Raw genomic sequence first — 106,065 nt, forward strand, 5'->3', positions numbered from 1 at the left:
GCTCCTACGTTGGGGTTCCGATGTGGTCGTGTTCCCTCTCCCGCGCTCGGTTGGCCCCGCCCGCCCTCGCGTGGGATCTGTGCGCCTGCAGGGAGAAGCAGCCACCACCTCCCCCCCCCCCCCCCGCGCACCTGCTCCACCGCCTCGGGCTTGGTGAGCGCGGGACGCTCCGGCTCGCCGAACCGGGCGACCAGCCGCCGCACGTCCGGGTCGCCCATGTCGAGCCGGCCGCGGATGACGTGGGCGCAGGCGAGCAATCGCGCGGTCGCGTCGTCCCTGCCCTGCGCGTCGCGGATGATCGCGAGCAGCTCGGTCACGCCCGCCAGGTCCGGCATGTCCGCGCGGTCCGCCGTCGTCCCGATCGCCACCGCCACGAACGCCGCGGCCTCGGCCAACCTGCCCTCGGCCATCGAGACGCGCGCGTCGAGCGTCGACGCCCATTCCGCGACGAACGACCCGAGCGTCGACGCCGCCGTCGCGCGTTCCTTGAACGAGGTGCTCAGCGCACGGGCCTCCGCGACCCGGCCCGCGCGCAGCACGACCTCGGCCTTCGCGTAGTCGAGCATGATCGACAGCTGGTCGTTGCCGATGTCGCGGACGAACTGCTCCGCCGCGGCGATCTCGCGCTCGGCCGCCGCGTGGTCGCCCATCCGCGAGTACTCCACGGCGAGCCGCCAGCGCTGCTGCACGGCGTCGTCCTGCGACCGCAGCTCCGTCGCCACCGCGAGACCCCGTTCGTAGAGGTCGATCGCCGCCTGGTTGTCGCCGGTGTGCGAGACGAACGCGGCCTTCATGCCGAGCGTCATCGCCGAGCCCCACCGGTCGCCGATGGCCGCGAACTGGTCGTACGCGCGGTCGCGGGCCTGTTCGGCGCCGTCGAGGTCACCGTCCTCGACGAGCATGAAGCTCAACGCCCACTCCGCGCCCGCCCGTGCCCACGGGTCGCCGCTCTCCGCCGCCCGCTTCACCTCGCGCCGCCCCAGCTCGTGGTTCTGGCTGAGGAACGCGAGCATCGGCAACGCGATCGCGAGCGACGGGTACTTCTCCACCGCGCCGGACGCGACGCAGTCCTCGATGACGGCGGCCGCCTCCTGCCGGTCCGTGACGCCGGGCACCGCGGCCATGATCAGCTGCATCGCCCGGAACGTCGAGTGGCGGTCGACCGGCAGCCGGTCGCCGAACGCCAGCACGTCGCGCACCGACACCTCGGCGCGTTCGTTGTCGCCCTTGACCAGCCAGTACCAGAACACGCCGCCGAGCAGGTCGGCCGCGAGCTCGATCTCGTCGTCGTCGACCGCCCCGCGCAACGCCGCGATGATGTTGTCCTGCTCCGCCTCGTAGACCTCGATCGCCTCGATCTGCCGAGCGGTGCGGGTGAGCGGCTCCCACCGCTCGGTGAGGTCGCGGTAGTAGCGCCGGAACCGGCCCAGGACCTCGGCCTTCTCGCCGGAGGCGTCGAGCTGCTCGTCGGCGTAGACGCGGATCGTCTCCAGCATCCGGTAGCGCGGCTCGCCCTCGATCTCGATGACGTCCACGATGGACTTCTCGACCAGCGACGTGAGCACGTACAACGCGTCCGGCAGGCAGACCGCCTCGATCGCGGCCAGGTCGGCGCCGGCGGGGAACACCGCGAGCCGGCGGGCGAGCCGCAGCTCCTCCTCGGTCAGCAGGTCCCAGCTCCACTCGACGACCGCGCGCAACGTCCGCTGCCGCGGCAGTGCCGTGCGGCTGCCCGAGGTGAGCAGCCGGAACCGGTCGTCGAGGCGCTGGGTGATCTGCCGGACCGTCATCGACCGCAGCCGCGCCGCCGCCAGCTCCAGCGCGAGCGGCATGCCGTCGAGCCTGCGGCAGATCAGCTTCACGTCGTCCACAGTGGACTCGTCGAGCCGGAACCCCGGCTTCACCGCGATCGCCCGGTCGAGGAACAGCCGCACGGCGCCGAACCCGGACACGTCCGCCTGGCCGTTCGGCACGGCGAGCGGGCCGATCGGGCACAACGACTCGCCGTCGATCGCGAGGGGTTCCCTGCTGGTCGCGAGCACGCGGAGGTTCGGGATGCGGCGCAGCAGCTCGGTCGTGAACTCGGCCGCCGCGCCGATGAGGTGCTCGCAGTTGTCCAGCACCAGCAACGACTCCCCGGCGCCGAGCACCTCGGCGATGCGGTTCATGCCCTCACTCGCCCGCCGCATCGGGTCGCCGGTGAACGTCACCTCGAACGCGCTGAGCACCGCACCGGCCAGGTCCTCGGCGGCCCGGATGCCGGCCAGCGCCGCGAACCACACCCGGCCCTTGCCGTGCAGCGGATGCCGTGCCGCGACCTCGGTGGCGAGCCGCGTCTTGCCGGCACCACCCGGCCCGACCAGCGTCACGAGCCGCGCCTGCCCGAGCAGCCCGCCGATCTCCGCCAGCTCGTCGTCCCGCCCGACGAAGCTCGTGAGCCGCACCGGCAGCCGGTCCACCACCGGCCGCGGCCCGAGCTCGCCGCGCAACGCCGCGAGGTGCACGTCCTGCAGCTCCTGCGACGGATCCACACCCAGCTCGTCGGCGAGCCGTCCCCGCACCTCGGCGTAGACGTGCAACGCGTCGGACTGCCTGCCCTGCGCGCACAACGCCCGCATCAGCAACCCGGCCAGCCGCTCCCGCAACGGGTGCTTCTCGTGCATCGCGGTGAGCGCGGCGACGTCCAGCTCCCCGGTCCGGAACCGGTCCTCCTCGGCCGCGAGCCGCGCCTCGTCCCACCGCGCCGCCGCGACGTCGGCGAACGGCGCCTCCCGCACGTCGGCGAGCGCCTCACCCCGCCACAACGCGAGCGCCTCGTCGAGCCGCCCGGCGGCCCGCAACCGTTCGAACCGGAACACGTCGACGTCCTCGGCGGAGATCCCGAGCCGGTAGCCGCCGGGCTCGAGCGCCACGGGACAGACCTTGCGCAGCCGCGACACCAGCGACTGCAGCGCGTTCGACGCGTCCGCGGGCGGCTGCGCACCCCACAGGTCGTCGATCAGCGTCCCGGTCGGCACGGGCCGGCCGGGGTCGAGCGCGAGGCGGGCCAGGAGCATGCGGACGCGGGCACCACCGATGTCGACCGGTGTGCCCTCGTCGGTCTCCACGACCGTCGGACCCAGCAATGCCACGCGCACGGGTCCAGTTTCCCAGATCGCGAGAGACGATCAGACCGGAACGCGCCGCCGGTGGCGGGAACCACGGGTGCGGCCGGTCACCGGCGGCGCGACCAGCCGGTCAGGCCGGTCGCCACCCCAGCTCCGGCCCCAGCTTCGTCGCGATGTCCGTCAGGATCTGCACGTAGTCCGCGTGCTCGAAGCTGAATGGCAGCGCGAACGCCACCTCGTCGACCTCCTGGAACCCGAGGTGCGCGTACAACTGCTCGGCGATCTCCGCGGAGGTGCCGATGATGTCGCGCGCGAACATCATCCGCCGCGGCCCGATCGGTGCGGCGATGCGCGGCGTGCGGTGGTCCACGTAGGCCTGGTACTTCGCGCGCTGCTCCGGCGTGGCCGAGTCGGTGGGGATCACGACCAGGCCCTGCGACACGCGCCCGCCGCCCGCCTCGCGGAACGCCTGGATGTTCGCCAGCTGCGACTCGGCGAAGTCCTCGGTCTGCTCGGCCTGGATCACGTTGCTGGTCAGCAGGTTCATCCCGTGCTGCCCGGCCCAGGTGGCCGAGCGCACGCTGCCGCCGCCGTACCACATGCGTTCGCGCAGGCCCGCCGCGTGCGGCTGGACCCGGTCCGACCACACCTCGATGCCCTCGACACCGCTGAACGACGCGACCTTCTCGCCGCCGATGAAGTCCAGCAGCCGCTGCACCCGGTCGTAGCTGAAGTTCTCGACGTCGGCGGTCTCCGGGTAGAGAGCGCCCTTCACGTCGTCCCAGTGGATCGGCGGCCCGACGCTGACGCCGGGGTTCAGCCGCCCGCCGGACAGCACGTCGACCGTGGCGAGGTCCTCCGCCAGGCGCAGCGGGTTCTCCCAGCCGAGCGGGATGACGGCGGTGCCGAGCGCGATCCTGCTGGTCCGCTGGCTGGCGGCGGCCAGGACGGCGACCGGGGACGAGATGCCGAACTGCAGGTGCCGGTGCCGCACCCAGGCGCTGTCGAACCCGAGGTCCTCGCCCAGCGCGATGACGTCCAGCGTGGACCGGTGGCCCGCACCGGGGTCGTTCTCGTCGAACAGCCCGATGGTGAGAAAACCCAGCTTCCGCAACGGCACTGACTTCCGCGGCACGGACCCCTCCTCGGTCGAGACTTCGGTGCCGAGTTTAGGTGACGTCTCAACTATGTCCAGATGGTGGAACCGGGGTTCAGTGCGGTCGCGTTGAGCCGTGCGAGTTCCAGCGTGGTCGCCAGTGCGGTCGGGTTCCAGCGGTGGTGGGTGTGCGAGTTCCAGCGTGGTTGCCTTTGGTGGTTCCGTGCCTGTTCCAGCGTGGGCGTGCACCTCGGACGAAAGACTGGGTTCATCGCCGCTCCGCGACGATTGCGATTGGGGCTTGACTTCGGGGCCCTTGCGAGGCGCTCAGTCGGCCGGAAAAGGCCGGATGCTTCGCACCCGGCCGATCCCATCAAGGGGTAGCACCTCGCACCCAAAGTCAAGCCCCAATCGCAAAACCACGAGTGGGTGCACCGCTACCCATCTGGGCAAGGTCTGCACTGCTCGCCTTCGGCATCGCTTGAAAGTGCGGTGGTTGTTCCGGCTCGCCTTCGGCATCGCGTACGCCAGCGCTCGCCCGCGCCCAGTCGCGTCGAAAACTCACCAGTGGCCCGCCCGTGGGCCCCTGGCCGGGCTCTGGAACAGCACCGATCACCTCTCGTCCCACTGCGACCGCGTGTGCAACGCATCGAGCACGACCGTGATCGCCGCACGAGAGTCCCGCCGCACCGCGGCCGTGATCCTCCGAGTCACCGGCAGCTCCTTCGTCACGACGTCGAACCGCCGGTCCACGGCCAGCGCGGGCAGCACGGCGACCGCCAGACCGGCCTCGACGTGCTGGAGCGTCAGCATGTAGTTGCTGAACCGGCCGACCACCCTGGGCTCGAACCCGGCCTGCCGGCACAGGCGCGTCGCGAGGGCCGCCATGTAGGAGCCGGGCACGTCGAACGCCCACGGCTCGTCGGCGCAGGCCGCCAGGTCGTTCTTGGGGTGGCCCGGTGGCGAGAGCAGCACGATCGGGTCCTCGCCCAGGGGCACGACGTCGATGTCCCTCGGGACCGGGAGCTCGACGAAGTCGGTGGTCGTGATGATCACGTCGACCTCGCCCGCGAGCAGTGCGGGCATGCTGGCGTGCGGTTCGAGCTCGACGATCTCCACGTCGAGGTGCGGGTGGTCGAGCGACTGGATGGCGGGCACGGCGAGCGTGTGGACCGAGCTCTGGAACGCGCCCAGCCGGATGCGTCCGGACGGCTCGTCGTTCAGGCCGCGCAGCTCGGCCTCGACCGCCTCCATCTGGTCGAGGATCGACCGCGCGCGCCTGGCGAGGATCAGCCCGGCCGACGTGAGCCGGACGCGCCGCCCGGTTCGTTCGATCAGCTGCGTGCGCGTCTCGGTCTCCAGCACCGCGAGCTGCTGCGACACGCTCGACGCGCTCAGGTTCGCGGCCTGCGCCACGGCCCGCACGGTGCCCAGCGCGTCGAGCTGGCTGAGCAGGCGCAGCCTCCACGGGTTCAGCGTCATGCTGTGCAGTATTTCCGAACAGCGAGCGTGGCATTGTGAGATGGACCTGACGCTCGGCGGGTCCTAGCTTCGAGGACATGGACACCTTCTGGGACGACGTCGACCGCCACCTGGTCCGCTACGGCGGGACGTTCACGCGCGAGATCATCGACAGCGCGTCGGGGAGCTTCCTGTTCACCGAGGACGGCCGCCGGGTCCTGGACTTCACGTCCGGCCAGATGAGCGCCATCCTCGGCCACTCGCACCCGCGCATCGTCGAGACCGTGCAGCGGCAGATCGCGAACCTCGACCACCTGTTCAGCGGCATGCTCAGCCGCCCGGTCGTCGATCTCGCCCGGCGGCTGGCCGAGACGCTGCCGCCGTCGTTGTCCAAGGTCCAGCTGCTGACGACCGGCGCCGAGTCGAACGAGGCCGCGCTGCGCATGGCCAAGCTCGTCACCGGCAAGCACGAGGTGGTGGCGTTCGCCCGCTCGTGGCACGGCATGACCGGCGCCGCGGCGTCGGCGACCTACAGCGCTGGCCGCAAGGGCTACGGGCCCGGCGTGCCGGGCAACTTCGCGATCCCCGCGCCGGCCGGCGACTGGCAGGCCCAGCTCGACCTGGCGTTCGAGATGATCGACGCGCAGTCGGTGGGCTCGCTGGCGGCCTGCATCGTCGAGCCGATCCTGTCGTCCGGTGGCATCCTCGAACCGCCGATCGGCTACTTCGCGGCGTTGCAGCGGAAGTGCCGCGAGCGCGGGATGCTGCTCGTCTTCGACGAGGCGCAGACCGGCCTGTGCCGCACCGGCACGTGGTACGCGTTCGAGCGCGACGGCGTGGTCCCGGACATCCTGACCCTGTCGAAGACCCTCGGCGCCGGCCTGCCGCTGGCCGCGATCGTCACCTCGGCGGAGATCGAGGAGGAGGCGCACGCCCGCGGCTACCTGTTCTTCACCACGCACGTGTCGGACCCGCTCGTCGCCGCGGTCGGCAACACGGTGCTCGACGTGCTGGCCGAGGAACGGCTGGACGAGCGCGCGGCCAAGCTCGGCACCTTCCTGCGCACCGGGCTGGAGGACATCGCCGGCCGCCACTCGCTGGTGTCGGACGTGCGCGGCCGCGGGTTGCTCGTCGGGCTGGAGATCGCGGACGAGTCGCTGTCCGCGCCGATCACCCGGAAGTGCCTGGAGCTCGGGCTGCACATGAACATCGTGCAGATCCCGGGGATGGGCGGGGTGTTCCGGATCGCGCCGCCGCTGACCGCGACGGAGGAGGAGCTGGCGCTGGGGCTCGGCATCCTGGACGAGGCGATCGCCGCCGCCTGACCACTTGGCCATCCGCCTCGGCCGGGCGGTCGAGGCAGGAGGCCGGTCGCGCTCCTACGATCGGTCGAGTGGGGGAACGCCGCAGTCCGTTGATCATCGCCACCGTCGTCGCGTGCGCCGTCGTCGTCGCGGCCACCGGGAGGGTCGCCGGTTTCGACCGGTCGCTGTTCCTCGGCGGTCAGGGCGTGGGCGTCACGCCGTTCGACGACCCGGCCTACACGGTCGTGGAGACCGTGGCCGTGCTCGTTCTCGTGTTCCTGCACGCCAGGCGCTCACCGGCGATCGTGGCGGTGCCGTCGCTCCTGGCCCTCGTGCTCGTCCTCGAACACGCCGGGTTCCACCGCCTCACCACGCCGTTCACCCGCTCCTACGTCATGCTGCTGATGGCGACGTTGTGCCTCGTCGTGGCCGCCGCCGGACTGCTGGTCCGGGTGCGGGCGCGGTCGCGGGTGGCGCTGGCGGCGGCCGCGGAGGAACGGGCCCGGCGCGACGAACGCCTCGACATGGCCCGCGAGCTGCACGACGTGGTGGCGCACCACGTCACCGGGATGCTGGTGCAGGCGCAGGCCGCGCTCGTTGTGGCGGAGCAGGACAAGGACCAGGCCTGCGCGATGCTCCCGGGCATCGTGGCGGGCGGGACGGACGCGTTGGAGACGATGAGCGCGATGGTCAGGACGTTGCGGGACAACGGGACCGCGACCGCCACCGCCGACCTCGCCGCGGACCTGCGCGAGCTCGTGGCGAAGTCCGGTCTGCCGGTGCGGGCGAGCATCGAGCTGTCGTCGGACGTGCGGCCGGAGCTCGGCCGGTCGGTCCTGCGGATCGTGCAGGAGGCGCTGACCAACGCCCGCAAGCACGCCTTCGACGCGACGAGCGTGGAGGTGGACGTGCGGCTGACCGCGGACGCCGTGCTGCTGTCCGTTGTGGACAACGGCAGGGCGCGGCCCTCGCACTCCGGAGGCTTCGGCCTGGTGGGCATGCGGGAACGGGCGCACGAGCTGGGCGGGCGGTTCTTCGCCGGTGCCACCGGGGAGGGCTGGCTCGTCACCGCCGAGCTGCCGCGGGAGGTGCGCGCGTGATCTCCGTGCTCATCGCCGAGGACCAGGACATGGTGCGCGCCGGGTTCCGGCTGATCCTGGAGGCGCAGCCCGACATCAGCGTGGTGGCCGACGTGCCGGACGGGATCAGCGCGGTCGAGCGCGCCCGGTCGCTGGAGCCGCAGGTGTGCCTGGTGGACGTGCGGATGCCGGGCCTCGACGGCCTGGAGGTCACCCGGCGGCTCGCGCCGCACACCCGTGTCGTGGTCGTGACGACGTTCGACAGCGACGAGGTGCTGAACAAGGCGCTGGACCTCGGCGCGTGCGGGTTCCTCACGAAGGACGCGAGCCCCGGACTGCTGGCGGAGGCCGTGCGGTCGGCGGCACGCGGCGACGTGCTGGTGTCTCCCCAGGTGGTGCTGCGGGTGCTGCGCCGGTCGACCCCACCGGTCGCCTCCGCGGACGCCGCCGCGTTGACCGACCGTGAGCTGGAGGTCGTGCGGCTCGTCGCGAAAGGGTTGAGCAACAACGAGATCGCGGCCGCGCTGAAGGTGTCCGTGTCGTCGGTGAAGGCCTACCTGGCGTCGGTGCAGGCCAAGGTCGGGGCGCGCAACCGGGTCGAGATCGTCGCGTGGGCGTTCCGCGCGCACGTGGTGGCCGGATGACCACGGCCGTCCGGCCAGACGCACCGCCGCGGCTGTCCTGGTGGCCATGATCTTCGTGCCGTCCGGCCGATCTGGCGGCAGCCCGGTCCGCAGCAGTGTTGCGCACTGTGAGAAACCTCTGGGGCGCAACGGTTGCCGTGCTGCTGGTGTGGGTCGTCGCGCGGAGCTCCGGCACCGGCGTGATCGACCTCCGCGTCTACCTCGCGGGTGGCGAGGCCTGGCTGGCGGGCACCGACCTGTACACGGCGGACTTCCACGGCTACCGAGGTCTGCCGTTCACCTACCCGCCGTTCGCCGCGATGCTGTTCAGCGTTCTGACGGTGGTGCCACTGGCTGTGGCGGCACTGCTGTTCACGGTGGTGGGCATCGGCCTCTTCACGGCCGCGGCGCGCACGTGGGCGGGGTACGGCGTGATCGCGCTGTGCCTGCTGCTCGAACCCCTGCGCGTCACTCTCGACCTGGGGCAGGTCAACCTGGTGCTGCTCGGCCTGGTCGCCGCCGACTGCCTGCTGCCGCGCCCGTTCTGGCCGCGCGGGCTGCTCGTCGGTCTGGCCGCCGCGATCAAGCTGACGCCGGCGGTCTTCGTGCTGTTCTTCCTGTGCCGCGGCCGGTGGAAGCCCGCACTGACCGCGGTGGCCACGTTCACGGTGTGCGGCCTGCTCGCGCCGGGGCAGGCCGAGGGGTTCTGGCTGCACGCGATGCTGGACCCCGGACGCGTCGGCGGCCTCGCCTACGGCTCCAACCAGTCGTTGCGCGGCTTGCTGGTCCGGCTCGGCGCACCCGAGCCCGTGTGGTTCGTCGCGGTGGCCGTCGTGCTCGCGCTGACGGTCGTGGTGCTGCCCCGGCTGCGTGACGACCTGACGGCACTGGTGGCGACCGCCGCGGCCGGGTTGCTGGTCTCGCCGGTGTCCTGGTCGCACCACTGGGTGTGGATCGCGCCGGCGTTGGTGCTGCTGCGCGGCAAGGTGCGCATCGCGGTGGCGGCGGTGTTCGCCGTCGGCCCGCACTGGCTGCTGCCGACGGCGGGGGACCGGGAGCTGGAGTGGACCTGGTGGCAGCACGTCGTCGGCAACACGTACGTGTGGCTGGCGCTCGCGTTCCTCGGCTGGTGCGCCGTGCGGGTGGGGCAGAGGTGGTGGAACGGGGCTCCCGCCCGGATCCCCGTTCCACCACCGGCCTAACGGGCGAACTGGAACCAGTTCACGTTCGCCAGGTCGCCTCCGCTGCCGCCGGTCGCCACCAGGTACAGCCGGTGCACGCCTGTCGCACCACTTGCCGCAGCGGTCCGGCTGGTCCACGTCTGCCAGCCGCCGGTGCCCGCCGCCGACACGGTGGCGACCAGCGGACCGGTCGGACTGTCCAGCCGGTACTGCAGCGTGCCGTTCGCCGTCGACCCGGAGGCGAGCCGCGTGGTCACCGAGGTCGGTGGCGTGGCGCCGAAGTCGACGTCCGCGTAGGCCACGTAGTCGCCCGGCGTCAGGTAGCCGACGTTCTGCCCGCAGCCCGAGTCGGTGCACCGCTCGACCTGTGTGCCGCGCTGCTCGTCGTAGTAGGAGGCACCGATGATGTTGTACGGGTTCTGCGTGGCCGGGAACTGCGTGCCGAAGCCGTACGGGAACAGCGGCGTCTTGCCGTCGCCGACGTTGATCGGCTGCTGCGAGGCGCTCTGCATCCAGGTGAACGGGAGCGTGCCGGTCGGCTTGTAGTCGCCGAAGAGCACGTCCGCCACGCCGTTGCCCTCGGTGCCGGGCAGCCAGGCGGCGACGAGCGCGTGCCAGCCGGAGAGCTGGGCCGCGATGTCCAGCGGGCGGCCGGAGACGAGCACGACGACGACCGGGACACCGGTGGCGCGCAGGGTGCTCAGGGTCGCCAGGTCCTCGGCGTCCAGGCCCATGCCGCCGGGCCGGTCGCCCGCGCCCTCGGTGTACGGCGTCTCGCCGACGACCGCGATGGCCGCCTGGTAGGTGCCGTCGATGCCCGTGCCGTTGCGGTTGTAGGTCACCGTGGTGGACGACGAGACGGCGGAGCGGATGCCCTGCAGCACCGTGGTTCCGGGCGTCACGGCGCCGCTGCCGCCCTGCCACGAGATGGTCCAGCCGCCGCTCTGGTATCCGATGTCGTCCGCGCTCTTGCCCGCCACGAACAGCTTCGACGAGGTCTTGGACAGCGGCAGGACGCCGTTCTGGTTCTTCAGCAGCACCTGCGACTTCTGCACCGCCTCACGTGCCAGCGCCCGGTGCGCCGCGTTGCCGACGGTCGAGGTGTACGAGCGGTCCGTCAGAGGCTTCTCGAACAGGCCCAGCTCGAACTTCTTGGTCAGGATGCGGCGGTTGGCGTCGTCGATGCGCGACATCGGCACCCGGCCCGCCAGCACCTCGGCCTTGAGCAGCGTGATGAACGAGCGCCACTCGGTCGGCACCATGATCATGTCGAGGCCGGCGTTGATCGACGCGCGCACCTCGGCGGCGGTGAAGCCGGGCTGGCCGTCGATCTGGTCGATCGCGTTCCAGTCCGACACGACGAGACCGCCGAAGCCCAGCTCGCCCTTGAGCACGTCGGTGATCAGGTACTGGTGGCCGTGCAGCTTCGTGCCGTTCCAGCTGCTGTAGGTGATCATCACCGAGCCGACGCCGCGGGCCACGGCCTCGCGGAACGGCGGCAGGTGGACCGCCCGCAGCTCGGCCTCGGTGAGCTGGGTGTCGCCCTGGTCGTCGCCGTCGGTCGTGCCACCGTCGCCGATGTAGTGCTTGGCGGTGGCGAGGACGGAACCGGAGTCGGAGAGCTTCGACCCCTGCAGACCGGTGATCATCGTGGCCATCGACGTCGCGTTCTCCGGCGTCTCGCCGAACGACTCGTAGGTGCGGCCCCAGCGGTCGTTGCGCGCGACGCACAGGCACGGCGCGAAGTCCCAGTCGATGCCGGTGCCCGACACCTCCTCCGCCGTGGCGCGGCCGATCCGCTGCACCAGCGCCGGGTCGTGCGCCGCGCCGAGGCCGATGTTGTGCGGGAAGATCGTGGCGCCGACGACGTTGTTGTGCCCGTGCACGGCGTCCACGCCGTAGATCATCGGGATGCCCAGCGGCGTGGACAATGCGGCCTGCTGGAAGCCGTCGTACATGCTCGCCCACGACGTGGCGTTGTTGGGCGAGGGCGCCGACCCGCCGCCGGACAGCAGCGACCCGATGCGGTAGGTGACCAGGTCGGCGTTGCTGACCGCGTTGCGCTCGGCCTGCGTCATCTGCCCGACCTTCTCGTCGAGCGACATGCGGCTCAGCAGGTCCGCGACCCGGGCCGGGACAGGCTGCGACGGGTCTTTGTAGATCGGGTCGGCCGCCGCGGCGGCACCGGTGGGAACTGCGGCGGCCGTCAGCAGGAGCACGGCCGCGAGGAGCTTTCTCATGGAGCAGACCTCCGCAGGACGAGGTCCTGTTCACCTTGCGGCACAACAGGGTTCGCCGAGCGTAGCCCGCGTCGGGAAAGTGGTGTAGACCAAAGGGGAACCGGTATCGGGACCGGTTCCCCCTACGGCGTCATCGGCACCAGGACTGCACGGTCTCGGCGAAGTCCGGGAACTCCGCCCGCGCCGCCGCGAGCACCTCCGCCGGCGTGCGCGGCTCGATCCCGGAGTGCTTCTCGGCGACCGCGCGCAACTCCGCGTGCGGCACCCCGCCGTCCGCCCCGTACTCCACGGCCTCCAGCGGCCCGATCCCGCCGGCCAGCAGCCACAGGTACTCGCCCAGGCTCGTCGCCACGACCCCGACCTCGCCCTCGGAGCCGAAGAACACCACCGGCTGCGCGGCCAACGGCCGCGGTCGCACCAGCCACAACGCCGCCAGCCCGCCGGTCCCGTCCTGCCCGAACACCCGGAACTCGGCGCCGTCGAGCTCCTTGTTGCCGGTCCACGACCGGATCCAGTCCGCCGTCTCCTCTGCGGAGTCGAACTCCTGGTAGGGCTCGTAGTCCATGTTGCCGGGCGAGGCCTCGTCGGCCTCCTCGTCGTACTCCCACGGGAAGTCGATGCCGCTCAGCGCGGTGAGCGCGGCGGGGAAGGCGCGGTCGTCGGTGATCTCCACCCGCGCAAGGTACGCGACCCCGGTCAGTTCGCCGGGTCGAAACGCAGGACCGAGGGCGTGCGGTCCGGGAACCCCAGCCGCAGCAGGCCCATCCCGAGCCCGGCGAGCCCGCTGAGCAGGCCCGGCGTCGGCACCTGGCCCGGCGTGACGCACCTCGGCCCGTGGCGGCCGAGCTCGGCCAGCACCTCGTCCGTGCGGCGGTGCCGGGTCGCCGCGGACCAGCCGTCGACCGACACGTCCGCGTGGCCGAGCTTGCCGTGGCACAGCGAGAGGTCCTCGTCGGTCCACGCGGACGCGCCGTGCGGGCACCACTGCACGGGACCGGTGGGGCCGTCCGGGAAGTGCTCGGCCAGCTCGCGGGCGTAGGAGCTGCCCACCTCGGCGTCCAGTGCGCGCATGGCCGACGCCAGACCGTGCTCGGGCGCGGCGACCTCGGCCGCCAGATCGGCCAGGCGGACGGTGGTGCGGGCCCACCGGGCGACCTGCTCGTCGTCCAGCAGCCGCGCGATCCTGGCCAGCGCGTAGCCGATGCCCGCGAAGCCGGTCAGACCGCCGGAACCCACCTCGGCGATCAGCTCGTCGTTGTCCTGCAAGGCCGCCAGGAACTCGGGCACGTCGGTCAGGGCCCGGCGCGCGACGCCGGTGTAGCGGTGGTCGCCGGTGATCCGGCCGAGCTGCGCCAGGAACAGCGCCACGCCCGGGTAGCCGTGCGCGAGGCCCGGCCCCATCGGCAGCACCAGCCACCGGGCGCCGCCGGCCGGTTCCAGGCCGATCCAGTTGACCCGGCCGGTGCCGCAGCCCAGCGCGATGATCCGGTCGGCGATGGCGCACGTCGTCGAGAGCACGTCGTCGGTCGCCCAGGCCTGCCGGTTCCGGACGACACCGATCGTGGCGGGCAGGCGGGTGGCCAGGGACGCGGCGATCACCCACTCCTGGTCGGCGCGGTCGGCCTCGTCGAAGGCGGCCAGGCACGTCAGCGCGTCCTCCAGGCCGGACGTGGCGAGCACGCCGGGCAGCCTGCCCCTGGCCGACTCCAGGTCGCGGCCGTCCGCGCGGGCGGTGAACAGCGGCACGTCGCCCGCGTCGAGCTCGGCGGCCTCCGCCGGGGCCAGTGCGGGCAGCAACGCGGCGCACGCGTGCTCGAGCGTCTCGAACCTGGTGTCCGCGTCGCGCATCATCGCCGGGCGGCGGGCGGTGGCGAGGAGCTGGGCATAACGGGCGGCCGGGCGGGGCACGATCCGCACCGGCAGCGCGCCGCACGTGGTCAGCACGCGGGCGAACTCCTCGCGGTGGAAGCCGATCGCGTCGTAGGTCTGGCGGAACCCGGCCAGCACCGCGTCCGTGTGAGCGGCGGCCTCGACCGGACGTCCGCGCCACGTCGGGCGGTTGGCGGCGCCGGGTGTGTGCTCCGGTCTCAGCACCGCGCGCATGGCGTCGGTGCCGGTGTCGAGCCAGTGCGTGGTGGTGCCGGAGGTCTGCTGGCCCGCGTCGCCGCCCACCGCGGAGAGGTCGACGAGGCCGTGCCGGCCGGCGAGGGCGGGCAGGATGCCGGTCCGCGCCACCGACCGGTCGAGCGCGACGGCCGCGGGATCGGCCGGCGTGCCGGGAAGTCCTGGCCGGAACAGGGTTTCCACGTCGATGAGCAACGGCTGGTCGGCGCGCGTGATCAGGTTCTCGTGGTGCATGTCGGTGGCGCGCACCAGGTGCAGCACCGCCAGCAGCCCGCCCAGCCGCCGGAAGTACGGGCCGGCGTCCCCGGTCGGCAGGGGAGCGGGCTCGACGAACTCCGTCCAGCCGTGGTCGTCACCGGCGACGGCCCCCACCGTCGCGAGGTCGAGGTCCACCAGGTGGTTCACCAGCTCGACCACCCGCGCCAGCGCCAGGTGCGCGTCGACACCGCGCGGCTTGTAGACCACGCGCTGACCGTCCGCCAGCCACAGCACCGAGGTTGCGCGGCCGCCCTGGTGCCGGTCGCCGCGAGGTTCGACGTCGACGAGCGCGGCCTTGGCGCCGAGCACCGTCCCGCTCAGGCGTTCCTGGTCGGCCGCGTACCGGGTGGCGATCTCCACGACCACCTCGACGGTGGTGTCGCGCTCGGCGTCCAGCTCCCGCACGAGCACGGGGTAGGGCCCGAAGTGGCGCCGGGCCAGGAAGTGCTCGAACCGCTCGTGCCCGTTCTCGCCCAGCAGACCGGTCGCGCGCGAGAGCTCGTGCACCAGGACCGGCGCCGCGAGCCGGGTGAGGCGCGACGTGAGGCGTTCGGCGCAGGCGTCGACCAGAGCGGACGACGTGACTGCGGTGTCGGGCAAGGAGGAGAGCCCTTTCCGCAGGTCGGCTCTGGCCGCGTCCACCCACGGGGTGACGACGCGCGCGAACACGTCGGTGGGCAAGGGTGTGACACGACGGCCGGCCTGCATGACAACAGCGTGACAGCGTCCCGTCCCGCTCGTGATTCGCCCACTGCATAAGGCCCCAACCGGTCGAAGCCGGACGTGTTCGCCGACTCGTTCGAGCAGGTCGCGCCCCGGTCTCGGGCGTCTCGTCCCCAAAGGTGGTGAGATCGGACGTATGGTCGGCTACCGGTTCGACGCCGGCAAGGTGCCGTTCGACCACCACATGATCGACGCCGACGGCGTGCGCATCCGTTGTGCGGTAGGAGGAGCCGGGCCGCCGGTCCTGCTCCTGCACGGCTACCCGCAGACTCACGTGATCTGGCATCACGTGGCGCCGCTCCTGGCCGAACACCACACGGTCGTCGCCGCGGACCTGCGCGGCTACGGCGACAGCGACAAACCCGTGCCCGGCCAGGACGACGCCGAGTACTCCAAGCGCGCGATGGCCCGCGACCAGCTGCTCGTCATGCGGGCACTGGGGTTCGACCGGTTCGCGGTGGCGGGCCACGACCGCGGCGGCCGGGTCGGGCACCGGCTGGCCCTGGACGCGCCGGAGGCCGTGGAGGCGGTGGCGGTGCTGGACATCGTGCCGACCCGCCACACGTTCGAGCACGCGGACGAGGACTTCGGCCTGAGCTACTTCCACTGGTTCTTCCTGGCCGCGGGCGACGGCATCCCGGAGCACCTCATCGGCGCCGACCCGCGGTTCTGGGTCACCACCAGGATGAACGCCCGCCACCACGGCGGGACGGCGTTCGACCCGGCCGCCGTCGAGGAGTACGTCCGCTGCTTCTCCGACCCGGCCGCGATCGCCGCGTCCTGTTCGGACTACCGCGCGGCGGCCGGCATCGACCTGGAGCACGACAGCGAGGGCAAGCGCCGTTGCTCGCGTTGTGGGGCGAGCACAGCTTCGTGGGCCGCCACTACGACGTCCTCGACGTGTAGCGGGGATATGCCCGCGACGTGCGCGGCCGGGCTCTGCCGTGCGACCACTACCTGCCCGAGGAACGGCCTGAGGAGGTAGCGGCCGCGCTTGTCGAGTTCTTCGATCGTTAGATCGCGAGCTTCTGGTACGGCGCGCGGTCGAGGTCGTAGACCTCCAGCGTGAGCTTCGTCGGCAGGCCCTCGACGGGCTTGAGGTGCTCCCGCACGAGGCCGATCGTCACCCGCCCCACCTCCTGCTTGAGCTCGACGGGCCGCCCGGTCAGCAGCCCGACCCGCACGTGCACCATGGCCGCGGGCGCGCCGTCGCCGATCACGCTCTCCTCGATCGTCCGGAAGCGCGTCTTGAAGTCGCCGACCTCGGAGCTGACCAGTGGTGCGAGGGCGTGGTGCACGGCCAGCGCGAAGCCGCGGCGGTCGAACCCCTCGGCCAGCTCGGCGGAGTACTCGACGGTGATCTGTGGCATGACCTCACGCTACCGGCGGCGTCACGACCAGCAGCTCGCTGCGCCGCCGCAGCCGGAACCCGAGCTTCTCGTAGAGCCGGACCGCGCCGGTGTTGGACTCGAGCACGTGCAGGAACGGCGTCTCGCCGCGCTCCCGGATGCCGTGCGCCACCGCGAGCAGCAACCGCGTGCCGAGGCGTTGCCCGGCGGCGTCCGGGTGCGTGCAGACGGCGCTGACCTCGGTGAAGCCGGGCACGCGCAGTCGTTCGCCCGCCATCGCCACCAGCCGCCCGTCGCGCTTGACGCCCAGGTAGGTCCCCATCTCGACGGTGCGCGCCAGGAACGGGCCCGGCTTGGTGAGCTCGGTGAGCGCGATCATCTCCGGCACGTCCGCGGCGGTCAGGCGGACCGCCTCCTCGTCGGGCGCGGCAGCGATCCCGTCGTCGACGTACTGCAGCAACGGGACCTCGACCTCGACGTGCCAGCCCCGCGGCGGCTCGGCCGGGCGGGACAGCGCGGCCCTGGGCGTCAGGGCTGCGAGGTCGGCCCAGTCCGCGTCGGTGGGGTCGTCGGGCAGGGCGGTGAACGGCGACACGTCGGGCTGGTAGCGCAGCGCTCCGCCCTTCCGCTCGGCGAAGTGCGCGTGCGGTCCGGTCAGCGCCGAGCGGACCACGTTGTCCAGCACGCTCATGCCAGCGGCTCCAGGAGCCGGCGCGGCGTGGTGAGCTGCGCGGAGACGGGGTCGGGGGTGCCGTCGGCGGGGACGAAACCGGGGCCGGGTTCGGTGCGGATGTCGGGCACCGCGACGGACTCGCCGCACACGCGGCACCGGCCCTCGCGGTTGATCAGGCCGTCGTCGGCGTCGTGCCGGAACGTGCGCTTGGGGCCGTCGGGCGAGTAGTGCGCGTCGCCCCAGACCATCATCGCCCGCATGATCGGCAGCAGCTCCAGGCCCTTGGGCGTGAGCTGGTACTCGCCGTCGACGTGCTCCAGCACCCCCTCCTGCACGAGGAACCTCAGCCGGGTGGTCAGGACGGCGCGCGGGATGCCGAGCTGGGTGGCGAAGTCGCCGAACCGGCGGACCCCGAAGAAGGCGTCGCGCACGATCAGCAACGTCCACCGCTCGCCGACGATCTCCAGCGCTCGGGCGAGCGAGCAGTTGCGGTCCGCGTAGGTGCTGGGCAGTGCCATGGCGACCACTGTAGTTCATTCATTGAACTGGCGTGCTACGGTCCGTCTGGTTCAATGAATGAACTCGCATCGGAAGGGTTGCTGCCGTGTACCAGTTCCTCGTGTCCTTCACCGTCCGGCCGGAGCGCCGCGACGACTTCGTGCGGGTGGCCCGCCGGACCGCCCGCGAGTCCCTCGCGCACGAGCCGGGCTCGCTGCGGTTCGAGGTCATCGCCGACGAGCAGGACCCGGACCTCTTCTACCTCAACGAGGTCTACGCCGACCTCGACGCGTTCACCGCGCACGCGACCGGCCCGTACTTCGGCGCCTTCTTCGCCGAGGCCACCGAGTACGCCGAGGGACCGACGTGGCTCATGAAGGGCACCCTCGTCGGAGGTGCGGCATGACGGACGACCGGCTCTTCCTGGTCACCGCGGCCGCCGGCAAGACCGGCACGGGCGCCGTCGAGGCCCTGCTGGACAGGGGACACCGCGTCCGCGCCGCCGTCCGCCGGGAGGACGAGCGGTCCCGGCGGCTGGCCGCGGCCGGTGCCGAGGTCGTCGTGGCCGACCTGCTCGACCTCGACGACGTGACGCGGCTCGTGCGGGGCGTGTCCGGCGCGTACTTCTGCTACCCGATCCGCGAGGGCCTGCTCGACGCGACCGTCCACTTCGCGCAGGCCGCCACGGAGGCGGGCGTGCGGTCGGTGGTGGCCATGTCGCAGATCTCGGCCCGCCGCGAGGCGCGCAGCCACGCCGCCCGGCAGCACTGGCTGGCCGAACGGCTGCTGGACCGGACCGGGCTGCTGACCACCCACCTGCGGCCGACGCTGTTCGCGGAGTGGCTGACGACGTGGTGGGACCGCCACGACGGCGAAGGGCACCTGCGGCTGCCGTTCGGCGACGGCCGGCACGCCCCGATCACGGCGGCGGACCAGTCGCGCGTGATCGCCGCGCTGCTGCACGATCCCGAACCGCACGACCGCGCCGCCTACGCCCTGCACGGCCCGGTCGAGATGAACCACCACGAGATCGCGGGCGCCATCTCGGGCGTCCTCGGGATCCCCGTGCACTACGAGCCGATCAGCGTGGAGGAGTTCTCCGCCACCCTGGTGGACCGCGGCTTCCCGCCGCACCTCGTCCAGCACCTGGGGCACATCGCGGTCGACTACCGCAACGGCGTCTTCGCCGGGACGAACGACGTCGTCGAGACCATCACCGGCCGCGCGCCGACGTCGGTCGAAGAGTTCGTGCTCGCCAACAAGTCCGCTTTCGACGGCGAAGGGGTGTCATGACCGAACCACGCACGCGCACCGTGAGCTGGAGCGACCCACGGGCGACCGCCGCGGTGGCGCGGGAACGCGACGGCCTGGACTTCCTGCGGGCCGTCGCCGCGGGCGAGGTGCCGCCCCCGCCCGTCGCCGCGCTGCTGGGCGCTCGGCTCGTGTCCGCGGAGAAGGGCGAGGTCGTCTTCGAGCTGGACCCCGGGGAGCACCACTACAACCCGATCGGCTCGGTGCACGGCGGGGTCTTCGCGACCCTGCTGGACTCGGCCGCCGGCTGCGCGGTCCACTCGCTGCTCGAAGCGGGCACCGGCTACACGAGCCTCGACCTGGCCGTGCGCTTCCTCCGTCCGATCACGACGGACACCGGCACCGTCACCTGCACGGGAACCGTGGCACACCAGGGCCGCCGGACCGCGCTCGCCGAGGCGCGCCTCACCGACCGCGACGGCCGCCTGCTCGCCACCGCGTCGAGCACCTGCCTGGTCCAGCGGAAGGAGCGGGGTTGATCCTCGTCACCGGCGCCACCGGCCGGCACGGCGGTACCGGCGCCCACGTCGTGCGGCGGCTGCGCGAGGAGGGGCACGACGTCCGCGTGCTGGCCCGCACCCGCGGCGAGCGCACCGAAGCGCTGGAGGCACTGGGCGCCGAGGTGGTGCTCGGCGACCTGCGGGACCGGCGCGGCATCGTGCCCGCGCTGGCAGGCGTCGGCCAGGTGTACCTCACCTACCCGATCGACGCCGGTGTCGTCCCGGCCGCCGCGAACTACGCCGCCGCTGTGCGGGAGGCGGAGGTCTCGCCGCGCACGGTCGTGATGTCGATGGGACCGGCGCAGCCGCACCACCCCAGCGCCCGCGGCCGCGACCAGTGGCTCGCCGAGGAGGTCCTGCGCTGGGCAGGGCTCGACCTGCTCGTCCTGCGGGTCGCGGCGGCGTTCCACGAGAACGTACCCGCCCTGCACGGGAGGTCGGTCGAGGAGGAGGGCGTGATCCGCAACTGCTTCGGCGACGGTCCGGTCGCGTGGATCAACGGCCGGGACGCCGGCGAGCTCGCGGTGGCCGCGCTGCTGGACCCGGGGAGGTTCGACGGCCCGATCTGCTCCCCGCCGGGCGTGGAAGAGCTGACGCACCACGACATCGCGGCGATCCTCACCGAGGAGCTGGGCAGGCCGGTGGAGTTCACGCCGGTGTCCGAGGAGGAGTGGCGGCGCGAGCTCGTCGGACTGTCCGACGTGGTCGACGTCGTCAACCCGGAGATGGCCGCGCACATCACCGCCGTGGCCGCGGTGGTCGCGCGGAACGGGCCGGCCCGCGGCGCCGACCCGGTGGCGTTGCGGCGGTTGATCGGCCGGGAGCCGACGACGTTCCGGGAGTTCGTCCGCGCGAGCCGCTGACCCGGCGGCACGGGTTCAGGTCGCCGGACTGCCCACCGGCTCCGCGAGCCGCGTCCGGAGCTGCTCGGCCTCGGGCGCGCCGAGCTCGTCGAACACCGCGCACGCGGCACGCCACCGCTCGGCCGCCGCGGTGGGGTCGCCGGCGGCGTGGTGCAGGTCGCCGAGGCCGGCGAGCGCGCGGGCCTGCTCGTACCGGTCGCCGGTGGAGGTGGCCAGCGCGAGCGCCTCGCGGTGGTGGCGTTCGGCTCGGTCCGGCTGGTCCAGGGCCGTGCAGGCGGCGGCGATCCCGTTCAGCGCCTGGGCTTCCTGGAACCGTTCGCCGATCCTGCGGTCCAGCTCCAGCGCTCGCTGGAACGTGCGCAGGGCGCGGAAGTGCTGGTCCGTCCGCAGGTGGAGGTCGCCGAGGAAACCGAGGACGGCGGCCTCGCTCGCCAGGTCGCCGGACGCGTGGTGGACGGCGAGCGCGCGCCCGGCGTGGCGGTGGGCCACCCAGTGGTTGCCGAGCCGGGTGTGCAGGACGGTGAGGTTGCCGGACACGAAGGCCTCGCCCTGGTGGTCGCCCAGCTCGCGGCAGAGCACGGCGGCCCGCCAGAGCGACCGCGCCGCCTCGCGGTGCTGGCCCAGCAGCGCCCGCACCAGGCCGAGGTTGCTGTGCTCGGTGGCCTCCAGCACCCGGTCGCCCAGCAGGACGCTCAGCTCCAGCGCGCGCCGGTGGCAGGTGAGCGCGTCGCGGTAGTGGCCCAGGCGCAGCCGCACGAAACCGAGGTTGGCGAGCACGAGCGCCTCACCCGCCCGGTCGCCCAGGTCGCGCACGATCAGCAACGACCGCTGGTAGTGCTCGCCCGCCTCGCGGTGGCGGCCGAGCCTGCCGAACACACTGGCGAGGTTGTTGGTCGTCATCGCCTCACCGGTGCGGTCCCCGGTCCGCCTGCGCAGTGCCAGCGCCGCGTCGAAGTGCTCGATCGCCTCCGCGTAGAGGCCGAGCTGGTGGCACACGCTGCCGAGACTGTTCAGCGCGGAGGCGATGGCCGCCGGGTCGTCGGCCCGGCGAGCGGCGTCCAGCGCGTGCTGGTTGACGGTCCGCGCCTCCGCCAGGTGGCGGCCGGTGTCCAAATAGGACCGCAACGGCTTGGCGAGCGCGATGGCCTGGGCATCACGGCCGTTCGCCGCGCAATGCACCACGGCGGCGACGAGGTTCGCGCGTTCGGTGTTGAGCCAACGGGCCGCGTGCTCCGGCGACAGGGACGACGACGCCGAGTCCGTGGAATGCCCGAGTCGCAACACGGACTCCGCGGCGGTGGCGGCGCGGACGTAGTAGTCGAACAACGCGGTCAGAGCGGCTTCCGGCTCATGCGGCAGACGCCGGCCGTACGCGCGCAACAGGTCGTGGATCCGGTACCGGCCCGCGTCCCGCTGCACCAGGTGTGCGCGGCAGAGCCGGCTGAGCGCACGCGCGGTCTCCGCCGGGGTCAGGTCCAGCGGTGCGGCGGCCGCGTGGTCGTCGAAGTCGGCGCCCGGCAGCCACGAGAGCAGGCCGAACGCCCGTGCCTCCACCGGGGTCAGCGCCTGGTACGACCAGTCGAACACGGCCGTGACGGCGGTGCGCGGGTCGCCGCCCGCGTCCAGCTCGTCCAGGCCGCGCTGCCGGTCCGCCAGCGCCACCGCCAGATCGGTGAGCGCGTCCCCGGACTGCGCGGCGAGCTCCGCGGCGACGCGCAACGCCAGCGGCAGCCCGGCACACCGGTCGGCCAGCGCGGCGATGCCCTCGCGGTCACCGACGAGCCTGCGCAGCAACGCCCGCGCCTCGCCGGACGGCATCGGGTCCAGCCGCACGCGGCGCGCGCCGTCCCTGGCGACCAGACCGGCGAGGTCGTCGCGGCTCGTCACGACGACCAGGCAGCCCGCGCCGCCCGGCAGCAGCGGCCGCACCTGGTCCGCGGCGCGGGCGTTGTCGAGCACGACCAGCATCCGCCGGTCCGCGAGCAGCGTCCGGTACCGGCCGGACAGCTCCGCGGTCCCGCGCCCGGCGTCGCGGTCGCCGAGGACCCGCAGGAACCCGGCGAGCACCTGGTCGGGCGCCACCGGCGGTTCCGGCCCGTAGCCGCGCAGGTCGGCGTAGAGGCAGCCGTCGGGGAACCGGCCCCTGGCCCGGTGCGCCCAGCGCACGGCCAGCGCGGTCTTGCCGACCCCCGCGGTGCCGACGACCGCGACGACCGCCGGCCCCGCCGGTTCGTCCAGCGCGTCCAGGTGCTCCTGCCTGCCCACGAACGGCTCCGCGTCCGGCGGCAGCTGCCACGGGACGGGCGCCGCCGGCCGCACCGGAGCGGCGAGCCCGGGGTCGCCGCGCAGGATCCGCTCGTGCAGCCGCACGACCTCCTGGCCGGGTCCGGTCCCGAGCTCCGCGCGCAGCACCTGCCGCAGCCGGTCGTACGCCCGCGTCGCCTCGCCCGGCTGCCCGGCGCGGTAGAGCGCGAGCATGAGCTGGCCCCACAACCGCTCCCGCAGCTCGTACCGGCCGGTGAGCTCGCGCAGCTCGGCGGCGAGACCGGGGTGCCCGCCCAGCTCCAGCCGGGCCTGGACGCGGTCCTCGATCACGTCGACGCGCCGTTCCTCCAGCATCCTGGCCGTCGGGGCGACCAGCTCCGGCACGGGCACCCCGTCGAGCACCGGGCCCCGCCACAGGTTCCCCGCGGCGGTCAGCCGGTCGATCGCCTGCTCGTGGTCGCCGCGCAGCAGGAGGTCCCTGCCCGTCGCGGCGAGCGCCGTGAACGCGAGCAGGTCCAGCTCGTCCGGCCCGGCGACGAGCCGGTAGCCGCCGCCGCTGGTCTCGATGCGCGGTGGCCCGTCGCCGTCCGCGTGCAGCAGCCGCCGCAGGTCGCTGACGTACGACCGCAGGTTGACCGGTGCCGACCGCGGCGGGCGCCCGTTCCAGAGCGCGTCGACGATCCGCTCGGCCGGCACGAAGGTGTTGGCCCGCAACGCGAGCACGCCGAGCAGGACCCTCGCCATCCGCCGTCCCGGCTGGACGGGTCCGCGCTCGGTGACGATCTCGACCGGTCCGAGCACCCGCAGCTCCACGCACACTCCCGCTTGGTCGGCGCAGTGAGCCTACGGTCGGCGAAGCCGGTCGTACGCACCCAATCGGAGTGAAAGCGGCCGAGACGTACACATGTCCGTGTACGTGGCCGTGTACGCGCCCGGACGACCGTGGCGGCCGTGAAGTTCGGGATTCTCGGTCCGCTGGAGGTCTGGGACGGCGACGAGCCGCTCACGATCGGAGGCCCCCAGCAGCGGCACCTGCTCGCCGTGTTGTTGCTCAACGCCAACCAGGTCGTCTCGGCGGAACGGCTGATCGAGCAGCTGTGGGGGAGCGGGCCGCCCGCCTCGGCGCGGCAGCTGCTGAAGGGGTGCGTGCTGGGCCTGCGCCGGGCGTTGCGCGTCGGGCGGTCCGAGCGGCTGATCACGCGGGCGCCCGGCTACCTGCTGCGGGTCGGGCACGGGGAGCGCGACGTGGACCGGGCGGAGGAGCTGGCGGCGGCCGCCGCACGGCAGCCCGACGGGTCGGCCGAGCAGGCGGCGGACCTGCTGCGGGAAGCGCTTTCCTGCTGGCGTGGTCCCGTTCTCGACGGTCTCGACGCGGAGGCCTGCCGGACGGAGGCCGCCCGGCTCGCGGAACGCAGGCTCGCGCTGCTGGAGGAGCGGATCGAGGCGGATCTGCGGCTGGGCCGGTACCTCGCCCTGGTCGCCGAGCTGCAGACCCTCGTGCGTGAACACCCGTTGCGGGAACGGTTGTGGGCGCAGCTGATCCTCGCGCTGTCCGGCGCGGGGCGGCAGGCCGACGCGCTCGTCGCCTACCGGCGCATCCGCCGGTCGCTGGTCGACCAGCTCGCCGTCGAGCCGAGCGCGGTGCTGCGCGCCGCCCACCGCGCGGTCCTGGCGGGCGAGGTGGCCCCGTCCGCAGGGGGACGGGTGCCCGCGCAGCTGCCGGCCGCCCCGCCCGGTCTCGTCGGCAGAACAGGAGAACTGGCCGCGCTCGACCGCGCGTCCGCAAGGGGCCTCGTGCTGGTCTCCGGCCCGCCGGGGGCCGGCAAGTCGGCGCTCGCGACGCACTGGGCGCACCAGGTCCGCGACCGGTTCCCCGACGGGCAGCTGCACCTCGACCTGCGCGGGCACGGGCCGGGCGAACCGCTGCCGCCCGCCGTGGCGCTGGTGCGGCTGCTGACCGCGCTGGGCCAGGCCGAGGACGAGCTCCCGCCGGACGAGGCCGGTCTCGCCGCGTGCTTCCGCACGGCGGTGGCGGCACGGCGGCTGCTGCTGGTCCTCGACGACGCCCACAGCTTCGAGCAGGTCCGCCCGCTGCTGCCCGGCAGCCCGACGTGCCTGACCGTGGTGACGAGCAGGAACACGTTGCCGGGACTGGTCGTGCTCGACGGCGCGCACCGCGTCGCTCTCGGCTGCCTCTCCCGGACCGACTCGCTCGCCCTGCTGCGCTCCCTGGTGGGCGGGCGGCCCGGCGCGGAGGCGGTGGCCGGCCGGTGCGGCGGACTTCCGCTCGCCCTGCGGATCGCCGCCGAGCTCGCCACCACCAGACCCCTCGCCGACCTGGCCGCGGACCTGGCCGACCCGGCTCTGCGGCTCGACCTGCTGGACGCGGGCGAGGACCGGCGCGCGTCGGTCCGGGAGGCGTTCGAGCAGTCGTACCGGCGGCTTCCGGCGACCGCCGCCCGGCTGTTCGTGCTCCTCGGCACCGGCCGGGGCGCGGACGCCGCGGAGGCCGTCGCGCTGGCGGGCACGGGGATCGCGCGCACGTGGCACGACCTGGGACGGCTCGTGCGGGCGAACCTGGTCGAGGCGGGTCCCGACGGCCGGTACGCCGTGCACGGCCTGCTGCGCGACTTCGCGGCGGCCCGGTCCCGGGACTGCGCGGTCCCGGGACCGGACCGGGACCTCAGCTCGTGACCTGGCCCGGCGGCTTCGCCGCGGTGTCGTCGTGGCCGGACGTGGCCGTACCTCCTTCCCTGACGTGGTGCGGCCGGGGGTCCGGGGGAGACGTCCGGCCTGGCCGTCACCCTGCCGGGAGGCGGTGGGCAACCGGTGGGCATCCGGTGGCCGGCCGGTGGGTCACTTGCCGTGCGGGTCGGAGTGGTTGAGCGCCGCGACCACCTGGTCGTAGTCGCCGCGGGCCTCGCCGTAACGCAGGAACTTGACGCGTTCGACCTGGATCTCCCGCACCGCCGGGTCGCTCTCGATGATGTTCATGACCTCGGCGATGTAGTCGTCGAGCGGCACGGCCTGCTCGTTCTCGGCCTGACCGGGCAGCAGGTCGGTCTGCACCGACGGCGGCTCCAGCTCCACGACCTCGACCGAGGTGTCGGCGAGCTGCAGGCGCAGCGTCTCGCTGAGCATGTGGATCGCCGCCTTGGTGGCGTTGTAGCTCGGCGTGATCTTCAGCGGGGCGAACGCCAGGCCGGAGGAGACGGTCATGATCGTGGCGGCGGGCCTGGTCTGGAGGTGCTCGACGAACGCGGCGATCAGGCGGATCGGGCCGAGGACGTTGGTCGTGACCGTGCTCTCCGCCGAGGCGAGGAACGACTCGGGCCGGTGCCAGTCCTCCACCCGCATGATGCCCGCCATCGTGATCAGCACGTTCAGCGACGGGAAGCGGGCGATGACGTCCTTCGCGGCGTCCTGGATGCTGGCGGGGTCGCTGGTGTCGACGCGGACGGTCTCCACGCCGGGGTGCTCGGCCGCGATCCGCTCGAGCAGCTCGGTGCGCCGGCCGCCGACGACCACGGTGTTGCCGCGCTCCCGCAGGGCGAGGGCGAGCGCCAGGCCGATGCCGCTCGTGGCGCCGGGGATGAAGACGGTGTTTCCGGTGATGTCCATGCACAGAGCTTGCGTCCTCGCCCACGGGCCGCGGCAGAGAGCACTTATCGGGGGATCGGCGATCCCTGGTTGCGGGCGTGCGGGTGCCCATACTGGAGTGGTGGACAGAGTGGAGCTCGCGGCGTTCCTGCGCCGCCGCCGTGAGGAGCTGAGGCCGGAGGACGTCGGCCTCCCGGTGGGTGCGCGCAGGCGTGCGCCGGGGCTGCGGCGCGAGGAGGTGGCGTCGCTCGCGGCGATGTCGACGGACTACTACACGCGCCTGGAACAGCAACGCGGCCCGCAGCCCAGCGAGCACATGCTGGGCGCGCTGGCGCGGGCGTTGCGGCTCACCGACAACGAGCGCGACTACCTGTTCCACGTCGCCGGCCGCAACGCGCCGTCCCCGCAGGTGACGAGCACGCACGTCGCGCCCGCGTTGCAACGGGTGCTGGACCGGCTCGACGACACGCCCGCGCTGATCCTGTCGAACCTCAGCGAGGTCCTGGTGCAGAACCGGTTCGCCGAGGCGCTCTACGGCGACTCGTCCGGCTACACCGGGTTCGCCCGCAGCGGCATCTACCGCTGGTTCACCGATCCCGACGAACGCCTCGTCTACCGCGAGCAGGACCGCGACCACCAGTCGCGCGCGCAGGTCGCGAACCTGCGCGCCGCCTACGCCACGATGGGCCCGCGTTCGCGCGCCGCCGAGCTCGTCCGCGCGTTGCGGAAGGAGAGCGCCGAGTTCACCGAGCTGTGGGAACGGCACGAGGTCGGCAAGCGGTTCGAGGACCACAAGGTGCTCGTGCACCCCCAGCTCGGTGAGATCGAGGTGGACTGCCAGGCGTTGTTCACCGAGGACCAGTCGCAGGCGTTGCTCGTGCTGACCGCGCCGCCGCGCACCGAGGCGTTCGAGAAGCTGCAACTGCTCGGCGTGCTGGGCACGGAGAAGTTCAGCCGAGCTTGAGGATCGTCTCCTCGATCTCGGCGCCGCGCGCCGCCGCGTGACCGGTGTCGGTGCCGACGACCTCGAAGCCCGCCCTGGTGAGGACCTTGAGCGAGCCGGCGTTGTCGCTCGCGGCCCGGCCGTAGATCGGCCGGACGGTGACTTCCTCGAGCAGCAACGCGAGCGCGCGGCCCGCCACGCCCTGGCCCCACACAGCGCGGTCGACCCAGTAGGTGACCTCGGTGTCGCCCTCGATCACGAAACTGGCGATCGAGCCCACGACCCGGCCGTCCCCGACGATCACGCGGTTCGTGGTGTCCTCCCGCGCCAGGTTGCGGCGCAGGTGGGCGTCGAACGCCGCCCGGTCGTCCGGGTCCTCGGCGGTGAAGGCCGCCATGCGCACCGACTCCGGGTCGCGCATGTGCTCGAACAACACGTCGAAGTCGGTTTCCTCGACCGGCCGCAACGACACGTCCTGGATCACCGTGCCACCCTCTCCGCCAACCACCCCAGTGAAAGCGGGTAACGGTAGTCGATGCCCCCGTGGCCCGCGTCGAAGAGCTCGAAGTGCACGCGCTCGTCGGGGATTCCGGCTTCCGCGATCTTCGCCCGGAACGCCTCCGCGCCGAGGTCGAGGTAGTACTCGTCGCTGCGGCCCGCGTCGATCCACACGGCCCGCAGCGACCGGATCGCCTCGGCGTGCTCCGGCACCATCCGCACCGGGTCCCAGTCGAGCCAGCGCTGCCACACCTCGGGCAGCGGCGCGCCCGTCACGGGGTCGAACGGCAGCAACGGCGTCCCGTCCTCCCCGGCCGAGAAGCACGCCGCCACACCGAACACGCCGAGCAGCGTCGCGTCCTCGGGTTTGGTGAACGCGGGACGGCTCCGGAAGTCCGCCCACCACTTCCGGATGTCGTGGTCGTGGCCGCGCAACGCCCGTGCCGCCTTGCCGAAGTCCGCGAGGTAGCAGAGCTCGTAGAGCGAGTCGCCCGCGTGCGTGGCCAGGGCGCCGAACACGTCGGGCCGCAGCATCGGCGTGATCATCGCGCCGAACCCGCCCGACGACTTGCCGGAGATCGCCCGCGACTCCCGGTCCGGGATCGTGCGGTAGTGCGCGTCGACCCACGGCACGATCTCGTCGCACAGGTACGAGTGGTAGCGCCCGGTACCGGGGGAGTCGACGAACTGCGAGCCGCCGTAGGTCGTCCACGCGTCGACGTACACCACGATGCACGGCGGCGCGCCGTTCGCGAACACCGCGTCGGCGGTCTCGATGAACGGCTGGCGGAACGGCATCCGGTTGGCCCACATGCCGATGTGCCCGGTGTAGCCCTGGATCACGTAGACGGTGGGGTAGCGCTCGTTCTCGTCGTAGCCCGGCGGCACGTACACCCACAGCGGGCGTTCGTGCGGATCGCCGAGCGGGTTGCCGCGCAGCAGTTCGGACGTGACGGTGTGCCGGTCGAGCCGACCGGCGAGCGGGCTGTCCCAGGGAAGCATGGTGCCAGTCAACCATGGTGGACTCGCTGGTCCAGAAAACTTATCGTGGCGGTCGTGAAGCTGACGGCGAAGGGCCGGGCCACCCGGCAACGCATCATCGAGGGCGCGGCGGCCCACCTGCGCAGCGACGACGCGGTGGGCGTGACGCTCGACGACATCCGGGCGATCACCGGCACCAGCAAGGGTCAGATCTTCCACTACTTCCCGGACGGCAAGGAGGAGCTGTTCCTCGCCGTGGCGCGGTTCGAGGCCGACCGCGTGCTGGACGACCAGCAGCCGCACCTGAGCGCCCTGACGTCGTGGGCGGCCTGGGACCGCTGGCGCGACGCGGTGGTGGCCCGCTACCGGGCGCAGGGCCGGTCGTGCCCGCTGGGCGTGCTGATGGGCGAGCTGGGCAGCACGCCGGGCGCGCACGAGGTGATCAGCACGCTGCTGCACCGGTGGGAGTCGGAGCTGCGCCGGGGAGTCGTCGAGATGCAGCGCTCCGGCCACGTCGCCGGCTCGCTCGATCCCGCGCGGTTCGCGGCGGCGTTGATCGCGGGGATCCAGGGCGGTGTGCAGGTGCTGAGGTCGACGGGCCGCGTCACGTACCTGGAGGCCGTCCTCGACACCCTGCTCGACCACCTCCGCACTTCTGGACTTGCGGGTCCAAAATTGGGCTCCTAACTTCGAGGACATGGCACAACGTCTGCAGGGCAAGAAGGCCCTCGTCACCGGTTCCACCAGCAACATCGGCCGCGCGATCGCGGTCGCCTTCGCCGCGGAGGGCGCGCACGTCGTCGTCTCCGGCCGCTCCGAGACCAAGGGCGCCGACGTCGTGGCCGAGATCCGCGCCGCCGGCGGCCGGGCCGACTTCGTCCAGGCAGACCTGGACGGCTCCTCCACCGCGAGCCGCGCGCTCGCCGCCGAGGCCACCGACGTGCTCGGACACGTCGACATCCTGGTCAACAACGCCGGCATCTACCCGCAGTCGTCCACCCCGACCGCCGACGACGAGGTGTTCGACCGCGTCTTCGGCGTCAACGTGAAGGCCCCGTTCTTCCTGACCCAGGCCCTCACCCCCGGCATGACCGGCGGCGGTGTGATCATCAACCTGGGCTCGTGGATCACCAGGCTCGGCGTGCCGAGCGGCGCGATCTACAGCTCCAGCAAGGGCGCGATGGAGACGATGACCCGGGCCTGGTCCTCGGAGTTCGCCGAGCAGGGCATCCGCGTCAACGCGATCTCGCCGGGCGTCATCGCCTCCGCGGACTGGGACCCCGGCACCCGCACCGCCGCCGACGTGATGATGAAGGGCACCCCGGCCGGCCGCTCCGGCGCACCGGAGGCCATCGCCGCGGCCGCGGTGTACCTGGCCTCGGACGAGGCGGCGTTCGTGCACGGGATCGTGCTGGACGTGGACGGTGGGCGGACCGGGGTGGCCGTGGTGGCGGCCTGACCCGGTGGTCGCGGCGGGCCGGGCGAGAGCGCCCGGCCTCCGCCTCGCGGGTCTTGCCCGACCCCGCCGACTCCGGCCCCCGCCAGTTCCGGCCCGCTCCGTTCCGGCCGTCAGCTTCCGATTTGCCCACCAGCTCGGCTCGCCAACGCCGCGCCGCCCGCCCGCCCAGCCCCGCCTGCCCAGCCCCGCTCACCCCGGCTCCGCTCGGCCCGCCGGCTCGCCTTGCCGCCTCAGCCGGCGCCCCACCTCGCCCCGCCGCACCCCTGACCACCGCCCCTCCCGCCATCCCCACCCCCGCGTCCCCACTGTCGCGTGTGACCTGGCTCACCAAACAGCCCGGTTTCTGTGACCTCGCGTGAGACTCGCCGGTCTCCCCATGGCGTACGGAAGATCGCCGGGCGAAGGGTGCGGAAGTTGACGGGTCGGGAGTGGCTGGGGCAGGTGGACGCGGAGCAGGTCGAGGCCGCGCGGGCCGGTGATCGGGCGGCGCTCGACGCCGTGGTCGCCGCCTGCCTGCCGCTGGTCTACAACGTCGCCGGCCGGGCGTTGCACGCCGAGGCCGACGTCGACGACGTGGTGCAGGAGACGATGGTCCGCGTGATCCGCGGCATCGACGCGCTGCGGGAGCCCGACCGGTTCCGGTCGTGGCTGGTCGCCGTCACGATCAACCAGGTGCGCGAGCACTACCGGCGCCGCGACCTGGCGCCGGCGCCGTTGGAGGAGTACGACCGGGCGGATCCCGGCGCCGAGTTCGTGGAGGTCGCGCTGTCCCGGCTGCACTTCGCCCAGCAGCGGCGGGAGGTCGACGAGGCCGCGCGGTGGCTGGATCCGGCTGACCGGGAGCTGCTGGCGCTGTGGACGCTCGAACGGGTCGGGCAGCTCACGCGGGCCGAGGTCATCGACGCGCTCGACCTCAACGCCCACACCGTCACGGTGCGGGTCAGCCGGCTGAAGGGGCGTCTGGAGACGATCCGGCACCTGGTGCGCGCGCTGTCGGTGGAGCCGCGCTGCCCGAACCTCGACCGGGCGGCCCAGGGCTGGAACGGCGAGCCGAGCCCGTTGTGGCGCAAGCGGCTGCTGCGGCACGTCGACGAGTGCGGGCGGTGCCGGCGCGGCGTGGACGACGCCATGCCCGTCGAACGCATCCTGACCGGCGCGGCGCTGCTCACCGTCCCCGCCTCCTACCTGCCGCGGCTGCTGGAGAACCTCGCCGACGTGACGCCCGTGGTCCACACCGCGGCCCACCTCGCCGAGGCGACGGGCCCGGTCGCGAAGCTCGCCGGGTTCGTCTCCACCAAACCGCTGCTCGCCGCCGCGGGCGCGGCCGCCGTCTGCGCGGTCCTGGGCGTCACCGGCACGCTGGTGTTCCTCCCGTCCGAACCGCCGGTCGTCGTCGCGATCCAGAGCACCTCCACGAGCCAGGCCCCGGCCACGAACATCGCCTCGACCACGGGCACGACGTCCGCCACGCCGTCGTCCAGCACCCAGACGACGACCACGACCACCACCACGACGACGACCACGACCCAGACCCCGGAACCCGTCCGCGTCCCGACGCCGGAGGAACGCGTCCTCGCGCTGATCAACGACACCAGGGCGCAGCAGGGCCTGCCCCCGCTGACGATCGACCCCGCACTGGTCACCGCCGCCGAACGGCACACCAAGGCGATGATGAGCAACGGCTGCGGACTCTCGCACCAGTGCTCCGGCGAGAGCGGTCTGGGCGAACGGGCCTCCGCGGCCGGCGTGAAGTGGAGCTCGGTCGCCGAGAACATCGGCATGGGCGGTCCCGTCAAGGACTCCGTCGACCCGATCTCCAAGATGGCACTCGGCCTGACCCAGGGCATGATCGACGAGAAGCCCCCGAACGACGGCCACCGCAAGAACATCCTGAGCAAGTCCTCGACCCGCATCGGCATCGTCGTGGTCCGCGACGCCAAGGGAACCGTGTGGATGACGCACGACTTCGCCGGAGGTTGATCGGCCGGGCCGGAAGAAAAAAGATCATCCTCCAGGCGTACGGGGGAGCGCGACCGCAGACGGACGCGCGCCGACCGGGCGAGGCACCACCCTCGTTTCGGTGCAGACCGTCACCTACGCCCGGCCCACCACCGACACTCCCGACCTGCTGCGCTGGACGGGGTTCGGCGGCACGCTCCTGCTCGCCGGCGGGGCCTGGGCCGCGAGAGGCACGGCGCTCGCCCTGGGGATCGCGATCGCGGGTGCCGGGCTCGTCGTCCTGACGTGGGCGCTGCTCGGACGCACGCAGGCCGATCCCCAGTGGCTGCGGCGCACGCTGGCGTGGTGGTGCGGGCCGCTGCTCGTGGCCCCGCCGCTGTTCAGCGCGGACGTGTTCAGCTACCTCGCGCAGGGTGAGGTGGCCGCCAACGGACTCGACCCCAACGTGGTCAGCCCGGCCGCCGGGGCGAGCGCGGAGGCCGTCGCACGTGTCGGCGTCTACTGGCGGGAGACGCCCTCGCCGTACGGGCCGCTGTTCACCACGGTCGAACGCGCGATCGCGGAGGTCACCGGCGGGAACGCCACCGCCGGGATCGTCCTGTACCGGCTGGCCGCGGTGCTCGGCCTGCTGCTCGTCGTCTGGGCCGTGCCGAGGCTCGCCGCGATGGCGGACGTCGAGGAGCGCACGGCGCTCTGGCTGGGCGTGCTGAACCCGTTGGTGCTGTGGCACCTCGTCGGCGGTGTCCACAACGACGCGCTGATGCTCGGCCTGATGCTGGCGGGCACGGTGATCGCGCTGGAGGCCCTGCCGGAGCTCAGGTGGTGGCAGCTCGGTGCCGGCATCGTCCTCGTCGGACTCGGCGCCCAGGTCAAGCTGCCCGCCCTGGTCGCACTCGCCGTCGTCGGCACCGCACTGGCCCGCAGGCTCGGCGGCGGCCTGGTCACGTTCCTCGTCTCGGGCGCCGGCATGGTCGGCGCGGCGGTGGCGGTGTCCGTCGTGACGTCGCTCGCCGGTGGCGCCGGGTTCGGCTGGGTGGAGGCGCTCGGGACGCCGTCGAAGGTCGCCAGCTGGATGGCCCCGACGAACTGGCCGGGATTCCTGGCGGGTGCGGTCGCGGGCCAGGAAGCCGGGCAGGCGATGATGTCCGCGGCACGGATCGCGGGGCTCGTGCTGATCCTGTGCGGGCTGGTCGTGCTGGTGCACCGGCAGCTGCGCGGCGGGATCTCTCAGGTGACGGCGCTGGGGATGATGATGAGCCTGATCGTGGTGCTGGGGCCGGTGATCCAGCCGTGGTACCTGCTGTGGGCCGTGCTGCCGCTGGCGGCGTGCCTGCCGGCGGGGCCGTGGCGCACTCGGGTCGCCGTGCTCGTGGGCGTGTTCGCGCTGCTGGTGCCGCCGCTCGCGGGGAACTTCAGCGGCCGGGTGGCCGAGCTGGTCACCGCCTACGTCGTCGGGATCGCCCTGGTGGGGGCCGCGTACCTCCTCCTGCGCCGGGTGCGGGTGTCCGTTGCGCAGGGCTGACCTCGTCCGCTACGGCGCCGCCGCGCTCGCCGGTGGCGCGTTGGCGTTGAGCTTTCCGCCTCGCACGCTCTGGTGGCTCGCGGTCCCGGCGTTCGCCGTGCTGTGGCTGACGCTCGAGGACGTGCGCGGACGCCGTGCCGCCGGGCTCGGGTTCGTCTTCGGGCTGGCCTTCTTCCTCCCGCACCTGTGGTGGATCCAGCACTTCCTGGGCGACGACTTCGGTCCGTGGCCCTGGCTCGTGCTCTCGGCGTTGATGGCGTTGTTCATCTGTGCCGTGATGGCGTTCGTGCCGTTGGTCGCGCGCCTGCCCGCGGCACCCGTGTGGGCGGCGTTGCTGTTCGTGTTGCAGGAGACCGCGCGTGGCCTGATCCCGTTCAACGGCTTCCCGTGGGGTCGTGTCGCGTTCGGACAGGTCGACGGACCGTTCGCGCGGATCGCTGTCGTGGGTGGCGCACCGCTCGTGACGTTCGCGGTCGTCGTGACCGGGTTCGGCCTGGCCGCCTGGCTGCCGAGGATCCGCGAGTGGCGTCGGGGCTGGGCGCTGCTGCCGTTCGCCGCCGCCCTGGCGGTCGGGCCGCTGGTCGCGGTCGACGCGCAGAACGGGCAACGCACGGTGGCCGTCGTGCAGGGCAATGCGCCCGACATCGGCCTCGACCTGCTGACCGCGGGCGACACCCTGCGCGCCAACCACCTGCGCAAGACCGCCGAACTGGCGGCGCTGATCCGCGGCGGCTCGGTGCCGAAGCCCGACCTGGTCGTGTGGCCGGAGAGCGCGACCCGCACCCGCGACCGCGACCCGGTCCTGGACCGCGCGATCACGGACCTCGGCGTCCCGACGCTCGTGAGCGCGTTGCGGGACGGGAAGAACTCCGTCATCGCCTGGCAGCCCGGCACCGGTGCCGGCGCGTCGTACGCGAAGCAGGAGCTCGTGCCGTTCGCCGAGCACATCCCGCTGCGCGACCTCGCCCGCCTCGTGACGCCGTTCGCCGACCAGCCCGACCTCGAAGCGGGCACCGAACCGGGCGTGCTCGACATCGCGGGTACGCGGGTGGGCGTCGGCATCTGCTACGAGGTCGCCTACGACCACGTGCTGCGGGAAAGCGCCGCGGCCGGTGCGCAGGTGCTGGTCGTGCCCACCAACAACGCCTGGTACGGCCGCGGCGAGATGACCTACCAGCAGCTCGGCATGGCCCGGCTGCGCGCGATCGAGCACGGGCGTGCCGTGGTGGTGGCGGCGATCAGCGGGGTGAGCGCGGTGGTGCGCCCGGATGGCAGCGTCGTGCAGTCCACGGGCATGTTCACCGACGCCCTGATGGTGGACAGCGTGCCGCTGCGGTCGGACCTGACGTTCGCGACGAGGTTCGGCGGCGCGATCCACGTCCTGCTCACGGGTGCGGCGTTCGCCGCGTGCGTGATCGGGCTGTGGTCGCGCCGCCGAACCTCAGTTGTTGCCCAGCAGGGCTGATCCGAGCAACGTCCTCTGGTGCAGCACGGAGAGCCCCTGCCTCTCCGTGGTGAGCAGACCGGCCTCGCGCAGCACGGTCGTGTGCCGGCTGACCGACGAGGGCGAGGCCCCCAGCCGTTCCGCCAGCTCGGTCGTCGTCGCACCGGCGCCGACAGCGGCCAGCACCGCTGACCTCGTGGTGCCGAGCAACGCCGCGAGCGCCCCTTCCTGCCGGCGCCCGCTCGCGAGCTGCCGCTGCCACGTCCAGTCGTGGTGCACCGGGTAGACCACCGTGGGCGGCAGTCCGGGGTCGGCGAACGCGACGGGCGTGCCCCGGCAGAAGTACGACGGCACCAGCCGCAGCCCGCGCCCGCCGAGGTGCAGGTCCCGGTCGCACGCGTACTGCACCTCCAGCACCGGCGCGCGCCAGTTCATCAACGGCCACATGCCCCGCAGCAGGCCGTCGACGTCACCAGCCACCCCGGTCCGGTGCACGCGGTCGGTCTCGACCGCCTCCTCGATCATCGAGGTGTACGGCTCGACCACCGCGGCGTGGTAGCGGGCCATCGCCTCGGTGAGCTCCAGCAACGACGCGCCGTCGCCCGCCGCCACCGGCCGCGTCCACCCCGGTGTCGGCCGCACCTCGTCCAGCAGCCGGAACTCGTCTTTCAGCCGCTGGCGCGGTGTCGACCTGATCGCGTCGAGAGCACTCCCCAGCCCCAGCGCGCCCTCCGGCGGCGTGAGCAGGTCGGGGAAGTACGGGCCGAGCGGTGCGAGCACGGACCACATGCGCACACCCGGCTTGATCACGTCGCGGTCGCCGTTGCGCCGGATGTCCCGGAGCCACGGCTGCAGCATCAGACCGCAGTCCAGTTCGGTCAGCCTCAGCCAGCTGAACACCATTTCCCAGAGCGGATCCACCCTTTCTGCTACCTGCGTACGCTCCAGATCCTCCTCGGAAAAATGGATGCGCAACACAGCAACCTCCCCAGGCCAGGTCACCGCGGAACACAATACTGGTCTTGTCACTCCGCCGAATTCCGCAACGAAAACCGGCCCCGGGGCTGGGGCCACGGAGCCGGTCTTCCCGCTGCGGTGATCAGCCGCAGGAGCCGCTGGTCCACTGGTGCGACCGCACCTGGTAGGTGCCCGCGAGGTCACCCTTCTTGCCCTGCTTGGTGCAGCCGATCCGGTTGTTGTACCCGGTGTTGCGGTAGAACACGACGCCCGTGGCGGACGACGTCCCGCGGTTGTAGACGGACTTGACCTCCTTGGTCGTCGCCCACGAGCACTTGATGCTGCCCGACGTCCAGTCCGGGTCGGCGACCTCCCACATGCACCTGCTGCCGGTGCCGCCGAAGCCGGTCCAGAAGCAGACGTTGCCGGTGTTGCAGTCCCAGGCGGCGAGCGCCTGGCCCGTCTCGGAGTCGACCGCGGCGCCCACCGCGGCGGCCTGAGCGGCCGGTGCCTCGGCCTGCGCGCTCGGGGCAGCGAGCCCGACGACCATCAGCATCGCGAGTGGCATCATCGCCACCAGAACACGCCGAACGAACCTCAAGGATTCCTCCCACCCCAGTCAATGAATTCGGCCGGGGCCAACTCTAAACAGCCGGAGGAAGTCCCGAAAAGCTATTGCTCCGTGGTGCAAAAGCGCTTTTCAGGAACGTCGTGTGTACCTGTGCTTCACCCCTGCCGGGAAGTACTCGGGATCGCCTGCCGGGCGCAGCACGATCTCGGGCAGCTGCCGTTCCGCGGGGACGTAGTGGGCGAACTCGCTGTTGAGCCGGAGCAGTTGTTCCTTGATCGACTCGGCGATCGCGGCCGCGTCCGCCGTGCGGCCGGGCGCGGTCTCGACGGTGATCCGCAGCGTCCGGTCCGCGTCGGCGTCCTCGACCGACTCGATCACGAACTTGCCCGTCACGACGTCGCTGATGCCGGCCTGCTCCAGGCCCACGGTCACGTTCTCCGGGTAGACGTTCGCGCCGAAGAACGACACCGTGAACAGCGACCGCCCGAACAGGAAGACGAACGGCAGCTCCGGGCCGGGCGGGGGAGTGAAGCCGTGCTCCGCGCAGAACGCGAGCAGCTCGGCGTGCGTGAGGACCCCGCCCTCGTCGGCGATCCGGTAGCGCACCAACGGGATCCCGCCGTCCGCGGTGAACACGAGCGTGCCGTCGTGCACCTCGAAGAACCGGCTCGCCGGGTCGTACTGCACGAGTGTCGGCAGCCGCGAGTCGCCGAAGACCTCGCGCGCGAGGTCGGGCCGGAGCGCGAAGAACCGCCGGATGCCCACCGACAACGCGGTCTCGTTGCCGAGCACCCCGGAATCCGCGGTGCCGTAAAGAGAAGCGACATCGGTGAGCGGATCGGAAATTCCAGCCCGCTGCGAAACCAGATCACGCCACTGCTCGCTGAAGACCTCTCCGGCGAGCACCACCTTGATCTTGTAGGCGGGCCAGTCGATTCCTGCCGCGAGCCCGGTGTCGACCACGTCCTTGACGAACGGCGGATAGCCGAGCAGCACCACCTGCTCGAAGTGCGGCGCCAGCTCCGGCAGCACGCGCAGGATCTCCGCCTTGTTGTTGCCCGGCGCCACCACGGTGATCGGACGGCCCTTCGCCGCGAGGTGCCGCACGCACGCCTGCGTGAACAGCCCGCCGACCCACGTGCCGAGCGGGAAGCACACCACGGCCAACGTGGAGCGTTCGTCGGCGCGGAACCCGTCGACCAGCACCTGCTCGAACCGGCGGGCCACGTGCAGCTCGTCCTCCAGGGCGCGCGGCCAGATCGTCGGCCGCCCGCTCGACCCCGACGACACGGCGATCATGTCGCAGCCGGTCAGCGCGCCGTCGCGGCAGAGCTCCGGCAGCGGGTACCGCTCGTGATAGCTCGGCTTGTCGAGCAGTGGCAGGCGCTGGAAGTCCTCGAACGTCGTGATGGCCGCGGGGTCGATCCCGTGCTCCCGCAGCAGCTTCCCGTAGGCGGGAACCGTGGCGGCGGTGCGCTGGAACAGGTCGAGCACCCAGCTCTCCGACTTCGGCTCGACGGGCGCGAAGAAGTCGTCGAACGCCTGGCGCACACGGGTCTGCCGGTCGCTGTCCATGATCCGAGCCTAGGGCCTGTATCGAAGTCCAAGTCCGCGATAGCCGGGCCTGAGGCGGCCCCTGGCGGCACGGCCGGACGACCCACGTACAACACCGGTACGCGGCTCATCCGGCCGCACCACCAGGAACCACCTCAGGCGCGACTCTCATCGAACAGGACTTCGATACAGGCCCTAGGCGGAGTCCGCCCCGTCCCGCTCACGACAACGGATCCCGTTCCAGACGAACGAGGGTTCACGCGGCGTACAGGACATCTCTACCGTCGGTGTCCGATCGGAAACCCCCTGCTTTCCGGTGAGGAGCCCAACTTCATGAGATCCCTGCGCTCGGGGGCGCTGGCCGTGCTGACGGCTTCCGCGGTCGCCCTCTCGATGACCGGTGCGTCCGCGCACGACCCCACCACCGCCGAAGGCCAGGCCGCGGCCAGAACCTTCCTCGCCGACCACCTCCCCGCCGACCGCCACGCCGTCACCGGGACCGCCGACGGCGTCCCGTGCGTCAACGGCAAGGCCGACATCTACCCGTGCAGGAACGTCGACCTGCTGAGCGTGCTGCCGCTGTCCGCGATGGGCGGCGGCAACGGCAACGACATCTGGGGCTGGACCGACCCGTCCTCCGGCAAGGAGTACGCGATCGTCGGCCGCACCAACGGCACCGCGTTCGTCGACGTCAGCACGCCCACCGCGCCGAAGTTCCTGGGCAACCTGCCGTCCAACGGCGGCAGCAGCTCGTGGCGCGACATGAAGGTGTACCAGGACCACGCCTTCATCGTCGCCGACTTCATCACCGGTCACGGCATGCAGGTGTTCGACCTGACCCGTCTGCGGACGGTCACCACGCCGCAGACGTTCACGGCCGACGCGCTCTACAAGGACTTCGGTCCCGCGCACAACATCGCCATCAACGAGGAGACCGGCTACGCGTACGCGATCGGCTCCAACACGTGCAGCGGCGGCCCGCACATGGTCGACATCCGCACGCCGAAGCAGCCGAAGAACGCGGGCTGCGTCGCGCAGGACGGCTACACGCACGACAACCAGTGCGTCGTCTACCGCGGCCCGGACGCGGCCTACCAGGGCCGGGAGATCTGCTTCAACTCCAACGAGGACACGCTGACGATCGTCGACGTGACCGACAAGGCCAACCCGGTCCAGATCGTGCGCAAGGGCTACTCCGGCGCGCAGTACTCGCACCAGGGCTGGCTGACCGAGGACCAGCGCTACTTCCTGCTCGACGACGAGCTCGACGAGCAGCGCGGCTCCGACAAGCGCACCAGGACCTACATCTGGGACCTGCAGAGCCTCGCGAACCCGGTGCACACCGGCGTCTACAACTCGCCCGCCACGGCGATCGACCACAACCAGTACGTCAAGGGCAAGTACTCCTACCAGGCCAACTACCAGGCGGGCCTGCGCATCCTGGACATCAGCGGGATCGGCTCGGCGCAGCTCACCGAGGCGGGGTACTTCGACATCTACCCGGCCGGTGACCAGGCGAGCTTCAACGGCGCCTGGAGCAACTACCCGTACTTCGGCAGCGGCATCGTCGTCGTGAACGGCATCGAGCAGGGCCTGGTCGTGGTCAAGCCGAACCTCGGTGCCGTCGAACCCCCGCCCACCGGCGGGAAGTTCGAGAACACGGCCGATGTGTCCATTCCGGACGCGGGCGCGGCGGTGACGTCCCCGATCACCGTGTCGGGCGTCTCCGGCAACGCCCCGGCGACCCTCGCCGTCAGCGTCGACATCAAGCACAGCTACCGCGGCGACCTGACCGTCGACCTGGTGGCGCCGGACGGCACCTCGTTCCGGCTCAAGGGCTCCGACTCGGACTCGGGTGACAACGTGGTGACCACCTACACGGTCAACGCCTCCGCCGAGGTCGCGAACGGCACCTGGCAGCTGAAGGTGCAGGACGTCTACCGCGCCGACACGGGCTACATCGACGCGTGGAGCCTGCAGTTCTGACCCTGACGCGGGTGGGCGGCACCGCCGTCCACCCGCTGGAGGAGTGATCATGCGCAAGTTGCGTTTCACGGACTGGGTCTTCGCGGTCGTGGCCCTGCTCGTCGTGGCGGCCGGCGTCTACGTGATGGCGCAGCCGTCCGCCGGGCACTCCCTCCATCAGCAGCAACAGGTGGACCTGGCGCCCGCCGCGCACAGCGACGGACTGTCCGATGTGGAGAGCGGCTACCGCTTCGAGCAGGTCACCACTCCGTCGAGCCGCGGTACCGGAGTTCCCGTGGCGTTCCGCATCCTCGACAGCGCCGGCAAACCCGTGACCCGCTTCCTGGACAACCAGACCAAGCAGATGCACTTCTTCTCCGTCCGCGAGGACATGTTCGTCTTCGAGCACCTGCACCCCGTGCTCGACGGCGACACCTGGCACACCGCGCTCACCCTGCCCGACGGCGGCGCGTACCGGATGTTCGCGGAGTTCGTGCCCCTCGACACCCGGGACGCGCGCCATCCCGTCGTGCTCGGCGTGCCCTTCAGCGTCCCCGGCGACACGACCCCGGTCCCCGTGCCCGCACCGGCCGCCGAGGCCAGGACCGCCGACGGCTACACCGTGGTCCGCGTCGACGAACCCGCCCGGCCGACGGCCCTGCGCCCGCAGGTGCTGCGGCTGTCGATCCGCGACCCGAGGGGTGTCCCCGTGAGCTCCCTCGAACCACATCTGGGCGCCAACGGGCACATGACCGGCTTCCACACCATGCTGCTGTCCGCCACGCACCTGCACCCGCTCGAGCTCGCCGGCATTCCGCTGAACGACGGCGAGCTGAGCTTCCAGGCCGTGTTCGCCGACCGGGGCGAGTACCGGCTTTTCCTGGAGTTCGCCCACGGCGGCGAGGTGCACCGGGCCGCACTCACCGTCGACGTCGGCTGAGCCAGTCGAGGACGGCCGCGGCCGTCGTGGCCGCGTGGTCGGTGAGCACGGTGTCGTGGTCGCCCGGAACGTCCACGACGTCGTGGGGCAGCGACCAGCGCGGCCGCCAGTCGCGCGCCGGGTCCGCGGCGAGCATCTCCCGCGTGGGACCGGCCCGGAGCAGCAGCGCGGGCACGGGTGACGGGTCCGGGCGCCAGTCCTCGAACATCCGCACGTACGCGCCACCGGCGACGATCGCGGCATCGTCCACGACGCTCACGTAGTCGTCGGTGGGAACCCGGCCCTCGCCGACGACCAGGGCCAGGCCGCGGTCGCTGTCCCTGGCCAGCACCCCTTCGTCGGTCTCGACGAGCACCACCGCCTCCGCTCCCGCCCGTGCCGCGACCGCGTGGGCCACGACGCCGCCGAGGCAGTGTCCGATGAGGACCACCGGTCGTCCGCCGGCGATCTGGAGCACCGCCTGTGCGTGCGACTCGGCGAGCGTGTCCACGTCGTGCGGCACGGCCGGGTGGCCCTCGAAACCGGGGTAGGGGAGCAGAAACAGGTCGTGGCCGAGCTCCCTGGCCAGGCGCAGGGGTGCCTGCTCGGCCGGGGTGAGGTAGCTGGGCACGAAGACGAGGACCGGGTCGTGGGCTCCGGAAGCGATCTGCCGTGGTGTCACCGGAACCGGTGTGTCGAAGGTCGGCAGGGCGTAGGACGCCAGCACCCGCAACGCCATCGCCTCCCACGGCCCCTTCTCGTGCAGCACCCGGTGGTAGAGCGCGGCGAACCGCAGCGGCGGCGCGACGACCACGGCCGGCGCCGGAGGGGCTTGGCCGGCCACCGCGAGCTCGGCCTCGACGTGGGCGGTGAGCTCCGCCAACGACGGGTGGTCGAACACGACGGTGGCACCGAGCCGCAGCCCGGTGGCCGCGTTGATCCGGTTCCGCAGCTGCAACGCCGTCAACGAGTCGAAGCCCAGCTCGGTGAAGTCCCTGTCCGGCACCGAGTCCGGACCGGGGTGACCGAGCACGGCCGCGAGCTCGGCCAGGACGCCCCTGCCGACGTCGTCCCACGTGCCGGTCTGCCGCGGCGGGGCGAGCTGCACCGGCACCAGCACCGGTTCGGGCGTCCGCAACGCCCTGCCGAGCGCGGCGACACCGGTCTCCTCGCTCATCGCGACGACGTCGTCGGCCGGCAGCCCGGCGCCCATGCCGGACTTCGTGTCCCACAGCCCCCACGCCAGCGACTGCGCGGGCAGCCCGCGGGCGACCCGGTGCCGGGCCAGCGCGTCGAGGAACGCGTTGGCGGCCGCGTAGTTGGACTGCCCCGGCCTGCCCAGGACCCCGGAGGCCGACGAGTACAGCACGAACGCCGACAGGCCGAGATGTGCCGTGGCCTCGTGCAGGTTCCACGCTCCGCGCGCTTTCGGCGCGAAGACCCGGTCCAGGCGGTGCGGGGTCATCGCGCCGAGCGGACCGTCGTCGAGCACCCCGGCGAGGTGGAACACGGCCTGCAACTCGGGCCAGGAGTCGACGAGGTCACCGACGGCGGCCCGGTCGCCGACGTCGCACGCGACGGCCGTGACGTCGCACGGCAGCTCCGTCGCCCAGTCCGGTGTCGCGCTGCTGCGGCTCGCCAGCACGAGGTGTCGCGCGGTGGGGGCGAGGTGCCGGGCGAGCGGTTCGGCCAGGGCGCTGGTGCCGCCGGTGATCAGCACGGTGCCGTCGAGCGCGGGCGGTTCCCGGTCCGGCCCGTCGACGGGCACGAGCACCGGTGCCAGCACGACGTCCCGGTCGACGGCGATCCGCGGCTCGGCGGTGAGCACGGGCGCGGAGTCGCCGCGCACGTCGACCAGCCCGAGTGCGGGGTGTTCGGCCTGAGCGCTGCTCACCAGGCCCCACACCGCGGCGGCGGTGAGGTCGGGATCATCGCTCGTGGCGTCGTGCGTGACGACGAAGAGCCGTTCCTCCGGTGCGGCAAGCCACTTCTGCAGCCGCCCGAGGACCGCGGCGAGATCGGCTCCGCGCGTGTCGAAGACGTCGCCGGTCGCCGGCTCGGGGGAGATCGGTTCCCAGGCGATCCGGCGCAGGACGTCCTGGGCGGGCAACGGCCGCGTGACCAGGGAGGCGATCCGCGCCACCGTGCGGCCGGCGTGGTCGGTGAGCACGACGCTCAGCTCGTCCTCACCCAGGCGCTTCAGGTGCGCCCGCACGGCGTCGGCGCGGTCGTGCAGCTCGACTCCAGTGAACGCGAACGGCACCTTGAGCACACCGGCGGGCTCGGCGAACAGCGCCGCGTGCAGGGCGGCGTCGAGCAGGCAGGGGAGCGGGCCGTCGGAGGTGATGTCGGCGACCAGGTCCTCCCCGTGCCGCCACAACGCCGTCACGCCCTGGAACGCGGGCCCGTAGTGGTAGCCGCGCGCCGCGAGCGCCCGGTAGTCCACGGGGATCGGTTCGGCCCCAGCGGGAAGCGCCGGGCCGGGGGAGTCGTGGCGATCGCTCGACGGGGCCGCGGTGGCGGAGACGTGACGGGTCCACGGTCCGGTGGTGCCGGCGGGCCGCGCCCAGATGGTGATCTTCCGGTCCTGGTCGACGAGCACCTGCACCTGCGCGTCCCCGTCCAGCACCAGCGGTTCGTGCACGACGAGGTCGTCGATCCGCCCACCGGTCGCCCGCCAGGCCATCTCCAGGAACGCCGTCGCGGGCACCAGCACGTCGTCGCCGATGCGGTGGTCGGCGAGCCAGGGTTCGCGGGCGGCCGACAGGACGGACTCGTCGGACGCCGACCCCGGTCTCAGCCAGTGGCGCTCCCGCTGGAACGGGTAGACGGGCAGGTCGCACCGCCGTGCGCCGAGACCGGAGTACGCGGCTGTCCAGTCGACCTCCACCCCGTGCACGTGCAAGGCGGCCAGGCCGTCCCGCACACCGCGGGACATCGCCACGAAGGCACCGTCCGCGGTCTCCTGGGCCAGCGCGGTCAGCGTGGCGGCGGGTCCGACCTCGGCGAACACCGTGACGCCCGCGTCCGCCAGGCCGCGCACGGCGTCGGCGAACACGACTGTCTCCCTGGCCTGCCGCACCCAGTACTCGGGCGTGGTCAGCGCCTCCGACTCCTGACGCCCGGTCAGCGTCGAGAAGAACGGGATCGCCGGACGGTGGTACGTCACGGACTCCGCGACCCCGCGGAACTCGTCCAGCACACCGTCGAGAAACGCCGAGTGGAAGGCGTACGAGCCGAGGCGGCGGCCGTCGACCGACGCGAGGGCCTCCGCCGGTCCGGACAGCACGGCCGAACGGGTTCCGTTGATCGCGGCGACGGACACGCCGAGCTCGGAAGCCATCCGCCGCGCCTCGGCGGCGCCGGCCCGGACCGCGACCATCGCCCCCTCGGGCATCGCGGCCATCGCGCGGCCGCGGGCGGTGACCAGCCGGACGGCGTCGGGCAATGACAGCACCCCGGCGACGTGCGCGGCGGCCAGTTCCCCGACGGAGTGCCCCGCGACGTGGCCCGGCCGGACGCCCAGCGAGCCGAGCAGCGCACACATCGCCACCTCGTGGGCGAACAACGCGGGCTGCGTGTACTCGGTGCGGTCGACCAACGGCCCCGCCATCGCCTCCGCCAGCGGGACGTCGAGGTCGAACGCGGCGCACGCGGCGTCGAACGTCTCGCGGAACACGGGGAAGGACTCGGCCAGTTCGGCGGCCATCCCCGGCCGCTGGGAACCCTGACCGGTGAACAGGAACGCCGTCAACGGGTCGCGGGTCGCCGTCGCCTCCAGCACCGCGGCGGAGACGGCACCCCGCGCCAGGTCCCTCAGCCCGGCGATCATGTCCCCACCGCCGAAGACCACCGCTCGACGGCTCAGGTGGGCCCTCGTCGTGGCGAGCGACCAGCCGACGTCCACAGTGGACTCGTCGGCCAGTGCGTCCGCGAGCACGGTGGCATGCGCGCGCAGGCCCTCCTCGTCGTCGCCGCTGACGAGCCACGGAACGTCGGCCTCCGCACCGGGCCCCGGGAGGTCGCGGGCCGGTGGCTCCTCCACGACGACGTGCGCGTTGGTGCCGCTGATCCCGAACGACGAGATGCCCGCCCGCCGCGGCCGGTCTCCCGGCCACTTCTCGGCCTCGGCGAGCAGCTGGACACCGGACCAGTCGACGTGCGGTGAGGGCTCGTCCGCGTACAGGGACTTCGGCATCACCCCGTGCCGCATCGCCCACAGCACCTTGACGAGCGCCGCGATGCCCGCCGCCGCCTGCGTGTGCCCGATGTTCGACTTGACCGACCCGAGCCGCAGCGGGCGTTCCCGCGCGGCCCCGTAGGTGGCGACGAGCGCGGACGCCTCGATCGGGTCACCCAGCGCCGTCCCGGTCCCGTGCCCCTCCACGACGTCCACTTCGGACGCGTCGAGCCCCGCGTCGGCCAGCGCGCGCCGGATCACGTCCCGCTGCGCCGGTCCGCTGGGCGCGGTGAGGCCGTTGGACGCGCCGTCGGAGTTCACCGCCGACCCGCGCAGCACCCCGAGCACGGGGTGGCCGAGGCGCTCGGCGTCCGAGAGGCGTTCGAGCAGCACCAGTCCGACGCCCTCCGACCAGCCCGTGCCGTCGGCGCCGGCGGCGAACGACCGGCACCGGCCGTCCGGCGACAACGCGTGCTGCTGGCTGAACGCGACGAACGGTCCCGGCGTCGACATCACCGTCACGCCACCCGCCAGTGCGAGCGAGCACTCGCCGTCCCGCAGCGACCGCGCCGCCAGGTGCATCGCCACGAGCGACGACGAACAGGCCGTGTCGATCGTCAGCGACGGCCCGCGCAGCCCGAGCACGTAGGAGATCCGGCCGGACGCGACGCTGGCCGTCGACCCGAGGGCGAGGTGCGACTCGATGCCGCGCCCGTCCACCCGCGACGCGTGGTCGTTGTGCATCAGGCCGAGGAACACCGCGGTGTCGCTGCCGTGCAACGAGGTCGGCGCGATCCCGGCGCGTTCGACGGTCTCCCAGGCGACCTCCAGCGCCAGCCGCTGCTGCGGGTCCATCGCCGCCGCCTCGCGCGGCGAGATGCCGAAGAACGCCGCGTCGAAGTCCGCCGCGTCGTGCAGGAACCCGCCGCGCCGCACGTAGGTCTTGCCCGGCTGGTCCGGGTCGGGGTCGTAGAGCGACTCGACGTCCCAGTCGCGGTTCGCGGGGAACTCGCCGGTGGCATCTACCCCGTCCTCGACCAACCGCCACAGGTCGTCCGGCGAGGTCACGCCACCGGGGAACCGGCAGCCCACCGCCACGATCGCGATCGGCTCGTTCTCCCTCGCCCGCGGGACAACGGGTTCCGGCACGTCGTCGTGCAGCAACGACGAGAGGTGGGCCGCGACGGCCGCCGGGGTCGGGTGGTCCCACACCAGGGTCGCGGGCAGGTCGATCCCGGTCCGCGCGCTCAGCCGGTGCCGCAACGTCGTGCCGTCGAGCGAGGTCAGGCCCGCGTCGGCGAACGCCGTGGTGGCGCCGACCCGCTCACCCCGCAGCGCCGCGACCTCGTCCAGGACCAGCTGTTCCAGCCCGGTCCGCCGCGGTCTCTCCTCGAGCTCCTCGCGCAGCACGTTCCGGCGGGCCTTGCCCGACGCGGTGCGGGGGATGGCGGACGTGACCAGCACGCGCACCGGGACCTTGTGCGGTGACAGCACTTCCGCGCAACCTCGCAGGACCGCGGCCTCGTCCACCGCGCCGACGACGAACGCCACCGGCACCTGGCCCAGCACGGAGTCCGGCCGGGCGACGACCGCCGCGTCCAGCACACCGGGGATCCCGAACAGGACCGACTCGACCTCGGCCGGATCGACGTTCTCGCCGCCGCGGATGATCAGGTCGCCGGCCCGCCCGGTCACCGCGAGCGTGCCGTCCTCCTCGAACCGCCCGAGGTCGCCGGTCCGGTACCAGCCGTCCTGGGGCTCGAACGCGCCCGGCATCCCGTGGTAGCCCGAGATGAGACCGGGACTGCGGACCTGGATCTCACCGTCGACGATCCGGATCGACACGCCGGGGGCCGGACGTCCGATGCTGATCGCGCCGGACGTCTCCGTGGACCCGTAGACGTCCACCAGCGCGACGCCGAACGCCTCCGCCACGCCGTCCCGCAGCCCCTGGTCGCTCGGCGCTCCGGCAGTCACGCACAACCGCAGCGAGGACACCGGGTCCGGCGCGGTCTCCAGCAGCATCCGGAAGGTGGTGGGCACGCCGCCGAGCACGGTCGGCCGGTGCTCGGCGATCAGCCGCTTCAGCTCGGCCGGCTCCACCCGGCCGCAGACGTGGGCGTGCGCCCCCGCGACGAGCACGCCGAGGAGGCACAACGAGTGCGCCCAGCTGTGCGCCATGGGCAACGGCCACAACAGCCGGTCGTCGGCGCTCAGCCCGAGCACCGGTCCGTAGCACGTCGTCGGTGACCACAGCCCGGCTCCCTGCGTGGCCACCGCGCCCTTGGGCACACCGGTGGTCCCCGAGGTGTAGAGCATCCAGGCGGGCTCGTCGAGCCCGAGGTCGTCGCGGGGCACCCCGCCTACCGGCACGAGCGACTCCCAGTCCTCGGCGACCAGCACCCGCACCGAGCCGGGCAGCTTCGCCAGCTGACGCCGGTGGGCGATCACGAGCGACGGCGTGCAGTCGTCCAGCAGCCGCCGCAGTTCCGCCTCGGTCGCATGTGGACTGAGCAGCACGCACACCGCCGCGGCCCGTGCCACGGCCAGTACGGCCTCGACCAGGTCGACGCCGTCGTCGAGCACCACCGCCACCCGTGCCCCGCGCTCGACCCCCAGTCCCGCCGCGAGCCTGCCGGTGCGCTCGGACAGCGCTTTCCACGTCACGGACCGACGCGGGTCGCTGTAGGCCGGTCTCGCACCGCGCCTGCGCGCGTTCTCTTGCAGCAATGCAGAAATCGTGTCCACCGCGAAATCCCTCCCCTGATTCCGACGGTAGCTCCGCTGATCACCGGCAAAATTCCCCGTTTAGCCCTATAGCTTCAGTGCAGACCGAAATGAAACCCCGCCCGGTGGTGAAGATCGCTACGCTCGCGTGCGTGCGCTTCCTCTTCTCGTGCCGCCCCGGCTACGGCCACTTCTTCCCGCTGGTCCCGCTGGCGCGCGCCGCCGGTGACGCGGGTCACGAAGTCGTGTTCGCCACGGGCGAGGGCTTCGTCGACCGCGTCCGCGAGCTCGGTTTTGAGGCCCACGCCTCGGGCATCTCGATCCAGGAGGCCGAGGCCGAGGCGCGCAGACGCGACCCGGACGCGGAGGTTCCCGCTCTCCTGATCTCGATGTTCACCGACCTCGTGCCCAGGGCGACCGTCGCCGACCTCACCGACCTGCTGCCGCGGGTGAAGCCGGACCTCGTGATCTACGAGCAGAGCGACGTGGGCGCGGCGAAAGCGGCGCGGGAGGCGGGGATCCCGGTCGTGTCGCACGTGATCGGCCGGTCGATGCCGCCCGCGATCATGGCGATGGCCGCCCCGCACATGGAGTGGCTGTGGGACGAGCCGCGGCCCGCCGACCTGATGCTGGGGGACGTGGTCGTCGACCTCTGGCCGGACACCGTGCGCGACCCGGAGGTCGTGAAGGTGCCGACGGTGCTGCGGCAACGCCCCACAGCGTTCGACCTCGACGTGCCGATGCCGGCGGTGAAGGCAGGCAAACCGCTCGTCTACCTGACGCTCGGCACGGTGTCCTACGGCGCCACGGAGGTGCTGAAGGCCGCGGTCGACGGGCTCGCGCGCCTGCCGGTCGAGGTGCTGGTGGCGGTCGGACCCGGTGACCCGGCGCTGCTGGGCGACGTGCCGGAGAACGTGACCGTCGCGAACTTCGTGCCGCAGGCGACCGTGCTGGGCCAGGCGGGTCTCGTGGTGCACCACGGCGGGACGGGCACCACGCTCGGCGCGCTCGCGGCCGGGCTGCCGCAACTCGTGCTGCCGCAGGGCGCCGACCAGTTCGTCAACGCGGACGCGCTCGCCGGCGCCGGTGCGGGGGCGAAGCTCGTCGGGCCCGAGGTCACCGCGGACGCCGTCGAGGCGGCGGCCCGCCGGCTGCTCGACGACGCCGCGGTGAGGCAGGTCGCGCTGGCGGCGGCGGCCGAGATCGCGGAGATGCCGGACCCGGCCGCCGTCGTCCAGCGGCTCATCGAACGGGTTGCGGCGTCTTGACGTTCGCCTCCGCCTCCAGGTGGTCGGGCAGCGAGGCGCGGTAGATCGGCATGGCCGCGGCGGTGGTGACGATGGCGACCGCGACGAGGATCGCGAACATCTCCGGCGTCACCAGGTCGTAGGCCAGGCCGATGTTGATGAAGATCAGGATCATCAGGCCGCGGGCGTTCATCAGGCCGCCGACCGCGGAGGCGTAGCGCCACGAGTAGCCCTGCATCTTCACGACCACGCCGCAGCCGACGTACTTGCCGATGAACGCGACCAGCATGATCGCGGCGAGCTGGAACCACAGCGCGCCACCGGAACCGAAGCCGTCGAGCCGCGTGTTCAGGCCGCTGAACGCGAAGAACACCGGCAGCAGCAGGATCGAGTTCAGGTCGGTCAGCTTCGTCTCGAGCTCCTGGCGCACGACCGGTGACTTCGGCATCGCGAGGCCGGTGATGAAGCCGCCGAACACCGAGAACACGCCGATCCAGTCGGTGTACCAGCCGGACAGCAGCACGATGAACAGGATCACGGCCATCATGTCGCGGCTGAGCTTGCCCTCGCGTTCGGCCCGCTCACCGAGCTTCGCGAGCCACTTGCGGCCGAGGGTGAGCATCAGCGCCGCGAAGATCGCCGCGCCGAGGATCGTCTTCAGCGCACCGGACGGGCTGCCGGACGCGCCGACCGCGATGATCAGCGCGAGGAACGCCCACGCCACCGCGTCGTCGATGGCGGCGGCGACCAGGGTGAGCCCGCCGATCGGGGTGTTCGCGATGCCGCGCTCCTGCAGGATGCGCGCGAGCATGGGGAACGCGGTGATCGACAGGGCGCCGCCGATGAAGAGCATGAACACCCACAGGCTCGTGCCCTCGGGGCTCAGCGAGTCGTAGAAGACCACCGCCGCCCCGGCTCCGAGCAGGAACGTGGGCACGATGCCGGAGAGGGCGAGCACCCCTGCCTTGCGGGCGTTGGCCCCCGTGGTCAGCTTGTGGTCCAAAGAGGACCCGACCAGGAACATGTAGAACGTCAGGCCGATCGTGCTCAGCACGTACAGCGTGCTCTTGACGTCGGCGGGGAAGACCTGGGCCTGCACGCCCGGCGCGATCGCGCCGAACAGCGCGGGGCCGAGCAGGACGCCGGCGACCATCTCGCCGACCACCCTGGGTTGCCGGACCAGCAGGGCGAGCCGCCCGCAGATCGTGGTCGCGGCGAGCACGAGCGCCAGCGCGGCGAAGACCTGCAGCGCGAAGTGGATCTGGTTCACGGGTGATCTCCTGGGGTCAGTGCCGGACGGGGCAGCCCTGCGTGTCGTGCGTGTCGAAGTAGTCGCTCGCCAGCCGGAGCCGGTGGGCGTGCAGCACCATCGCGGTGCCGAGCACGAGCTGGACGACGCTGCGCCAGACGTCCTCCCAGCGGTCGCGCACCCGCAGCCACGCAAGTCTTCGGTGTGGGGTGGACCCGTCGCGGACCAGCAGGCACGGGCCGCGGCTCGGCAACGACCTGGTGTGCGCCACCGAGGAGTGCAGCGTCACGCGCCGCAGCACCTCTCGTGCGGACGCGCGCATCACGACGGGGGACAGGCGCCAGGCCGGGCACGGGCGGTTGGCGGCGACGCCGAACGGGATGTGGTGCTCGTTGCGGGCCGCGGTGTTCTCCCACCGGCCGGGGTCGAACACCTCGGGGTTCGCGTAGCCGGTCGAGTGGTAGGCGGGGTAGCTGAAGCACAGCACCGACCCCGCCGGGAACGAGGTGTGCTCGTCCAGCTCGATGTCGGCGGTGGTGATGCGGTGGGCGATGCCGAAGAGCGGGTAGAGCCGGAAGGTCTCGTCGAGGACGTGGGCGAAGTACCGGTCGTCGCCCGCCCGTGCGGCGACGTCGGGGTGCTGGGCCAGCGCGAGCAGCAGGTGCGCCATCGCCTCGGACATCTGCACGACGGCGGTGTTGAAGTAGGTGCCCTGCAGGTAGTGGACCTGCTCGGCGGGGGACAGCGTCTCCGGCAACGGGTGGCGGACGGCCGCGAGCCGTCGTGTCAGGTACCGGGTCAGCTGCGCTCGTCGTCTCGGGTGGCGCAACCCCGTGCACTTCAACGAGGTGACGACGTCCGTGGCGTGCGCGACGATCAGGTCGCGGGCGTGGCGCGGGCACGGTTCGCCGAACACGACCTCGTAGAAGTACTCGGCCCACACCGGCATCATCAGCTCGCGCAGCCGCACCTCGGTGACGTTCCCGTCGAGCACCTCGTCCAGCACCTTCGCGGTGCAGCGGGTGGCGGCGGCCGACAGGTCGGCGCTCGACCCCGCCAGGAACGCGCGGGTCGCGCGGGCCACGTCGTCGTAGCGCTGGCCGGCCTCCAGGTGTTCCTGGTGCACCTCGGGTCCGGGGGCGAGCCAGTACCAGAACAGGTCCGAGAGCCCGGCGCCCTTGCTGCGGCCGTTCGCGGCGGGGTGGCTGTAGAGCTCCTGGAACCGGTCGGGGCCCACCTGGTCGTTCGGGAAGGTGAGGGCGTTGTCGCCGTTGACCTTCTCGAACACCTTGGCGCGCAACGCGACCACCCGTGCGGGCAACCGGCTCAGCACCGGGTCACCACCATGTCGCGGGTCAGCTCGCCGCCGCACATCGTCAGGACGTGCAGGAACTCGTCGCGCAGCACGTCGAGCACCCGCCGCACGCCGGCCTCGCCGTCCGCGGCCAGCCCCCACAGCACCGGCCGGCCGATGCCGACCGACGTCGCCCCGAGGGCCAGAGCCAACGCGATGTCCGCTCCACTGCGGACACCGCCGTCGAGCACGACGGGCACCCGTCCGGCGACCGCGTCGGCCACGGCGGGCAACGCGTCCACCGAGGCGGGCACGACGTCGAGCTGGCGGCCGCCGTGGTTGGACACGAAGATCCCCGCCACGCCGTGCTCGACCGCGACCACCGCGTCCGCCGGGTGCAGGATCCCCTTGACCCACACCGGGAGCGAGGTCATCCCGCGCAGCCGGCCGAGGTGCTCCCACGACACCCCGGCCGACATCGCGATGCTCCGGAGACCGGGAACGCCCGCCAGGTCCCGCATGTTCTCCGCGGCGAGACCGGCGGGCAGGTCGTGGAAGCCGTGCTCGAGGTCGCGGCGGTGCCGGCCGAACACGGGGGAGTCGGCCGTCACGACCAACGCCTGGCACCCGGCCTGCTCCGCCCGCCGCACCAGCGCTTCCGTGACGGCCATGTCCGGTTGCACGTACAGCTGGAACCACACGGGACCACTGGCGGCCGCCACGACGTCGGCGATCGGCACGGTCGACGCCATGCTCGACACCAGGACCGTGTCGCCGGCTCCGCGTGCGGTGGCCAGCTCGCCGTCGGGGTGCGCGAGCTTGTGGAACGCCGTCGGCGAGATCAGCACGGGAAAGTCCGACCCGGCCTCCCCGCCGCGCAGCACACGGGGGAGCAGGGCGAGGCGCCGGAACGCGGCCTCGTTGCCGGCCAGCACGGTCTCGTCCCCGACCCCGCCCGCGAAGAAGTCGTAGTGGACGGGGTCGAGCACCGCACGGGCCTTGTCGTGCAGCTCCGTGAGCGCCGGGTTCACCAGCGGGCGCCCAGGAACGAGCGCAGCGGCGCCTTGTGCACCTGCTCGCTGTCCCACTCGTTCTCGAGGTTCTCGGTGATGTGGTGCTCGGCGAGCAGCTCGCCGACGCGGAAGTGCCGGACCACCGGGTGCAGGTAGCGGCCGTCGAGCCCGCTGGTGTCCTGCTGGGAGTTGCGGCCGGCGGTGATGTCGAATGGGTTGACCTTGTCGTGGTCCGCGCCGTACTCCAGCGTGACGGTCAGGTAGGTGTCGACGTCGCCGAACTCGCCGCGCGCCACGGCCTCGTGCAGGTGCGCGACCGGCACTTCCTCCAGGTAGCGCGCGGTTCCGTCCTCTCCGACGAGGACCGCGTCGGAGAGGAACGCGAAGAGCTGCCACAGCGCGGAGGTCCGGTTGACCCGGTCGATGACCGCCTCGGTGATGTCCGCGACGGCGACGGCCCGGCTCGGCCAGTCCACGCCGTGGTAGCGCTGCTCGGCGATCCGGTGCAGCGCCCGCACCCCGTAGCGGAAGCCGTGGATGAAGCCGCTGGTCGACTTCTTGAAGTCCCTGGCCTGCGTGATCGTGCCCGCGAAGAACAGGTCCGGCACGTTGACCGACTCCCACGCCGGCGTCTGGTCGGGGAAGCGGTCCTTGATCGTGAGCTGCGGCCGGCACTCGGCGGAGAAGATCGAGGCGTCGAACCGGAACCCGGTCGCGAGGATCACCCGGTCGTAGCGGATCTCCTTGATCACCTCGTTGACCCGCTGGAAGCTGACCTTGACGAGGTAGTCGTCGCCGTCGCGGCGGATGCCCGCGATGTGCCCGTCCAGCACCGCGTTCTGCGACTTGAGCTGGTAGGTGTCGAGGAAGTTGTTGTTCACCGCCCGCAGGTGGCCGACGAAGTGCGTCTGCCAGGCCAGCTTCAGCGAGCCGGGGCCCGCGACGTGGATGACCGACGCCGTTTCGACGAGCGCGTCCGCGGTCTCGAACGCCGAGTTGCCGCGCCCGATGATCAGGACCTTCTTGCCGACGAAGTCCTGCGGGTCCACCGACACGTCGTAGTAGTGCTCGGCGTGTTCGACGCCCTCGATCTCCGGCGTGTACTTCTGGGACACGCCCGTCGCGACGATGACCCGCTTCGCCCGGTAGGTGCCGCCGTGCTGGTCGTGCACCACGAAGTCGTCGGGCCGCGTCACCGACACGACCCTGGTGTCGTAGCGGATCGGCAGGTCGTTCTTGACGGCGAAGTCGCCGAGGTAGCGGACCATGTCGTCGGCGTCGGGGAAGTAGCGCGGGGTGTAGCCGGTGAACAGCAGCTCGGGGTCGTCGGACAGCAACGAGTTCCAGTCGACCCGCAGGTTGAGCTCGGGGTCGTCCCAGCCGGTGTGGATCTTGTTGATGGAGATCAGCTGGCGGTGCCGGGGGAAGCGGGTGAAGAACGTCCCCGCCGCCGTGCCGGCCTCCAGCACGATGTGGTCCCGGCCGGCCTGCTTGAGCAGGTAGGACGCCTGCAGCCCCGCCGGACCGGCGCCGATCACGAGACACTCGGTCGAAACCTCGCTGGACACGACGTTCTCCTTCACGCAGTCAGCTGACGCTTGTCGGGTTTGCCGCTCGGCGCGACAGGGGGTTCGGCGATGGCGGTGACGCGCACGGGGGCGCTCGCGGCGCCCAGCCGCGCGGTCACGAGCTCCCGGAGCTCCCCGAGCTCGGGGACGCGGCCGGCCCTCGGCACGACGAACGCGTGCACGGCCTCACCCGTCTCGTCGTCCGGCACCGCGACGACGTAGGCCTCCGCGACGTCCGGGTGCTCGGCGATCGCGTGCTCGATGGGGCCGATGTAGTGCAGGTTCGCGTTGACGATCACGACGTCCCTGACCCGGCCGGTCAGCACGAGGTTGCCGCCGTCGTCGAACCGGCCGAGGTCGCGCGTGCGGACCCAGCCGTCCACGAAGACCTCGGCCGACTCCTCCTGGTTGTCCCAGTAGGAGCTCGCCTGGGCCGGGGTGCGCACGAACAGCTCGCCGTCGCGGATCTCCACGTCGGTCGGGGGTCTGCCGACGGTGCCGGGCGGGTCGGCGGGCGTGGCCATCGAGATCATGCCGGTCTCGGTCTGGCCGTAGCCGTGGAACAGCACCGGGCCCAGCACGTCGAGGGCCTCGCGGTGGCGTTCTGCGGTGAGCGGTGACCCCGAGACCAGCAGCGCCTTCAGCGTCGACAGGTCGGCGGGATCGGTCCTCTGCGCGGCGACGAGCTTGGCCAGGCCGGGCACGGTGATCACCCGTGCCGTGGCGCGCAGCCGGGTGATCGCGTCGGCGGGGTTGCCGGCGGCGACGACCGTGCCGCCCGCGGTGAGCGTGAGGACCGCGTACTCGAACATCACGTAGCTCGACAGCGACCCGAACACGAGGTAGCGGTCGAGCCTGGTCGCCAGGTCCCTGATCACCGGGGGCCACGCGTCCGGCCGCACGTTCCAGGCGTTGGAGATCGAGGCGTAGGTCTGCGCGCACGCCTTGGGCGCGCCCGTGCTGCCGCTGGTGTGGATCAGCCGGGCGACGTCCTCCGGCCTGCCGGAGCACTCCAGGGCAGCAGCGGGGGAGGTGAGCAGGTCGGCGACCTCCAGTCGCGGGAGCGCCGTGCCCAGGTCGTCGTCCGCGTCCGTCACCACCGCCGCGATGTCGAGCCCGAGCAGATGCCAGACCTGGGCGTCGGTCAGCCCCGGCCGCACGCCGACCACCCGCGCGCCCACCGCGTGCGCCGCCAGGATCGCCGCGAACGCCTCCGGGTTCACGCCGAGCAGCAGCGCGAGCCCGTCGCCGGGCCCGAGGCCCTTGGCGCGCAACCCGGTCGCGATCCGCGCGACGAGGTCGAGTATCTCGGCGCCGGTCACCACACGGGTGCCGTGCTCGAACACCGGCCGGTCCGCGGCGGCGCCGAGCACGTCGAGCACCGCGCGCGGGAACGGCTCGGCGTCACGCGCCGGCAAGGCATTCCTTCACGAACACGCTGAGCGGCTGGTGGTGCACGTCCGGCAGGTCCCAGTCGTTCTCCAGGTTCTCCGCCAGGTGGTGCGTCGCGGACAGCACGCCGTTGCGGTAGTAGCGGACCACCGGGTGCAGGTAGCTCGCGTCGGCCGCGTTGATCGCGTCGTTCTCGGCGACGCGCGGGACGTTGATGTCGAACGGGTCCACGGTGTCGTGGTCGGGCCCGTACTCGAGCGTCGTGACGAACCGGTGCTCGCCGGGGCCCAGCCCGCCGTCGGCGACGTAGGCGACCGGCACCTCCTCCTCGTACCGCGCGCTGTCGCCGTCGACGGTCACGACGTCGCCGATGACCGCGAACTGCTGCCACAGGCACGAGGACGTGTTCACCCTGGCGATCACCGCGTCGCTGATCGCCTCCGGGGAGAGCTCCAGCTCGGTCGCGGGCCACGGGGTGTCGTGGTGGCGGGCGTTGAGGACCCGGTGCAGCGCGCGGGCGCCGTAGCGGAAGCCGTGGATGAAGCCGCTGGTGGACTTCTTGAAGTCGCGCGACTGCGTGATCGTGCCGGCGAAGTAGAGGCCGGGGACGTTCGTCGACTCGAACGCGGACGTCAGCTGCGGGAACCGGTCCTTGATGATCAGCGTCGGCTTCACGCTGTCGTCGAAGATCGAGGCGTCGAACCGGAAGCCGGTGCACGCGATGATCCGGTCGTACTCCAGCTCGCGCAGCTTCTCGACCGTGCGCGCGTAGCGGAACTGGATCCGGAAACCGCCTTCCGGCCGGGGCTCGATGCGTTCGACGGTGCCGTCGATGACCGCGTTCTCGCTCTTGAGCTGGTAGGTGTCGAGGAAGTTGTTGTTCACCGCCCGCAGGTGCCCGACGTAGTGGGTCTGCCAGGCGAGCTTCACCGAGTGCGGCCCGGCGACGTGGATGACGGCCGCGTGCTCGACCAGCGCGTCGGCGGTCTCGAAGCCCGAGTTGCCCTTGCCGATGACGAGGACCCGCTGGTCGGTGAACGAGGCGGGGTCGGTGTCGAAGGTGTCGTAGCGCTCGGCGTGCTCGATGCCGGGGATCGGCGGCACGTGGAGCTGCGAGACGCCGGTGGCCATGACGAGGTGCTTGGCCTGCCAGTTCTCGCCGCCGTGGTCCTGGACGGTGAACAGGTCGCCGTCGCGGGAGATCCGCGTGACGTCGACGCCGTAGTGCACCTTCAGCCCGTCGGCGACGTCCTGGAAGTAGCGCACGATGTCGTCGGCGTCCGGGAAGTACCGGGGGGAGTAGCGGGTGAACAGCAGCTCCGGGTCGTCGAGCAGCAGCGAGTTCCAGTCCATCCGCATCCGCCGCTCCGGGTCGGTGGACCCGGTGTGGACCTTGTTGATGGAGATGAGCTTGCGGTGCCGCGGGTACCGCGTGAAGAACGTGCCGGCCCCGCTGCCGCGCTCGAGGACGGCGTAGTCGCGACCGTCCCGCTCGAGCAGTGCGGCGAGCTGCAAACCGGCCGGTCCCGCGCCGATGATCAGGTAGTCGTACGCCATGGCGGGGAAGCTACCCAGACGATCTCAGAACTTTCTGAGATCGCGTGCCTACCGTCCGTGCTGTGACGACGACCGCCTCAGACACGTCCGTGGACCTCGGCTCACCGCTGACCGTCCCGCAGCTCCTGCGCGCCGCCGCACCGATCGAGGTGCTGGTCGGCGCGGCCGTGGAGGACCGGGTGGCACAGGGCCGCGCGTACCTGCGCACGTTGTTCGACGACGAGCGGCCGGTGTACGGCCTGAAGACCGGTTTCGGCGCCCTGGTGGGCTACGCGGGCCGTTCCGACGCCGCCGACCAGTGCGACAACACCCTCGCACACCTCGGCGCGGGCCAGGGACCCGACCTCCCGCTGGACGTCGCCAGGGCCGCGCTGCTCGTCCGCACCTGGTCGCTCGCGCAGGGCCTGTCCGGAGTCTCCGCGCACGTCGTCTCGGGCCTCGCGGCGATGTTCGCGACCACGTTCGTCCCGGCCATCCCGCGCTACGGCTCCGTCGGCGCCAGCGGCGACCTCATCCCGCTCGCCTACGCGGCCCAGGCCCTGCGCGGCCGCGGCCACGCCTACGTCGACGGCACCCGCCTACCGGCCTTCGAGGCCCTCGCCGCCGCGGGCCTGTCGTCTCTGGAACTCGACGGCCGCGACGCGCTGGCCCTGGTGAACGGCACGTCCGTCACGACCGCCGCCACCGCCCTGGCCCTGTCGTCGATCCGCGCCTCCCACCGCGCCCTGACCGACCTGACCTGCCTGCTGGTCGACGTCCTCGGCGCCGGCCCCGGCTTCACCGACCCCCGCCTGATCGCCGCCTTCGGCCACACCGGCGCCGTCGCGGTGGGCACGTCCATGCGCTCGATGCTCGCGGGATGCGTCCCCACCGGCGAACGAGCCCTGCAGGAGCCCTACAGCATCCGCTGCGCACCCCAGCTGCTCGGCGCCGCCGAAGACGCCCTGCGCTACGTCGACGGCGTGGTGGCGGCAGACCTCGGCGGCGTGAGCGACAACCCGCTGTTCTTCCCCGACGACGACCTGGTCGCCCACGGCGGCAACTTCTTCGGCCAGCCCGCCGCCTACGCCGCCGACGTCCTGGCCATGGTCACCGCCTCCCTGGGCAACCTCGCCGAACGCCAGCTCGACCTCCTCGTGGACCCCGCCCGCAACACCGGCCTGCCACCCATGCTCGCCGCCGGCCCCGGCCAGCAACACGGCCTGCAGGGCGTGCAGCTCGCCACCACCGCGTTCGTGGCGGAGATCCGCCGCAACGTGCTGCCCGCCAGCACCCAAAGCCTGCCGACCAACCTCCACAACCAGGACGTCGTCCCCTTCGGCACCCAGTCCGCACTGCGCTCCTACGACCTCGCCGACCTGCTACGGCTGTTGTGCGGCTCGCTGGCCCTGGGCCTGCGCCAGGCCGTGCACGTGGGCGGCCGCCGCCCGACCGCGTCCCGGTGCGCTGGGTTGCTGGAGGCGCTGGAGGCCGCGATCGAGCCGGTGGACCCGGACCGGCCGCTGGACGAGGACGTGCGGGTGGCGGCGGAGGTGGTGGAAGCCGGCGGCTGGTGAGGTCCGGTGGCATGCGGTGACGCACCCTCGCAAACTGGCGCACCCCGCAAGCTGGTGACGCCCGGCAGGTGGAGCGGACCGGCAGTCGTCCGACAATCGCGAAACTGTCAGACCAGCTCGGTACTTTGGGCCGCGGGGGACGCGAAATCGAGGGGTACCCCCGCGTCAGCCTGCTCCGCGAACGGCGCGCACCGGCCGCGGTCTGCCGCGCACCTCGTCGACCCGCCCAAACCGTCAGACCAGCTCGGTACGGTGGGTCGCGGGGGACCCTGAACCCAGGGGGACCTCCGCGCCAGCACGCCCAGCCAACGGCACCCGCAGCGTGAACCGAGCCCCCAACCCGGGCCGTCCCACCGCCTCCACCGACCCGCCGTGCCCGGTCACGACCTCCCGCACCAGCGCGAGCCCCAGCCCGAACCCGCCATGCCCGCCAAGCCCACCGTGCTCACCAGACCGGGCGGGCCCTCCAGACCCACCGTGCTCACCAGACCCACCGGACCCTCCTCCAGACCCGCCGCGGAACCGCTCGAACAGCCCGTCCGCCTCCCGCGGGTCGAACCCCCGGCCGGTGTCGGACACCACCAGCTCCACGAACCCGTCCGCCGCCGCGACCCCGACGGAGATCCGCCCGCCCTCCGGCGTGTGCCGCACGGCGTTGGCCAGCAGCTCGTCGACCGCCCGGCGCAGCGCCGTCTCCACGCCGCTCACCACCAGCGGGTGGCCGGGGTGGGCCAGCACGAGCGTGATCCGCCGCTGCGCCGCCCGCTCGGTCTCGCCGACCACGGCGGCCTCGGCCACATCCGCGAGGTCCACCGGCCGGCCTTCCCAGGCGCCGAGCTGCGACGACCGCAGCAGGTCGTCCACCACGTCCGCGAGGCCGCGGATCGAGCGGGCGAGGGCGTCGAGGTTGTCGCGTTGCGCGTCGGGCACGGTCGCGGCGAGCAGCTGGGCGCGCAGGTGGGCGCGGGCGATCGGGGTGCGCAGCTCGTGGCTCGCGTCCGTGACGAACCGTTGTTGCCTGGTCAGCGCCTCCGCCAGCGGGCCGATCGCGCGGCGGCTCACGCCCAGGCCGATCAGTGCCGCCACGACCAGGCCCGCGGCCTGCGCTATGCCCAGCGCGAGCAGCAGGTGCCAGCGGTCCGAGAGCTGGTAGCGCAGGTCGAACACCGCCTGCACCGTCGTGCCGTCCGCGCCGGGGGCCGTCAGCACCTCGTACCGCGTGCCGTTCGCGGCCACCGACCGTTCGACGGGCACCCCCGAGGCGACCACGGCGTCGAGGTCGGGCCGCAGCGGGAAACCGGCGGGCACGGCGAGCACGCCCTGGTCCAGCACGCCGTTCTCCAGCGTGAACACCCACGCGCACCGCGGGGCGACGTCCGGGACGCCGTACCGCGCGTTGTACTGCAGCTCGCGCGTCACCTGCGTCTGCTGGGCCTGCGTCATGACGAGGTACGCGATGCCGCCGACGAACACGATCATCAGCGTGATCGCGGCGCCGACCAGCACGCTCACCCGCAGCCGGGCCCGCCGGACCTCCGCCTCCGCCTTCACAGCGCCCCCAACCGGTAGCCGATCCCCTGCACGGTGAGCACGACCGACCGCCCGACCTTGGAGCGCAGGTAGTGCACGTAGGTGTCCACAATGGACTGCGACGGGGCGTCCTGGAACACCGTCCGCCGCAGCGCCGCACGCGTGTGCACGGTGTCCGGGTGGGTGGCGAGGACCCTCAGCAGCGCGAACTCCCGCGCCGTCAACGGGACCTTCTCGCCGTCGGGCAGCACGACCTGGTGCTGTTCCAGCTCCAGCCGCGCGGCGCCGATGCTCAGCACCGCCGCGAGCTCCGCCGCCCGCCGGCACAGCGCCCGCAGCCGCGCGGTGAGCTCACCCAGGTCGAACGGCTTGGTCAGGTAGTCGTCGGCGCCCGCGTCGAGGCCCTCGATCCGGTTGTGCACCGAGCTCATCGCGGTCAGCATCAGCACCTGGGTGCGCAGGGACCGGGACCGCAACCGGGACACCAGGTCCAGGCCGTCGAGCACGGGCAGGCCGCGGTCGATCACCACCACGTCGAAGGGCTGGGTGAGCGCGAGGTGCAGGCCGCGTTGCCCGTCGAACGCCGTGTCGACGACGTACCCCTCGCGGCGCAGCACGGCCGCGAGCATTTCCACCAGCTCCCGGTCGTCCTCGACGAGGAGCACCCGGAAGGGGTGGTCCGTCCCGGACTTCGAAATCCCCCGCACACCAACACAATCGCACGCGAAAACGCGCCCGGCCAGGCTGCCGGGTCAGTGCAACAGCTGATCAACAGGAACGTTTTTCCGCCCGGTGGAAGCGGATTCGCGGCCAGGAGGAACAACGGCGTGCAGCGTTCGGCGGACACCGCGATAGGCCTCTGAACCGAACAAGCGGAAAAAGACCGGGCAATTCAACGATAAACATGTGAACAGCCGCACGGCGCGACCTGCGGCCGCTCCGCCGGTGTGAACGGCTACCAGGCCGGGGCGACCGCCGACGTCGTCCGCTGACCGCCCACCCAGCCCGCGGTGGCTACAGCGCGCAGGACGTCGTCGCCCTCGACGAGCTGCCCGTGCGGACCGAGCACGTCCGAACCGCCCTCGTGCCAGCGCACCGGCAGCTTGCCGTGGCGTTCGAGCAGCCCGGCGAACTTGGCGCTCAGCTTGGCGCTGCCGATGTGCACCCACCGGCTGGGGAACAGCTCCAGCAGCTCGACCGTCGCCGGGCTGAGCTCGGGCACGACGATGACGCCGTGGTCGCGCCCGTACTCGACGAGGTCGCGCAACGCGTCGGGGTCGCCCTCGGGGAAGACGTGCAGCACGTTGAGCTTGTAGGCGGCCATCCGGTCGATCGTCTGGCGCATCTCGGCCGGGGCCAGCAGCGCGCTCGACACCCCGCGCCACGCGAACGCGGGGGAGTCGCGCACGTCGGCGGCGCGCACCGTGCCGTCGCGGGTCATCAGCTGCCGGAACGACTGCACGCCGTGCCGCAGCCCCGCCTGCGTGCCCGCGCGCAGCATCACCGCGTCGTTGCTGACCAGCAGGGCGTAGCCCTCGGGACCGAGCCCGCGCATCGCCGGGTCGTGCGACACCATCAGCATGCCGTCGGGCGACTCGGCGAGCAGGTACCCGGTCTGCCGGAACACGTGCTCGCGCAGCAGCGCCGCCGCGGTGCGGGCCTGCCCGGTCACCCGGACGGTCACGTCTTCGGTCAGGACGAACGAGCCCGTGCGACGGGGCGCGCTCGCAGGCATGGGAACGATCACCGGTTTCTCCTCCAGCGGTCCAACGCTGGCAGTATCAGGGGAGTTCCGGCAAGCGGACGCGGAACGTCGTTCCGACACCTGTTGTGCTGATCACATCGACCGTCCCGCCGTGCGCCTCGACGAGCTTGCGCACGATCGCGAGCCCCAGCCCGCTGCCCCCTGTGCTGCGGGAACGCGACCGGTCGGCCCGCCAGAACCGGTCGAAGACGTGCGGCAGGTCGTCCTCGGAGATGCCCGGACCGGTGTCCGCGACGGCGATGAGCACGTGTCCAGCATCCGGGACGGCGGCGAGCGTCACCGACCCTCCGGCAGGCACGTACCGCACCGCGTTCGCGACGAGGTTGTCGAGGACCTGCCGCAGCCGCACCGCGTCCGCGTGCACCACCAGCGAAGGGTCCGCGGCCACCGACACCGAGACACCGGCCTGCGTCGCGCGGGGCTCGTGCGCCGCGCGGACCTGCTCCAGCGCGGCCGCGACCGGCACCGGTTCGACGGTCAGCCGCAACGCGCCCGCGTCGGCCACCGCGAGGTCCTGCAGGTCGTCCACGACGTGCTGGAGCACCAGCGCTTCCTTGAGCAGCAACGCGACCAGCGCCGGGTCGAGCGCGCTCACCCCGTCCTCAGCCGCCTCCAGCCAGCCCCTGATCGTGCTCAACGGCGTGCGCAGCTCGTGGGCGACGTCGCCGACCAGCGCCTTGCGCGCCTGCTCCAGCTGCGCCCTGTTCGCCGCCATCGTGTTGAACGCCCTGGTCAGCCCCGCGATCTCGTCCTGCCCGCGCACCGGAACCGGCGGGATGTCGCCGCCGGCGGACATGTGGTGCGCCGCGGCCGTCAACGCCCGCAGCGGCCGGGTGATCCGCGCCCCGGCGACCGCCGCCACCCCGATCGCGGCCAGCAGCACGGCCGCCGCCGCGCCTGCGACCTGCCACTCGTTGCCGGACAACGAGATCGCGGTGGTGGGCGGGCCGGCCGGGGTGGACAGGTAGAGCAGGGCGGGCGCCGCCACGTACGGGGTGAGCTGCTCCTTGCGGGAGGAGGTGACGCAGGCGGCGACGGCCGGTTCGTCCGGTGGTTGCACGACCGACTGCTTGAGCGCGGGCGTGTAGTCGGGGTCCAGGTCGACCGGCGGCAGCGCGCGGCGCGCGAGGCAGGCGTTGACGAGCTCTTCGAGGTCGAGCAGCGCGGCGAAGTCGGCGGCGGTGTCGAACCGGAGGTCGCCCTCCCGGCAGTCGAGCCGCGACTGCTCCCTCCTGACGAGCCGCAGGCAGTACAGCGACCCGGTGGTGTCCTCGCGGTCGCGGAAGGCGATCGGGGTGCGGAACGGGCCCAGCACGCGGGCGTCGATGCGGTCGGCGGGGGCGTCCGGCACGAGCACCGGGTCGACCGCCAGCGGGTCGACGACCGCCGCGGCCGTCGCCGGGAGCTGGCCGCCGTCGCCGCCGCGGTCGGCGACCGTCCTGCCGTCCTTGGTGACCAGCACGAGCCGGCGGTTCGGGTGCTCCTTCACCAGCGAGTCGAGCCAGCCGTCCACTTCGGACCAGTCGCGGTGCGCGGCCGCGTAGCCGAGCAGCGCGGTGTAGATCCGGTTGTCCGACGCCAGCTCCCTGCCCTGCTCCCGCTCGATCGACGCCTTGGTCAGCTGGGTCGCGAGCCACGCGGTCGCGGCGATCGAGCACACCGCGATCAGCACCACGACCAGCAGCAGCCGTGCGAAGACGCTACGGCGCGCCACGACGCCCGGCCGTGAGCTTGTAGCCGATGCCGTACACCGTGACCAGGTGCTCCGGCGACCGGGTGTCCGTCTCGATCTTGCGGCGCAGGTTCTTGACGTGCGTGTCGATCGTGCGGGCGGTGAGGAAGCTGTCGAGGCCGTGCATCCGCTCCAGCAGCTGCTCGCGGGAGAACACCCGGTCCACTTCGGACGCCAGCACCTCCAGCAGCCCGAACTCGCCGGGCGTGCACTCGACCGGCTCGCCGCGCACCGTCACCTCGTGCCGCACCGGGTCGACGACGATCGGCCCCACCGCGAGCAGCGGGACGGGCTTGTCCGCCGGCCGCCTGCGCAGCAACGTCCGCACCCGCGCCACCAGCTCGCGGGGGCTGAACGGCTTGGTCATGTAGTCGTCCGCGCCGATGCCGAGCCCGTGCAGCAGGTCGTCCTCGGTGGACCGCGCGGTGAGCATGAGCACCAGCACGTCCGAGTCGGCCCGCAGCGCGCGGCAGACGTCGAGGCCGCCCAGGCCGGGCAGCATCAGGTCGAGCACGACGAGAGCGGGACCGCGGGAGCGGCACACGTCGAGCGCGTCCCGCCCGTCGTGGACGACGAGCACCCGGTGGTGGTCCTGCTCCAGGTAGCGGCGGACCAGCTCTGCCTGGTTCTCGTCGTCCTCGGCGACCAGGATGAGAGCGCTCACCGGGCGATCATAAGGACGCCCTCCGCGGGGACACCGGTTCCACACGAGATCCTCACAAGTGCCTTCCAAGATCCACGGCATGCGCAACACCGTCATCGCGGCCACGCTGCTCGTCGTGGCCGTCGCCGCGATCTTCCTGGTCGTGCGGGGGAGACCGGACGAACCGGCCGCGGCGCCGCCACCGGCGGTGAGGACCACGACCGTGCAGAAGGGCGACCTCGCGAACACCCGCCTGCTGCAGGGGAACCTCGGCTTCGGCGCCGCCCGTCCGGTCAAAGGGGGCACCGGCACCGTCACGAAGCTGCCCGCCGCCGGTCAGGCCACCGAGCTGGGGCGGGAGCTGTACCGCGTGGACGACCAGCCGGTGGTCGTGTTCTACGGCGCGACACCGCTGTTCCGCACGCTCGACACCCTGGGCGTCAAGGGCTCGGACGTCGCGGTGGTGATGGACAACCTCGCGGCGCTCGGCTACCAGGTCGGCACGCGTCCAGGGGACGTGGCGAAGGCCGAGCTCACCCCGCGCGTGGTCGAGGCGCTGAAGAAGTGGCAGAAGGCCGTGGGCGTCGAGCAGAACGGCGTCCTCGCTCCCGGCCGGGTGCTGGTGCTCGACCGGCCGATGCGCGTCGGCACGGTGAAGGCCCAGCCCGGCGCGCCCGCGGCGGAGGAGCTGTTCGAGCTCACCCCGACCACCCGGCTGGTCACCGTCCAGGTGCCGGTGTCCGAGGCCGGCGCGCTGAAGGCAGGAATGCCGGTCGTGGTCGTGCGACCGGACAACCGCGAGGTGCCCGCCGAGGTCACCTCCGTGACGAACGCGCCACCGCAGGAGAACGGCGGCGGGCCGAAGGTCGACGTCGTGGTCACGCCCGACACCCCGGCGGACGTGGCGGACCTGGACACCGCCCCGGTGCGCCTGAAGATCACGACCGAGAGCCGGACGGGCGTGCTGACGGTGCCGCTGGCGGCGCTCGTCGCGTTGAAGGAGGGCGGGTACGCGGTGCAGGTGCCCGGCGGTGGGCTGAAGGCCGTGAAGACGGGTCTGTACTCGCAGGACCTGGTCGAGGTCTCCGGCGACGGCGTCACCGAGGGCCTGGAAGTGGTGACGGCCCAATGAGTCCCGTGCTCGCGTTGCGTTCGGTCAGCAAGCGCTACCCCGGCGGCGTGACGGCGCTCGACGACGTGTCGCTGCAGGTCCGCTCGGGTGAGTTGCTCGCGATCGTGGGACCGTCGGGTTCCGGCAAGTCGACTTTGCTGCACCTCGTCGGCACGCTCGACCTGCCGTCGTCGGGGACGGTGGAGATCGACGGCCAGGACGTCTCGACGTTGTCCGACCGGAAGCTGTCGGCGTTGCGCGGCAGCAGGCTCGGGTTCGTGTTCCAGCAGTTCCACCTCTCCGACGCGCTCTCGGCCACCGAGAACGTCGCCACCGGCCTGCTGTACGCGGGTGTGCGCCGCAAGGACCGTCGTGAGCTGGCGGTGCAGGCGCTCGAACGGGTCGGTCTCGGCCACCGCGTGGACCACCGGCCGCAGCAGCTCTCCGGCGGCGAACGGCAGCGCGTCGCGATCGCCCGCGCCGTGGTGAACAGCCCGTCGCTGGTGCTCGCCGACGAACCGACCGGCGCGCTCGACACGGCGAACGGCCGCGCGGTCCTGGATCTGCTGCGGGAGCTGAACGCCCAGGGCACGACCATCGCGTTGATCACGCACGACCGCGACGTCGCCGCCTCGCTGCCGCGCCGCGTGGAGCTGCGCGACGGCCGGATCGTCGCCGACTCCAGCACCGCCGCGGGTACCGCGACCGAGCGGACCGTCGTGATCCGGAGCGTGCGATGAGACGTCTGTCGTTCGCCGACCTGCTGTCGCTGGGGTCGCTGGGCATCCGCACCCGGCGGCTGCGCGCCGCCTTGTCCGCGCTCGGCATCGCGCTGGGCATCGCCACCGTCGTGGTGGTCACCGGCATCCCGGCGTCGAGCCAGCAGGCCCTGCTCGACGAGCTGACCGCGCTCGGCACCAACCTGCTGCGCGCCCAGCCGTCCCCGCGCCAGGAGAACCCGGTGCTGCTGCCGGAGTCCTCGGTCGCGATGGTCCGGCGCATCGGCCCGGTCACCAGTGCCGCGGCCGTCGCCAACACCCACGCCCGCGTCCGCCGCAACGACCTGCTCGACCCCGGCCACAGCTCCGACCTCACCGTCCTGGCCGCAACCCCCGGCCTGCTCGACGCGGTGAACGGCCACCTGCGCAGCGGCGAGTTCCTGCCCCGCCCGGACTTCCCGTCGGTGGTGCTGGGCCACGTCGCGGCGTCCCGGCTCGGCATCCAGGACGTCGGCGAGCACCCGGCGGTGTTCGTGGGGGACAGCTGGTTCACGGTCGTCGGCGTGCTCGGCCCGATGCCGCTCGCCCCCGACGTCGAACGCTCGGTGCTCGTCGGCTGGGAGGCCGCCCGCACCCGGCTGGGCTTCGACGGCCACCCGACCGTCGTGTACGTGAAGGCCCGCGAGGAGTCCATCGAGGACGTCCGGGCCGTGCTGCCGGCGACGTTGTACGGCGAGGTCCCCGGCCTCGTGCAGGTGTCACGGCCGTCCGACGCCCTGGCCGCGAAACGCGCCACCCAGAACTCCTACAGCGCGCTGTTCCTGGGCCTCGCGGGCGTGGCGCTGCTGGTCGGCGGCGTCGGCGTGGCGAACACGATGGTGATCTCCGTGCTGGAACGCCGCAGCGAGATCGGCCTGCGCCGCGCCCTCGGCGCCACCCGTGGCCACATCCGCGTCCAGTTCCTGACCGAGGCCGTCCTGCTCTCCGGCCTGGGCGGCCTCGCGGGCACCGCACTCGGCGCGCTCGGCGTCGCCGGCTATGCCACCTGGCACCGCTGGCCCGTCGTCCTGCCCCCGCCGGTCCTGGCCACCGGCCTGCTGGCAGCGTTCGTCGTGGGCGCCGCCGCAGGTCTGCACCCCTCCATCCGCGCCGCCCGGCTCACGCCGACGCAGGCGCTCTCCGTGTGAAAGGTTCCGCCCGATGAAGAAGGCCCCGCTCGCCCTGCTGTTCCTCCTGGCCGCCTGCTCGCAGCCGGTGGCCCAGCCCGAGGTCGCCTCGATCTCGACGCCGAGCAGCGCAGCCCCCACCTCCGCCGCGCAGGAGCAACGCCCGCGCGAACGCCTCGACATGACCCCCGAGGACCTGGAGGCCCTCAACGCCCCGTACGACCGGTGCATGGCCGGCTTCGGCATGGACAAGAAGGGCCGCGCCAGCGAGGGCAGCACCAAGCCGGTGCCCGTCAAGGAGGAGGTGGACAAGGCGCTGGAGACCTGCGGCAAGCTGATCCCGCTGCCGCCGTGGGAGAAGGACGCGAGCAACCCGGAGGCGCTCGACTTCGCCAACCGGGTCGTGCAGTGCCTGCGCGGCAAGGGGGTGCGGTACGTCGAGGTGCAGAACGAGCCGGGCGCGGAGGTCGTGAGCTTCGCGCTGGGCGGGCCGAACAACGACCCGGAGTCGATCTCCCTCGGCCTGGAGCACGCGAAGGCGTGCGAGATCGCGTCGTCGAAGAAGTGACGGGCCGTCAGACGACGTCGAGCCGGGGAGCGGCTGACGCAGCCTGAGCCGCCTGCACGACGGCCTGGGCATCGGAGACGTTGGCGACCTGCACGGCGAGCGCCGGGACGGCCCGCTTGGTGGGCTTGACGTCGTAGACCTGGAACATTCGCGTGTTCTGGTCGTAGACGACGGCCTTGGCCCGGTTCCAGTGGACGCGGAGGAACTGCCGGCTGATCAGCCCGTCGAACAGGAAGAGCAGCCGGTGGTTCGTGCACGCGAGCACACCTCGGCCCTCTCCGGCGGCACCGGTCAGGGCGAGTACCCGCTCCTCCGGTTCGAGGAAACCGGCGAGGAGGTTGATCTCCTTCATGGATCCCACGAGGCCGCCGCGCACCCGTTCGAGAGCGGCAGCGATGTCCGGGCGCAGCGCCGGCCGGACCGGCTGCTGGACGACCGGTTCGACGGGTGCGGGCGCGGCGACCTGGCGCACCGCCGTGTGGAACGTCCAGCGGTGCCCGTCCCAGTAGCGGACGAGCGCGTCGTCGAGCGGGTCGGGCAGCCAGGCCGCGGCCCGCACCGGCGTGACAGGTGGCTGGGTCATGCCGTCACTCACCATCGTCCGACAGGTCGCCGTCGGCGCCGACCGACGACAGGGCGAGCGCACTCTGGGCGCCCTGCCTGTTCGACCCGGACGCACGCCACTCCAGCGCCTCGGCGACGTCGTCGTACTGGAGGACCGGACTGTTCTCGAGCTCGACGACGAGGTCCTTCACCTCGGCGGGCGTCGCGTAGAAGAACTCGCGCCGGTGGTTGACCAGGTTGACCCTCTTGTGGCTCAACCGCTGGTGCAGCGCGGTCTCGAGGCCGACCGCGTCCTCGGAGAAGATGAGCGCGTGGGTGTCGAACCGGAACGGCACCGACGCGTCGCCGAGCTCCCTGACCCGGTCCATCGGTTCCTGCCGGCGGGTCATGCCGATCTTCACGACTCCGGGACCGAAGGCACCGATGTTGGAGATGACGTACACATAGCCCAGCCGGACGTTGGCGGCGCGGTGCTCGACCCCCGCGATCGCGTCGTCGACCGACGCCAGCTGCTCCTGCGCCTTGGCCAGCGCCACCACTTCACCGTTGGCCTGCAGCTTGGCCACCGCGGCCTGGTAGTGGGCGCGTTCCTTGGCCAGGCGGGCGCGCTCGCGCTCGATCTCCTTCATCACCTTGGCCTCTTCGCGCAGCCGGTCGCGTTCCGCCTTGGCCTGTTCCTTCTCCGCCTCGACCTTGACCAGGTGGTCGGCGGTCAGGTCGATCTCCCGCAGCCGCAGGAGGTGGTAGTCGCGCGAGATCGCGATGCGCATGAGGACACCGAGCTTGCCGATCGTGTCCTTGGTCGTCGTGAGCCGCTTCTTCACCGCTTCGCGCGTATGCGGTCTGACCGAGCGCACGGCGTTGTCCGCTTCGGCGTTGTAGGCCCGCAGCATCAGCTTGGCCATGTCATTGCCGAGCTTCTCGCCTTCCTTCACGGACCCGTTGACGGCCCAGTCGACGTGGCAGGACACGGCGTTGCCCTTGGCGAAGTCCTTGATCTGCTGCTTCAGGGAGGCCAGCGCGTTCTTGTACGCCAGCGCGTCGTCCAGCGGATGCGCGTACTCGTACACGCCGACTTCCTGCAGCAGAGCCAGGTCACGCGTCTCGACCAGCTGCGAGCGCCACGTGTCGACCTCCGCCTGGAGCCGGCGTTGAGAGGTGCCGAGCGCCATGTACTCGCTCTTCTTCTGCTCCACGGCGGAACGCAGCTGGCGCAGCTCGTTCTCCAAGGCGGGCGTCTCCGCGCCGCGGAGGTGACCGACCCATCCGCGCAGCTCGGCGATCGTGCCGTTCGCGGCCGCCAGCTGCTCTCGCAGTGCGACGACTTCAGCGTTCTCCCTGCTGCCGAACAATGCCACCCAGAGCCTCCCAGAAGCGCGCGTGCGGACGTGTCCGGTGCATCGTGCGGCCGACAGGGACCATTACCGAACGGCGCACGCGCGCCCGTGGATTCACCGGACCGGACTACGCGAGCAGGTCCCGCACCCGAGGCACCACCTGCGTCCCGTACAGCTCGATCGTCCGCATCAGCGACTCGTGCGACAGCCCGCCCATCCCGTACTTCAGGTCGAACCGGCTGGCGCTCAACGTCGTCATCGTCCGCGCGATCTTCGCCGCGACGGTCTCCGGCGACCCCACGAACAACGCCCCGTGCGGGCCGACCTCGTGCGCGTACGACTCCGGCGTGGGCGTCGCGAACCCGCGCGACTTGCCCAGCCTGCCGATCAGGTCGAGGTAGTGCGGCCAGAACTCCTCGCGTGCCTGCTCGTCGGTGGGCGCGACGTGGCCGGGGGAGTGGATGCCGATGGGCTGGGGTTCGCGGCCGAACTTCTCCAGCGCGTGCTTGTACAGCTCGGAGAACGGCGCGAAGCGGGACGGGTGGCCGCCGATGATCGCGAGCATCAGCGAGAAGCCGTACGACGCCGCGCGCACCACGGACTGCGGGCTGCCGCCCACGCCGATCCACGTCGGGAACGGCTCGCTGAACGGCACGACGTCCTGCTCGTGCAACGCGGCGCGGGTCTTGCCCTGCCAGGTGACCGGGCCGCCCTTGAGGAGCTCCGCGAACAGGTGCGTCTTCTCCTCGAACAGGTCCTCGTAATCGGCGAGGTCGTAGCCGAACAGCGGGAACGAGTCCACACTGGACCCGCGGCCCAGGATGACCTCCGCGCGGCCGTCGGAGATCGCGTTGAGCGTGGAGAACCGCTGGAACACGCGCACCGGGTCGTCCGAGCTCAGCACCGTCACCGCGGACCCCAGGCGGATGCGGGAGGTGCGGGCGGCGATCGCGGCCAGCACCACGTCGGCGGCCGAGAGCGGCATGTCGGGCGTGTGGTGTTCGCCGATGCCGAAGAAGTCGAGGCCGACCTGGTCGGCGAGCACGCCCTCCTCGACCACGTCGCGGATCGTCTGGGCGTGGGTCAGCGGGGCGCCGGTGGCGTCGTGGGTGACGTCGCCGAACGTGTCGAGTCCGAACGTGGTGGTCATGACCGCTCCTTCGCGAGCTTGGTGAGGTTCTCGAACTCGGGCCTGCCGGCCGCGACGCCGAACAGCGGGCTGCCGGGCTCCAGGTGCCGTCCCGCGGTCAGCGGGCCCACCGGCACCGGGTCGAAGCCCAGGCTCCGCAGGAACTCCGCCACGACCGCCACGGCGTCCGCCGGTCCGGCGACGCCCGCGGCACGTCCGCCGGCGGGTTCCATGTCCTGGTAGGCGATGTGGTTGAGCGCCTTCACGACGTGCGCGCCCACCAGGCGTGCCGCCACGTCCTCGCTCGTGCCCAGCGGCGCCTCGGCGGGCGGCCAGTGGTTCATCGCGTCCACGACGACCTTGCCCTCGAACATCCCCGGTTCGAGCGCGGGGAACCGGTGCCACGGGATCGCCAGCACGACGAGGTCCGCGTCCGCGACGGCGTCGGCGGCCGGCAGCGGGACGGCTCCCGGTGCCAGGAAGTCGACGATCATCGCGATCCGCGCGGGGTCGCCGGACCCCGCGATCGTCACGCGGTGGCCCGCCGCCAGCGCGAGGCGGGCGACGACGGGGCCGACGTGGCCCGCACCCAGGACAGCGATCTTCACAGCACACCCGACCCAGCTAGTTGACGTATCACCTAGCTTAACCGGACCGGCCCCCGGTTATTCCCCCGGGCCGGGTGGCGCGAGCGGGACTACCCTTCGCCGCGTGTGGGGTTTCGGTGACGCGTACGAGCGGTACGTGGGCCGGTGGAGCCGGCCGGTGGCGGTCGAGTTCCTGCGCTGGCTGGACGTGCCGCCCGGCCGGACGTGGCTCGACGTCGGCTGCGGCACCGGCGCGCTCACGCAGACCGTGCTCGCCCACGCCCGGCCGGCCTCGGTCACCGGCGTCGACCCGTCCGAGGGGTTCCTCGAGCGCGCGCGGCAGCAGGTGCCCGGCGCGACGTTCGAGGTCGGCGACGCGATGGACCTCGGCGGGCGCACGGCCGACGTCGTGGTGAGCGGGCTCGTGCTGACCTTCGTGCCCGACGTGCCGAGGGCAGTGGCGGAGTTCGCCCGCGCCGGGAGGCAGGTCGCCGCCTACCTGTGGGACTACACCACCGGCATGCAGATGATGCGGCTGTTCTGGGACGCGGCCAAGGACGTCGACCCGGCCGCCGCGGCGCACGACGAGGGCCTGCGCTTCACCTCGGTGAGCGACCCCGACCCGCTGCGCACGTTCTGGACCGGCGCGGGACTGGACGACGTGGAGGTGCGCGGCATCGTCGTGCCGACGGTGTTCCGCGACTTCGACGACTTCTGGCACCCGTTCCTCGGCGCCACGGGTGCGGCGCCCGCCTACGCCGCCACGTTGCCCCCGGACCAGCTCGACGCCGTGCGCGACCTCCTGCGCAGCCGGCTGCCCGCGCACGGGCCGATCGAGCTCACCGCCAAGGCGTGGGCGGTCAGAGGGTCGCGCTGAGGAACCGCTCCAGGTGCGGGTTGACCTCCGCCGCGTGCGTGAGGCTCAGGAAGTGCGCGCCACCCTCGACGAGGACCAGCGGCTCGGCCCGGGGCAGCGCGGCCACGAGCGCCTCCGCCTTCGCGACCGGGTAGGCGAGGTCGGCCGTGCCGTGCAGCACGAGTGCGGGCACCTCGATCGCGCCGAGCCGGTCCAGTACGCCCTCGCGCCCCACCAGCGCGTTCATGATCAGCCGCAACCGCTCCGGCTCGACGGCACCCCACTTCGGCGTCCACTCGGACGGGTCGTGGTCCCCGAGGCAGATCTTCGCGACCGCCTCGACCACGGACTCCGGCCCCTGCGCGATCCACACCTCCGCGAGCTGCTGGTAGGCCGCCGAGATCTGCTCGTCCTCCGTCTCACCGGACGTGCCGAGCAACGCGAGCGCCGCCACCCGCTCCGGCGCCAGCAGTGCCGTCCGCAGCGCCACGAACCCGCCCTGGCTGGTCCCGGCGACGGCCGCGCGCTCGATGCCGAGGGCGTCCAGCACGCCGAGCACGTCCCGCGCCACGTCCCAGTGGTCGAACGGCCCGTTCGCGGGCGTCGCACCGTGCCCGCGTTCGTCGACCGCGACGAGCCGGAAGCGGTCGCCGAACGCGTCGACCTGCGGTGCCCACATCGTCGCGTCCATCAGGAAGCTGTGCAGCAGCACGACCACCGGGCCGTCACCGCCGTGGTCCACGTAGGACACCAGCTGTCCGTCGCCCGTCGTCACCGTCGCCATGCCACACCTCGTCCTACCCAATGGATCATCCGCTCGTTCCGATCGTCGTACCGTCACCGGTGGCCGCGCAACAACAGCGCCCTCGCTTTGAAACCACGGGTCATCCTGTTCGGTGAACCGATTTCGTTCAGAACGTCCCGCGCCTCGGCGTCGACGTCGTCCTGAGCCGGGAAACCCCGGTTCGGGACGACGTTGACCTGCGGGAAGAACGTGTTCGGCGTTTCCGGGACCACGGCCGAATTGATTGTTGAAGGATAGGCTCCCCTAATTCCGCTCGAATTGCGGCCCTTCCGCCGCGGTGGCATCGTCCCGATTACCGAACCTTTCCCACCACGGCAGGAGCGGACATGACCACTCTCGAGAACCCGGCGATGCCCGCAGTCCACGATTGCAGCGTGAGCGACTGCTCCTACAACCACGACGGCTGCCACGCCTTCGCGATCACGGTGCGCGGCGACAACGGGGCCGCGGACTGCGGCACGTTCATCCCGCTCGGCACCAAGGGCGGCCTGGACAAGGTCGTCGCCCAGGTCGGCGCCTGCTCGCGGACCGACTGCACGCACAACGCGTCGCTGGAGTGCACGGCGCAGAGCGTGCGCGTGGGGCAGGGCGAAGGCGACCACCACGCGAACTGCCTGACGTACCAGCCTCGTTAGTCCTCGCTCATCGCGGCCGCGCGCAGCAGTGTGCGGCCGCGATGTTCGTGCGTGTCACTCCCACTCGAAGTAGTCGTCCTTCACGACGACGCGGTGCTCGGTGTGGCCCCACAACGCGCGAGAGGTGAAGTCGAGCAACGCGGTCACATCGGCGTACAGCGGTCCGCCGTCGGCTCCCTCGACGTTGTCCCACGCCATCACACAACCGTGCAGCGGCCCGTCGCGCAGGTCCACGAACAGGTGGCTGCCGCCGAGGTTCGTGGCGACGGGGACCCACGCCGGCAGCCACAGCTCACCGTTCGGCGTGCCGGCGGGCTCACGCAGCGCCGCCTCCGGTGAGGAGTCGAAGAGGTCGTTGCGGACCTCCATGATCATCTCTCGGTCGCGCAGCGCCTCGGCGAGACCCTCCGGCTGCCAGTAGCCGGGGACGAGGTCCCACAGCAGCGTCTTCTCGCCGATGCCCCCGAACACCCGCCACCACGCCGCGAGATCGGCCGGCAGCGGGTGGCCGATCGTCCGCCCGGCCGCCGTGATGTCCTGAGTGGCCGAAGGCGGCAGCAGGGTGGCGTGCAGCGCGGGGAGGTGCTCGCGGATCCAGCTCTCGACGTCGGTCCAGCTCATGGCTAGAGCATCTCCAGCGGTGACGGCCCTGCCGGGGGAGGGAACGCCCGGTCCAGCTCCGCCAGGTCCTCCTCGGACAGCGTGAGGTCCACCGCGCGGGCGTTGTCGCGCACGTGCTCCACCGTGCCCGCCTTCGGGATCGCGTTCACGAACGGCAGCCGCAGCACCCACGCCAGCGCGACCTGGGCGGGAGTGGCGCCGTGCCGCGCGGCGACCGAGGCGAGCGCCGGGGAGCCCAGCAGCCGGCCCTGCTCGACGGGGGAGTAGGCCATCACCGGGATGCCCGCCTCCGCCTGCCACGGCAGCAGGTCGTGCTCGGGGCCGCGCCGGGTGAGGTTGTAGAGGATCTGGTTGGTCTGGCAGAAGCCCGGCAACGCCGTCAGCTCGCGCATGTCGGCCAGGTCGAGGTTGCTGACACCCCAGTGCCGGATCTTGCCCGCCTCGGCCAGCGCCGCGAACCCCTCCAGCGTCCGGGACAGCGGGAAGCGGCCGCGCCAGTGCAGCAGGTAGAGGTCGAGGCGGTCGGTGCCCAACCGGCTCAGGCTGGCCTCGCAGGCGCGCACGGTGCCGGCCGCGCTCGCGTTGCCGGGCAGGACCTTCGACACCAGGAACACCTCGTCGCGGCGCCCGGCGATCGCCTCGCCGACCAGGGCCTCCGCCGAGCCGCCGCCGTACATCTCGGCGGTGTCGACCAGCGTGAGGCCGAGGTCGAGGCCGGCGCGCAACGCGGCGATCTCGTCGGGGCGCCGGGCGAAGTCCTCGGCCATCATCCACGTCCCCATGCCGAGCGCGGGGATGCTCTCGCCGGACGGCAGCTGCACGGTCATGGCGTCCAGCTTGCCGGGTACGTTGGTGTGATGCGACGTGCGGGCCTGATCGTTCTGGTGCTGCTCGTCGTCGCGCTCGCGGTGCTGGCCCAGGTCGTCGACCTCCCCGACGGCGACGCGCTTCGCTCGTTCGTCGAGAGCGCGGGCACGGCGGCACCGGTCGCGTTCGTGGCCGTGTGCGCGATCGGCACGGCGCTGTTCCTCCCCAAACCGGTGCTCGCGACGGCGGCGGGGCTGCTGTTCGGCATCGGGTGGGGGAGCGCTCTCGCGATCGCCGGGTTCACCGCGGGCGCGATGGTCGCGTTCGGCGTGGGCCGCGGGCTGGGGCGCGAGACCGTGGAGAGACGGCTGGGGGAGCGGCTGCGGGTGGTCGACCGGGTCTTCGCGCGGCGCGGCGTCGAGGCGACGCTGGTCGTCCGGCTCCTGCCGGTCGTGCCGTTCACGCCGGCGAACTACGCCGCGGGCGTCACGCCGGTGCGTCCGCGCGACTTCGCGGTGGGCACGGCGATGGGGCTCGTGCCGTCGACGGTGCTCGCCGCGGTGCTGGGAGACGCGCTGAGCGATCTCGGGTCGGCCCGTTCGCTGGTCGCGTTGGCGATCTGGGGCGTTCTGGCGGCCGTGGGGGTGTGGTGGGGGCGGAACTTGATCACGGCGGCCGTGCGGGCCACCTAGGCACGCAAAAAGCCGCCCCGGCGGGAGACCGGGACGGCTTGAAGCGTCTGCGAGGAGATCAGGCCGTGCGGGTGCGGCGTCCGCGAAGCTCTTCGAGGCGCTCGTCGAGCAGCTCCTCGAGCTCGGGGATCGACCGGCGCTCCAGGAGCATGTCCCAGTGCGTGCGCGGCGGCTTGATCTTCTTCACCTCCGGCTCGACCCCGTCGATGATCTTCGACTCGGTGCCGTGGAGGCGGCATTCCCAGGTCGGCGGCAACTCGGCGTCGTCGGAGAACGGGACCTCGAAGTCGTGTCCCTTGGGGCAGGCGTACCGCGCTGCCCGGCGCGGAGCGAGATCGTGGTTGCGGTCGGTCTCGTAGCTGACTGCTCCGAGCCGGCTTCCACGCAAAACGCGGTCGGCCATGGCGGTGTCCTTTCGCTCGGCTCAGGGCCGGGGCCCAGGCTTCTTGCTCACCGTGTGCAACGCCCGGATTGCTCCGTTTGTTTCCGGCTCGCTCTCATGGTCGCCCACAGTGACGTCGTTCACTCGTCAACGAAGGCTTCCTACTAATGGATGCGATCGCCACAGGATCGTGACGCGTTATCAAGCTCCTGCGCTCATGCATCACTCTAATGGCCTAGAGGAGGCGGTGGGTAGTCGCCTACGCCAACCGAAGCTGACCACTTTGTGCGACGTCAGGGCCTAGGTCACCCAACCGGAAGTGACGCCGGCAGAGCACTTGGTAGCGCACAGTAGTTTCCGTGGCGTCGGTTACACCGTTGCTCTCCGTACCCGATCGGTGTGTTTCCGTATCCGGCACCGTGTCGGCCACCAGAACCGTGTCCCCGGCGCGAATCACCCGTCCGGCCCGCACCCGCGCGTTGAACCGTCCCGGCACCCCGCACCAGCACAGCACCTCGACCTGGATGGCGTTGAGCTCGTCGGCCAGCTCGAAGAGCCGCTGCGAACCGGGGAACATCTCGCCGCGGAAGTCCGTGGCCAGTCCGAAGCAGTACACGTCCACCTGGACGTCGTCCGCGAGCTCCGCCAGCTGCTCCACCTGCTCGGCCGTGAGGAACTGCGCCTCGTCGACGATCAGGTAGTCGACCCGCCTGCCCACCGCCCACTCCGCGCGCACCAGCCGGCGGAGGTCGTCGTCGCGGATCTCCGCGGCCTCGCGCGTGATGCCGATGCGGCTCGAGATCTGCGGCCTGCCCGACCGGTCGTGCCGCACCAGCAGCAGCCCGCGACGACCCTGTCGCGAGTTGTTGTGGTCGATCTGCAGGGCGAGCGTCGACTTGCCGCAGTCCATGGGACCGAAGAAGAACTTGAGGTGCCCCACCACCGGCGTCGAGCGCCGGGAACCCGCGACGGGAACAGCGGACAGGGCATCTGTCGGGTCGGGAAGGGCGTCCACGGCGGGTCACCCTAGTGCCTGGATCCCGATCATGAGGAATCCCCACGGTTCATCGCCCGTCCCTTCCGCCGCCACCAGCTACTTCCGGGAGGACATAGCCGCGAAACCGGCTGTCCAAACATCCTTTCGAGTCGACTGGCTTGATGACTTCAGTGTTGACTGAAATGCGACCTCGACTAGGTGGCTCAGCACATCGAAGCGTCACTGACGAGCAAACGCAGGGGAGTGGACGCCCTGGTCGGGCGGACGCGCCGGAGGTGAAGCGGCACGAAGGCGGGGGAGTCGCGCTCGGCTGCCGGTGATCTTGTCGAGCGGCTCGGGTTCGTCGGCGGTCTTGTGGCGCGCGAACGCCGGCCGATGTGCGGCCCAGGGGAGTGGGGTTCTGGGCCGCGGTACGAGTTTCGCTGGCTCGATAATTTCAGTGTCGACCAAAATCAACCGCTCGGCGTATATCGCTTCCCGGTATAGCTCGCGCCACGATATATTCAACGACATGAGTGGTCGGGTCATGTCCGAGCAGACGTTCCTCGTGCTCACCGCGCTGGCGGAGGAGCCGTTGCACGGTTACGCGATCGTCCAGGCGGTCGAGCAGCTGTCCGAGGGTCGGATGGTGCTGCGCGTGGGCACGCTGTACGGGGTGTTGGACAGGGTGGTCGCGGACGGGCTCGCCGAGCGCGACCGCGAGGAGGTGCACCAGGGGAGGCTGCGGCGCTACTACAAGCTCACCGACTCCGGTGTGCGGGCGTTGCAGGCGGAGGTCGCACGGCTCAGCGCGAACGTGCGGGCGGCCTCGGCCGTGCTCAGGGGGAGGGGAGTGCAGGCATGGGCGAGCAATGCGTGAGCAACCTCGAACGCCGGTACCGGGCGCTGCTGACGGTGCTGCCGGCGTGGTACCGGCGTGACCGCGCGGAGGAGATGGCCGGGATCTTCCTGGCCGGGCGGACCGGTGACCTCGACCAGGAGCACGGCTGGCCGGGGTGGGGGGAGACCTGGGCGGTGCTCGGTCTCGCGGTGCGGACGCACCTGGCGGCGGGGGTGGTGTTCACGCCGGGAGGGCAGCGGTGGCACGGCGAGATCGTGCGCGCGCTGGGCATGATCGGGTTGTTGGTGGGCGTGCTGCACGCCGGTGTCTCGCTGGCCGTGCCGGAGAGCGGTGTGGCCGGTCTGCTGCCGGTGGTGGCGTTCCTGGCGCTGCTGGCGGGGTGGCGGACGACGGCGAAGGTGCTGGCGCTCGGGGCGGTGGTGGCGGGCCTGGTGGTCACGTCGTCGGTCGGGACGTGGGTGCTCTTCCAGCTGCCCGCGGTCGTGACCCTCGCCTGTCTGTGCCTGGGGTTCCACCGCGAGGCGCCGACGCCACCGGCGGGCCGGCTGCTGTGGTGGGGCGGGGGAGCGCTGGTGCTGGGGGTGGCGGCGGGGCCGTGGCTGGGGACGGTCGCGCTCGTGGTGGCGCTGGTGGTCGTGCGCGTGTTCGCGTGGGTGCGGGGCGACTTCGTGCTGGGGCGGGCGTTGGCGGTGTTCGCCGTGCTGGAGCTGGTGCCGTTGGCGGTGCTGCTCCTCACCGGGGGAGCGGTCGTCGTCGCGCTGGTGGCGCTGCTGGTGGTCAGCGCGGTGGCGCCGGTGCGGAAGCCGCGGTTGTCGTGACGAACCTGGAGCGGCGGTACCGGGCGCTGCTGAGGGTGTTGCCGCGGTGGTACCGGGAGGACCGCGAGGAGGAGATGGTCGGCCTGTTCCTGGCCGACCGGACCGACGAGCTGGACCTGGAGCACAGCTGGCCGGGCTGGGGTGAGACGGGGGCGATGCTGGCGCTGGCGGTGCGGACGAGGTTCGCGGCGTCGCACGCGCCGGCGAACGCGGTCCGGCTCGGTGAGGTCGCGCGGTGGCTGGCGGTGCTGGGGCTGGCGCTGGGCCTCAGGGACGTCGTGCACGTGGTGTACAGCGAGATCGTGCTCAGGACCGGTGACGGGGTGGTGCCGGCGCCGCAGTGGGACGCGGTGCTGGTGAACTTCAGCCCGCTGGTCGTGGTGGCGCTCTTGCTGCGGGGGCAGCGGACGTGGGCGAAGGTCGTGGCCGGGGTGGCGTTGCTGCCGTGGCTGGTGCGCGCGCTGACCGATCCAGGTCCAGCGGGGCTCACGAGCATGCTGTGGCAGTTGCCGGTGCTGGTGGGGTTCGTGGCGCTGTGCCTGGGGTTCCACCGGGAGGCGCCGACGCCGTCGGTGCGGCAGGCGCTGTGGTGGGGCGGGGGAGCGGTGCTCACCGGCGCCGCGGAGCTGGTCGCGTACGGGGTGGGTCCGGTCGTCGTGCCGGTGGCGCTCGTCGTCGCGCGGGTGGTCGCGTACGTGCGCGGGGAAGTGGCGCTGGGGCGGGCGTGGGCGGTGTTCGCCGTGGTGTGGGCGCGGTGGGGGTGGGTGGTTGGGGGGAGTAGCCCGTCGCAGGGGCTGGGTCCGGTCGTGGTGGCGGCGGCGTTGGTGGTCGCCTGCCCCACCGCCCCGGTGGGCGTCAGACGAGCGCGGGTTCTTCGTTCCCCACGGCCTTGATGGCCCTGCGGACCGGTACGAAGATCAGCAGGACGAAGCCGGCGACGAAGAAGATGATCAGCGCGAGGATGGCGGGGCGCAGGCTGCCGGTGGCCTGGCCGACGCCCGCGAACACCAGCGGGCCGAGCCAGCTGGTGGAGCGCTCGCCGACCTCGTAGAGCGAGAAGTACTGCGCCTCGCGGCCGGGCGGCACCATCTGGCTGAAGAGGCTGCGGGACAGGGCGTTCGTGCCGCCGAGCACGATGCCGATGCCCGCGGCGACGAAGTAGAACTGCAGCTCGTCGCCCGCCTTGACGAAGAACGCGGCGGTGATCACGACGATCCAGACGACCAGGGAGCCGAGGATCGTCTTCTTCGCGCCGATCCGCTTGGCCACGAAGCCGTGCAGGACGCCGCCGATGAAGGCGACGAACTGGACGATGAGGATGACGGTGATCAGCGTCTGCTGCTCGAACTTGAGCTCGACGCTGCCGTACTGGGCGGAGACGTTCGCGACCGTGGCGATGCCGTCGGTGTAGATCAGGTAGGTGCCGAGGAACGCGAGCGTGAGCGGGAACGCCTTGGCCTGCTTGAGGGTGGCGCCGAGCTCCTTGAAGCCGGCGGAGACGACCGAGGCGCCGTGTTCGCCGCCGTGGGGGCGCTGGTGCTCGGTGAGGGCGCGCAGCGGGATGATCGTGAACGCGGCCCACCAGACGCCGGAGATGACGAACGCGATGCGGGCGGCGTCGGCGGAGGTGATGCCGAGGGCGTCGGCGGACAGGGTGATGCCGAGCTGGATGGCGAGGGCGACACCGCCGCCGAGGTAGCCGAAGGCCCAGCCGCGGCTGGAGACGGCGTCGCGTTCGTCGGGGAGCGCGATCTCGGGCAGGAAGGCGTAGTAGACGACGACGCTGGCGCCGTAGCAGATGTTGGCGATGACGAAGAAGAGGACGCCGAGCTTCCAGTTGGTGCCTTCGACGGCGGCGAGCGCGATGGTGGCCGCGGAGCCGGTGAAGGCGAAGAAGCCGAGCATCTTCTTCTTGTTCTGGGTGCGGTCGGCGATGGCGCCCATGACCGGGAGCACGACGACCTGGATCACGGTGGCGACGGAGAGCAGGTAGCCCCACAGCGAGCCGGCGGGGAAGTGCAGTCCGAGGAACGTGACGTCGCAGCTGACGAGCGCGTTGTCGTTGGCGCACGGGGTGGCGCCGTTGAGCGCGGTGTCGGCCTTGGCCGCGTTGGTCGCGACGCTCGTGAGGTAGAGCGAGAGGAAGACGGTGATCACGGACGTGGGGAACACGGAGTTCGCCACGTCGTACCAGACCCAGCCGCGTTGTTCCTTGCGGCGGCTGGTGGTGTTGGCGTCGGCGGCGTCGTCGCCCTTGACCTTCATGTCGGCGGACTGTACTTGTCCGCCGACACGTCCCATGAGCGACTGTCCAACCTGTTACCAGCTGTTGCGCGAGCGGAGAACTTCGCGCAGGACGTCGGGCCGGTCGGTCACCAGGCCGTCGACTCCGAGGTCGAGCAGGGTGCGCATGTCGGCTTCGTCGTTGATCGTCCACACGTGCACTTCGAGGGCTCGGCGGTGGGCGGCCTGGACGAAGCGGGCGTCGACGACCTTGAGGCGTCCCTGGGTGACGGGGACCTGGGCGACCTGGCCGCGGACGGCGAGTCCGGCGAGGGGGATGCGGCCCGCGGCCCAGAGGGCGCCGGCGGAGCGGGGGCCCATGGAGGTGAGCAGCTCGGGTCCGCCCTGGCGGCGCAGGCGGGCGAGGCGGTTGTCGGAGAAGCTCGCGAGGCAGACGCGGTGCAGTGCCCCGGTCCTGCGCAGGAGGGTGAGGACCGGGTCGACGGCGTGGTCGGTCTTCACGTCGATGTTGAAGAAGGTGTCGGGGAGCTCTTCGAGGACGTCGGCGAGGCGGGCGACGGGTTCGCGGCCGCCGACGCGGGCGTGGCGGACCTCGGTCCAGGGGAGGTCGGTGACGCGGCCGTGGCCGTCGGTGGTGCGGTCGAGGGTCTCGTCGTGGTGGACGACGACCTCGCCGTCGGCGGTGGCGTGGACGTCGGTCTCGATGTAGCGGTAGCCCTCCTGCACGGCGCGGCGGAAGGAGCTCAGGGAGTTCTCCATTCCGGTGAGGTCGTCGACGTGCCAGCCGCGGTGGGCGAAGGCGCGGGGTCGCGGGCCTGCGAGGTAGGGGTGGGTCACGGGGCGAGTGTGCCTGGTGGCGGTGGCTCCGGGGTGGACGGTGGGTGGCGGGACACTTTCTTCTTTTTCTCTATTGCTTCAGTGTTGCCCGAAACTAACCCTGCCGGGTCGTCGCGTCCACAGGACGGTCCGGAGTGAACAACGCAACGGAACCGGGAGAGCCTCCCGGGCCTCGAAGGGCCGTGGACACCGGGGCAGGGGAGAGGTCGTTGAACCGCGAACAGCCGAAGCAGCCACGCCGCACGGCGCCGAAAGGTGATCGATCCTCATCCGGGAACGGGACCACCGGCGGGGGCGGTACTGTCCGGATCCCTACGAAGGTAGTGCTTTCTGGCGCGTCGCTGGAGGTCAAGCACCGTCATTCGCTACCGTCGCGCGCCATGGAGCGGTCCATGGAGGCGGATGAGCCGAGGCACTGCGCGTGGTGCGGGAGGCGGTTGCCGGGGAGTGGACGGATCGGCCGGCCGAGGCGCTACTGTGCTCAGCCGTGCCGGCAGCGCGCTTACGAACGCAGGGCCGCGTTGCAGCGGGGTGGCCTTCCCGAGGACGCGGTGGTGTTGTCGACCGCGGAGCTGGCTGATCTGCAGGACCGGCTGTTCCAGCTGCGGTGTGCCGCGGAGGACGTGGTGACGGCGGCGCAGGACGGGGCGGAGAACGAGGAGCTGAGGAAGCTGGCCGCGGAGCTGGTGGAGTCGGCGAAGGGTCTGGAACGGCTGCGTTAGCCGTTCGCGCCACTGCGAACCAACCGGCGTAGCGGGTTGCTTACGTCCGGTGATCGGACGATCATGACGCGCGTGATGTCCTACTGCCGCACGGTGCTGGACCGCGCGGGCGTCGCCTATGCCGTGACGGATGCGCGCGGGAACCTGTTGTGGTGCAACCGCGCCATGGGTGTTGTGCTGGGTGTTCCGGTGGAGCAGTCGTACGGGCGGTCGTTGCCGACGCTGTTGCCGGGTGCGCCCGAGGTGCCGTCTCCGGTGCGGGAGGTGCTGGTGCCGGGGCCGAAGTGGCTCGAGGTGCGATGCACCCGTTTGGGTGACGATCTGATGTACGAGGTCGTGGACGTGTCGTCGTGGCGTGACCGTGAGCTGACGGTGACGCAGGAGGCGGACGCGTTGCGGCGTGCTCAGGCGTTGGGCCGGATGGGCACGTGGGAGTGGGCGATCACCGAGGACCGGGTGACGTGGTCGGACACGTTGCTGGAGATGTTCGGTTTCGCGGCGGGGACGGCGTTCGACTTCGAGATGTACTCGCGGCTGGTGCACCCGGACGACCTGCCGATGATCGAGGAGACGCTCGACGCGGCGTTGAAGACGGGGTCGGTGTTCACGTACACGCATCGGATGTTGCGTCCTGATGGTGCGGAGCGGGTGTTCGAGTGCTTCGGTGAGGTCGTTCTGGGGGACGACGGGGCGCCCTTGCGGGCGTTGGGGACGGCGCATGACGTGACGCAGTCGTCGCGGGTGCACGACGAGCTGGTGCGGATGGCGGAGCAGGATCCGCTGACGGGGTTGCCGAACCGCAGGGCGTTGACGCGGGCGTTGGAGCAGGAGCTCGCGAACGGCGTGTCGGGTGCGTTGCTGGTGTTGGACCTGGACAACTTCAAGGACGTCAACGATCTGCGTGGTCATGCGGTGGGTGACCGGGTGATGCGGATGCTGGCGTCGGCGTTGCAGTCGCGGCTGGGTGATCGGTTGATCGCGCGGTTGGGCGGGGACGAGTTCGCGGTGGTGTTGCCGGGTGCGTCTCCTGCGGACGCGTCGGCGGTGGCGGATGGGTTGCGGGACGCGGTGGCGGGTTTTCCGCTGGCGGGGATCGGGACTCCGGCGCGGATCACGGTGTCGACGGGGCTGGCGGAGTTCGGTCCTGGTGACTCGTGGGAGTTGGTGCTGGCGAACGCGGATCTGGCGCTTTATGCGTCGAAGGCGGCGGGCCGGGACCGGGTGACGGTGTACGAGCCGAACCACTACGCGGACACGGTGAAGCGTGTGAGTGTGCTGGATCGGCTGCGGTCGGCGTTGTCCGGTGGTGGGCTGGCGTTGTACGGGATGCCGATGGTGGAGCTGACGACGGGTCAGACGCTGGGGCACGAGTTGTTGTTGCGGTTGGAGGACGGGCAGGAGCCGTATCTGGGGCCGGCGGACTTCCTGCCGGTGGCGGAGCGGTCGAACCTGATCCTCGAGGTGGACCGGTGGGTGCTGACGACGGCGATCGACGCGTTGGTGGCGGAGCCGGACTCGCGGTTGCGGTTCAACGTGAACGTGTCGGGGCGGACGTTGGAGGATCCGGACTTCGGTGGGTTCGTGCTGGACAAGCTGGGGTCGGCGGGGGTGGCGCCTGGCCGGTTGGGGTTGGAGATCACGGAGACGGCGGCGGTGACGAACCTGGACGCGGCGGTGACGTTGGCGACGCAGCTGCGGCGGTTCGGGTGCCGGATCACGTTGGACGACTTCGGGTCGGGGTTCGGGTCGTTCGTGCACCTGAAGCACCTGCCGATCACGGGTATCAAGATCGACGGTGAGTTCGTGAAGGGCATCGAGACCAACGACGCGGACGCGGTGCTGGTCTCGGGGATCGTGCAGATCGCGAACGGGCTGGGGTTGTCGGCGGTGGCGGAGTGGGTGGAGCGGCCGTCGCAGGTGGAGGCGTTGCGCAGGTTGGGTGTGCGGGTGGGGCAGGGTTTCCACCTGGGCAAGCCGGTGCCGTTGCGTGACGTGGCGAGTGCGGAGCGCATGCCGCCGAATGGCGCATTGTCGTCTCAGGTGGTCGGAGCAGAGGATGGTGCGCGCTCCTGATCCCCGCCTGATGGGATGTCCGTGTCGTCGTCTTGTGGTGTGCGTCGTCTTGAGTTGGGTGTGGCCGAGCCCGAGTTGTCGGTGGACTTCTTCGCCGGGGTGCTGGGGTGGACGGTGATCGCGGAGCCGGGTGGGTCGTTCTCGGGGTTCGTGGGTGATCGGCTGGCGGTTCGTGTCGTCGCGGGGGACGACGGGTGGCGGGTGGTGTTCGGTGGCGATGGGCCGCGGGCGCTGGAGCTGAACTCCTCTGTGGACTCGGGGCGGGTGTTGCACGGTCCGTGGGCTCCGCCGCCGCGTCATGGTGAGCCGTGCTGGGTGGAGCTGTCGTCGGCGGAGCCGGATGACGGGTACTGGGCGCGGGAGCTGGGGTGGGAGGTCGCGCCGGGTGACCGGGGGATCGATCTGTTCACGTCGGCCCGGCACGGTGGTCCGCGTGCGGTGTCGGGGCGGATGTCGACGTGTTTCCCGGGGGTGGGGGCGTCCTGGGGCGTGTTCTTCGCGGTGGACGACCTGGGGGCGGCGTGTGAGCGGGTGTCCGAGTTGGACGGTGAGGTGTCGATGGGGCCGGGGCCGTTGCCGATCGGGATGACCGCGGTGATCTCGGGGCCCAAGGGCGGGCAGTGCGTGTTGCTGGAGCGGCCGGCCGGGTGGGGCGGGACGTGGTCGGTTCAGGGTTCGTAGTGGGCGGCTGTGGTGGTGGCGCGGCGGTGCAGTGCGTCGCGGAGCCATGGGGGGCTGAGGGCTTCGGCGTCGGTGGCGAGTTGCCAGAGGGCCCATTCGGCGTGGCGGGTGTCCTGGAAGGTGACGTCGAGGCGTAGGCGGCCGTCGGGGTCGGTGTGTTCGGTGTGGACGGCGACCGCGGTGGTGAGGAGCTCTTCGCGGCGGGCGGGGTCGAGTCGCACGTGGACGGTGATCTGGTCGGTGCCGGCGCGGAAGCGGGTGGCGCGGTCTGCCCAGGCGCGGCCGAGGTCGACGGTGCCGGGCCGGTGGGCGGGTTCGTCGAGCTGGTGGGCTTGGTGGACGCGGGAGAGCCGGTAGGTGCGGTCGGTGCCGTCGCGGGTGGCGAGCAGGTAGGTCTGGTCGCGGACGGTGACGAGGCCGATGGGGTCGACGGTGCGCCAGTGGGGTCGCTGTCCGGTGGCGGCGTAGTGGATGCGCAGTTTGTGGCCGGTGAGGACGGCGCGGCGGATCTCGGTGGCGATGGTGTCGGGGATGTCGTCGGCGGTGGTGCGGCGGGCGAGCAGGTCGGTGTCGGGGTCGATGAGGAGCCGTTCGGCGACTTCGGTGGCGGTGTCGCGGTGGGTGTCGGGCAGGGCGTCGACGACTTTGAGCATGGCGGAGGCGAGGGCGGAGCCGAGTCCGTAGGCCTGGGTGCCGTGTCGTGAGCCGGCGATGAGCAGGGCGAGGGCTTCGTCGTGGGTGAGGCCGGTGAGTTCGGTGCGGAAGCCGGGGAGCAGGGAGAACCCGCCGTGGCGGCCGCGTTCGGCGTAGACGGGCACTCCGGCGGTGGAGAGTGCGTCGATGTCGCGCAGGACGGTGCGGGTGGAGACCTCGAGCTCGCGGGCGAGGGTGGTGGCGGAAAGCCGGCCGTGGCGGCGGAGCAGCAGGACGAGAGTCACCAGCCGGTCTGCGCGCATGCGGGAGATCGTACGGAAATACACGACAGGGGGTGTCGTGATTCGGGGGCAGGCTCCTGGTCGGTGGCGGGTGTGCCGCCGGTGACGTGGAGGAGCGGACGAGTGGCTGTGGAGCGTGTGACGGTCAACCCCTGGTCGTGGTCGGTGGGGTTCGGGTTCAACCAGGGGGAGGTCGTGTCGGGGCGGGGCCGGCTGGTGTTCTGCGCGGGTCAGGCGGCGACGGATGCCGAGGGCAGGCCGGTGTACGAGGGGGACATGGCGGGACAGTTGGAGCGGAGCGTGGCGAACCTGGAGGCGGTGCTGGGTGCGGCGGGGATGGGGTTGCCGAACCTGGTGCGGCTGACCGTGTACGCCACCGACGTGGACCTGTTGCTGGAGCACTACGGGGTGCTGGCGGGCAGGTTGGGTGCGGCGGGGGTGGCGTCGGTGATGACGGTGCTGGGGGTGCCGCGGCTGGTGTTCCCGTCGTTGCTGGTGGAGCTGGAGGGGACCGCGGTCGGGTGAGGACCGCGGTCCCCTCCGGGAGTCCTATGCGGGTGACGGTGCGGGGTCGCGGTCGAACCAGGCGACGGTGAGCAGCAGCAGTCCGGTGGCGATGCTGACGCCGGCGTTGACGAGCAGGTCGGTGGTGGCCATGCCGATCTCGCGGCCCCAGTAGGCCAGTTGTGATCCGGCGTCCCAGAACAGGTACATGAGGGCGTTGACGAGGAGGAGCTTGCGGCGGTCGGCTGCCCGCCGCAAGCCCGTCGTGATGATCGTGACGGCGATGATCAGCACGTGGTAGCCGGCGACGGCGTACCACTGGAAGTGCCGGGTGGGGGTCATCTCGCCGCCGAGGTAGGCGCGGTCGGTGACCTCCGGGGCGAAGGTGAGCACGATCGCCTGCAGCAGGTTGAACGCGATGTAGGCCCACAGGACGGCCTTGGTCCAGAGCTTCACCGGCGGGTCAGGCGTCGAGCTCGGGTGGGAAGCCGCCGGTCGCGATGGGTCCCCAGCTGTCGATGGTGATGCGGATGAGTGCCTTGCCCTGGCGGAGCATGGCGGCGCGGTACTCGTCCCAGTCGGGGTGCTCGCCGGCGATGCAGCGGTAGTACTCGACGAAGTCCTCCAGGGCCTCGGGCAGGTCGAGGACCTCGGCGGTGCCGTCGACCTGGACGTAGGGGCCGTCCCAGTCGTCGGAGAGCACGCAGATCGTGACCCGCGGGTCGCGGCGGGCGTTGCGGACCTTGGCGCGTTGCGGGTAGGTCGACACGACGATGCGGCCTTGGGTGTCGACGCCGCAGGAGACGGGGGAGACCTGGACGCCGTCGGTGGTGGAGCGGTGGGTGATCAGGACGCCGTGGTGGCGGGTGCGGAGGAACTCGAGCAGCTGCGGCCGGTCTGCGCGGTCGGCCGTGGCGATCTTCGGCATGATGTGCAGCATGGCACGGTTCACCTCGTTCGACGGCACGGAGCTCGCCTACCGGGAGGCCGGTGACGGCGTTCCGCTCGTGGTGCTGGCGGGTGGTCCCGGCCGGGCGTCGGAGTACCTGGGGACGCTGGGCGGGCTGGACGCGTCGCGGCGGCTGGTCGTGCTGGACAACCGCGGCACGGGTGCGTCGGGCGTGCCGGCGGATCCGTTCACCTACCGGCGGGACATGCTGGTGCGGGACGTGGAGATGCTGCGCCGGCACCTGGGGCTGGAGCGGGTGGACGTGCTGGGGCACTCCGCGGGTGCGGGGATCGCGATGGGGTACGCGGCGGACTTCCCGGACCGGGTCGGCAGGCTGGTGTTGCTGACGCCGGCGTTGCGCAGTGTCGGGTTGTCGCCGGAGCAGAGCGACTGGGACACGTTCCTGGCCGCGCGGGCGGGCGAGCCGTGGTTCGCCGGTGCCGTGGCGGCGCTGGAGCGCACCGCGGCGGGGGACGACTCGGTGGAGAACCGGGTGGCCGCGTCGCCGCTGCTCTACGGCCGCTGGGACGACCGGGCCCGGGAGCACGCGCGGGCGGAGCTGGGGCAGTGGAGGTACGAGGTCGCGGTCGGCTACAACGCCGAGGGCGCGTTCGTGCCGGGGGTGCTGCGGCGCGCGCTGACCGACTTCGACCACCCGGTGCTGGTGTACGCGTGCACGGAGGACCCGATCTCGCCGGTGCGCCGGTGCCGTGAGCTCGCGGCGTTGTTCCCGGAGGTGTCGCTGTGCGTGCACGAGGGGGTCGGGCACTACCCGTGGGTGGAGGAACCGAACGAGGTCGCGAAGCGGATCGCGACGTTCCTGGACTCCTAGAGAACGGTTCCTAGTGGACGGTTCCTAGAAGACGGTTGCGGTGGCGACGCGGTCGCGGCCGTTGTTCTTGGCCTGGTAGAGGGCCTCGTCGGCGGCGAGCAGCAGCGGGCTGAGCTCGGTCGCGGTGTCGGGGAACACCGCCGCGCCCACGGACGCGGTGAGGCCGGAGATCACCTGGTCCTGGCCGAGGCGGTCGACCACGGCGATGTGCAGGCTCGCGATCTCGAACCGGATGCGTTCGGCGGTGGCGCGGACCTCGTCGGTGCTCACGCCGGGCAGCAGCACGGCGAACTCCTCGCCGCCGAAGCGGCCGACGAGGTCGTAGGAGCGCACGGAGTGCTTGAGCGCGTCCGCGACGGCCCGCAGCACCCGGTCGCCGGCGAGGTGGCCGTAGTTGTCGTTGATCAGTTTGAAGTGGTCGAGGTCGAGGATCAGGACGCCGACGGTGGAGACCAGGCGGCGGGCGCGGGCGAGTTCGCGTTCGGCGACGTCGTGCCAGAACGTCGCGTCGACCAGGCCGGTCTTGGAGTCGGTGCGGGCGGCGACGCGGAACTGCGGCAGCAGCAGGCCCATGTGCAGGGCGAGGACGGTGACGGCGAGCATCGGCGTGAGCCACGGCTTGGCGAGCATGATGATCGCGACCCCCGAGCCCAGTCCCACCGAGGCGAGCACGATCAGCACGTCGGAGGCGTTGCCCAGGGCGGTGCGGACGGGGTTCTGCCGGTTCGTCACGAAGATCGCGGTCACGACCAGCGCGTAGTTGATGAACCAGTAGAGGAAGCCGGCCGTAACCAGTGCCAACAGGCCCAGCGGGCCGTCGACGTCCACAGCCCGGCCGGGGAAGAGGCCGAGGACGAGTTGCGCAGCGGCGCTGCCGAGCACGACCGACGCCGCCGAGAAGACCTTGCGGAACAGGACGGCCCGCCGCTTGTAGACCCGGAACCACGAGTGCGTGTAGCTGATCACGACCAGCGCCACGAGCAGGGGCATCGGCAGCACGAGCACGCCCGCGAACAGCCACACCGACTGCATGTGGGCGTGCGGTGAGCCCTCCGCGCCGATCTCGCGGATCCGTTCGATGCCACGGGCCGCTTCCAGGTGCAGTACGGCGGCAGCGGCCAGAAGAAGGAAGAAAGGCCAGGTCAAGGCCTCGGCAGGGGTACGTCGTGCGGTGGCGAGCGTGACGAGGGTCGCTGCGGCAACCACCGTCACGACATAGGCCAGCACCAGAGGTGGAAGCGACCATAACTTCCACCGGCGCGGGTCGAGCCAAGGCACGCTGCCACCCCCACACCACCGTCCAGGAACCAACCACTGTAGCTACCGGGTAACTCAAAGTCGTGGCTCCATGTGGGGGACCTCACGGTGAGTAGTCCTCACAGAATGCAGCCTCGGTCATTTCCGCAGTTCACACGCAACGAACACCCATAGGAGCAGCCATGATCAACCGTACCTCCGCTGCCGGCCGTCCCGTCCGTCCGACCGACTGGCTGCGCCCGACGGACTGGAACCGCCCGACCGACTGGGCCCGGCGCTGAGCCACCACACGACTGCCGCACCGCTCGCCGCGAGCACTCCCAGTGCTCCGGCGGCGGCGACGACCTGGTGGACCGCGAGGGTGTCAGCAGCCGTCCCGGCCAGGGCGACACCGACGCCCTGGGAGACCCGCAACGCGGTGACCGCCAGCCCGAACGCCTGCCCGCGCGAGGCGTCCGGCACCGACCGCACGAACCGCGTGTTCGCGGTCAGGTGGTAGGCGCTGGCCGCACCGGACAGGGCGAACAACACGAGACTGACCGGCAGTCCCGGCCGCAGCGCGACCGGGATCAGCACCGCGCACGCGGCGATGGCGAGCCACGGCATCAGCCGCAGCTGTCGCCGTTCGCCCAGCCGCGCGAGCAGCAGCATTCCGGCGGCCGCGCCCGCCGCGTAGGCACCGAAGATCATCCCGACCCCGGCCGGACCCGCGCCGAGACCCGCGGCGTACGGCGCTGCCAGGGCTTCCCCGACGATGTAGAACCCGGACACGCAGGCGAGCGCGACCAGGGCCCGCAGCGGCCGGTCGTGCCACACCAGCCGGGCGCCGCCGACCAGATCGGCGGGCCATGCGCGCACGTGCGGGCTGTGCGGAGCGGGCCGTGGCAGCAGGAACACCCCCGCCAGCAGCGCGGACACCGCGAACGTCGCCGCGTCCGCCACCAGCACCAGGCCCGGCCCCAGCCACGCCACGAGCGCGCCGCCGGCGAGGAACCCGGCGACCTGCGCGACCTGGGTGACCGTGCCCATCACCGCCTGTCCCAGCGGATAGCGCTCGTCGGGCAGGATCTGCGGCAGCAGCGCCGCCCGTGCCGCCCCGTGTGGTGCCCCCGCGAACTGCACCTGCACCAGCAGCGCTGCGAGCACCCACAACGGCACCCCCGGTGTCGCCATCAGCAGCAGCAACGCCACCCGCACCAGGTCGGCGGCGACCATGACCCGTTTGCGCGCGAACCGGTCGGCGAGCCCGGACAGCAGCGGCCCGCCGAGCAGGTCCGGCAGGAACGTCAGCGCGTAGGTCAGCGCCGTCAGCCCGGCGCTAGCCGTGCGGTCGTAGACGTGCACGGTGAGCGCGACCCTGGCGAACTGGTCCCCGGCCACCGACACCACGTGCGCCACCAACACGGCACGGAACTCCCGGTCCTGGGTGAGCGCGCGGTAACCGGGCATTCACCCAGGATGAACGACCACCCGGCCGGCGACCAGAACGCGCTCCGGTGACCGGCCGGGCAAGTCGTCCCCTGTTGCCGACATACCGACCGGTCGGTACCCTCCTGGTCGTGGGTGACACGACACTTCCGCAGCAACCGCTCGTCGACGCGCTGGTGTTCGACTGGGGCGGCGTCCTGACGGTCTCCGTGCCCGAGTTCGTCGGCGCGTGGCTGCACGCCGAAGCCGTAGACCGGGAGGTCTACGGCCGCATCATGCGCGAGTGGATGAGCCGCGACGCGCGGCCCGGCAACCCCGTCTTCCTGCTGGAGACCGGGGAGCTGACCGTGGCCGAGTTCGAACGGCTGCTCGCCGCCGAGCTCATCACCACCACCGGCGCGAAGATCGACGAGAACGGGCTGCTCAGGCGCATGTTCGGCGGCGCGACGCCCGACCCGTCGATGGTCGAGCTCGTCCGCAAGGCCCGCGCGGCCGGCCTGCACACCGCGCTGCTGTCCAACAGCTGGGGCGAGGGCTACCCGAAGGACCTGCTCGTCGAGCTGTTCGACACCGTCGTCATCTCCGGCCGGATCGGGATGCGCAAACCCGACGAGCGCATCTACCGCCACACCCTCGAGCAGATCGGCGTCGACGCCGGGCGGGCCGTGTTCTTCGACGACGCGCCGGTCAACGTCGACGCCGCCAAGGCCGTCGGCATGCACGCTTTCCGGCACACCGACGCCGACAGCACCCGCACGAACCTCGCCACCCTCGGAGTGAACCTGTGACCGACCTGCCCGGACCTGATCTGCCCGGCCTCGACCTGGACGCACTGGCCGCACACCTGGGCACGGGCCCGCTGACCGGCGAGCTGTTCCGCGGCGGCCGCTCCAACCTCACCTACAGCGTCACCGACGGCACCCGGCGGTGGGTGCTGCGCCGCCCGCCGCTCGGGCACGTGCTGGCGACCGCGCACGACATGGCGCGGGAGTTCCGCGTCATCTCCGCGCTCGCCGACACCGCCGTGCCGGTGCCGCACGCCTACCAGCTCGTCGAGGACCCCGCCGTCATCGGGGCGCCGTTCTACCTCATGGAGCAGATGCCCGGCGCCGCCCTGCGCGAACGGTCGCAGTGCCCGTGGCTCACCCCCGAGCAGGCCCGCGCCCTCTCAGAACGCCTGGTCGACGTGCTCGCCGACCTGCACTCCGTCGACCCCGCCACCGTCGGCCTGGAGGACTTCGGCCGCCCCGACGGGTTCCTCGCCCGCCAGGTCAAGCGCTGGGGCAAGCAGCTCGACGCCTCCCGCAGCCGCGACCTGCCCGGCATCGACGAGCTGCGCGACAAGCTCGCCGCCACCGTTCCCGTCTCCCCGCGGGCCACGATCATCCACGGCGACTACCGCCTCGACAACGCGCTGGTGACGCAGGACCCGCTCGACATCAGCGCCGTCCTGGACTGGGAGATGGCCACCCTCGGCGACCCGCTCGCCGACCTCGGCCTGCTCTACGTCTACTGGGCCGGCCTCGGCTCCGACACCGGTAGCGACCCGATCACCGGTGGCGTCACGTCCCTGCCCGGTTTCCCGACCGCGGACGAGCTCGTCGCCCGCTACACCGCCCGCACCGGCACCGACACCTCCGGCCTGGGCTGGTACATCGCCTTCGGCTACTTCAAGCTCGCCGTCATCGTCGAGGGCATCCACTTCCGCTTCGCCAGCGGCAAGACCGTCGGCGCCGGCTTCGAGAAGCTCGGCGCGTTCACCGTCCCGCTCGTGCGGCAGGGACTCGCCGCCGCCCACAAGGAGCTCTGAGTCATGGACTTCGCCTTCGACGCCAAGACCGAGGAACTGCGCACCAAGCTCCTCGCGTTCATGGACGAGTTCGTCCACCCGGCCGAGGCCGTGCTCGAACGGCAGCTGCACGACGCCGCCGACCCGTGGGAACGCCAGCCCGTCCTGGAGGAGCTCAAGGCAGAGGCCCGCCGCCAGGGCCTGTGGAACCTGTTCCTCCCGGACGCCGAACACGGCGGCGGCCTGACGAACCTGCAGTACGCGCCGCTGGCCGAGATCACCGGCCGCAGCCCCCACCTCGCCCCCGAAGCGCTCAACTGCGCCGCCCCGGACACCGGCAACATGGAAGTGCTGGCCATGTTCGGCACCGACGAGCAGAAGAAGCAGTGGCTGCAGCCGTTGCTCGACGGCGAGATCCGCTCCGCGTTCTGCATGACCGAACCCGACGTCGCCTCCTCCGACGCCACCAACATCGCCACCCGCATCGAACGCGACGGCGACGACTACGTCATCAACGGCCGCAAGTGGTGGTCCTCCGGCGCCATGAACCCCAACTGCGCCATCTTCATCGTGATGGGCAAGACCGACCCCGGCGCCGACCGGCACCGCCAGCAGTCGCAGATCCTCGTCCCCCGCGACACCCCCGGCGTCACCATCGAGCGCGAGATGCGCGTCTTCGGCTACGGCGACCACGCCCACGGCGGCCACGCCGAGATCGTCTTCGACAACGTCCGCGTCCCCGCCACCAACCTCATCGCCGGCGAGGGCGAGGGCTTCGCGATCGCCCAGGCCCGCCTCGGCCCCGGCCGCATCCACCACTGCATGCGCCTGATCGGCATGGCCGAACGCGCCCTCGAACTGATGTGCCGCCGCGCCGTGTCCCGCGTCGCGTTCGGCAAGCCCATCGCCACCCAGGGCGTCGTGCAGGAGTGGATCGCCGAAGCCCGCGTCCGCATCGAACAGGCCCGCCTGCTCGTGCTCAAGACCGCGTGGCTGATGGACACCGTCGGCAACAAGGGCGCCCACACCGAGATCCAGGCCATCAAGATCGGCACCCCGCTGATGACCGAATGGGTCCTCGACAAGGCCATCCAGGCCCACGGCGCCGGCGGCGTCAGCCAGGACACCCCGCTCGCCGAGCTCTGGGTCGCCGCCCGCACCCTGCGCCTGGCCGACGGACCCGACGAGGTGCACCGCATGTCGCTGGCCAAGCGGGAGCTGAAGAAGTACCTGTAGAGACGGGGAGATCACGCGGGCCGCGCCGACCACCACGGCCGACCACCGGCACGTCGCCACGACGAAAAACACGTCCGTGCCGACGTTCAGCACGGAAAACGGCCGCAGCCCAAGAACAGCTACCCCAGAACCGGCTAGCCCAGGAACAGGCAGAACGGGTGCCCGTCCGGGTCGAACAGGACCCGGACGTCTTCCTGCGGCTGCACCTCCGCCACCACCGCCCCGCACGACACCGCGTGCCGCACCGCCGCATCCAGGTCGTCCACCTCGATGTCCAGGTGCTGCGTCGCCACCGGCGCACCCGCCGCGGACGGCCACACCGGCCGCCGGAACTCCCGCTCCAGCTCCAGGTTCACCGTCATCCCACCCGGCGTGCGCACCTGCGCCCAGTCGTCCTCCAACGCCGACGGCTCCACACCGAACAACCGCGCGTAGAACGAAGCGAGCACCCGAGGCTGCGAAGTCCCGACCGTGACCGACGTGAGGCGCATGCCGCCCGACGCTAGCCGAGGCGCCCCAGTTGCCGAGCACCCTCAGTTGTTGAGCGCCTCGCGCGCCGCCATCGCCGCCCGGCACGCGTGCACGAAGTCCCAGAACACCTCGGTCGTCGTGTGCCGCCGGTCCGACCGCGAGTTCTCCTCGAACATCGCCGTGCGCAACGGCGTCGTCAGCTCCAGCTGCGCGCCCTGCTTGGACCGGGTGCGGTTCGCGATGTTCGCCCGGTCGTAGCCGCCCAGCACGGGGTGGTCCACCGCGTCGATCGTGTGGAAACCCGCCCGCCGCAACCGGGTCAGCAGCTCCAGGCGCAGCAGCGCGTCGCGGCCGCCGACCAGCACCGCGCGGTCGTGGTCCTCCAGGCCCGCCGCCGCGGCCGTGCAGCCGTGCAGGCCCAGCGCGTGCGCGGCACCGGACACCAGGGTGCGGGCCACCCGGTCGTCGCAGTTGGACGACGTCACGTGCAGCTCGTCGTTGGCCGTCGTGCGCAGGCCCTCGAACATCCAGTAGTCGTGCGTCTGGCCGATCGGCACCCGCGTGCCGGGGTGGAAGCCCGCGATCGCGAGGCACAGCTCCGACGTGCCGACCTCGATGCCGCCGCCGTGCGGGGCGAGGACGACGGACGGCGTGCGGGGCCGGTGCCGCTTGAAGCGACGCCGGTAGTCCACCCGTTCCACCAGTCGGGGATCGGCGTAGAGGTCGGAGTTGGACGCGTAGACGTCTAACGCCGCCCACTGAGGCTGGGGTCTCATGGCGGGCGGAAGCCTACCTGGCATCACCCGGTCGGCCGCCGCCCGCCGGGTGAATCACGCGTCGATCTGCTTGGGCGTCCCGTCGGGCGCGGTGATCGCGATCCGGCGGGGCTTCGCGCGTTCCGCGATCGGGATCCGCAGCGTCAGCACGCCCGCGTCGTACGTCGCGTCGATGCGGTCGGTGTCGAGCGTGTCCCCGAGGAACAGCTGCCGCGAGAACACGCCCAGCGGCCGTTCCGACACCTGCATCTGCACGTCCGCGCCGAGCGGGCGGCGCTCCGCCTTCACCGTCAGCACGTTGCGTTCGACGTCGAGCTCGATCGCGTCGGACGCCACGCCGGGCAGGTCGAAGCACACGACGAACTCGTCGCCGTCGCGGTAGGCGTCCATCGGCATCGCCGCGGGCCGCGACCACGTGCCCGAACCGCCGAAAACCTGCTGCGTCAGCCGGTCCAGCTCGCGGAACGGGTCAGTGCGCATCAACATCTGACACCTCCAGTCATCTCTCGTGGGACTGTCAATGCGCTGCCCCACCGTTGTAACATGTCGTCGAAAAGATGACAAGCCCACGATGTCATCGAGAGGACGACATGACGAGTGACTACGAGTCCGTGCGGTCCGCGGCCGCCGAACCCGGCACCGCCACCGAGGTCCTGGCGGCGCTGATGCTGCTGCGGCAGCTGCGCGACGAGCTGTCCGGCTGGGAACCCCGGCTCATCGAGGCCGCCCGCGCGCTGGGCACCAGCTGGGCCGACCTCGCGCCCGCGCTCGGCGTCGCCAGCCGCCAGGCCGCCGAGAAGCGCTACCTGCGCGTGCGCCGCACCGGCGAGACCGGCACGGGCGACGAACGCGTGCAGGCCGAACGCGACCGCCGCGCCGGCGACAAGGCCGTCACCGCCTGGGCGCGCGAGAACGCCGGGGTCCTGCGGGGACTGGCCGCCCAGGTCGGGCCGCACGACGCCGCGGTCCAGCACGCGCTCGGCGGCGACGACGCGGCGACGCTGCTCGGCCCCCTGGCCGACGCGGGCCCCGGCCTGCGCGACGGCCAGCCGGGACTCGCCGACCGCATCGACGCGATCGGCGCCCACACCGACCAGCTCCGCGCCGACGCCCTACACCAGCGTCAACGTCCCGGCTGACGCGTCCAGCTCCGCCTCCACCCCGAGCGGCAGCGACCACGACCCCGCGCAGTGCCCGAACCCGAAGTCGCCCAGGATCGGCACCCCGAGCCCCGACAGCCGGTCGTGCAGCACCGACGACACGTCACCGCAGTCCGTCCACGACCCCAGCACGATCCCCGACACCGGCTCGAACCAGCCCGCCCGCAACAGCTGCGTCAGCAACCGGTCCAGCCGGTACGGCTCCTCGCCGATGTCCTCCAGCAGCGCCAGCGACCCCGCCACCGGCCGCGCCCACCGCGGCCCGCCGACCGACGCCGCCAGCAACGCGCAGTTCCCGCCCGTCAGCACACCCCGCGCCACCCCGGGCACCACCGGCACACCCGCCGTCCACGACCGCACCCCGTCGAACAGCGCCGCCCGCAGCCGCGCCTGCGCCAGCGGGTCGTCCACGAAGTCCGACGTCCCCGGCATCGGCCCGAACACCGTCGTCTGCCCCACCAGGTTCAGCTCCGCGTGCAGCACCGTCACGTCCGACGAGCCCACGAACACCCGCGGCGGCAGGTCCTTCCACGGCACCAGGTCCGTCATCCGCAGGCACCCGTAGCCGCCGCGCACGCAGAACACCGCCGCCACGTCCGAGCACCACGCCGTCGTGAACTCCGCGGCCCGCGCCGCGTCCGAGCCCGCCAGGTACGGCAACGACCACGGCTCGACCACCGGCGCGGTCACGGTCAGCCCCCACGAGCGCAGCACCTCGACACCCGCCGCCAGACGCGCCGGCAGGGCGGGGCCGGCCGGGGACACCAGCGCGACCCGGTCCCCGGCGACCAGCAAGCTCACTCGGACAGGTCCAGCACCGGCACACCCGGCGGCACGAACCCGAACACCTGCCCGTAGAACGACAGCTCCGCCTCCAGCGCCGCCTTGATGTTCTCGGCCTTGCGGAACCCGTGCTGCTCGCCCTCGAACGTCAGGTAGGCGTGCGGGATGCCCGACCCCGCCAGGTCCGCGGCGAACCGGTCCGCCTGCTCCGGCGGGCAGATCTCGTCCTCCAGGCCCTGCAACAGCAGCACCGGGCCCGACACCGACCGGGCCTTCGTCGACGGCGACCGGTCGCGGTAGCGGTCCGCGGCCTCCGGCAACGTGCCCACCAGGCCCTCGACGTAACGCGACTCGAAGTCGTGCGTCTCGCCGCCCGCCGACGTCCAGCCCTTCAGGTCCAGGATCGGGAACGCCACCATCCCGCACCGGTACACGTCCGTCGAGGTCAGCGACGCCGCCGACGTCCACCCGCCCGCCGAGCCGCCCCGGATGCCCAGCCTGGCCGGGTCCGCGGTGCCCTCCTTCGCGAGCTGCTGCACGACGAACGCGCAGTCCTCCACGTCCACCACGCCCCACTGCTCGCGCAGCCGCTCCCGGAACGCCCGCCCGTAGCCGGTCGAACCGCCGTAGTTGACCGCCACCACACCGATGCCGCGGCTGGTCAGGTACGCGATGTCGGAGTCGAGCTTCGGCAACGCCCTGCCCGTGGGCCCGCCGTGCACGTGCACCACGTACGGCGGCAGCTCACCCTCCGGTGCCGCGAAGTCCGGGTTCGACGGCGGGTACACGTACGCCGGGATCTCCCCGAACATCCGCTCCACCGGCACCGGCACGTACGCGTCCTCGTCGGAGGCCTCGCCGCCGGTCAGGTAGGTCAGCTCCCCGTTGGACAGGTCCAGCCGCACCACCGCCACCTCGCTGGTCGGCCCGGCCGCGCCGCACACCACCACGCCGTCGCGCACCGACAGCTCCGGCGCCCACGTCGGCAGGTCGGTCTGCACGTCGGTCACCGTCGCGCTGCGCTCGTCGAGCACCGCGAGATGCCCGGAACGCACGACCAGGTAGCGGCCCGGCGACAGGGTCGCGAACCAGCGGTTGCCCAGCCGCCACATCGGCCCGCCCAGCTCCTCCTCGCACGGCGCCAGGTTCACGCGGCTGCCGTCGGGGGAGATCCGGAACAGGTTCCACCAGCCGTCGGGGTCGGTCAGCGCCAGCAGCGAGTCGCCCTCCCACTCGAACTGGCACACCGCCTCCGTCTCCGAACCCGACACCACGCGGTGTTCGGAGGAGCCGATCTCCGCGACGCACAGCTCGGAGCCGTCCCACGGCATCCGCGGGTGGTCCCAGCCGATCCAGGCGAGCTTCGTGCCGTCCGGGCTGACCTTCGGGCCGGTCATGAAGTGGTGCGAGGCGCCCAGCACCCGGATCTCACCCGAAGAGGTGATCGCGACGAGGTCGCGGCGCACGTCGGTGCGGGCGTCGCCGGTGATCGTCTCCCGCACGCACCACACCTCGCCGTCCGGACCCGCGGACAGGTCGGCGAACCGCACCCCGTGGTGGCGCTCCGGCTCCGGGGTCAACGCCACCGGCTCCGGGGCGTCCGGGTTGAACACGTACACGCGCTGGTCGGCCCAGTTCGTGAACGCCACCCGGTCCTCGGCGAGCACCACGAACGGCCTGCCGCCGTACTCGTGCACCCGGTTGCGGGCGTTCCACGGCGCGGGCAGCACGTCCACCCCGTCGCGCACCAAGGCCACCCGGCCACCCTCGGCGGGCCTGCTCTCCGCCCACCACACCCGGTCACCGTCGAGGTCGGCCCACTGGAACCCACCCCCCGGCTTCGAGGTGTCGCCGGCGCTGATCGGCGAGGTCCACGTCCCGTACGAAGCGATCTTCACCACAACCCGACCCTATACGCGCGGTGTTTGGTGGGGGAGGACCTGCCGACGATCTCAGCGTGGCCTAATGTCGTAGGGGCCATGGCTCGCGTCATTCACGTATTCCGCGCACCCGACCGTTTCATCGCAGGAACCGTCGGGCAGCCCGGCGACCGCACCTTCTACCTGCAGGCCTCCGAGCAGAGCAGGTTGATCAGCGTCGCCCTGGAAAAGCAACAGGTCCAGGTCCTCGCCGAGCGCATCGGCTCGCTGCTCGAGGAGGTGCACCGCCGCTTCGGCACCGACGTGCCCGACGACGCACCCCCCGACGACCTCGACACCCAGCCGCTCGACGTGCCCGTCGAGGAGGAGTTCCGCGTCGGCACCATGGGACTGGGCTGGGACGCCGAGTCCAAGGCCGTCGTGATCGAGCTCCTCGCGGTCTCCGAGGAGGAGGTCGACGAGGCCGTCGTGCTCGACGACACCGAGGAAGGCCCCGACGCCGTGCGGGTGTTCCTGTCCCCGTCCGCCGCGCGCGCCTTCGCCGAACGCGCCGACCGCGTCGTCAACGCCGGCCGCAAACCCTGCCCGCTGTGCGCCGAACCGCTCGACCCGGACGGCCACATCTGCCCGCGGCAGAACGGCTACCGCCGCACCGAGGAAGACTGACGTGGACACCGCCGCGGCCATCGAGTTGCTGACTCATGGCCGCATCGAGGTCGAGGGCCGTCTCGTCGACGCCTCGAACGCCACCCTGTTCTGCAAGATCTCGCACAACGGCGTGGACGCGCAGTGCGTCTACAAGCCCGTGCGCGGCGAACGCCCGCTGTGGGACTTCCCCGACGGCACCCTCGCCGGCCGTGAGGTGGCGACCTACCTCATCTCCGCCGCCGGCGGCCTCGACGTCGTCCCGCCGACCGTGCTGCGCCCCGGCCCGTTCGGCAGCGGCATGGTGCAGCTGTGGGTCGACACCCGCGAGGAGGACGAGCTCGTCGACATCGTCGGCCTCGACGACGTCAAACCCGGCTGGATCCCCGTCTTCCACGCCCACGACCGCTTCGGCGACCCCGCCGTGCTCGTGCACGCCGACCACCCCCGCATCGCCCTGATGTCCGCCTTCGACGTCGTCGTGAACAACGCCGACCGCAAGGGCGGCCACGTCCTGCACGCCCTCGACGGCTCCGTGCACGGCGTCGACCACGGCATCTGCCTGCACGTCGAACCCAAACTCCGCACCGTGCTGTGGGGCTGGGCCCGCGAACCCCTCCCGGACCACGTCCTCGAACCGCTGCGCCGCCTGAGATCCGAGCTCGACGGCCCGCTGGGGGAGACGCTGCACGACCACCTCACCCGCGCCGAGGTCCGCGCGGTCGGCGAACGCCTGGACAAGCTGCTCGCGGCCGGGGTGTACCCGGAGCCGTCGGGGGACTGGCCCGCGATCCCGTGGCCCGCGTTCTGACCAGCCGGTCAAGGCGCACCCCGGACGGCTTGGGCACCTGGTCTCGCTCCTGTCCTCGAACCTGACGGCGGCTGGATCCGGCACCAGCCCGACCGCACGGTCGAAGCGCCGTCGTGGGTCGGCAACACGGGTGAACGCGGCCTGCTCGCCCGGTTCGCCGCGGTGCTCGTCGGCCGCGCCATGGCGTGGTCCTTCACCGACCGGCACACCGACCGCGCCACCTACGCCACCGACCAGCGCGAGGCCGGGCTCCGAGCGTTCGCCGCGTCGGCGGCCCCGTGCGCCATCACCGTCACCTATTGAGACACAACGAAATCCAAAGAAAGTCATCACGCTCGAACAACACTATTACTGATTCGCTGTTCAGAATTCGGACATTGACGGGCGGATCATCCTGCCCTTATCTTTTGGTGGGCATTGCCGAGTATCTGACCTGCGAAAACATTCGAATTTCGAATTCAGGCACGGGGGACATGACTTATTTGGAGCGCATCGTCGTGGTCGGGACGGCCGATCTCGGTGCCCGGGCGGCGACCTGCCTGGCGCGAAGATTCGGCCCGGTTCACCTGATCGGACCTGGCGCCGACGCGCTCGCGGACATGGGCGTGCGGCGCTACCCGATGGCCACCGTGCGCGACCTCGACCTCGACACCCCGGCCGTGATCGTCGACAACGACGGCGGCCGGCTGCAGCGGCTGGTCTGCGACCGGCTGCTCGTCGTGGGCTGGCCGGTGCCGCTGCTGCCGGTCAACCGGTGGGTCGTCGACGGCAAGGTCGCCGTCGCCGGGGACGGGGCCGACCTGGACCTGCTCGGCACGTGTTTCGACGCCACCGGGCTGTGGCGGCCCGCGCTCGCGGAGTACCAGTTCCGCCGACAAGCAGGGGCCGACTCGCTAGCCTGAGCCGAGTGATCGACGAGGACGCCAGATCCCGGCTCATCCGACGCTTCGGCAGCGACGTCACACGCTGGATCGACGCACTGCCCGACCTGGTCGCCACCCTGAGCGCCCGCTGGGGCCTCACCGTCACCACCCACCTGCCCGGCGGCACCGGCGCGACGTTCCTGTGCACCTCCGCGGTCCTCAAGCTCACCCCCGACCTCGACATCGCCGTCCACGAGGCCCGTGCCCTCACCGCCTGGGCCGACACCCCGGCCGTGGTCGACCTGCTCGACACCGACCTCCCGCGTGGCGCCCTGCTGCTCGAACGGATCAGCCCCGGCACCCCCGCCGCCGAACCCGCCAGGGTGCTGCCGCAGCTGCACCGGCCGCCGGTCAAGGGGTTCCCGCCGCTCAAAGCGCGCATCGACTTCCTGTTCGAGACGCTGCTCACCCGCCGCACCGGCACCTACTACGCCACCGAGCACCACCGCGCCCGCAAGCTCGCCGAGGACGACGTCACCCCCGTCCTGCTGCACGGCGACATGCACCCCGGCAACGTCCTGCAAGGCCCGAAGGGACCGAAGGCCATCGATCCGCGCGCGTGCGTCGGCGACCCGGCGTTCGACTGGATGGACTTCGTGCACGACCACCACGACCTGCACGGCGCCGACGTCGACGTTGGCCGCGTCCACGAGTGGCTCACCGCCTTCAAACCCTTCTACGGCTAAGGTCGCGAACCGTGCGTTCCCACGACTACGGCCGCGACGTCCTCTCGGGCCCGAAGCGCAAGAAGGTCCCCGAGATCGAGGCCGCGCCCGGCCTGGTCGTCGAGGACCCCGCCAGCGGCTTCTGCGGCGCCGTCGTCAAGTTCGAGTACGGCCAGGTCGTGCTCGAGGACCGCCACGGCCGCCACCGGCTCTTCCCGCTCAACCCCGCCGGGTTCCTCGTCGACGGCAAGCCCGTCACGCTCGTCAAACCCATGCCGCAGCAGCAGAAGCCGCGCATCAGCGCCTCCGGTTCGGTGAAGGTCGAGGGCCTCAAGGCCAGGACCGCGCAGGCCAGCCGCATCTGGGTCGAGGGCAGGCACGACGCCGAGCTCGTCGAACGCGTCTGGGGTCACGACCTGCGCGTCGAGGGCATCGTCGTCGAACCCCTGCACGGCGTGGACGAGCTGCGGCAGCGCATCGACGAGTTCGGCACCGCCCCGAACCGGCGCCTCGGCGTCCTGGTCGACCACCTCGTCGCCGGCTCCAAGGAACAACGCCTCGTCGACCAGGTCCGCGACGACAACGTCCTGGTCACCGGCCACCCCTACGTCGACATCTGGCAGGCCGTGAAACCGCGGGCCGTGCGGATCGAGGCCTGGCCGGTCGTGCCCCGCGACGTCGACTGGAAGACCGGTGTCTGCGCCCGGCTGGGCTGGGGTGAGCCGTGGGAGGGCTGGCAGCGCGTCCTGAGCTCCGTCAGCAGCTACAAGGACATCGAGTCCGACCTGCTCGGCGCTGTCGAGCGGCTGATCGACTTCGTCACCGTTCCCCAGGACTGAGGGCCCCAGGACCGAGGGCTGCGGGACTGACCCGCGAGTACCGGGCCACGATCACGCCCTTCCCGGTGGTCGCTGAGCTGTCCAGGGTGAACTCGGTCAGCGGCGCCGGCCCGTCGAACAGCCGCGCGCCGCAGCCGAGCGTCAGCGGGTGGATCACCAGCGTGTAGTGGTCGACCAGGCCCGCGGCGTGCAGCGACCGCACCAGCGCCGCGCTGCCGATGATCGACAGGTCCCCGTCCAGCGCCGCGACGTCGTCCACCGACCGCAGCAACGTCGAGTTCTCCCACGCCTCCGCGTCCGTGAGCGTCGCCGACACCACGTACTTGCGGGCGGCGTTCAGGTGCGCCGTGAACGGGTTGCCGTCGGTGGCGGAGGCCCAGGCGCCGATGAAGTCCTGCCAGGTGCGGCGCCCGAACAGCATCGCCCCGGCCTGCGCCATGCCCTTGCCCATCTCGGCCGCGAGCACCTCGTCGGTGTAGCGGGCGCCCCAGCCTCCGTGGGGGAACCCGCCGCGGGTGTCCTCGTCGGGACGGCCCAGGCCCTGCACCACCCCGTCGAGCGTGGTGAACATCGTCGCGGAGATCGAACGCATCGCCGCAGCCCCTTCCTCGAAATGACCGTGTCGCCCCTCGTACGAACGGACGCGGCGCGTTTCGACACCGCGGGGTGATCGATTTCGCAACGGTCGGGTGCGCAGCCCGGTGAATCTCGGACGAACGCCCTGCTCGGTGGTGTATGACTGGGCTCATGGCCGCGCTGATCTGGCTGATCGTCGGGATACTGCTCGTCGTCGCCGAGGTTCTCTCCGGTGACTTCGTGCTGGTCATGCTCGGCGCCGCCGCGCTGGCCGCGGCGGGCGTGTCCGCACTGGGCGCCGCCGACCTGGTCAGCGTGCTCGTGTTCGCCGCGTCCTCGGTCGGCCTGATCGTCGGGGCGCGGCCGTTCGTGAAGAAGCGGCTGCAGCTCGGCTCCGGGCTCAGGATGCACCACGAGGCACTGCTCGGCAGCAGGGCCGTCGCCGTGTCGCGGGTGGACGAGCACAGCGGACAGGTCAAGATCGGCGGCGACACCTGGAGCGCCCGCACCCTCGACGGGTCCGTGGTCGAAGAAGGCGAAGCCGTCACCGTCGTCGAGATCTCGGGAGCGACCGCCGTGGTCATCGCGGCCGTGTGACCCGGAGAAGGATGTGACCCCAGTTGGACCCGATCACCCTCGTGGTCGCGGCCGTCATCGCGATCTTCGTGCTGACCCTCGCCGTCAAGTCGGTGCTGGTCATCCCGCAGGCGCAGGCCGCCGTCATCGAGCGCCTCGGCCGCTACCGCACCACCGCGGCACCCGGCCTGAACATCATGGTGCCGTTCATCGACAAGGTGCGCGCCCGCATCGACCTGCGCGAGCAGGTCGTGTCGTTCCCGCCGCAGCCGGTGATCACCCAGGACAACCTCACCGTCTCCATCGACACGGTCGTGTACTTCCAGGTCACCGAGCCGCGCTCGGCGGTCTACGAGATCTCCAACTACATCGTCGGCGTCGAGCAGCTCACCATCACCACGCTGCGCAACCTCGTCGGCGGCATGAGCCTCGAGGAGACGCTGACCTCCCGCGACCACATCAACGGCCAGCTGCGCGGCGTGCTCGACGAGGCGACCGGCCGGTGGGGCCTGCGCGTGGCGCGCGTAGAGCTCAAGTCGATCGACCCGCCGCCCTCCATCCAGGACTCGATGGAGAAGCAGATGCGCGCCGACCGCGAGAAGCGCGCCATGATCCTCACCGCCGAGGGCCAGCGCGAGTCGTCCATCAAGACCGCCGAGGGCCAGAAGCAGTCGCAGATCCTCGCCGCCGAGGGCGCCAAGCAGGCCGCGATCCTCACCGCGGAGGCCGAGCGGCAGTCGCAGATCCTGCGCGCCCAGGGTGAACGCGCCGCCCGCTACCTGCAGGCCCAGGGCCAGGCCAAGGCCATCGAGAAGGTCTTCGGCGCCATCAAGGACGGCAAGCCCACCCCGGAGGTGCTGGCCTACCAGTACCTGCAGACGCTGCCGCAGATGGCGCAGGGCGACGCCAACAAGGTCTGGATGATCCCGACCGACTACGGCAAGGCCCTCGAAGGGTTCGCCCGCATGCTCGGCGCGCCCGGCGACGACGGCGTCTTCCGCTACGAACCCCCCGCCGACACCGACGCCCGTCCCCGGCCGGAGGACGACGACGAGTCGGTCGCCGAGTGGTTCGACACCGCACCGGACCCCAAGGTCGCCGAGGCCGTCGCCGCCGCGGAGGCCGTGGCCCGCAAGGAGGTCCCCGGCCCGCTCACCACCCCGCCCCGCTCCGTCGGCGCCGCGTCCGCGGTACCGGAGCTCGAGTCGGAGCAGCCCCGGTCACTGCACCAGCCCGGCGACCAGGTCTGAGCACCCTCGCGTGGGGGGGCACTCCCAGCCCCAGGGGGGGGGGGGCAAGTGTTTCCGCAAAGGGAAAAGGAGAGGTCCAGGAAAGTCCTGGCGCGTGGTTCTCCGAGG

At 72.0% G+C, this 106,065-nt stretch carries 96 protein-coding genes and 2 pseudogenes; 47 read left to right on the plus strand and 51 right to left on the minus strand.

Annotation, left to right across the window (positions count from 1 at the left end):
- The 3 genes from ACFWV3_RS01390 to ACFWV3_RS01400 all read right to left on the minus strand — a co-directional run.
- A partial coding sequence (locus ACFWV3_RS01390; RefSeq protein ID WP_382406948.1) for a BTAD domain-containing putative transcriptional regulator occupies positions 1–3,137 on the minus strand: 3,137 nt, incomplete at its 3' end.
- 100 nt (positions 3,138–3,237) lie between these two features.
- Positions 3,238–4,242 (minus strand): LLM class flavin-dependent oxidoreductase, encoded by a 1,005-nt coding sequence (locus ACFWV3_RS01395; protein WP_382406950.1) that lies wholly within the window; start codon positions 4,240–4,242, stop codon positions 3,238–3,240.
- Between the two features lie 573 nt (positions 4,243–4,815).
- The gene (locus ACFWV3_RS01400) at positions 4,816–5,685 is read right to left on the minus strand and encodes a LysR substrate-binding domain-containing protein (protein WP_382406952.1); all 870 of its coding nucleotides are present in this window, start codon (positions 5,683–5,685) and stop codon (positions 4,816–4,818) included.
- A gap of 77 nt (positions 5,686–5,762) precedes the next feature.
- On the opposite strand from ACFWV3_RS01400, the gene ACFWV3_RS01405 reads away from it, so the two are divergent.
- The 4 genes from ACFWV3_RS01405 to ACFWV3_RS01420 all read left to right on the plus strand — a co-directional run bounded on the left by ACFWV3_RS01405 (position 5,763) and on the right by ACFWV3_RS01420 (position 9,872).
- On the plus strand, positions 5,763–6,989 hold the full coding sequence (locus tag ACFWV3_RS01405) for an aspartate aminotransferase family protein (protein WP_382406954.1): 1,227 nt from the start codon (positions 5,763–5,765) through the stop codon (positions 6,987–6,989).
- A 68-nt stretch (positions 6,990–7,057) separates the two neighbouring features.
- Complete coding sequence (locus ACFWV3_RS01410) at positions 7,058–8,068, plus strand: sensor histidine kinase (protein WP_382406956.1); 1,011 nt, start codon at positions 7,058–7,060, stop codon at positions 8,066–8,068.
- Positions 8,065–8,691, plus strand: a complete 627-nt coding sequence (locus ACFWV3_RS01415) for a response regulator (protein WP_382406958.1) — start codon at positions 8,065–8,067, stop codon at positions 8,689–8,691. The genes ACFWV3_RS01410 and ACFWV3_RS01415 overlap by 4 nt, the downstream gene beginning before the upstream one ends.
- A gap of 107 nt (positions 8,692–8,798) precedes the next feature.
- A complete protein-coding gene (locus tag ACFWV3_RS01420) occupies positions 8,799–9,872 on the plus strand; it encodes a glycosyltransferase 87 family protein (RefSeq protein WP_382406960.1) in 1,074 nt (357 codons plus the stop codon).
- Here ACFWV3_RS01420 and ACFWV3_RS01425 read toward each other — a convergent pair.
- The 4 genes and pseudogenes from ACFWV3_RS01425 to ACFWV3_RS01440 all read right to left on the minus strand — a co-directional run bounded on the left by ACFWV3_RS01425 (position 9,869) and on the right by ACFWV3_RS01440 (position 15,154).
- On the minus strand, positions 9,869–10,258 hold the full coding sequence (locus ACFWV3_RS01425) for a carbohydrate-binding protein (RefSeq protein ID WP_382408124.1): 390 nt from the start codon (positions 10,256–10,258) through the stop codon (positions 9,869–9,871). The two genes, ACFWV3_RS01420 and ACFWV3_RS01425, sit on opposite strands and share 4 nt — an antisense overlap.
- A 24-nt stretch (positions 10,259–10,282) precedes the next feature.
- Positions 10,283–12,091 (minus strand): annotated as a pseudogene (locus tag ACFWV3_RS01430) (glycoside hydrolase family 3 protein); the annotation flags it as partial.
- Positions 12,092–12,221: 130 nt separating this feature from the next.
- Complete coding sequence (locus ACFWV3_RS01435) at positions 12,222–12,764, minus strand: SMI1/KNR4 family protein (protein ID WP_382406962.1); 543 nt, start codon at positions 12,762–12,764, stop codon at positions 12,222–12,224.
- Positions 12,765–12,787: 23 nt separating this feature from the next.
- Complete coding sequence (locus tag ACFWV3_RS01440; protein ID WP_382406964.1) at positions 12,788–15,154, minus strand: type 2 lanthipeptide synthetase LanM family protein; 2,367 nt, start codon at positions 15,152–15,154, stop codon at positions 12,788–12,790.
- Positions 15,155–15,332: 178 nt separating this feature from the next.
- Between ACFWV3_RS01440 and ACFWV3_RS01445 the strand changes: the two genes are divergently transcribed.
- The gene (locus tag ACFWV3_RS01445; RefSeq protein WP_382406966.1) at positions 15,333–16,181 is read left to right on the plus strand and encodes an alpha/beta fold hydrolase; all 849 of its coding nucleotides are present in this window, start codon (positions 15,333–15,335) and stop codon (positions 16,179–16,181) included.
- A 28-nt stretch (positions 16,182–16,209) separates the two neighbouring features.
- Here the strand turns inward: ACFWV3_RS01445 and ACFWV3_RS01450 are convergent, their stop codons facing one another.
- From ACFWV3_RS01450 to ACFWV3_RS01460, 3 genes are read right to left on the minus strand one after another with little or no spacing between them, the layout of a single operon-like run.
- On the minus strand, positions 16,210–16,566 hold the full coding sequence (locus ACFWV3_RS01450) for a 5-carboxymethyl-2-hydroxymuconate Delta-isomerase (protein ID WP_382406968.1): 357 nt from the start codon (positions 16,564–16,566) through the stop codon (positions 16,210–16,212).
- A gap of 4 nt (positions 16,567–16,570) precedes the next feature.
- On the minus strand, positions 16,571–17,236 hold the full coding sequence (locus ACFWV3_RS01455) for a GNAT family N-acetyltransferase (RefSeq protein WP_382406970.1): 666 nt from the start codon (positions 17,234–17,236) through the stop codon (positions 16,571–16,573).
- Positions 17,233–17,736 (minus strand): winged helix-turn-helix transcriptional regulator, encoded by a 504-nt coding sequence (locus ACFWV3_RS01460; RefSeq protein ID WP_382406972.1) that lies wholly within the window; start codon positions 17,734–17,736, stop codon positions 17,233–17,235. Before ACFWV3_RS01460 ends, ACFWV3_RS01455 begins: the two co-directional genes overlap by 4 nt.
- Positions 17,737–17,822: 86 nt before the next feature.
- Here ACFWV3_RS01460 and ACFWV3_RS01465 point away from each other — a divergent pair, with 86 nt between their 5' ends.
- Genes ACFWV3_RS01465 through ACFWV3_RS01480 form a run of 4 tightly spaced genes read left to right on the plus strand, consistent with a single transcriptional unit; the run spans position 17,823 to position 20,390 of the window.
- Positions 17,823–18,122 (plus strand): putative quinol monooxygenase, encoded by a 300-nt coding sequence (locus ACFWV3_RS01465; protein ID WP_382406974.1) that lies wholly within the window; start codon positions 17,823–17,825, stop codon positions 18,120–18,122.
- Complete coding sequence (locus tag ACFWV3_RS01470) at positions 18,119–19,009, plus strand: NAD(P)H-binding protein (RefSeq protein ID WP_382406976.1); 891 nt, start codon at positions 18,119–18,121, stop codon at positions 19,007–19,009. The genes ACFWV3_RS01465 and ACFWV3_RS01470 overlap by 4 nt, the downstream gene beginning before the upstream one ends.
- Positions 19,006–19,506: a PaaI family thioesterase gene (locus ACFWV3_RS01475; RefSeq protein WP_382406980.1), complete on the plus strand. Its 501-nt coding sequence runs from the start codon at positions 19,006–19,008 to the stop codon at positions 19,504–19,506. Before ACFWV3_RS01470 ends, ACFWV3_RS01475 begins: the two co-directional genes overlap by 4 nt.
- Entirely contained in the window at positions 19,503–20,390 is an 888-nt protein-coding gene (locus ACFWV3_RS01480) for an NmrA family NAD(P)-binding protein (RefSeq protein ID WP_382406982.1), read from the plus strand. The genes ACFWV3_RS01475 and ACFWV3_RS01480 overlap by 4 nt, the downstream gene beginning before the upstream one ends.
- A 15-nt stretch (positions 20,391–20,405) precedes the next feature.
- On the opposite strand, the gene ACFWV3_RS01485 is transcribed toward ACFWV3_RS01480, so the two are convergent.
- A complete protein-coding gene (locus tag ACFWV3_RS01485; protein WP_382406984.1) occupies positions 20,406–23,468 on the minus strand; it encodes a tetratricopeptide repeat protein in 3,063 nt (1,020 codons plus the stop codon).
- Between the two features lie 138 nt (positions 23,469–23,606).
- On the opposite strand from ACFWV3_RS01485, the gene ACFWV3_RS01490 reads away from it, so the two are divergent.
- Complete coding sequence (locus ACFWV3_RS01490) at positions 23,607–25,349, plus strand: BTAD domain-containing putative transcriptional regulator (protein WP_382406986.1); 1,743 nt, start codon at positions 23,607–23,609, stop codon at positions 25,347–25,349.
- Positions 25,350–25,511: 162 nt separating this feature from the next.
- On the opposite strand, the gene ACFWV3_RS01495 is transcribed toward ACFWV3_RS01490, so the two are convergent.
- The gene (locus ACFWV3_RS01495) at positions 25,512–26,276 is read right to left on the minus strand and encodes an SDR family oxidoreductase (protein WP_382406988.1); all 765 of its coding nucleotides are present in this window, start codon (positions 26,274–26,276) and stop codon (positions 25,512–25,514) included.
- A 100-nt stretch (positions 26,277–26,376) separates the two neighbouring features.
- Between ACFWV3_RS01495 and ACFWV3_RS01500 the strand changes: the two genes are divergently transcribed.
- Positions 26,377–27,219 (plus strand): helix-turn-helix transcriptional regulator, encoded by an 843-nt coding sequence (locus ACFWV3_RS01500; protein WP_382406990.1) that lies wholly within the window; start codon positions 26,377–26,379, stop codon positions 27,217–27,219.
- Here the strand turns inward: ACFWV3_RS01500 and ACFWV3_RS01505 are convergent.
- Entirely contained in the window at positions 27,206–27,682 is a 477-nt protein-coding gene (locus tag ACFWV3_RS01505; protein ID WP_382406993.1) for a GNAT family N-acetyltransferase, read from the minus strand. The genes ACFWV3_RS01500 and ACFWV3_RS01505 overlap by 14 nt on opposite strands.
- Entirely contained in the window at positions 27,679–28,698 is a 1,020-nt protein-coding gene (locus ACFWV3_RS01510; RefSeq protein ID WP_382406995.1) for an alpha/beta hydrolase-fold protein, read from the minus strand. The genes ACFWV3_RS01505 and ACFWV3_RS01510 overlap by 4 nt, the downstream gene beginning before the upstream one ends.
- 54 nt (positions 28,699–28,752) lie before the next feature.
- Here ACFWV3_RS01510 and ACFWV3_RS01515 point away from each other — a divergent pair, with 54 nt between their 5' ends.
- The 5 genes from ACFWV3_RS01515 to lnt all read left to right on the plus strand — a co-directional run bounded on the left by ACFWV3_RS01515 (position 28,753) and on the right by lnt (position 35,082).
- Positions 28,753–29,364 (plus strand): TetR/AcrR family transcriptional regulator, encoded by a 612-nt coding sequence (locus ACFWV3_RS01515; protein WP_382406997.1) that lies wholly within the window; start codon positions 28,753–28,755, stop codon positions 29,362–29,364.
- A 10-nt stretch (positions 29,365–29,374) separates the two neighbouring features.
- A complete protein-coding gene (locus ACFWV3_RS01520; protein WP_382406999.1) occupies positions 29,375–30,136 on the plus strand; it encodes an SDR family NAD(P)-dependent oxidoreductase in 762 nt (253 codons plus the stop codon).
- A gap of 414 nt (positions 30,137–30,550) precedes the next feature.
- Positions 30,551–32,116, plus strand: a complete 1,566-nt coding sequence (locus ACFWV3_RS01525; RefSeq protein WP_382407001.1) for a sigma-70 family RNA polymerase sigma factor — start codon at positions 30,551–30,553, stop codon at positions 32,114–32,116.
- Positions 32,117–32,216: 100 nt separating this feature from the next.
- Positions 32,217–33,617: a polyprenol phosphomannose-dependent alpha 1,6 mannosyltransferase MptB gene (mptB, locus tag ACFWV3_RS01530; protein WP_382407003.1), complete on the plus strand. Its 1,401-nt coding sequence runs from the start codon at positions 32,217–32,219 to the stop codon at positions 33,615–33,617.
- The gene (lnt, locus tag ACFWV3_RS01535) at positions 33,604–35,082 is read left to right on the plus strand and encodes an apolipoprotein N-acyltransferase (protein ID WP_382407005.1); all 1,479 of its coding nucleotides are present in this window, start codon (positions 33,604–33,606) and stop codon (positions 35,080–35,082) included. Before mptB ends, lnt begins: the two co-directional genes overlap by 14 nt.
- Here lnt and ACFWV3_RS01540 read toward each other — a convergent pair.
- From ACFWV3_RS01540 to ACFWV3_RS01550, 3 genes are all read right to left on the minus strand, one after another.
- The gene (locus ACFWV3_RS01540) at positions 35,059–35,982 is read right to left on the minus strand and encodes an ArsR/SmtB family transcription factor (RefSeq protein WP_382407007.1); all 924 of its coding nucleotides are present in this window, start codon (positions 35,980–35,982) and stop codon (positions 35,059–35,061) included. The two genes, lnt and ACFWV3_RS01540, sit on opposite strands and share 24 nt — an antisense overlap.
- A gap of 178 nt (positions 35,983–36,160) precedes the next feature.
- On the minus strand, positions 36,161–36,619 hold the full coding sequence (locus ACFWV3_RS01545; protein ID WP_382407009.1) for a peptidase inhibitor family I36 protein: 459 nt from the start codon (positions 36,617–36,619) through the stop codon (positions 36,161–36,163).
- Positions 36,620–36,718: 99 nt separating this feature from the next.
- On the minus strand, positions 36,719–38,164 hold the full coding sequence (locus tag ACFWV3_RS01550) for a phenylacetate--CoA ligase family protein (RefSeq protein ID WP_382407011.1): 1,446 nt from the start codon (positions 38,162–38,164) through the stop codon (positions 36,719–36,721).
- 312 nt (positions 38,165–38,476) lie between these two features.
- Between ACFWV3_RS01550 and ACFWV3_RS01555 the strand changes: the two genes are divergently transcribed.
- Both ACFWV3_RS01555 and ACFWV3_RS01560 read left to right on the plus strand, forming a co-directional pair.
- Positions 38,477–40,129: a choice-of-anchor B family protein gene (locus ACFWV3_RS01555; RefSeq protein WP_382407013.1), complete on the plus strand. Its 1,653-nt coding sequence runs from the start codon at positions 38,477–38,479 to the stop codon at positions 40,127–40,129.
- 49 nt (positions 40,130–40,178) lie between these two features.
- A complete protein-coding gene (locus ACFWV3_RS01560; RefSeq protein WP_382407015.1) occupies positions 40,179–41,048 on the plus strand; it encodes a hypothetical protein in 870 nt (289 codons plus the stop codon).
- Here ACFWV3_RS01560 and ACFWV3_RS01565 read toward each other — a convergent pair.
- Positions 41,029–47,955, minus strand: coding sequence for an SDR family NAD(P)-dependent oxidoreductase (locus tag ACFWV3_RS01565; protein WP_382407017.1), 6,927 nt, complete (start codon positions 47,953–47,955; stop codon positions 41,029–41,031). The genes ACFWV3_RS01560 and ACFWV3_RS01565 overlap by 20 nt on opposite strands.
- 131 nt (positions 47,956–48,086) lie before the next feature.
- Here ACFWV3_RS01565 and ACFWV3_RS01570 point away from each other — a divergent pair, with 131 nt between their 5' ends.
- The gene (locus ACFWV3_RS01570; RefSeq protein WP_382407019.1) at positions 48,087–49,202 is read left to right on the plus strand and encodes a glycosyltransferase; all 1,116 of its coding nucleotides are present in this window, start codon (positions 48,087–48,089) and stop codon (positions 49,200–49,202) included.
- Here the strand turns inward: ACFWV3_RS01570 and ACFWV3_RS01575 are convergent.
- From ACFWV3_RS01575 to ACFWV3_RS01600, 6 genes are read right to left on the minus strand one after another with little or no spacing between them, the layout of a single operon-like run.
- On the minus strand, positions 49,177–50,451 hold the full coding sequence (locus ACFWV3_RS01575; RefSeq protein ID WP_382407021.1) for a cation:proton antiporter: 1,275 nt from the start codon (positions 50,449–50,451) through the stop codon (positions 49,177–49,179). The genes ACFWV3_RS01570 and ACFWV3_RS01575 overlap by 26 nt on opposite strands.
- Positions 50,452–50,467: 16 nt before the next feature.
- Positions 50,468–51,763 carry a cytochrome P450 gene (locus tag ACFWV3_RS01580; protein WP_382407023.1) on the minus strand — a complete coding sequence of 432 codons (1,296 nt, stop codon included), beginning with the start codon at positions 51,761–51,763 and terminating at the stop codon, positions 50,468–50,470.
- The gene (locus tag ACFWV3_RS01585) at positions 51,757–52,755 is read right to left on the minus strand and encodes an alpha-hydroxy acid oxidase (RefSeq protein ID WP_382407025.1); all 999 of its coding nucleotides are present in this window, start codon (positions 52,753–52,755) and stop codon (positions 51,757–51,759) included. Before ACFWV3_RS01585 ends, ACFWV3_RS01580 begins: the two co-directional genes overlap by 7 nt.
- Positions 52,752–54,305 (minus strand): NAD(P)-binding domain-containing protein, encoded by a 1,554-nt coding sequence (locus tag ACFWV3_RS01590; RefSeq protein ID WP_382407027.1) that lies wholly within the window; start codon positions 54,303–54,305, stop codon positions 52,752–52,754. The genes ACFWV3_RS01585 and ACFWV3_RS01590 overlap by 4 nt, the downstream gene beginning before the upstream one ends.
- Before the next feature lie 11 nt (positions 54,306–54,316).
- Positions 54,317–55,723 carry a class I adenylate-forming enzyme family protein gene (locus ACFWV3_RS01595; protein ID WP_382407029.1) on the minus strand — a complete coding sequence of 469 codons (1,407 nt, stop codon included), beginning with the start codon at positions 55,721–55,723 and terminating at the stop codon, positions 54,317–54,319.
- Complete coding sequence (locus ACFWV3_RS01600) at positions 55,710–57,254, minus strand: NAD(P)-binding domain-containing protein (protein WP_382407031.1); 1,545 nt, start codon at positions 57,252–57,254, stop codon at positions 55,710–55,712. Before ACFWV3_RS01600 ends, ACFWV3_RS01595 begins: the two co-directional genes overlap by 14 nt.
- Before the next feature lie 62 nt (positions 57,255–57,316).
- Between ACFWV3_RS01600 and ACFWV3_RS01605 the strand changes: the two genes are divergently transcribed.
- The gene (locus ACFWV3_RS01605) at positions 57,317–58,810 is read left to right on the plus strand and encodes an aromatic amino acid ammonia-lyase (RefSeq protein WP_382407033.1); all 1,494 of its coding nucleotides are present in this window, start codon (positions 57,317–57,319) and stop codon (positions 58,808–58,810) included.
- 234 nt (positions 58,811–59,044) lie between these two features.
- Here ACFWV3_RS01605 and ACFWV3_RS01610 read toward each other — a convergent pair whose 3' ends face one another.
- The 5 genes from ACFWV3_RS01610 to ACFWV3_RS01630 form a co-directional block, all read right to left on the minus strand.
- Positions 59,045–60,361, minus strand: coding sequence for a sensor histidine kinase (locus ACFWV3_RS01610; protein ID WP_382407035.1), 1,317 nt, complete (start codon positions 60,359–60,361; stop codon positions 59,045–59,047).
- A complete protein-coding gene (locus ACFWV3_RS01615; RefSeq protein WP_382407037.1) occupies positions 60,358–61,047 on the minus strand; it encodes a response regulator transcription factor in 690 nt (229 codons plus the stop codon). Before ACFWV3_RS01615 ends, ACFWV3_RS01610 begins: the two co-directional genes overlap by 4 nt.
- Before the next feature lie 248 nt (positions 61,048–61,295).
- Positions 61,296–62,087 (minus strand): glycoside hydrolase family 20 zincin-like fold domain-containing protein, encoded by a 792-nt coding sequence (locus tag ACFWV3_RS01620; protein WP_382407039.1) that lies wholly within the window; start codon positions 62,085–62,087, stop codon positions 61,296–61,298.
- A gap of 34 nt (positions 62,088–62,121) precedes the next feature.
- Positions 62,122–63,819, minus strand: coding sequence for an ATP-binding protein (locus ACFWV3_RS01625; protein WP_382407041.1), 1,698 nt, complete (start codon positions 63,817–63,819; stop codon positions 62,122–62,124).
- Positions 63,806–64,501 (minus strand): response regulator transcription factor, encoded by a 696-nt coding sequence (locus tag ACFWV3_RS01630; RefSeq protein ID WP_382407043.1) that lies wholly within the window; start codon positions 64,499–64,501, stop codon positions 63,806–63,808. The genes ACFWV3_RS01625 and ACFWV3_RS01630 overlap by 14 nt, the downstream gene beginning before the upstream one ends.
- Before the next feature lie 79 nt (positions 64,502–64,580).
- On the opposite strand from ACFWV3_RS01630, the gene ACFWV3_RS01635 reads away from it, so the two are divergent.
- From ACFWV3_RS01635 to ACFWV3_RS01650, 4 genes are read left to right on the plus strand one after another with little or no spacing between them, the layout of a single operon-like run.
- Positions 64,581–65,612: a peptidoglycan-binding protein gene (locus ACFWV3_RS01635; protein WP_382407045.1), complete on the plus strand. Its 1,032-nt coding sequence runs from the start codon at positions 64,581–64,583 to the stop codon at positions 65,610–65,612.
- The gene (locus ACFWV3_RS01640) at positions 65,609–66,331 is read left to right on the plus strand and encodes an ABC transporter ATP-binding protein (RefSeq protein ID WP_382407047.1); all 723 of its coding nucleotides are present in this window, start codon (positions 65,609–65,611) and stop codon (positions 66,329–66,331) included. The genes ACFWV3_RS01635 and ACFWV3_RS01640 overlap by 4 nt, the downstream gene beginning before the upstream one ends.
- The gene (locus ACFWV3_RS01645; protein WP_382407049.1) at positions 66,328–67,497 is read left to right on the plus strand and encodes an ABC transporter permease; all 1,170 of its coding nucleotides are present in this window, start codon (positions 66,328–66,330) and stop codon (positions 67,495–67,497) included. The genes ACFWV3_RS01640 and ACFWV3_RS01645 overlap by 4 nt, the downstream gene beginning before the upstream one ends.
- Positions 67,498–67,510: 13 nt before the next feature.
- Positions 67,511–68,044: a hypothetical protein gene (locus ACFWV3_RS01650; RefSeq protein ID WP_382407051.1), complete on the plus strand. Its 534-nt coding sequence runs from the start codon at positions 67,511–67,513 to the stop codon at positions 68,042–68,044.
- A 7-nt stretch (positions 68,045–68,051) separates the two neighbouring features.
- Here the strand turns inward: ACFWV3_RS01650 and ACFWV3_RS01655 are convergent, their stop codons facing one another.
- From ACFWV3_RS01655 to ACFWV3_RS01670, 4 genes are all read right to left on the minus strand, one after another.
- Positions 68,052–68,627, minus strand: a complete 576-nt coding sequence (locus ACFWV3_RS01655) for a DUF2510 domain-containing protein (protein ID WP_382407053.1) — start codon at positions 68,625–68,627, stop codon at positions 68,052–68,054.
- A 4-nt stretch (positions 68,628–68,631) separates the two neighbouring features.
- Positions 68,632–69,966, minus strand: coding sequence for a DUF4041 domain-containing protein (locus ACFWV3_RS01660; RefSeq protein WP_382407055.1), 1,335 nt, complete (start codon positions 69,964–69,966; stop codon positions 68,632–68,634).
- Between the two features lie 106 nt (positions 69,967–70,072).
- A complete protein-coding gene (locus ACFWV3_RS01665) occupies positions 70,073–71,095 on the minus strand; it encodes an LLM class flavin-dependent oxidoreductase (RefSeq protein WP_382407057.1) in 1,023 nt (340 codons plus the stop codon).
- Entirely contained in the window at positions 71,092–71,682 is a 591-nt protein-coding gene (locus tag ACFWV3_RS01670; RefSeq protein ID WP_382407059.1) for an NADPH-dependent F420 reductase, read from the minus strand. The genes ACFWV3_RS01665 and ACFWV3_RS01670 overlap by 4 nt, the downstream gene beginning before the upstream one ends.
- A gap of 103 nt (positions 71,683–71,785) precedes the next feature.
- On the opposite strand from ACFWV3_RS01670, the gene ACFWV3_RS01675 reads away from it, so the two are divergent.
- Positions 71,786–72,538 (plus strand): class I SAM-dependent methyltransferase, encoded by a 753-nt coding sequence (locus tag ACFWV3_RS01675; protein ID WP_382407061.1) that lies wholly within the window; start codon positions 71,786–71,788, stop codon positions 72,536–72,538.
- Here ACFWV3_RS01675 and ACFWV3_RS01680 read toward each other — a convergent pair.
- The gene (locus ACFWV3_RS01680) at positions 72,522–73,301 is read right to left on the minus strand and encodes an alpha/beta fold hydrolase (protein WP_382407063.1); all 780 of its coding nucleotides are present in this window, start codon (positions 73,299–73,301) and stop codon (positions 72,522–72,524) included. The two genes, ACFWV3_RS01675 and ACFWV3_RS01680, sit on opposite strands and share 17 nt — an antisense overlap.
- Before the next feature lie 347 nt (positions 73,302–73,648).
- On the opposite strand from ACFWV3_RS01680, the gene ACFWV3_RS01685 reads away from it, so the two are divergent.
- Entirely contained in the window at positions 73,649–73,957 is a 309-nt protein-coding gene (locus tag ACFWV3_RS01685; protein WP_382407065.1) for a DUF1540 domain-containing protein, read from the plus strand.
- Between the two features lie 54 nt (positions 73,958–74,011).
- Here ACFWV3_RS01685 and ACFWV3_RS01690 read toward each other — a convergent pair whose 3' ends face one another.
- A complete protein-coding gene (locus ACFWV3_RS01690; protein WP_382407067.1) occupies positions 74,012–74,578 on the minus strand; it encodes an SMI1/KNR4 family protein in 567 nt (188 codons plus the stop codon).
- Between the two features lie 2 nt (positions 74,579–74,580).
- Positions 74,581–75,405: an aldo/keto reductase gene (locus ACFWV3_RS01695; protein ID WP_382407069.1), complete on the minus strand. Its 825-nt coding sequence runs from the start codon at positions 75,403–75,405 to the stop codon at positions 74,581–74,583.
- 30 nt (positions 75,406–75,435) lie between these two features.
- Between ACFWV3_RS01695 and ACFWV3_RS01700 the strand changes: the two genes are divergently transcribed.
- Positions 75,436–76,077 (plus strand): TVP38/TMEM64 family protein, encoded by a 642-nt coding sequence (locus ACFWV3_RS01700; protein WP_382407071.1) that lies wholly within the window; start codon positions 75,436–75,438, stop codon positions 76,075–76,077.
- A gap of 58 nt (positions 76,078–76,135) precedes the next feature.
- On the opposite strand, the gene ACFWV3_RS01705 is transcribed toward ACFWV3_RS01700, so the two are convergent.
- Both ACFWV3_RS01705 and ACFWV3_RS01710 read right to left on the minus strand, forming a co-directional pair.
- On the minus strand, positions 76,136–76,480 hold the full coding sequence (locus tag ACFWV3_RS01705) for an RNA polymerase-binding protein RbpA (RefSeq protein ID WP_065919117.1): 345 nt from the start codon (positions 76,478–76,480) through the stop codon (positions 76,136–76,138).
- A 238-nt stretch (positions 76,481–76,718) separates the two neighbouring features.
- On the minus strand, positions 76,719–77,474 hold the full coding sequence (locus tag ACFWV3_RS01710) for a thymidine kinase (protein ID WP_382407074.1): 756 nt from the start codon (positions 77,472–77,474) through the stop codon (positions 76,719–76,721).
- Positions 77,475–77,967: 493 nt separating this feature from the next.
- Here ACFWV3_RS01710 and ACFWV3_RS01715 point away from each other — a divergent pair, with 493 nt between their 5' ends.
- From ACFWV3_RS01715 to ACFWV3_RS01725, 3 genes are read left to right on the plus strand one after another with little or no spacing between them, the layout of a single operon-like run.
- Positions 77,968–78,315: a PadR family transcriptional regulator gene (locus tag ACFWV3_RS01715; protein ID WP_382407076.1), complete on the plus strand. Its 348-nt coding sequence runs from the start codon at positions 77,968–77,970 to the stop codon at positions 78,313–78,315.
- Positions 78,297–79,115, plus strand: a complete 819-nt coding sequence (locus ACFWV3_RS01720; protein ID WP_382407078.1) for a hypothetical protein — start codon at positions 78,297–78,299, stop codon at positions 79,113–79,115. Before ACFWV3_RS01715 ends, ACFWV3_RS01720 begins: the two co-directional genes overlap by 19 nt.
- Positions 79,112–80,008, plus strand: coding sequence for a hypothetical protein (locus ACFWV3_RS01725; protein ID WP_382407080.1), 897 nt, complete (start codon positions 79,112–79,114; stop codon positions 80,006–80,008). Before ACFWV3_RS01720 ends, ACFWV3_RS01725 begins: the two co-directional genes overlap by 4 nt.
- Here the strand turns inward: ACFWV3_RS01725 and ACFWV3_RS01730 are convergent.
- Positions 79,971–81,380, minus strand: a complete 1,410-nt coding sequence (locus tag ACFWV3_RS01730; RefSeq protein WP_382407082.1) for an MFS transporter — start codon at positions 81,378–81,380, stop codon at positions 79,971–79,973. The genes ACFWV3_RS01725 and ACFWV3_RS01730 overlap by 38 nt on opposite strands.
- 54 nt (positions 81,381–81,434) lie before the next feature.
- Positions 81,435–82,196: a glycerophosphodiester phosphodiesterase gene (locus ACFWV3_RS01735; RefSeq protein WP_382407084.1), complete on the minus strand. Its 762-nt coding sequence runs from the start codon at positions 82,194–82,196 to the stop codon at positions 81,435–81,437.
- A gap of 380 nt (positions 82,197–82,576) precedes the next feature.
- On the opposite strand from ACFWV3_RS01735, the gene ACFWV3_RS01740 reads away from it, so the two are divergent.
- The 3 genes from ACFWV3_RS01740 to ACFWV3_RS01750 all read left to right on the plus strand — a co-directional run bounded on the left by ACFWV3_RS01740 (position 82,577) and on the right by ACFWV3_RS01750 (position 85,672).
- A complete protein-coding gene (locus ACFWV3_RS01740) occupies positions 82,577–82,918 on the plus strand; it encodes a hypothetical protein (RefSeq protein WP_030475304.1) in 342 nt (113 codons plus the stop codon).
- Positions 82,919–82,981: 63 nt separating this feature from the next.
- Entirely contained in the window at positions 82,982–84,991 is a 2,010-nt protein-coding gene (locus tag ACFWV3_RS01745) for a putative bifunctional diguanylate cyclase/phosphodiesterase (protein WP_382407086.1), read from the plus strand.
- 15 nt (positions 84,992–85,006) lie between these two features.
- Positions 85,007–85,672, plus strand: coding sequence for a VOC family protein (locus ACFWV3_RS01750; RefSeq protein ID WP_382407088.1), 666 nt, complete (start codon positions 85,007–85,009; stop codon positions 85,670–85,672).
- Here the strand turns inward: ACFWV3_RS01750 and ACFWV3_RS01755 are convergent.
- Positions 85,660–86,628 carry a helix-turn-helix transcriptional regulator gene (locus ACFWV3_RS01755; RefSeq protein WP_382407090.1) on the minus strand — a complete coding sequence of 323 codons (969 nt, stop codon included), beginning with the start codon at positions 86,626–86,628 and terminating at the stop codon, positions 85,660–85,662. The two genes, ACFWV3_RS01750 and ACFWV3_RS01755, sit on opposite strands and share 13 nt — an antisense overlap.
- Positions 86,629–86,736: 108 nt before the next feature.
- Between ACFWV3_RS01755 and ACFWV3_RS01760 the strand changes: the two genes are divergently transcribed.
- A complete protein-coding gene (locus tag ACFWV3_RS01760) occupies positions 86,737–87,132 on the plus strand; it encodes a RidA family protein (protein ID WP_382408126.1) in 396 nt (131 codons plus the stop codon).
- Positions 87,133–87,156: 24 nt separating this feature from the next.
- Here the strand turns inward: ACFWV3_RS01760 and ACFWV3_RS01765 are convergent, their stop codons facing one another.
- Positions 87,157–87,567 carry a hypothetical protein gene (locus tag ACFWV3_RS01765; protein ID WP_382407092.1) on the minus strand — a complete coding sequence of 137 codons (411 nt, stop codon included), beginning with the start codon at positions 87,565–87,567 and terminating at the stop codon, positions 87,157–87,159.
- Between the two features lie 7 nt (positions 87,568–87,574).
- Positions 87,575–88,039: a PPOX class F420-dependent oxidoreductase gene (locus tag ACFWV3_RS01770; RefSeq protein ID WP_382408128.1), complete on the minus strand. Its 465-nt coding sequence runs from the start codon at positions 88,037–88,039 to the stop codon at positions 87,575–87,577.
- 10 nt (positions 88,040–88,049) lie between these two features.
- On the opposite strand from ACFWV3_RS01770, the gene ACFWV3_RS01775 reads away from it, so the two are divergent.
- Positions 88,050–88,892 carry an alpha/beta fold hydrolase gene (locus ACFWV3_RS01775; RefSeq protein WP_382407094.1) on the plus strand — a complete coding sequence of 281 codons (843 nt, stop codon included), beginning with the start codon at positions 88,050–88,052 and terminating at the stop codon, positions 88,890–88,892.
- A 24-nt stretch (positions 88,893–88,916) separates the two neighbouring features.
- Here the strand turns inward: ACFWV3_RS01775 and ACFWV3_RS01780 are convergent, their stop codons facing one another.
- Positions 88,917–90,119, minus strand: coding sequence for a diguanylate cyclase (locus tag ACFWV3_RS01780; RefSeq protein ID WP_382407096.1), 1,203 nt, complete (start codon positions 90,117–90,119; stop codon positions 88,917–88,919).
- Positions 90,120–90,335: 216 nt separating this feature from the next.
- Positions 90,336–91,598 carry an MFS transporter gene (locus ACFWV3_RS01785; RefSeq protein WP_382407098.1) on the minus strand — a complete coding sequence of 421 codons (1,263 nt, stop codon included), beginning with the start codon at positions 91,596–91,598 and terminating at the stop codon, positions 90,336–90,338.
- Between the two features lie 110 nt (positions 91,599–91,708).
- Between ACFWV3_RS01785 and ACFWV3_RS01790 the strand changes: the two genes are divergently transcribed.
- The 3 genes from ACFWV3_RS01790 to ACFWV3_RS01800 are packed head-to-tail and all read left to right on the plus strand — an operon-like array spanning position 91,709 to position 94,602.
- Positions 91,709–92,365 (plus strand): HAD family hydrolase, encoded by a 657-nt coding sequence (locus ACFWV3_RS01790; protein WP_382407100.1) that lies wholly within the window; start codon positions 91,709–91,711, stop codon positions 92,363–92,365.
- Between the two features lie 5 nt (positions 92,366–92,370).
- A complete protein-coding gene (locus ACFWV3_RS01795) occupies positions 92,371–93,387 on the plus strand; it encodes a phosphotransferase family protein (RefSeq protein WP_382408130.1) in 1,017 nt (338 codons plus the stop codon).
- A gap of 3 nt (positions 93,388–93,390) precedes the next feature.
- Complete coding sequence (locus ACFWV3_RS01800) at positions 93,391–94,602, plus strand: acyl-CoA dehydrogenase family protein (protein ID WP_382407102.1); 1,212 nt, start codon at positions 93,391–93,393, stop codon at positions 94,600–94,602.
- Between the two features lie 134 nt (positions 94,603–94,736).
- Here the strand turns inward: ACFWV3_RS01800 and ACFWV3_RS01805 are convergent, their stop codons facing one another.
- The 3 genes from ACFWV3_RS01805 to ACFWV3_RS01815 are packed head-to-tail and all read right to left on the minus strand — an operon-like array spanning position 94,737 to position 96,335.
- Positions 94,737–95,093 (minus strand): VOC family protein, encoded by a 357-nt coding sequence (locus tag ACFWV3_RS01805; protein WP_382407105.1) that lies wholly within the window; start codon positions 95,091–95,093, stop codon positions 94,737–94,739.
- A gap of 42 nt (positions 95,094–95,135) precedes the next feature.
- The gene (locus ACFWV3_RS01810) at positions 95,136–95,849 is read right to left on the minus strand and encodes a poly-gamma-glutamate hydrolase family protein (protein ID WP_382407107.1); all 714 of its coding nucleotides are present in this window, start codon (positions 95,847–95,849) and stop codon (positions 95,136–95,138) included.
- Between the two features lie 54 nt (positions 95,850–95,903).
- Positions 95,904–96,335, minus strand: a complete 432-nt coding sequence (locus ACFWV3_RS01815; RefSeq protein ID WP_382407110.1) for an Hsp20/alpha crystallin family protein — start codon at positions 96,333–96,335, stop codon at positions 95,904–95,906.
- A 104-nt stretch (positions 96,336–96,439) separates the two neighbouring features.
- On the opposite strand from ACFWV3_RS01815, the gene ACFWV3_RS01820 reads away from it, so the two are divergent.
- The gene (locus ACFWV3_RS01820; RefSeq protein ID WP_382407112.1) at positions 96,440–96,988 is read left to right on the plus strand and encodes an HSP18 transcriptional regulator; all 549 of its coding nucleotides are present in this window, start codon (positions 96,440–96,442) and stop codon (positions 96,986–96,988) included.
- Here the strand turns inward: ACFWV3_RS01820 and ACFWV3_RS01825 are convergent.
- Positions 96,962–97,810, minus strand: coding sequence for an LD-carboxypeptidase (locus tag ACFWV3_RS01825; RefSeq protein ID WP_382407114.1), 849 nt, complete (start codon positions 97,808–97,810; stop codon positions 96,962–96,964). The two genes, ACFWV3_RS01820 and ACFWV3_RS01825, sit on opposite strands and share 27 nt — an antisense overlap.
- Positions 97,807–99,693 (minus strand): prolyl oligopeptidase family serine peptidase, encoded by a 1,887-nt coding sequence (locus tag ACFWV3_RS01830; RefSeq protein ID WP_382407116.1) that lies wholly within the window; start codon positions 99,691–99,693, stop codon positions 97,807–97,809. The genes ACFWV3_RS01825 and ACFWV3_RS01830 overlap by 4 nt, the downstream gene beginning before the upstream one ends.
- A gap of 78 nt (positions 99,694–99,771) precedes the next feature.
- On the opposite strand from ACFWV3_RS01830, the gene ACFWV3_RS01835 reads away from it, so the two are divergent.
- The 6 genes from ACFWV3_RS01835 (at position 99,772) to ACFWV3_RS01860 (ending at position 103,555) form a co-directional block, all read left to right on the plus strand.
- A complete protein-coding gene (locus ACFWV3_RS01835) occupies positions 99,772–100,338 on the plus strand; it encodes a DUF3090 domain-containing protein (RefSeq protein WP_382407118.1) in 567 nt (188 codons plus the stop codon).
- A 1-nt stretch (position 100,339) separates the two neighbouring features.
- On the plus strand, positions 100,340–101,128 hold the full coding sequence (locus ACFWV3_RS01840) for an SCO1664 family protein (protein ID WP_382407120.1): 789 nt from the start codon (positions 100,340–100,342) through the stop codon (positions 101,126–101,128).
- Positions 101,129–101,290: 162 nt separating this feature from the next.
- Positions 101,291–101,431 (plus strand): hypothetical protein, encoded by a 141-nt coding sequence (locus ACFWV3_RS01845; protein WP_382407122.1) that lies wholly within the window; start codon positions 101,291–101,293, stop codon positions 101,429–101,431.
- A 170-nt stretch (positions 101,432–101,601) separates the two neighbouring features.
- Positions 101,602–102,030, plus strand: coding sequence for a hypothetical protein (locus ACFWV3_RS01850; protein ID WP_382407124.1), 429 nt, complete (start codon positions 101,602–101,604; stop codon positions 102,028–102,030).
- A 5-nt stretch (positions 102,031–102,035) separates the two neighbouring features.
- Positions 102,036–102,737: an aminoglycoside phosphotransferase family protein gene (locus ACFWV3_RS01855; protein ID WP_382407125.1), complete on the plus strand. Its 702-nt coding sequence runs from the start codon at positions 102,036–102,038 to the stop codon at positions 102,735–102,737.
- A gap of 11 nt (positions 102,738–102,748) precedes the next feature.
- Positions 102,749–103,555 carry a DUF3097 domain-containing protein gene (locus tag ACFWV3_RS01860; RefSeq protein ID WP_382407126.1) on the plus strand — a complete coding sequence of 269 codons (807 nt, stop codon included), beginning with the start codon at positions 102,749–102,751 and terminating at the stop codon, positions 103,553–103,555.
- On the opposite strand, the gene ACFWV3_RS01865 is transcribed toward ACFWV3_RS01860, so the two are convergent.
- On the minus strand, positions 103,536–104,147 hold the full coding sequence (locus ACFWV3_RS01865; protein WP_382407128.1) for a dihydrofolate reductase family protein: 612 nt from the start codon (positions 104,145–104,147) through the stop codon (positions 103,536–103,538). The two genes, ACFWV3_RS01860 and ACFWV3_RS01865, sit on opposite strands and share 20 nt — an antisense overlap.
- Before the next feature lie 155 nt (positions 104,148–104,302).
- On the opposite strand from ACFWV3_RS01865, the gene ACFWV3_RS01870 reads away from it, so the two are divergent.
- Both ACFWV3_RS01870 and ACFWV3_RS01875 read left to right on the plus strand, forming a co-directional pair.
- Positions 104,303–104,728 carry an NfeD family protein gene (locus tag ACFWV3_RS01870; RefSeq protein WP_382407130.1) on the plus strand — a complete coding sequence of 142 codons (426 nt, stop codon included), beginning with the start codon at positions 104,303–104,305 and terminating at the stop codon, positions 104,726–104,728.
- A 32-nt stretch (positions 104,729–104,760) separates the two neighbouring features.
- Positions 104,761–105,896: pseudogene (locus ACFWV3_RS01875) on the plus strand (SPFH domain-containing protein); the annotation flags it as partial.
- Between the last annotated feature and the right edge of the window lie 169 nt (positions 105,897–106,065).

The sequence above is a fragment of the Lentzea sp. NPDC059081 genome (genome assembly GCF_042738015.1).
GTDB lineage: Bacteria > Actinomycetota > Actinomycetes > Mycobacteriales > Pseudonocardiaceae > Lentzea.

Excerpts from the sequence above, each read along its gene's own strand:
- ACFWV3_RS01400 (WP_382406952.1), bottom strand. The coding sequence starts at position 5,685 with ATGACGCTGAACCCGTGGAGGCTGCGCCTGCTCAGCCAGCTCGACGCG.
- ACFWV3_RS01405 (WP_382406954.1), top strand. The coding sequence starts at position 5,763 with ATGGACACCTTCTGGGACGACGTCGACCGCCACCTGGTCCGCTACGGC.
- ACFWV3_RS01445 (WP_382406966.1), top strand. The coding sequence starts at position 15,333 with ATGGTCGGCTACCGGTTCGACGCCGGCAAGGTGCCGTTCGACCACCAC.
- ACFWV3_RS01450 (WP_382406968.1), bottom strand. The coding sequence starts at position 16,566 with ATGCCACAGATCACCGTCGAGTACTCCGCCGAGCTGGCCGAGGGGTTC.
- ACFWV3_RS01455 (WP_382406970.1), bottom strand. The coding sequence starts at position 17,236 with ATGAGCGTGCTGGACAACGTGGTCCGCTCGGCGCTGACCGGACCGCAC.
- ACFWV3_RS01460 (WP_382406972.1), bottom strand. The coding sequence starts at position 17,736 with ATGGCACTGCCCAGCACCTACGCGGACCGCAACTGCTCGCTCGCCCGA.
- ACFWV3_RS01470 (WP_382406976.1), top strand. The coding sequence starts at position 18,119 with ATGACGGACGACCGGCTCTTCCTGGTCACCGCGGCCGCCGGCAAGACC.
- ACFWV3_RS01475 (WP_382406980.1), top strand. The coding sequence starts at position 19,006 with ATGACCGAACCACGCACGCGCACCGTGAGCTGGAGCGACCCACGGGCG.
- ACFWV3_RS01495 (WP_382406988.1), bottom strand. The coding sequence starts at position 26,276 with ATGGACATCACCGGAAACACCGTCTTCATCCCCGGCGCCACGAGCGGC.
- ACFWV3_RS01510 (WP_382406995.1), bottom strand. The coding sequence starts at position 28,698 with ATGCTTCCCTGGGACAGCCCGCTCGCCGGTCGGCTCGACCGGCACACC.
- ACFWV3_RS01520 (WP_382406999.1), top strand. The coding sequence starts at position 29,375 with ATGGCACAACGTCTGCAGGGCAAGAAGGCCCTCGTCACCGGTTCCACC.
- ACFWV3_RS01550 (WP_382407011.1), bottom strand. The coding sequence starts at position 38,164 with ATGGACAGCGACCGGCAGACCCGTGTGCGCCAGGCGTTCGACGACTTC.
- ACFWV3_RS01555 (WP_382407013.1), top strand. The coding sequence starts at position 38,477 with ATGAGATCCCTGCGCTCGGGGGCGCTGGCCGTGCTGACGGCTTCCGCG.
- ACFWV3_RS01560 (WP_382407015.1), top strand. The coding sequence starts at position 40,179 with ATGCGCAAGTTGCGTTTCACGGACTGGGTCTTCGCGGTCGTGGCCCTG.
- ACFWV3_RS01600 (WP_382407031.1), bottom strand. The coding sequence starts at position 57,254 with ATGGCGTACGACTACCTGATCATCGGCGCGGGACCGGCCGGTTTGCAG.
- ACFWV3_RS01635 (WP_382407045.1), top strand. The coding sequence starts at position 64,581 with ATGCGCAACACCGTCATCGCGGCCACGCTGCTCGTCGTGGCCGTCGCC.
- ACFWV3_RS01640 (WP_382407047.1), top strand. The coding sequence starts at position 65,609 with ATGAGTCCCGTGCTCGCGTTGCGTTCGGTCAGCAAGCGCTACCCCGGC.
- ACFWV3_RS01645 (WP_382407049.1), top strand. The coding sequence starts at position 66,328 with ATGAGACGTCTGTCGTTCGCCGACCTGCTGTCGCTGGGGTCGCTGGGC.
- ACFWV3_RS01650 (WP_382407051.1), top strand. The coding sequence starts at position 67,511 with ATGAAGAAGGCCCCGCTCGCCCTGCTGTTCCTCCTGGCCGCCTGCTCG.
- ACFWV3_RS01655 (WP_382407053.1), bottom strand. The coding sequence starts at position 68,627 with ATGACCCAGCCACCTGTCACGCCGGTGCGGGCCGCGGCCTGGCTGCCC.
- ACFWV3_RS01665 (WP_382407057.1), bottom strand. The coding sequence starts at position 71,095 with ATGACCACCACGTTCGGACTCGACACGTTCGGCGACGTCACCCACGAC.
- ACFWV3_RS01680 (WP_382407063.1), bottom strand. The coding sequence starts at position 73,301 with ATGGCGACGGTGACGACGGGCGACGGACAGCTGGTGTCCTACGTGGAC.
- ACFWV3_RS01685 (WP_382407065.1), top strand. The coding sequence starts at position 73,649 with ATGACCACTCTCGAGAACCCGGCGATGCCCGCAGTCCACGATTGCAGC.
- ACFWV3_RS01690 (WP_382407067.1), bottom strand. The coding sequence starts at position 74,578 with ATGAGCTGGACCGACGTCGAGAGCTGGATCCGCGAGCACCTCCCCGCG.
- ACFWV3_RS01695 (WP_382407069.1), bottom strand. The coding sequence starts at position 75,405 with ATGACCGTGCAGCTGCCGTCCGGCGAGAGCATCCCCGCGCTCGGCATG.
- ACFWV3_RS01700 (WP_382407071.1), top strand. The coding sequence starts at position 75,436 with ATGCGACGTGCGGGCCTGATCGTTCTGGTGCTGCTCGTCGTCGCGCTC.
- ACFWV3_RS01705 (WP_065919117.1), bottom strand. The coding sequence starts at position 76,480 with ATGGCCGACCGCGTTTTGCGTGGAAGCCGGCTCGGAGCAGTCAGCTAC.
- ACFWV3_RS01715 (WP_382407076.1), top strand. The coding sequence starts at position 77,968 with ATGAGTGGTCGGGTCATGTCCGAGCAGACGTTCCTCGTGCTCACCGCG.
- ACFWV3_RS01720 (WP_382407078.1), top strand. The coding sequence starts at position 78,297 with ATGGGCGAGCAATGCGTGAGCAACCTCGAACGCCGGTACCGGGCGCTG.
- ACFWV3_RS01730 (WP_382407082.1), bottom strand. The coding sequence starts at position 81,380 with ATGAAGGTCAAGGGCGACGACGCCGCCGACGCCAACACCACCAGCCGC.
- ACFWV3_RS01740 (WP_030475304.1), top strand. The coding sequence starts at position 82,577 with ATGGAGCGGTCCATGGAGGCGGATGAGCCGAGGCACTGCGCGTGGTGC.
- ACFWV3_RS01745 (WP_382407086.1), top strand. The coding sequence starts at position 82,982 with ATGACGCGCGTGATGTCCTACTGCCGCACGGTGCTGGACCGCGCGGGC.
- ACFWV3_RS01750 (WP_382407088.1), top strand. The coding sequence starts at position 85,007 with ATGTCCGTGTCGTCGTCTTGTGGTGTGCGTCGTCTTGAGTTGGGTGTG.
- ACFWV3_RS01755 (WP_382407090.1), bottom strand. The coding sequence starts at position 86,628 with ATGCGCGCAGACCGGCTGGTGACTCTCGTCCTGCTGCTCCGCCGCCAC.
- ACFWV3_RS01770 (WP_382408128.1), bottom strand. The coding sequence starts at position 88,039 with ATGCCGAAGATCGCCACGGCCGACCGCGCAGACCGGCCGCAGCTGCTC.
- ACFWV3_RS01775 (WP_382407094.1), top strand. The coding sequence starts at position 88,050 with ATGGCACGGTTCACCTCGTTCGACGGCACGGAGCTCGCCTACCGGGAG.
- ACFWV3_RS01785 (WP_382407098.1), bottom strand. The coding sequence starts at position 91,598 with ATGCCCGGTTACCGCGCGCTCACCCAGGACCGGGAGTTCCGTGCCGTG.
- ACFWV3_RS01800 (WP_382407102.1), top strand. The coding sequence starts at position 93,391 with ATGGACTTCGCCTTCGACGCCAAGACCGAGGAACTGCGCACCAAGCTC.
- ACFWV3_RS01805 (WP_382407105.1), bottom strand. The coding sequence starts at position 95,093 with ATGCGCCTCACGTCGGTCACGGTCGGGACTTCGCAGCCTCGGGTGCTC.
- ACFWV3_RS01810 (WP_382407107.1), bottom strand. The coding sequence starts at position 95,849 with ATGAGACCCCAGCCTCAGTGGGCGGCGTTAGACGTCTACGCGTCCAAC.
- ACFWV3_RS01815 (WP_382407110.1), bottom strand. The coding sequence starts at position 96,335 with ATGTTGATGCGCACTGACCCGTTCCGCGAGCTGGACCGGCTGACGCAG.
- ACFWV3_RS01820 (WP_382407112.1), top strand. The coding sequence starts at position 96,440 with ATGACGAGTGACTACGAGTCCGTGCGGTCCGCGGCCGCCGAACCCGGC.
- ACFWV3_RS01835 (WP_382407118.1), top strand. The coding sequence starts at position 99,772 with ATGGCTCGCGTCATTCACGTATTCCGCGCACCCGACCGTTTCATCGCA.
- ACFWV3_RS01850 (WP_382407124.1), top strand. The coding sequence starts at position 101,602 with ATGACTTATTTGGAGCGCATCGTCGTGGTCGGGACGGCCGATCTCGGT.
- ACFWV3_RS01865 (WP_382407128.1), bottom strand. The coding sequence starts at position 104,147 with ATGCGTTCGATCTCCGCGACGATGTTCACCACGCTCGACGGGGTGGTG.
- ACFWV3_RS01870 (WP_382407130.1), top strand. The coding sequence starts at position 104,303 with ATGGCCGCGCTGATCTGGCTGATCGTCGGGATACTGCTCGTCGTCGCC.